Source organism: Sphingobium sp. B11D3A (genome assembly GCF_025961695.1).
GTDB lineage: Bacteria > Pseudomonadota > Alphaproteobacteria > Sphingomonadales > Sphingomonadaceae > Sphingobium.
The window spans coordinates 566907-680176 of sequence record NZ_JAOQOE010000001.1; the positions used below are offsets into that span (position 1 = coordinate 566907).

General features: G+C 63.9%; 108 protein-coding genes and 4 tRNA genes (2 of these 112 cut by a window edge). 42 read left to right on the forward strand and 70 right to left on the reverse strand.

Going from position 1 to position 113270, the window contains the following annotated elements; translation table 11 throughout:
- The 3 genes in view from M2332_RS02695 to M2332_RS02705 are tightly spaced (at most 42 nt apart) and all read right to left on the reverse strand, a layout consistent with a single transcriptional unit that may run on beyond the window.
- Positions 1-291 carry the 5' end (the start) of a tyrosine recombinase gene (locus M2332_RS02695; RefSeq protein ID WP_264570345.1) on the reverse strand. Its footprint begins 639 nt before the window's first position, so 291 of the gene's 930 nt are visible here — the first part of the coding sequence; it begins with the start codon at positions 289-291; its stop codon lies beyond the left edge, outside the window.
- Positions 291-2096 (reverse strand): hypothetical protein, encoded by a 1806-nt coding sequence (locus M2332_RS02700; protein ID WP_264572872.1) that lies wholly within the window; start codon positions 2094-2096, stop codon positions 291-293. The genes M2332_RS02695 and M2332_RS02700 overlap by 1 nt, the downstream gene beginning before the upstream one ends.
- A 42-nt stretch (positions 2097-2138) precedes the next feature.
- A complete protein-coding gene (locus M2332_RS02705) occupies positions 2139-2330 on the reverse strand; it encodes a hypothetical protein (protein WP_181559713.1) in 192 nt (63 codons plus the stop codon).
- A gap of 96 nt (positions 2331-2426) precedes the next feature.
- Between M2332_RS02705 and M2332_RS02710 the strand changes: the two genes are divergently transcribed.
- Entirely contained in the window at positions 2427-2981 is a 555-nt protein-coding gene (locus M2332_RS02710) for a shikimate kinase (RefSeq protein WP_264572873.1), read from the forward strand.
- Positions 2978-4075, forward strand: a complete 1098-nt coding sequence (gene aroB / locus M2332_RS02715; protein ID WP_264572874.1) for a 3-dehydroquinate synthase — start codon at positions 2978-2980, stop codon at positions 4073-4075. The genes M2332_RS02710 and aroB overlap by 4 nt, the downstream gene beginning before the upstream one ends.
- Positions 4076-4090: 15 nt before the next feature.
- On the opposite strand, the gene M2332_RS02720 is transcribed toward aroB, so the two are convergent.
- From M2332_RS02720 to M2332_RS02740, 5 genes are read right to left on the reverse strand one after another with little or no spacing between them, the layout of a single operon-like run.
- Positions 4091-4426 (reverse strand): DUF423 domain-containing protein, encoded by a 336-nt coding sequence (locus M2332_RS02720; RefSeq protein ID WP_264572875.1) that lies wholly within the window; start codon positions 4424-4426, stop codon positions 4091-4093.
- A complete protein-coding gene (locus M2332_RS02725; RefSeq protein WP_264572876.1) occupies positions 4423-4872 on the reverse strand; it encodes an iron-sulfur cluster assembly scaffold protein in 450 nt (149 codons plus the stop codon). The genes M2332_RS02720 and M2332_RS02725 overlap by 4 nt, the downstream gene beginning before the upstream one ends.
- Before the next feature lie 12 nt (positions 4873-4884).
- Positions 4885-5460 carry a CvpA family protein gene (locus tag M2332_RS02730; RefSeq protein WP_181559718.1) on the reverse strand — a complete coding sequence of 192 codons (576 nt, stop codon included), beginning with the start codon at positions 5458-5460 and terminating at the stop codon, positions 4885-4887.
- A 9-nt stretch (positions 5461-5469) separates the two neighbouring features.
- Entirely contained in the window at positions 5470-6837 is a 1368-nt protein-coding gene (radA, locus tag M2332_RS02735) for a DNA repair protein RadA (RefSeq protein ID WP_264572877.1), read from the reverse strand.
- A 42-nt stretch (positions 6838-6879) separates the two neighbouring features.
- The gene (locus tag M2332_RS02740) at positions 6880-7326 is read right to left on the reverse strand and encodes a host attachment family protein (protein ID WP_264572878.1); all 447 of its coding nucleotides are present in this window, start codon (positions 7324-7326) and stop codon (positions 6880-6882) included.
- 110 nt (positions 7327-7436) lie between these two features.
- Here M2332_RS02740 and M2332_RS02745 point away from each other — a divergent pair, with 110 nt between their 5' ends.
- Positions 7437-8141, forward strand: a complete 705-nt coding sequence (locus M2332_RS02745; RefSeq protein ID WP_181559721.1) for an endonuclease/exonuclease/phosphatase family protein — start codon at positions 7437-7439, stop codon at positions 8139-8141.
- A gap of 59 nt (positions 8142-8200) precedes the next feature.
- Positions 8201-10570, forward strand: a complete 2370-nt coding sequence (locus M2332_RS02750; RefSeq protein ID WP_264574875.1) for a patatin-like protein — start codon at positions 8201-8203, stop codon at positions 10568-10570.
- Here M2332_RS02750 and M2332_RS02755 read toward each other — a convergent pair.
- From M2332_RS02755 to M2332_RS02775, 5 genes are all read right to left on the reverse strand, one after another.
- Positions 10567-11835 carry a class I SAM-dependent methyltransferase gene (locus M2332_RS02755; protein ID WP_413715933.1) on the reverse strand — a complete coding sequence of 423 codons (1269 nt, stop codon included), beginning with the start codon at positions 11833-11835 and terminating at the stop codon, positions 10567-10569. The two genes, M2332_RS02750 and M2332_RS02755, sit on opposite strands and share 4 nt — an antisense overlap.
- A 46-nt stretch (positions 11836-11881) precedes the next feature.
- Positions 11882-13258, reverse strand: coding sequence for a cryptochrome/photolyase family protein (locus M2332_RS02760; RefSeq protein ID WP_264572879.1), 1377 nt, complete (start codon positions 13256-13258; stop codon positions 11882-11884).
- A 4-nt stretch (positions 13259-13262) separates the two neighbouring features.
- Positions 13263-14216, reverse strand: coding sequence for a metal-dependent hydrolase (locus M2332_RS02765; RefSeq protein ID WP_264572880.1), 954 nt, complete (start codon positions 14214-14216; stop codon positions 13263-13265).
- A 136-nt stretch (positions 14217-14352) separates the two neighbouring features.
- Complete coding sequence (gene ahcY, locus M2332_RS02770; RefSeq protein WP_181559725.1) at positions 14353-15753, reverse strand: adenosylhomocysteinase; 1401 nt, start codon at positions 15751-15753, stop codon at positions 14353-14355.
- A gap of 155 nt (positions 15754-15908) precedes the next feature.
- Positions 15909-16481 carry a YqgE/AlgH family protein gene (locus M2332_RS02775; protein WP_181559726.1) on the reverse strand — a complete coding sequence of 191 codons (573 nt, stop codon included), beginning with the start codon at positions 16479-16481 and terminating at the stop codon, positions 15909-15911.
- Positions 16482-16691: 210 nt separating this feature from the next.
- Between M2332_RS02775 and M2332_RS02780 the strand changes: the two genes are divergently transcribed.
- Both M2332_RS02780 and M2332_RS02785 read left to right on the forward strand, forming a co-directional pair.
- Entirely contained in the window at positions 16692-17174 is a 483-nt protein-coding gene (locus tag M2332_RS02780; RefSeq protein ID WP_264572881.1) for a peroxiredoxin, read from the forward strand.
- A gap of 90 nt (positions 17175-17264) precedes the next feature.
- Entirely contained in the window at positions 17265-18713 is a 1449-nt protein-coding gene (locus M2332_RS02785; protein ID WP_181559728.1) for an AMP nucleosidase, read from the forward strand.
- Positions 18714-18728: 15 nt separating this feature from the next.
- Here M2332_RS02785 and M2332_RS02790 read toward each other — a convergent pair whose 3' ends face one another.
- The 3 genes from M2332_RS02790 to M2332_RS02800 all read right to left on the reverse strand — a co-directional run bounded on the left by M2332_RS02790 (position 18729) and on the right by M2332_RS02800 (position 22472).
- On the reverse strand, positions 18729-19562 hold the full coding sequence (locus M2332_RS02790) for a GGDEF domain-containing protein (protein WP_181559729.1): 834 nt from the start codon (positions 19560-19562) through the stop codon (positions 18729-18731).
- A gap of 184 nt (positions 19563-19746) precedes the next feature.
- Positions 19747-21636 (reverse strand): M2 family metallopeptidase, encoded by a 1890-nt coding sequence (locus M2332_RS02795; protein WP_264572882.1) that lies wholly within the window; start codon positions 21634-21636, stop codon positions 19747-19749.
- A 71-nt stretch (positions 21637-21707) separates the two neighbouring features.
- Positions 21708-22472: an alpha/beta fold hydrolase gene (locus tag M2332_RS02800; RefSeq protein WP_264572883.1), complete on the reverse strand. Its 765-nt coding sequence runs from the start codon at positions 22470-22472 to the stop codon at positions 21708-21710.
- A 131-nt stretch (positions 22473-22603) separates the two neighbouring features.
- Here M2332_RS02800 and M2332_RS02805 point away from each other — a divergent pair, with 131 nt between their 5' ends.
- Genes M2332_RS02805 through M2332_RS02815 form a run of 3 tightly spaced genes read left to right on the forward strand, consistent with a single transcriptional unit; the run spans position 22604 to position 25750 of the window.
- Positions 22604-23074: a MarR family winged helix-turn-helix transcriptional regulator gene (locus M2332_RS02805; RefSeq protein WP_264572884.1), complete on the forward strand. Its 471-nt coding sequence runs from the start codon at positions 22604-22606 to the stop codon at positions 23072-23074.
- A complete protein-coding gene (locus M2332_RS02810; RefSeq protein WP_264570361.1) occupies positions 23067-24194 on the forward strand; it encodes an HlyD family secretion protein in 1128 nt (375 codons plus the stop codon). The genes M2332_RS02805 and M2332_RS02810 overlap by 8 nt, the downstream gene beginning before the upstream one ends.
- Before the next feature lie 14 nt (positions 24195-24208).
- Positions 24209-25750: a DHA2 family efflux MFS transporter permease subunit gene (locus M2332_RS02815; RefSeq protein WP_264572885.1), complete on the forward strand. Its 1542-nt coding sequence runs from the start codon at positions 24209-24211 to the stop codon at positions 25748-25750.
- Positions 25751-25803: 53 nt separating this feature from the next.
- Here the strand turns inward: M2332_RS02815 and M2332_RS02820 are convergent, their stop codons facing one another.
- A complete protein-coding gene (locus tag M2332_RS02820) occupies positions 25804-26829 on the reverse strand; it encodes an aspartate-semialdehyde dehydrogenase (protein WP_264572886.1) in 1026 nt (341 codons plus the stop codon).
- 112 nt (positions 26830-26941) lie between these two features.
- Entirely contained in the window at positions 26942-27526 is a 585-nt protein-coding gene (locus M2332_RS02825) for a hypothetical protein (protein WP_264572887.1), read from the reverse strand.
- Between the two features lie 122 nt (positions 27527-27648).
- On the opposite strand from M2332_RS02825, the gene dapF reads away from it, so the two are divergent.
- The 5 genes from dapF to M2332_RS02850 all read left to right on the forward strand — a co-directional run bounded on the left by dapF (position 27649) and on the right by M2332_RS02850 (position 32127).
- Positions 27649-28479, forward strand: a complete 831-nt coding sequence (gene dapF / locus M2332_RS02830) for a diaminopimelate epimerase (protein WP_264572888.1) — start codon at positions 27649-27651, stop codon at positions 28477-28479.
- Positions 28476-29816 carry a tRNA (N(6)-L-threonylcarbamoyladenosine(37)-C(2))-methylthiotransferase MtaB gene (gene mtaB, locus M2332_RS02835; protein WP_264572889.1) on the forward strand — a complete coding sequence of 447 codons (1341 nt, stop codon included), beginning with the start codon at positions 28476-28478 and terminating at the stop codon, positions 29814-29816. Before dapF ends, mtaB begins: the two co-directional genes overlap by 4 nt.
- Positions 29809-30741: a signal recognition particle-docking protein FtsY gene (gene ftsY / locus M2332_RS02840; RefSeq protein WP_264572890.1), complete on the forward strand. Its 933-nt coding sequence runs from the start codon at positions 29809-29811 to the stop codon at positions 30739-30741. Before mtaB ends, ftsY begins: the two co-directional genes overlap by 8 nt.
- On the forward strand, positions 30731-31375 hold the full coding sequence (locus M2332_RS02845; RefSeq protein ID WP_413715131.1) for an inner membrane-spanning protein YciB: 645 nt from the start codon (positions 30731-30733) through the stop codon (positions 31373-31375). The genes ftsY and M2332_RS02845 overlap by 11 nt, the downstream gene beginning before the upstream one ends.
- Before the next feature lie 203 nt (positions 31376-31578).
- Positions 31579-32127: a class I SAM-dependent methyltransferase gene (locus tag M2332_RS02850; protein WP_264572891.1), complete on the forward strand. Its 549-nt coding sequence runs from the start codon at positions 31579-31581 to the stop codon at positions 32125-32127.
- Here M2332_RS02850 and M2332_RS02855 read toward each other — a convergent pair.
- Positions 32096-33277 (reverse strand): phospholipase D-like domain-containing protein, encoded by a 1182-nt coding sequence (locus M2332_RS02855; RefSeq protein ID WP_264572892.1) that lies wholly within the window; start codon positions 33275-33277, stop codon positions 32096-32098. The two genes, M2332_RS02850 and M2332_RS02855, sit on opposite strands and share 32 nt — an antisense overlap.
- A gap of 203 nt (positions 33278-33480) precedes the next feature.
- Between M2332_RS02855 and rpoZ the strand changes: the two genes are divergently transcribed.
- Positions 33481-33825: a DNA-directed RNA polymerase subunit omega gene (gene rpoZ, locus M2332_RS02860; protein ID WP_181559744.1), complete on the forward strand. Its 345-nt coding sequence runs from the start codon at positions 33481-33483 to the stop codon at positions 33823-33825.
- Positions 33826-33907: 82 nt separating this feature from the next.
- Here rpoZ and M2332_RS02865 read toward each other — a convergent pair whose 3' ends face one another.
- From M2332_RS02865 to M2332_RS02900, 8 genes are all read right to left on the reverse strand, one after another.
- Positions 33908-34543: a DUF3800 domain-containing protein gene (locus M2332_RS02865; protein WP_264572893.1), complete on the reverse strand. Its 636-nt coding sequence runs from the start codon at positions 34541-34543 to the stop codon at positions 33908-33910.
- Between the two features lie 109 nt (positions 34544-34652).
- On the reverse strand, positions 34653-36602 hold the full coding sequence (gene ftsH / locus M2332_RS02870; protein WP_181559746.1) for an ATP-dependent zinc metalloprotease FtsH: 1950 nt from the start codon (positions 36600-36602) through the stop codon (positions 34653-34655).
- Positions 36603-36672: 70 nt separating this feature from the next.
- The gene (tilS, locus tag M2332_RS02875) at positions 36673-37620 is read right to left on the reverse strand and encodes a tRNA lysidine(34) synthetase TilS (RefSeq protein WP_264572894.1); all 948 of its coding nucleotides are present in this window, start codon (positions 37618-37620) and stop codon (positions 36673-36675) included.
- A complete protein-coding gene (locus M2332_RS02880; protein WP_264572895.1) occupies positions 37613-38551 on the reverse strand; it encodes a hypothetical protein in 939 nt (312 codons plus the stop codon). The genes tilS and M2332_RS02880 overlap by 8 nt, the downstream gene beginning before the upstream one ends.
- Positions 38552-38671: 120 nt before the next feature.
- The gene (locus M2332_RS02885; protein ID WP_264572896.1) at positions 38672-39529 is read right to left on the reverse strand and encodes a helix-turn-helix domain-containing protein; all 858 of its coding nucleotides are present in this window, start codon (positions 39527-39529) and stop codon (positions 38672-38674) included.
- Between the two features lie 107 nt (positions 39530-39636).
- Positions 39637-41937 (reverse strand): phosphoenolpyruvate--protein phosphotransferase, encoded by a 2301-nt coding sequence (gene ptsP / locus M2332_RS02890; RefSeq protein ID WP_264572897.1) that lies wholly within the window; start codon positions 41935-41937, stop codon positions 39637-39639.
- Between the two features lie 345 nt (positions 41938-42282).
- Positions 42283-43269 carry an NAD(P)H-dependent flavin oxidoreductase gene (locus M2332_RS02895; protein ID WP_413715934.1) on the reverse strand — a complete coding sequence of 329 codons (987 nt, stop codon included), beginning with the start codon at positions 43267-43269 and terminating at the stop codon, positions 42283-42285.
- 143 nt (positions 43270-43412) lie between these two features.
- The gene (locus M2332_RS02900) at positions 43413-44672 is read right to left on the reverse strand and encodes an aspartate kinase (RefSeq protein ID WP_264570375.1); all 1260 of its coding nucleotides are present in this window, start codon (positions 44670-44672) and stop codon (positions 43413-43415) included.
- A gap of 106 nt (positions 44673-44778) precedes the next feature.
- Here M2332_RS02900 and ubiG point away from each other — a divergent pair, with 106 nt between their 5' ends.
- Both ubiG and M2332_RS02910 read left to right on the forward strand, forming a co-directional pair.
- Entirely contained in the window at positions 44779-45549 is a 771-nt protein-coding gene (ubiG, locus tag M2332_RS02905; protein WP_264572899.1) for a bifunctional 2-polyprenyl-6-hydroxyphenol methylase/3-demethylubiquinol 3-O-methyltransferase UbiG, read from the forward strand.
- A complete protein-coding gene (locus tag M2332_RS02910; RefSeq protein ID WP_264572900.1) occupies positions 45549-46733 on the forward strand; it encodes a mechanosensitive ion channel family protein in 1185 nt (394 codons plus the stop codon). The genes ubiG and M2332_RS02910 overlap by 1 nt, the downstream gene beginning before the upstream one ends.
- Here the strand turns inward: M2332_RS02910 and M2332_RS02915 are convergent.
- The 3 genes from M2332_RS02915 to M2332_RS02925 form a co-directional block, all read right to left on the reverse strand.
- Entirely contained in the window at positions 46715-47089 is a 375-nt protein-coding gene (locus tag M2332_RS02915; RefSeq protein WP_181559754.1) for a hypothetical protein, read from the reverse strand. The two genes, M2332_RS02910 and M2332_RS02915, sit on opposite strands and share 19 nt — an antisense overlap.
- A 76-nt stretch (positions 47090-47165) precedes the next feature.
- On the reverse strand, positions 47166-48182 hold the full coding sequence (dgcA, locus tag M2332_RS02920; protein WP_264572901.1) for an N-acetyl-D-Glu racemase DgcA: 1017 nt from the start codon (positions 48180-48182) through the stop codon (positions 47166-47168).
- A gap of 29 nt (positions 48183-48211) precedes the next feature.
- Positions 48212-49447: a polyhydroxyalkanoate depolymerase gene (locus M2332_RS02925; RefSeq protein WP_264572902.1), complete on the reverse strand. Its 1236-nt coding sequence runs from the start codon at positions 49445-49447 to the stop codon at positions 48212-48214.
- A 178-nt stretch (positions 49448-49625) separates the two neighbouring features.
- Between M2332_RS02925 and M2332_RS02930 the strand changes: the two genes are divergently transcribed.
- Positions 49626-51416: an ABC transporter transmembrane domain-containing protein gene (locus tag M2332_RS02930; protein ID WP_264572903.1), complete on the forward strand. Its 1791-nt coding sequence runs from the start codon at positions 49626-49628 to the stop codon at positions 51414-51416.
- A gap of 456 nt (positions 51417-51872) precedes the next feature.
- Here M2332_RS02930 and M2332_RS02935 read toward each other — a convergent pair whose 3' ends face one another.
- The 5 genes from M2332_RS02935 to M2332_RS02955 all read right to left on the reverse strand — a co-directional run bounded on the left by M2332_RS02935 (position 51873) and on the right by M2332_RS02955 (position 55178).
- Positions 51873-52193: a PilZ domain-containing protein gene (locus M2332_RS02935; RefSeq protein ID WP_264572250.1), complete on the reverse strand. Its 321-nt coding sequence runs from the start codon at positions 52191-52193 to the stop codon at positions 51873-51875.
- A 471-nt stretch (positions 52194-52664) separates the two neighbouring features.
- Entirely contained in the window at positions 52665-53090 is a 426-nt protein-coding gene (locus M2332_RS02940) for an ExbD/TolR family protein (protein ID WP_181559759.1), read from the reverse strand.
- 25 nt (positions 53091-53115) lie between these two features.
- The gene (locus M2332_RS02945; RefSeq protein WP_181559760.1) at positions 53116-53601 is read right to left on the reverse strand and encodes an ExbD/TolR family protein; all 486 of its coding nucleotides are present in this window, start codon (positions 53599-53601) and stop codon (positions 53116-53118) included.
- A 101-nt stretch (positions 53602-53702) separates the two neighbouring features.
- Positions 53703-54452 (reverse strand): MotA/TolQ/ExbB proton channel family protein, encoded by a 750-nt coding sequence (locus M2332_RS02950; RefSeq protein WP_181559761.1) that lies wholly within the window; start codon positions 54450-54452, stop codon positions 53703-53705.
- A 72-nt stretch (positions 54453-54524) separates the two neighbouring features.
- The gene (locus tag M2332_RS02955) at positions 54525-55178 is read right to left on the reverse strand and encodes an energy transducer TonB (RefSeq protein ID WP_264572904.1); all 654 of its coding nucleotides are present in this window, start codon (positions 55176-55178) and stop codon (positions 54525-54527) included.
- Between the two features lie 229 nt (positions 55179-55407).
- Here M2332_RS02955 and M2332_RS02960 point away from each other — a divergent pair, with 229 nt between their 5' ends.
- From M2332_RS02960 to glpX, 3 genes are all read left to right on the forward strand, one after another.
- Complete coding sequence (locus M2332_RS02960) at positions 55408-56289, forward strand: hypothetical protein (RefSeq protein ID WP_264572905.1); 882 nt, start codon at positions 55408-55410, stop codon at positions 56287-56289.
- A 92-nt stretch (positions 56290-56381) separates the two neighbouring features.
- The gene (locus M2332_RS02965; RefSeq protein ID WP_181559764.1) at positions 56382-57698 is read left to right on the forward strand and encodes a homoserine dehydrogenase; all 1317 of its coding nucleotides are present in this window, start codon (positions 56382-56384) and stop codon (positions 57696-57698) included.
- A gap of 133 nt (positions 57699-57831) precedes the next feature.
- Positions 57832-58821 (forward strand): class II fructose-bisphosphatase, encoded by a 990-nt coding sequence (gene glpX / locus M2332_RS02970; protein WP_181559765.1) that lies wholly within the window; start codon positions 57832-57834, stop codon positions 58819-58821.
- 79 nt (positions 58822-58900) lie between these two features.
- On the opposite strand, the gene M2332_RS02975 is transcribed toward glpX, so the two are convergent.
- Together M2332_RS02975 and M2332_RS02980 are read right to left on the reverse strand one after the other, a co-directional pair.
- On the reverse strand, positions 58901-59671 hold the full coding sequence (locus tag M2332_RS02975; RefSeq protein ID WP_264572906.1) for an ABC transporter permease: 771 nt from the start codon (positions 59669-59671) through the stop codon (positions 58901-58903).
- Entirely contained in the window at positions 59668-60615 is a 948-nt protein-coding gene (locus M2332_RS02980; protein WP_264572907.1) for an ABC transporter ATP-binding protein, read from the reverse strand. Before M2332_RS02980 ends, M2332_RS02975 begins: the two co-directional genes overlap by 4 nt.
- Before the next feature lie 296 nt (positions 60616-60911).
- On the opposite strand from M2332_RS02980, the gene recJ reads away from it, so the two are divergent.
- The 4 genes from recJ to M2332_RS03000 all read left to right on the forward strand — a co-directional run bounded on the left by recJ (position 60912) and on the right by M2332_RS03000 (position 67053).
- A complete protein-coding gene (gene recJ, locus M2332_RS02985; protein ID WP_264572908.1) occupies positions 60912-62660 on the forward strand; it encodes a single-stranded-DNA-specific exonuclease RecJ in 1749 nt (582 codons plus the stop codon).
- A 77-nt stretch (positions 62661-62737) separates the two neighbouring features.
- Positions 62738-62812, forward strand: a tRNA-Glu gene (locus M2332_RS02990).
- A 99-nt stretch (positions 62813-62911) separates the two neighbouring features.
- A complete protein-coding gene (locus M2332_RS02995) occupies positions 62912-64849 on the forward strand; it encodes a DUF6538 domain-containing protein (RefSeq protein ID WP_264572909.1) in 1938 nt (645 codons plus the stop codon).
- A 356-nt stretch (positions 64850-65205) separates the two neighbouring features.
- Positions 65206-67053: a plasmid recombination protein gene (locus tag M2332_RS03000; RefSeq protein WP_264572910.1), complete on the forward strand. Its 1848-nt coding sequence runs from the start codon at positions 65206-65208 to the stop codon at positions 67051-67053.
- 43 nt (positions 67054-67096) lie between these two features.
- Here M2332_RS03000 and M2332_RS03005 read toward each other — a convergent pair whose 3' ends face one another.
- From M2332_RS03005 to M2332_RS03020, 4 genes are read right to left on the reverse strand one after another with little or no spacing between them, the layout of a single operon-like run.
- On the reverse strand, positions 67097-67594 hold the full coding sequence (locus tag M2332_RS03005; protein WP_264572911.1) for a hypothetical protein: 498 nt from the start codon (positions 67592-67594) through the stop codon (positions 67097-67099).
- Positions 67591-67860 carry a hypothetical protein gene (locus tag M2332_RS03010; RefSeq protein ID WP_264572912.1) on the reverse strand — a complete coding sequence of 90 codons (270 nt, stop codon included), beginning with the start codon at positions 67858-67860 and terminating at the stop codon, positions 67591-67593. Before M2332_RS03010 ends, M2332_RS03005 begins: the two co-directional genes overlap by 4 nt.
- Positions 67861-67909: 49 nt before the next feature.
- Positions 67910-68524 carry a hypothetical protein gene (locus M2332_RS03015; RefSeq protein ID WP_264572913.1) on the reverse strand — a complete coding sequence of 205 codons (615 nt, stop codon included), beginning with the start codon at positions 68522-68524 and terminating at the stop codon, positions 67910-67912.
- Between the two features lie 2 nt (positions 68525-68526).
- A complete protein-coding gene (locus tag M2332_RS03020) occupies positions 68527-69051 on the reverse strand; it encodes a hypothetical protein (protein ID WP_264572914.1) in 525 nt (174 codons plus the stop codon).
- Positions 69052-69531: 480 nt separating this feature from the next.
- On the opposite strand from M2332_RS03020, the gene M2332_RS03025 reads away from it, so the two are divergent.
- The 3 genes from M2332_RS03025 (at position 69532) to M2332_RS03035 (ending at position 76186) form a co-directional block, all read left to right on the forward strand.
- Positions 69532-73413: an NACHT domain-containing protein gene (locus tag M2332_RS03025; RefSeq protein WP_264572915.1), complete on the forward strand. Its 3882-nt coding sequence runs from the start codon at positions 69532-69534 to the stop codon at positions 73411-73413.
- Positions 73410-74615, forward strand: coding sequence for a DUF4143 domain-containing protein (locus M2332_RS03030; protein WP_264572916.1), 1206 nt, complete (start codon positions 73410-73412; stop codon positions 74613-74615). The genes M2332_RS03025 and M2332_RS03030 overlap by 4 nt, the downstream gene beginning before the upstream one ends.
- Before the next feature lie 335 nt (positions 74616-74950).
- Positions 74951-76186: a hypothetical protein gene (locus M2332_RS03035; RefSeq protein ID WP_264572917.1), complete on the forward strand. Its 1236-nt coding sequence runs from the start codon at positions 74951-74953 to the stop codon at positions 76184-76186.
- Between the two features lie 77 nt (positions 76187-76263).
- On the opposite strand, the gene M2332_RS03040 is transcribed toward M2332_RS03035, so the two are convergent.
- The 14 genes from M2332_RS03040 to M2332_RS03105 all read right to left on the reverse strand — a co-directional run bounded on the left by M2332_RS03040 (position 76264) and on the right by M2332_RS03105 (position 90845).
- Positions 76264-77553, reverse strand: a complete 1290-nt coding sequence (locus M2332_RS03040; RefSeq protein WP_264572918.1) for a phospholipase D family protein — start codon at positions 77551-77553, stop codon at positions 76264-76266.
- A gap of 126 nt (positions 77554-77679) precedes the next feature.
- Positions 77680-78132, reverse strand: a complete 453-nt coding sequence (locus M2332_RS03045; RefSeq protein WP_264572919.1) for a very short patch repair endonuclease — start codon at positions 78130-78132, stop codon at positions 77680-77682.
- 3 nt (positions 78133-78135) lie between these two features.
- The gene (gene dcm / locus M2332_RS03050) at positions 78136-79356 is read right to left on the reverse strand and encodes a DNA (cytosine-5-)-methyltransferase (RefSeq protein ID WP_264572920.1); all 1221 of its coding nucleotides are present in this window, start codon (positions 79354-79356) and stop codon (positions 78136-78138) included.
- A 195-nt stretch (positions 79357-79551) separates the two neighbouring features.
- A complete protein-coding gene (locus tag M2332_RS03055; RefSeq protein WP_264572921.1) occupies positions 79552-80976 on the reverse strand; it encodes an MvaI/BcnI family restriction endonuclease in 1425 nt (474 codons plus the stop codon).
- A gap of 743 nt (positions 80977-81719) precedes the next feature.
- Positions 81720-81806 (reverse strand) — tRNA-Leu (locus tag M2332_RS03060).
- A 93-nt stretch (positions 81807-81899) separates the two neighbouring features.
- Positions 81900-82076 (reverse strand): hypothetical protein, encoded by a 177-nt coding sequence (locus M2332_RS03065; protein ID WP_264572922.1) that lies wholly within the window; start codon positions 82074-82076, stop codon positions 81900-81902.
- 40 nt (positions 82077-82116) lie between these two features.
- Complete coding sequence (locus M2332_RS03070; RefSeq protein ID WP_264572923.1) at positions 82117-82890, reverse strand: MBL fold metallo-hydrolase; 774 nt, start codon at positions 82888-82890, stop codon at positions 82117-82119.
- A 4-nt stretch (positions 82891-82894) separates the two neighbouring features.
- On the reverse strand, positions 82895-83677 hold the full coding sequence (locus M2332_RS03075) for a TatD family hydrolase (RefSeq protein WP_264572924.1): 783 nt from the start codon (positions 83675-83677) through the stop codon (positions 82895-82897).
- Positions 83677-85242 (reverse strand): methionine--tRNA ligase, encoded by a 1566-nt coding sequence (gene metG, locus M2332_RS03080; RefSeq protein WP_264572925.1) that lies wholly within the window; start codon positions 85240-85242, stop codon positions 83677-83679. Before metG ends, M2332_RS03075 begins: the two co-directional genes overlap by 1 nt.
- A gap of 125 nt (positions 85243-85367) precedes the next feature.
- Entirely contained in the window at positions 85368-86651 is a 1284-nt protein-coding gene (locus M2332_RS03085; RefSeq protein ID WP_264572926.1) for an Nramp family divalent metal transporter, read from the reverse strand.
- 238 nt (positions 86652-86889) lie between these two features.
- Positions 86890-87870 carry an AAA family ATPase gene (locus M2332_RS03090; protein WP_264572927.1) on the reverse strand — a complete coding sequence of 327 codons (981 nt, stop codon included), beginning with the start codon at positions 87868-87870 and terminating at the stop codon, positions 86890-86892.
- Positions 87867-88496: a dTMP kinase gene (tmk, locus tag M2332_RS03095; RefSeq protein WP_264572928.1), complete on the reverse strand. Its 630-nt coding sequence runs from the start codon at positions 88494-88496 to the stop codon at positions 87867-87869. Before tmk ends, M2332_RS03090 begins: the two co-directional genes overlap by 4 nt.
- Before the next feature lie 8 nt (positions 88497-88504).
- Positions 88505-89665 (reverse strand): D-alanyl-D-alanine carboxypeptidase family protein, encoded by a 1161-nt coding sequence (locus tag M2332_RS03100; RefSeq protein ID WP_264572929.1) that lies wholly within the window; start codon positions 89663-89665, stop codon positions 88505-88507.
- 97 nt (positions 89666-89762) lie between these two features.
- The gene (locus M2332_RS03105) at positions 89763-90845 is read right to left on the reverse strand and encodes a lytic transglycosylase domain-containing protein (protein ID WP_264572930.1); all 1083 of its coding nucleotides are present in this window, start codon (positions 90843-90845) and stop codon (positions 89763-89765) included.
- A 148-nt stretch (positions 90846-90993) separates the two neighbouring features.
- Here M2332_RS03105 and M2332_RS03110 point away from each other — a divergent pair.
- A tRNA-Ser gene (locus tag M2332_RS03110) sits at positions 90994-91083 on the forward strand.
- A 177-nt stretch (positions 91084-91260) separates the two neighbouring features.
- Complete coding sequence (locus tag M2332_RS03115) at positions 91261-91449, forward strand: hypothetical protein (RefSeq protein ID WP_264572931.1); 189 nt, start codon at positions 91261-91263, stop codon at positions 91447-91449.
- Between the two features lie 112 nt (positions 91450-91561).
- Here the strand turns inward: M2332_RS03115 and M2332_RS03120 are convergent, their stop codons facing one another.
- Genes M2332_RS03120 through M2332_RS03130 form a run of 3 tightly spaced genes read right to left on the reverse strand, consistent with a single transcriptional unit; the run spans position 91562 to position 93997 of the window.
- The gene (locus tag M2332_RS03120; protein ID WP_264572932.1) at positions 91562-92941 is read right to left on the reverse strand and encodes a sensor histidine kinase; all 1380 of its coding nucleotides are present in this window, start codon (positions 92939-92941) and stop codon (positions 91562-91564) included.
- On the reverse strand, positions 92938-93618 hold the full coding sequence (locus M2332_RS03125) for a winged helix-turn-helix domain-containing protein (RefSeq protein ID WP_264570397.1): 681 nt from the start codon (positions 93616-93618) through the stop codon (positions 92938-92940). Before M2332_RS03125 ends, M2332_RS03120 begins: the two co-directional genes overlap by 4 nt.
- Before the next feature lie 19 nt (positions 93619-93637).
- Entirely contained in the window at positions 93638-93997 is a 360-nt protein-coding gene (locus tag M2332_RS03130; RefSeq protein WP_264572933.1) for a PDZ domain-containing protein, read from the reverse strand.
- A 155-nt stretch (positions 93998-94152) separates the two neighbouring features.
- Between M2332_RS03130 and M2332_RS03135 the strand changes: the two genes are divergently transcribed.
- The 3 genes from M2332_RS03135 to mprF are packed head-to-tail and all read left to right on the forward strand — an operon-like array spanning position 94153 to position 97849.
- Entirely contained in the window at positions 94153-94872 is a 720-nt protein-coding gene (locus M2332_RS03135; protein WP_264572934.1) for a virulence factor, read from the forward strand.
- Entirely contained in the window at positions 94865-95275 is a 411-nt protein-coding gene (locus M2332_RS03140) for a DUF2147 domain-containing protein (RefSeq protein ID WP_264570400.1), read from the forward strand. Before M2332_RS03135 ends, M2332_RS03140 begins: the two co-directional genes overlap by 8 nt.
- A 24-nt stretch (positions 95276-95299) precedes the next feature.
- Entirely contained in the window at positions 95300-97849 is a 2550-nt protein-coding gene (gene mprF, locus M2332_RS03145; RefSeq protein ID WP_264572935.1) for a bifunctional lysylphosphatidylglycerol flippase/synthetase MprF, read from the forward strand.
- A gap of 15 nt (positions 97850-97864) precedes the next feature.
- On the opposite strand, the gene M2332_RS03150 is transcribed toward mprF, so the two are convergent.
- Positions 97865-99247 (reverse strand): AcvB/VirJ family lysyl-phosphatidylglycerol hydrolase, encoded by a 1383-nt coding sequence (locus M2332_RS03150; RefSeq protein ID WP_264572936.1) that lies wholly within the window; start codon positions 99245-99247, stop codon positions 97865-97867.
- A gap of 185 nt (positions 99248-99432) precedes the next feature.
- Between M2332_RS03150 and M2332_RS03155 the strand changes: the two genes are divergently transcribed.
- Complete coding sequence (locus M2332_RS03155; protein WP_264572937.1) at positions 99433-99912, forward strand: PH domain-containing protein; 480 nt, start codon at positions 99433-99435, stop codon at positions 99910-99912.
- Positions 99913-100003: 91 nt separating this feature from the next.
- Here the strand turns inward: M2332_RS03155 and M2332_RS03160 are convergent, their stop codons facing one another.
- Positions 100004-100537 carry a PEPxxWA-CTERM sorting domain-containing protein gene (locus tag M2332_RS03160; RefSeq protein WP_264572938.1) on the reverse strand — a complete coding sequence of 178 codons (534 nt, stop codon included), beginning with the start codon at positions 100535-100537 and terminating at the stop codon, positions 100004-100006.
- A gap of 476 nt (positions 100538-101013) precedes the next feature.
- On the opposite strand from M2332_RS03160, the gene folD reads away from it, so the two are divergent.
- On the forward strand, positions 101014-101835 hold the full coding sequence (gene folD, locus M2332_RS03165; protein WP_319801495.1) for a bifunctional methylenetetrahydrofolate dehydrogenase/methenyltetrahydrofolate cyclohydrolase FolD: 822 nt from the start codon (positions 101014-101016) through the stop codon (positions 101833-101835).
- Between the two features lie 54 nt (positions 101836-101889).
- Here folD and M2332_RS03170 read toward each other — a convergent pair whose 3' ends face one another.
- Positions 101890-102903: an acetylserotonin O-methyltransferase gene (locus tag M2332_RS03170; RefSeq protein WP_264572939.1), complete on the reverse strand. Its 1014-nt coding sequence runs from the start codon at positions 102901-102903 to the stop codon at positions 101890-101892.
- Positions 102904-103012: 109 nt separating this feature from the next.
- Here M2332_RS03170 and murI point away from each other — a divergent pair, with 109 nt between their 5' ends.
- From murI to M2332_RS03185, 3 genes are all read left to right on the forward strand, one after another.
- Positions 103013-103828, forward strand: a complete 816-nt coding sequence (gene murI, locus M2332_RS03175; RefSeq protein ID WP_264572940.1) for a glutamate racemase — start codon at positions 103013-103015, stop codon at positions 103826-103828.
- 125 nt (positions 103829-103953) lie between these two features.
- Positions 103954-105174: a 5-aminolevulinate synthase gene (hemA, locus tag M2332_RS03180; protein ID WP_264572941.1), complete on the forward strand. Its 1221-nt coding sequence runs from the start codon at positions 103954-103956 to the stop codon at positions 105172-105174.
- Between the two features lie 174 nt (positions 105175-105348).
- A complete protein-coding gene (locus tag M2332_RS03185; RefSeq protein WP_181559792.1) occupies positions 105349-105525 on the forward strand; it encodes a hypothetical protein in 177 nt (58 codons plus the stop codon).
- A 10-nt stretch (positions 105526-105535) separates the two neighbouring features.
- Here M2332_RS03185 and M2332_RS03190 read toward each other — a convergent pair whose 3' ends face one another.
- Entirely contained in the window at positions 105536-107665 is a 2130-nt protein-coding gene (locus M2332_RS03190; protein ID WP_264572942.1) for a putative bifunctional diguanylate cyclase/phosphodiesterase, read from the reverse strand.
- Positions 107666-107751: 86 nt separating this feature from the next.
- Between M2332_RS03190 and moaA the strand changes: the two genes are divergently transcribed.
- From moaA to M2332_RS03205, 3 genes are all read left to right on the forward strand, one after another.
- Entirely contained in the window at positions 107752-108783 is a 1032-nt protein-coding gene (gene moaA, locus M2332_RS03195; RefSeq protein ID WP_413715935.1) for a GTP 3',8-cyclase MoaA, read from the forward strand.
- Positions 108784-108792: 9 nt separating this feature from the next.
- Positions 108793-109566 (forward strand): NAD kinase, encoded by a 774-nt coding sequence (locus M2332_RS03200; protein ID WP_264570410.1) that lies wholly within the window; start codon positions 108793-108795, stop codon positions 109564-109566.
- A gap of 66 nt (positions 109567-109632) precedes the next feature.
- A tRNA-Asn gene (locus M2332_RS03205) sits at positions 109633-109707 on the forward strand.
- Between the two features lie 78 nt (positions 109708-109785).
- Here M2332_RS03205 and M2332_RS03210 read toward each other — a convergent pair.
- From M2332_RS03210 to M2332_RS03245, 8 genes are all read right to left on the reverse strand, one after another.
- Positions 109786-109998: a helix-turn-helix transcriptional regulator gene (locus M2332_RS03210; protein ID WP_264572944.1), complete on the reverse strand. Its 213-nt coding sequence runs from the start codon at positions 109996-109998 to the stop codon at positions 109786-109788.
- Positions 109995-110489 (reverse strand): hypothetical protein, encoded by a 495-nt coding sequence (locus M2332_RS03215; protein WP_264572945.1) that lies wholly within the window; start codon positions 110487-110489, stop codon positions 109995-109997. The genes M2332_RS03210 and M2332_RS03215 overlap by 4 nt, the downstream gene beginning before the upstream one ends.
- Positions 110490-110759: 270 nt before the next feature.
- Positions 110760-110909: a hypothetical protein gene (locus M2332_RS03220; protein ID WP_181559797.1), complete on the reverse strand. Its 150-nt coding sequence runs from the start codon at positions 110907-110909 to the stop codon at positions 110760-110762.
- 154 nt (positions 110910-111063) lie between these two features.
- Complete coding sequence (locus tag M2332_RS03225; RefSeq protein ID WP_264572946.1) at positions 111064-111399, reverse strand: hypothetical protein; 336 nt, start codon at positions 111397-111399, stop codon at positions 111064-111066.
- A complete protein-coding gene (locus tag M2332_RS03230; RefSeq protein ID WP_413715936.1) occupies positions 111396-111635 on the reverse strand; it encodes a DUF2312 domain-containing protein in 240 nt (79 codons plus the stop codon). The genes M2332_RS03225 and M2332_RS03230 overlap by 4 nt, the downstream gene beginning before the upstream one ends.
- Positions 111632-111871: a hypothetical protein gene (locus tag M2332_RS03235; RefSeq protein WP_264574993.1), complete on the reverse strand. Its 240-nt coding sequence runs from the start codon at positions 111869-111871 to the stop codon at positions 111632-111634. The genes M2332_RS03230 and M2332_RS03235 overlap by 4 nt, the downstream gene beginning before the upstream one ends.
- The gene (locus M2332_RS03240) at positions 111868-112296 is read right to left on the reverse strand and encodes a helix-turn-helix domain-containing protein (protein WP_264572947.1); all 429 of its coding nucleotides are present in this window, start codon (positions 112294-112296) and stop codon (positions 111868-111870) included. The genes M2332_RS03235 and M2332_RS03240 overlap by 4 nt, the downstream gene beginning before the upstream one ends.
- Before the next feature lie 89 nt (positions 112297-112385).
- Positions 112386-112895, reverse strand: coding sequence for a hypothetical protein (locus M2332_RS03245; RefSeq protein WP_264572948.1), 510 nt, complete (start codon positions 112893-112895; stop codon positions 112386-112388).
- Between the two features lie 206 nt (positions 112896-113101).
- Here M2332_RS03245 and M2332_RS03250 point away from each other — a divergent pair, with 206 nt between their 5' ends.
- Positions 113102-113270, forward strand: partial view of a hypothetical protein gene (locus M2332_RS03250; RefSeq protein ID WP_264572949.1) — the 5' portion only. Its footprint extends 140 nt past the window's final position; the window shows 169 of its 309 coding nt (coding positions 1-169); its start codon is at positions 113102-113104; its stop codon lies off the right edge, out of view.

Sequence of the window (113270 nt, forward strand, 5' to 3'; positions counted from 1 at the left end):
CCGGACCGCCTCCGCCTCCAGAAAAGCGAAGAAACCTCGTAGCGCCGAAAGTTTGCGCGCGACCGTCGATGTCGCGAGGTCCCGCCACGATGCAGCCAGCGTAGCGAGCCGGGCCGCGTCCGCATCTGCCAGCCCCTGGCAGAGCGCCGCAGCGTCTTCGAGATCGGTTCGATAGGCAAGCAATGTGTTGCGCGAGGCACCGCGCTCGGCCGCCATCATGGTGAGATAGCGGCTGATCAGCGTGGCATCGCGCGAACCGACGATCGACTCGCGCTCGTCCGCACCGGCCATCAGAGCCGGGCCATCGCCTCGGCGCCGATCATCCGCGCATAGGCCTCAAGACCGACAGCGTTCAGGCTCGATATGATGTAATAGAGCTGCTCGGGCGTCATGTTGCGCCAGTTGAGGCTCTGCATCCCGACGCCCGCCAGTAGCGCTACTGTGCCCTGTTCCCGGCGTGCCGCCGCCGCAACGATTGCCCGGACCCATGGACGCCGCGAAGACAGGTTGATCCCGGCATCCTGCAAAAGCTGCGACCGCTCGCCAGCAGGCAGGCGATTGAGCCCACCCAGCACGGCGACAAGGCTATGCCCAAGCAACTTGTCTTCTGCCTCATCGGCGTCGACAAACGCGGCGATACGATTTGCCGAGAGGTCCACCGCCGCATCGGGCAGGCCGGTCGCCAGTAGGGCCCAGCTGCGCTGCTGTGCGTCACCGTCCAGTCCCTCGAGCACGCTGCGCCAGCGCGCGGCGCTCCGATCATAGCCGCCCGCAAGCATGGCAGCGATCAGCCAGGGCGTATCCTCGCCTGCTTCGGCGTAGACCGGCAGCGCCGCAGCCGCGCGCGCGACAGCGGGCAAAGCGCCATAGTAAACGCCGCCCGGCCCCGCACTCCAGCCACCTGCCGGCTGGGCCTGCCAGAAATCGCGCATCGCGGAAATTCGCGCGCCGGTATCGCCCGAGCCATAGGCCGTCCGCAACCAGTCGACGCGATCATTCGCGGCAGCCTCGGCGGACTCGTCCTCGGCCAAGGCAGCAAAGAAGCCCAATGTTGCGGCGCCCGAGAAAACGCCCAGCTGTGAGGCGACTCCGACACCCGCCAGACGATCCATCGGCGACAGATTGGCCGCGCGAGCCTGCCAGGCGAGCACCTGCGGCCCGGCCGTCTGGAACAGCGCGGGCGGAATGGCGACATTGGTCGCGGTCGCCAGGCCATAACGCCATGTCGTAAGTTGGCTCACGCCATCCCACTCAATCTTTACCGAGCGGCGGCTGTTCGGCCCGGCGCCGACCACCTTTTCGGCAAGCCGGTAATCGATGCCGCGGGCGATGCCGCGCCGCTGCGCCTGGCTGAGCAATGCGCTCGCCGTGCCCTGATCTGCCGAGAACGACGCGCAGATGGCCTGTGCCATGAACCAGCCCGGCTCGTCGCTCATATCCCGCGCGCGCGGTAGCAGCGGGCAGAAGCCGGCGGGATCAGCGGTAGCAAGTTGCACCTGCATCGCCACGGAATAGAGCCGGCGGCTATACTGATCGGCATCGACCTGCTGGATCAGCAGGCGCGCATTATCCGCCTCGCCCATGCGCAGCAGCAGCCATGCGCGCTCGGCGGCCCAGTCCGCACCACCGATGTCCGACGGCGTGGAGACCTGAGAAAGCAACGCCCGGCGCATCAAAATGCTCGCCCAGCGAGACATGACCGGCGCGCGCATCGTGCGCATAACGCCTGCAAGGGCCTGCCCATTGCGTTGCCCGAAAGCGCTCTCGCCAAGGCCGCCCTGCGCCCTCTTGAGTGGGCCGATCCGGTCCAGAGACCGGCGTGCGGACGGGGGCAGATCGTATTTCTCGGCGATTTCGTCGGCAGCCGTCTCGTTCACCGCCTCGTCGGCTGCCATGGCATTGGCGGCGCGGTCGATCACCGCGCCGGGTGGCAGTAGCGGCGTTGGCGCCGGCGAGGCCGGCCGCGCGGGCTGCGGTGTCGCCGGCTGCGGCCCGCTGGGCGACGGCGTCGGCGCGGCATCGCCAAATCCGGGCGGCAGCAGCGATTCAGGGCCGCTCTGCGCCAGCACGGGAATGCTGAGCGCCAGCGCGCTCATCCCCGCCAGCAAGCCAATCTGTCTGCCTCGCACTGCCCTGCCCTAACCGGCAAGTTGCTCGGCGGAAACCGGCAGCTCGATCTCGGTGACGGGTCGTTCAGCGCCATTCCACCAGGACAGCACGAGGAGCAGCACGATGACGACCAACAGAATGACGCCGATCAGCGACAGCGGATTGCGCGGACGGCGTGAGCGATAGGACTGTTGATAAGGGTCGCGGCGGCTGAGTTTCATGATGGGGGATCGGGCCTTACCGTTGCAGTGACATATGCCTGATGGCGTTCGAACGCCGTTGCCTCAGACGTTGGCGGCTGTATAGCCCCGCAGATCATGGGGCGAAACGATAAATATCGCGAAGAGGCCATCGCAGGGGCATCCGCAGGACCATCCATCGTCCTGGTGGGCCTGATGGGCGTGGGAAAGTCCACCATCGGCCGCCGCCTCGCAGCCCGGCTTAACCTGCCCTTTGTCGATGCCGACGACGAGATCGAGCGGGCGGCCGGGATGACCATTCAGGAAATCTTCGACACCTATGGCGAGCCGGCCTTTCGCGATGGCGAACGGCGCGTGATCGCTCGGCTGATCGACGGCGTGCCCAAGATTGTCGCCACCGGTGGTGGCGCTTTCGTCAATGACGAGACGCGGGCGCTGATCCTCGCGCACGCCACGGCCGTCTGGTTGGATGCGGATATCGACATTCTCGTCGACCGCGTTTCCCGGCGCGATGGCCGCCCCCTGCTCAAGGGCCGTGAGCCGCGCGAAGTGCTCAAGAGCCTCGCTGCGGCGCGCACGCCCTTTTACCAGCAAGCCCCCATCCACATCAAAAGCTCGGACTCGCCGCATGAGGCGACCATCGACAAGATCGTGAAAGCGCTCAACCCATGACCACCGTCCCCGTTTCCCTTGGCGAGCGCAGCTATGATGTCCGCATCGAAGCCGGGCTGATGGAGCGCGCGGGCGAGGCGCTGGCGCCCTTTGCCAGCAGCCGACCCTTTCTGGTCGTGACGGATGCGCATGTCGCTTCGGCTCAATGGCCGCGCCTGGCGGCCGCGCTGGAGCGGGCCGGGCTGGCGGCCGAGCTGGTGACGCTGCCCGCTGGCGAATCCACCAAGAGCTGGCAGCATCTCGAAGCCCTGACCGACCGGATGATCGCCCACGGCATCGAACGGCGGGACCATGTGATTGCACTGGGTGGCGGGGTGATCGGCGATCTGGTCGGTTTCGCGGCATCCATCGTCAAGCGCGGCTGCAACTTCGTGCAGATCCCGACGACATTGCTCTCCCAAGTGGATAGCTCGGTCGGCGGCAAGACCGCGATCAACAGCCGGGCAGGCAAGAACCTGCTCGGGGCCTTCCATCAGCCGTCGCTCGTGCTGATCGACCCCGATACCCTCGATACGTTGGGTCCACGCGAAGTGCGCGCTGGCTATGCCGAGGTGGTGAAGTACGGCCTGATCGACGATGCCGAGTTCTTCGCCTGGTGCGAGGCGAACGGCACGGCGCTGATGGCTGGTGACCCCGAGGCCCGCGCCCACGCCATTGCCCGCAGCGTCGCCGCCAAGGCCACCATCGTCGCCGAGGATGAGCGCGAGACCAGCGGCCGCCGGGCGCTGCTCAACCTTGGCCACACCTTCGGCCATGCGCTGGAGGCGGAAACTGGCTTTTCGGATCGACTGCTGCATGGCGAGGGTGTCGCTGCGGGTATGGCACTGGCCTTTGGATACTCCGTGCGGCGCGGCGAATGCCCGCTCGAGGATGCAGAGCGGGTCGTCGCGCATCTGCGCGCGGTCGGCCTGCCCGCCTCGCTGGCGGATGCGGGTGTCTCCGCTTCTGGTGCGCGGCTCGTCGAGCATATGCTGCATGACAAGAAGATGAGCAGCGGCACCCTGCCCTTCCTGCTGGCCCGTGGTATCGGCAAGACCTATCTCGCCAAGGATGTCGATCTGGCGGACGTTGCCGCCTATCTCGACGGCGCCTGAAACAGGCAGATCGCCTCAGTCAGCGCGCGCGAGTTGCCAGGCCAACCAGAGCCATCCCAGGATCATCACCACGCCGCCAATCGGCGTGATTGCGCCGAGCCAGCGCGGGGCACCCAGTGCTATGGCGTAGAGCGTCGCCGCGAACAGCGCGCTGCCGCTCAGCAATGCCCATGAAGGACCATTGCTAACCGGCAGGCGCAAAATGGCGAGCACTGCCACGGCATGGACAAGCTGATAGACGCCCCCGGTCCGTAACCACTCCGCCGCCTGCGGGCTGCTGGCAGCATGAGCGCCGAACGCCGACGCGCCGATGGACAAGGCGGCGCTCAGCGCGGCCAGCATGCCGATCATGACGACGCCTCCCCGTGGGCATCCCCTTGCGCGCGAGCGAGGGCGGCGGCCGTGGCCTCGAATGCCAGTCGCATTGAGGGGTGCCGGGCGGGATAATCGCGACCGGCTGCGAGCAAGGCGAGATCCGGCCAGTCCGGCAGGGCATCCTGCTCCCCGGCCAGATAGCCCCGCCATGCCTCGCTCACCGAGTCGATGGTTGCGTGGTCTGCACCGACAGCTTGCGCGGCGAGAATCGCCGAGGCGGCCTGCCCCAGCGCGCAAGCCTTGGCATCCACCCCGAAGGCGGTGATGCGGCCGGCCTCATCCACCCGCAGGCTGACCGAGACACGACTGCCGCAGGTCGGCGAGCGCCGCTCCTCGACGAAATCAGCCTGCTCGAGCGGCGGATAGGCGGAAATGCCGGCAGCGCGGCGCAGCACGTCCATGCTGTAGAGCGCGCTGCTCATGCGCCGGTGCCTTCACTGCGCGGCATTGCTGTCCTCGCCACTCGCGTTGCTACTCTCAGCGCCATCATCCTCAAGAATACCGAGCAGGCCACCGCGGCGGCTGTTCTCCGCCATCCAACCGCTCATCGCCGCGCCGCTCGCGCTCAGGAGCGGATAGGAACGGGACAGCCGCATCCAGTCCGGCCGATTGGTCTGCACGCCGTAGATGGCATCATAGCCGATCGTGAACAGCACGAAGGCGATGGTCGCCACCAGCAGGCCCTTGATGGCGCCGAAGCCAAGGCCCAGCGTCCGGTCGAAAAGGCCGAGCAGCGACGTCTTGGTCTTGTCGCCGATCCAGCGCGCCAGCAGCGTGCCCAGCATGAAGACGACGCCGAACACCGCGACGAATGCCAGCAGCGCCGCCACATATTCCGCCCCCACGATGGTATCGAGCAGAGCGGTAAACGGCGCGTGGAACAGCCGCACCGCGACGATGGCGCCGATCAGCGCCGCAAGCGATAGCGATTCGGTCACGAAACCGCGCAGGAAGCCCCGCACGGCCAGGCCACCGATGAGCAGAAGAACGGCAAAATCCAGCACGGTCATGCCGGCTGGCTAGTCCCGCCCAAGCAGATGGTCAACAAGATCGCCGAGCCGGCGGAATCCGGTCGTCGAAATGCCACTGGCCTGCGCCGCGCTGGATGCCGGCAACAAGGCACGCCCGAAGCCGAGCTTGGCAGCTTCCCGCAGGCGCAGCGCACTATGGGCGACCGGGCGCAACTCGCCGGACAGTGCAATTTCCCCGAGCATCACAGCATCATGCGGCACGGGTTTTTCGGAAAGCGCCGAGATCAGGGCAGCAGCGACGGCAAGGTCGGCGGCAGGGTCCTGCAAGCGGTAACCGCCAGCGACATTGAGATAGACCTCGCAAGTCGCAAAGCTCAAGCCGCAGCGGGCTTCGAGCACGGCCAGCACCATGGCCAGCCGGCCGCTATCCCAACCCACGACGGCCCGGCGCGGGGTCGCGCCACTGGCCAGCCGCACCGTCAGCGCCTGCACTTCCACCAGAACCGGCCGCGTACCTTCAAGCGCGGGGAAGACGGCCGTGCCCGCCACGCGCTCTTCACGGTCCGTGAGGAACAGCGCCGAGGGGTTGCCGACTTCCTGCAGTCCCTCCTCAACCATTGCGAACACGCCGATCTCGTCCGTGCCGCCAAAGCGATTCTTGATCGCGCGCAGGATACGATACTGGTGGCTGCGCTCGCCCTCGAAGCTGAGGACGGTGTCCACCATATGCTCCAGCACGCGCGGACCGGCGATGGTCCCATCTTTGGTGACATGGCCGACGAGAATGAGCGCGGTCCCGCCCCGCTTGGCAAAGCGAATCAGCTCTTGCGCGCTCGCCCGCACCTGGCTGACCGTGCCCGGCGCACCTTCGATCAGGTCGCTGTGCATGGTCTGGATCGAATCGATGATGAGCAGATCGGGTTCTTCCCGCTGCCCCAAGGTCGTCAGAATATCCCGCACCGACGTAGCGCTGGCGAGATGCACCGGCGCATCGCCCAGCCCCAGCCGCCGCGCGCGCAGCCTGACCTGATCGGCAGCTTCCTCGCCGCTCACATAAACGACGTGACGCCCGGCCTTGGCCATCCGCGCCGCAGCTTGAAGCAGCAAAGTGGACTTGCCGATGCCCGGATCGCCGCCAATCAGACTGGCGGACCCGGCCACCAGTCCCCCGCCGACCGCGCGATCGAACTCCGGCAGGCCGGTGCTCATCCGCTCGGGCAGAGCGATATCCGCGTCCAGTCCAATCAGATTGATCGCCTGCCCGCCCGCTTGTAGATCGTGCTTGGCCGAGAACGCCGTGGGCGGCGCTTCCTCGATCAGACTGTTCCATTCTCCGCAGTCATCGCACTGCCCTTGCCAGCGGGACGCCACCGCCCCGCAGGCCTGGCACACATATCGACGTTTCACTTTCGCCATGCCCCCTCTTAGCAGAACGAAGCGGGAACGCCAGAGGCGAGATCAGCTCTTCATGAGTATCTGTTCGATCTCGTCGACCGGATGGCTAGTGAGCGTCTTGCCGATTTCGCCCGCGAGCCGATCCTTGAGCGTCTTGTGATAATGGCGGCGCATCTCGCCCAGGGTGATCGGTGCCGCGACGATGACGAGGTGGTCGAACGATCCCTCCATGGCGCGCTTGTTGAGCAGCGCAACCGCATCCGCCGCAAACCGATCCTCCGCCTGCTGCTTGAAGTCGGTTTCTTCCATCGCGCTGCGATCCTGGCTGTTGGGTGCCGAGGCGAAGCTGCGCCCGGGACGATCGGTCGAAAGATCCTGATCCTGCTCGGATTTCTGCTCCACCGCCTCTTCGACCTGAAGGTTAAGAAACTCCTCGTCGCCAGCATTACGGAACAGCAGCATCTTGCTGCCATCGACCACCATCACGAGCGCGTCATGAGCAACTTTCATCATCATCCTCCAAGATTGCGATATAAGTTGAATGGCTGAGCTGGCGCGGAGTTGCCTTTTTCTTGGCCATGGGGTTGCCTTGCGGCCGATAAGGCCAAATCTACGGCGCAATGATCAAGGTCGCTTCTTACAACATCCGCAAAGCCGTCGGTACCGATCGGCGCCGCATGCCAGAGCGCATCATTGATGTGCTGAACGAACTGGATGCCGATGTGATTGCCCTGCAGGAAGCCGACCGCCGCTTCGGCATCCGTCATGCGGTGCTGCCGGATCGCCTGCTGGAGATGCATTCGGATTATCGCGCCATCGAGTTGCCGACGCGAGTCGAGAGCATGGGCTGGCACGGCAACGCGCTTCTCGTCCGGCGCGACCAGAGCCATGCCGATGCCAGCGTGATCCATCTCCCCTGCCTCGAGCCGCGCGGCGCTGTGATGGCCTGTATCGAGATCAAGGGCATTCGCCTGCGGACGGTGGGGATGCACCTCGACCTCTCCGGCCTCTGGCGGCGGCGGCAGGCTGCGGCGGTTCAGCATCATGTCGATATGGTAGATGTCCAGCATCCCGCCGATGCGACCATCCTGATGGGCGACACGAACGAGTGGACCGCCAATCGCGGGTGCCTGCAGGATTTCTCGCGCCACTATGACATCGCGCCATGCGGCCGCAGTTTCCACGCCCGCCGCCAGATTGCCGAACTCGACCGGATCATGTGGCGGGGCGGCCTGACGCTGACCGACAGCGGCGTCCATTCCTCCGTTCTGGCCCGGCGCGCGTCCGATCATCTGCCGGTCTGGGCCACGTTCGACCTTCGCTGATTTGCGGATAATCCGTGCAACGGCTCGACAAGCCGGCCGTAGCGCGCCAATCTGCGCTCATGCGGGAGAAGGAACTGAGGCTGGCGCTGGTCTGCTATGGTGGAGTCAGCCTCGCGGTCTACATGCACGGGGTCACCAAGGAAATCTGGCATCTGGCGCAGGCCAGCCGGGATTTCCGCAGCGGTCGGCCGGGCAATCTCGTTTATCAGCGCATTCTGGAGACCTGCCTTGCGGAGACCGGCCTGCGGGTGCGGATTCTGCCGGACATCATCGCCGGGGCCAGCGCGGGCGGCATCAACGGCGTGTATCTGGCGCAGGCCATAGAGAGCGGTCAGTCGCTCGACCCGCTGACCGAACTGTGGCTGCGCTGCGCCGATGTCGACATCCTGCTCGATCCGGACGCGCGCCCGCTCTCGCGCTTCACCAAATTCTGGGCCGCGCCGCTGCTCTGGCTGCTGCTGCGCCGCCGCAATGACACGGTGTCCCGCACCGTGGCGCCGGAAACGCGCTCGGAGGTGCGACGCAAGCTGTCCAACTTCATTCGGGCGCGCTGGTTCGCGCCTCCCTTCGGCGGCAAGGGGTTTACCGAGCTGTTGCTCAATGCCTTCGATGCGATGGAAAAGGCGCGCGAGACGGAGCCGGAGAAGAGCGGAGGATCGCTGCTGCCGCGTGGGCATCCGCTGGACCTGTTCGTCACCGCCACGGATTTCACCGGCCATGAGGAACGGCTGCGCCTCAATAGCCCGCCGGAGATCAGCGAGACGGAGCACCGGCTCACGATAAGCTTCCATGCCCGGGGCGGGCAACCGCGCACACTCGCCGACCCTGCCGAACTCGCCTTCGCGGCGCGTGCGACGGCCAGTTTTCCGGGCGCCTTTCCGCCGTTCACGGCTCGGGAAATGGACAAGGTGCTTGCCGACCGCGACCGCGCCTGGCCCGGTCGCGATGCGTTTTTGCGCCGTGTGCTCCCCGGTCACAGCGCCACCGGCGATGCGGAGGATGCCGTGCTGATCGACGGATCGGTGCTGGCCAATGCGCCCTTCGCCCAAGCAATCGATGCGCTCAAGAACCGCCCGGCGCGGCGGACGGTCGACCGGCGCTTTGTGTTCATCGAGCCGACGCCCAGTGCGCCGGGCTTTCGCCTCACCTCCCCTTCCCACCATGCGCAGAATGGTGAGCGCCCGGTCCCGGGCTTCTTCCGCACGATCTTCGGCGCGGTCAGCGATATTCCGCGCGAACAGCCGATCCGGGACAATCTGGAGGCGATTGGCGCCCGCTCCAGCCGCATTCACCGGATGCTGGAAATCACTGAGCGCTTGCGGCCGGACATCGAGCGGACCGTGGACCAGACCGTCGGCCTCAGCCTACTGCTCAGCCGGCCCTCGCCGCGCCGTCTGGCGCATCTGCGCGCGAAGCTGCAGCAAAAGGCTTCGCGGGCGGCGGGCTTTGCCTATCCCGCTTATGGCTATCTCAAATATGCCGGCATCATCGATGAACTGGCCGATCTGCTCAGCCAACTCCGCGATGGCCCACGCACGGCCACACGCGAAAGCCTGCGGGAGCGCCTGCGAGCGCAGCTACATGCGGCGGGCGTGGACCAGATGGATCCCGGGTCGGGCGATGGCGCAAGCGCGGCGCTCATTCTGTTCTATCGCAATCACGACATTGCGTTCCGCATCCGCCGGCTGCGCTTCCTCGCCCGGCGCCTCGTCCAGCTCCGTGAGCAGACTGTGGAAGGCGCCAGCGAGGAGGATGAGGGGAACGGCGCCGCGCTCTCCGCCATGCAGGATATGCTCTACGAGGCCATCGGCCTTTATGCCGAACGTCAGACGCCCGCATGGTTTGGCGCGGGCACACGCGAAGCCCTGCGGCCGCATGGCGATGACCTGATGGCGTCCCTTGCGATCATCGCGGAAGCGCGGGGCTTGCGGGATCTGGACCAGCAGATCGACGCGCGTTTTGCGGCCGCTTGTGTGGCGCTCCCGGCCGAGGACCGGCGGACCTTGCTCAAGGCCTATCTCGGCTTCCCTTATTACGACATTGCGACCTTTCCGCTCCTGCAGGGAGAAGGTCTGGATGAGTACGACCCCATCAAGGTGGATCGGATATCTCCCGAAGATGCCGTGGCGATCCGCAAGGGCGGCGCACCAGCGACGCTGCGTGGCATCGAATTCAACTGCTTCGGGGCGTTCTTCAGCCGTGCCTATCGCGAGAACGACTATCTCTGGGGTCGGCTCCATGGGGCTGATCGGCTGATCGACATCCTGCTCTCCACCATGCCGCCGGAAATCGCCGCCGATGACGCCCGCAAGGCGGCCTGGAAGCGCGCGGCCTTCGAAGCGATTTTGGATGAGGAAGAGCCCCGACTGACCCTGATCCCGGGCCAGATCGCGACGATCCGCGCCGAGATCGCTCAGATCGGCGCCTAGCGCTTGATCAGCGTCACCTGCGAGACATCGATGCTGCTTCCGGCAAAACCGCCTTCGCAATACATGAGATAGTAGCGCCACATGTCCACGAACCGCGCATCGAACCGGGCGGGCAGACGACCTGCATCCACCACTGCGTCAAAGCGCGCGCGCCACTGTCGGAGTGTCCACGCATAATCGAGGCCGAAGCGAGTCTGGTCTGCCCATTCCAGCCCTTCGTGCTGGGCAAGGTCACGAAAGCGCCGCTCGGCGATCAGGCAACCGCCCGGGAAGATGTAGCGCTGGATGAAGTCGGCCCGTGCGGCATAGGCCGGGAAAATCTCGTCATCGATGCTGATATACTGGATGGCGGCGCGCCCGCCGGGTTTCAGCAGCCGGGCAAGGCAGGCAAGGTAAGTCGGCCAATAGCTTTCGCCGACGGCCTCCACCATTTCCACGCTGGCAATGGCATCGAACTGGCCCTCGCAATCGCGATAATCCTGCAGCAGCACATGGGCACGGTCCTGCGCGCCCAACCCCTCGATCCGCCCCTGCACGATCTGCTGCTGCTCGGTGGAGAGTGTAAGGCCGGTATAGTCGACATCGCACCGATCCAGCACGCGCTCGGCCAATCCTCCCCATCCGCAGCCAATTTCAAGCAGTTGCTGGCCATCGTTGAGATCGAGTCGCGCCAAAAGCTCATCGATCTTGCGAATCTGCGCGGCTTCTAACGCTTCCTGGGGATGCGCGGGTCGGGCGCTGGAATAAGTCAGCGTCTCGTCCAGCCACAGCCGATAGAAATCATTGCCCAGATCATAATGCTCGGCGATGTTCCGCCGCGCGCCCCGCCGGCTGTTATGCCGCCGCGCGAGTTTCCAGCGGCCCATCAGGCGCGGCAGGCCAGTCGAGCGCGCGGACTTCCCCAGCGAACGGGCATTAGCGCCGAACAGGGCGAACAGCGCAACCGGATCGGGGCTCGACCAGTCCCCATCCGCCCAGGCGCGATACCAGCCGGTCGAGCCGGAGGCCGCCAGCCGGATCAAGGCCCGCCAATTGGCAAGGTGGACGATCGCGGCAAAGCCCTGCTTGCGCCCGCCGAGTAAGCGCACCGATCCATCCGGCAGATGCAGTTCGAGTGATCCACGCATCAGACCCCGGTCGACCCTCACGAGCATCGGCTCGAACAGCCGGGTCGGCAAAGCCCGCCAGAAACGCCCACCCACCTGCGCGCCGGCCCGGCGCATCATGGCGCGCTGGCGGCTGGCTTTGGGATTGTGAATGGTCATGCGCCCATATGAACGCATTCCTCCCGCAAAGACAACCGGGGCCCGCTCAGCCTTTCACGCGGGCATAGGCGGCGAGCGCCCGCTCTCGCGCGGCGCGATGCTCGATTAACTTGGCCGGATATTGCGCTGGCCTAACACCCGCGGACTCGGGATCGTGGATTGCGGCGTCCTTCACATGCGCCAGCTCCGGCACCCAGCGCCGGATATAGGCAGCCGCGTCGAACTTCTCGGACTGGGAGAGCGGCGCCATGATCCGCACGAACATGTTGGAATCGATCCCGGTGCCCGCGACCCACTGCCAGTTGACGGCGTTATTGCCATAATCGGCATCAATGAGCGTATCCCAAAACCAGCGCTCCCCTGCCCGCCAGTCGATGAGCAGATGCTTGATAAGGAAGCTCGCCGCGATCATCCGCACCCGGTTGTGCATCCATCCGGTCTGCCAGAGCTGGCGCATCCCCGCATCGACGATCGGGTAGCCGGTGCGACCCTCTTGCCAGGCCTTGAGGTCGTCGCGCGCCTCATGGCCCGAGCGCCAGGGAAAGGCATAGAACTGCGCCCGACCGTTCCGACTCCCATAATCGCTTATCTGCGTGATCACATTCTGAGCATAATCGCGCCAGCCCAGTTCGCGCAGATAGACCTCACTGGCGCCATCCTCACGGTCGAGCGCGTGCCACAGCGTCGCCGGTGAAATCTCGCCGAAATGCAGATGCGGCGACAGGCGCGAGGAGCCCTCTACGGAGGGCAGATTGCGGCCTTCGTCATAGTCACCGACATGGTCCATAAAGGCATCGAGCCGATCGTGGGCGCCCGCCTCGCCAGGCGACCAATCATGCGCGAAACCGCCCGCCCAGTTGGGTGAGGTCGGCAGCAAGGCCCAGTTTTCGAGTTGATCGCTCACCGGCCATTTTGGGGGAGCAGGAACGGTATCAGGCGCCGGCACGGGCCGACCCGGCGGCATCACCTCCCGCAGCGCGCGCCAGAAGGGCGTGAAGATCTTGTAGGGGCCGCCGCTGCCCGTGGTCAGGGCGCCCGGCGGCATGAGGTAATTGCCATCGTGCAATATCAGCTCGTGGGAGCGCGCAACCGTCTTCTCTGCCTGGCGCCACCATGGCTCATAATGGTGCAAGGCATGGATGCGGGTCGCGCCGGTCTCTCCGGCCAGCACGGCGAGAACCGCCTCGGCCTTACCCTGGCGCAGGATCAGTCGCGATCCGCGCGCGCGCAGGGCAGCATCAAGGCTCTCGATACTATGATGCAACCACCAGCGCGAGGCGCCGCCCATGGCCCGGTGCCGCGCCGTCTCATCATCGAGAATATAGACCGGGATCACCGGCCCGTCCGCGCACGCCTGTATGAGCGCGGCCTGATCGGTCAGGCGAAGATCCCGCCGGAACCATAAGATGCTCGCTGCCGACATCGCCCTACCGCAATGCTTGCGCCGGCACCTGCACGGAAAAGCTCGCGCTGGCGCCGCGCCCCTCAAAGCGCTGGTCGGAGATCAGCAGGTCGCCATTCTCCGCCCGCTGCGCGACCGGCATCCGCGACCAGAACAGGAAAGCCCGCGCATCCGCATCGCGCTGCCGCGCCCGCTCGACGCCGGGATCGTCCATGCCGGTCGGCATCCCTTCCGCTGCGCCTGCATCGGCTTCTAGCCCGGTGGCGAGGTTGTAGGGAAAGCCGCCGAAGCGCCCGTCCCCACGCCAGAGCATTTCGCGCGACCAGGGTGCGAACGGACGCGCATTGGCAACCACCAGGTCCGGATCGCGGCCTTGGGCGCGCAGCCATGCGGCGGCTTTCGCCTCCGCCGATCCGGTGATCAGTCCGTTGACGAAGATGTAGGCGCAGGCGGCCGTCGCGATAATCCGCGCGCGCTGCATCATCGGCGCGGGCCCGGTGCGCTCGCCGCACCGTGCCCAGAGATAGCCGCCGATCAGCAGCGCCCAGAGCCAGATATCGATGATGAACAGCGTATCGCCATGGAACCACTGGTCGCTGAACGGCGAGAGCAATCGGATGCCATAGCTGTTGAGCCAGTCGAAGGCGGGGTGGCTGAGCGTCCCGATCTGCGCGCCGACCCACAGCCAGACTATGTTCACCGGCGGCCGCGTCTTTGGCCGTGTCCCACGCTTCGCCTGCCAGCGGTCGAACGCGACCATGATCGCGGTGAGGATCAATGGCAGCACGATCATCGCGATGGGGCCGTGCGTCAACCCGCGCCGCAGCGCCAGCGCCTGTGTCCCCATCAACGTGCAAGTGGCGTCGATATCCGGGATGTTGGCCGCGATGATAATCGTCGGCATGGCAAGGCCGGACGTGCGCTTGAGCCCGATCTGGCCCAGCACGGCGCCCACCATGCTGTGTGTGAGATTATCCATGCCCTGTCTTCGCGACCCCACTGCCGCAGGTCAAGTTGCCCGAGAGGGCGGGAACGGATCAGGGGCGCGGCCCGGATCACGAAAAAAGGCGCGGACTTAGCCCGCGCCTTCTCACGTCTTCTCAGCCTTATGCGGCTTAGTAGCGGTAGTGATCCGGCTTGAACGGACCCTCGGGAGTCACGCCGATATAAGCCGCCTGCTTGTCGGTCAGCTTGGAGAGCTTCACGCCCAGCTTCTCGAGGTGGAGCGCTGCGACCTTTTCATCGAGATGCTTGGGCAGAACATAGACCTCGTTCTTATAGGCATCGCTCTTGGTCCACAGCTCGATCTGCGCCAGCACCTGGTTGGTGAAGCTGGAGGACATGACGAAGCTCGGGTGGCCGGTCGCGCAGCCCAGGTTCACCAGACGGCCCTTGGCGAGCATGATGATCTTCTTGCCATCGGGGAACTCGACCTCGTCGACCTGCGGCTTGATCTCGGTCCACTTCATGTTGCTGAGCGCCGCGATCTGGATTTCGCTGTCGAAGTGGCCGATGTTGCAGACGATGGCCATGTTCTTCATCGCGCGCATGTGGTCGAGCGTGATGATGTCTTCATTGCCGGTCGCGGTCACAAAGATGTCGGCGCGGGTCGCCGCCTCTTCCATGGTCACGACCTCATAGCCTTCCATCGCCGCCTGCAGGGCGCAGATCGGGTCGATCTCGGTCACCAGCACGCGGGCGCCGCCATTGCGGAGCGAGGCCGCCGAGCCCTTGCCGACATCGCCGAAGCCGGCGACGCAGGCGACCTTGCCAGCCAGCATCACGTCCGTGGCGCGGCGGATGGCATCGACCAGCGACTCCTTGCAGCCATAAAGATTGTCGAACTTGGACTTGGTGACGCTATCGTTCACGTTGATCGCCGGGAAGGGCAGCTTGCCCTTCTTGGCGAGCTCATAGAGCCGGTGAACGCCGGTGGTCGTCTCTTCGGATACGCCCTTGATCGCCGCGACGGTCTTGGTGAGATAGCCGGGACGCTCGGCGAGGAAGCGCTTGAGGGTCGCGACGAAGATCGTCTCTTCCTCGTTGGACGGCGCGAACAGCTCTTCACCGGCCTCGACACGGGCGCCCCACAGCGCGAACATTGTCGCGTCGCCGCCATCATCGAGGATCATGTTGCAGGTCGTGTCCTGACCCCAATCGAAGATCTTGATGACATAGTCCCAATATTCCTCGAGCGTCTCGCCCTTGATGGCGAACACGGGGATGCCCCGCTCGGCGATCGCGGCGGCGGCATGGTCCTGGGTCGAGAAGATGTTGCAGGTGGCCCAGCGCAGCTCTGCGCCCAGCTCAGCCAGCGTCTCGATGAGCACAGCGGTCTGGATCGTCATGTGCAGCGAGCCGGTGATCCGCGCGCCCTTGAGCGGCTTGGATGCACCGAATTCCTCGCGCAGCGCCATCAGGCCCGGCATTTCGGTCTCGGCGATCTCGATCTCCTTGCGGCCGAAGCCAGCGAGGGAGATGTCCTTTACGATATAGTCCTGGGCCACGGTCGCCACTGATCATTCTCCTGATTGCCTGAGCCGGGGCCGCTACGCACGCCACCGGTAACACCGCGGCGCCTTACCAAGGCTATCGCTCCCTCGCAAATATAAAGATATCTTTATGTGATTGGGGTCGGGCGGAAGGGATAAAGGAAGCCAGCCCTGCCGTGTCAGGCGTGTCCCATATTGCCGGTCAGCATCGCGGGATCGATGCCTTCGAGCGAAAACGCCCCGGCCCAGCGGTTCTCCGGCGCCATCGAGAACAGCCGATAAGGCTGCGCCTTGCTGAGATACCAGCCCGGCGCGGCCAGCTCCGTTTCCAGCTGTCCCGCGCTCCACCCGGCATAGCCCAAGGCGACCAACCAGCGGGCCGGCCCGCCGCCCGAAGCAACGGCGTGCAGCACCTCCATCGACCCGGTGAGCGCAATCTCGTCATCAATGGGGTGGCTGTCCGCCGTCATCCAGTCCCGACTGTGCAGCACAAAGCCACGGCGCGGTTCGACGGGCCCGCCTTGCAGCACCGGCTCATCGCCCACCGACTGCGCGTCGATGCTTAACGAGCCAAGCAGAGCGTGCAGTCCCATGCCCTCCATCGGCTCGTGCAGCGCGATGCCCAGGGCGCCGCCCTCGTCATGCACACACAGGAGAATGACTGCGCGCTCGAACCGCGCGTCCGGCATATCCGGCATGGCCAGCAACAATTTGCCGGCGAGGGAGAGTCTCGGTTGCGCGGGCGCGCTCATGCGATGGGCCTCCTGAGCGCGACCATGCCTTGTTGGGGACAATGCGTCCACCCCGCAGGCGCTTGGCCCGTCCGGCCCAGCGGCCATCGTACCGCAGAGCCGCCCGGTCCTGCACAGCATCAACCTTGACAGGCGCAGGCCGAACACCGACTTGCTCGCTGCGCGCTGGTTCACCAGCCGAGCCCTTTCCCCCAAGAACAGGAGACACCGATGACGATCAAAGTTGGCGACACGCTGCCCGAAACGACCTTCGTCAAGATGACCGAAAACGGCCCCGAACCGGTTGACAGCAAGAATTATTTTGCTGGCCGCAAGGTCGCGCTCTTCTCCGTTCCGGGCGCCTTCACGCCCACCTGCTCGGCCAAGCACCTACCGGGCTTTATCGAGAAGGAAAGCGATCTGAAGGCGAAGGGCGTCGATGAGATCGCCTGCACCGCCGTCAACGATCCGTTCGTGATGGGCGCGTGGGGCAAGGCCTCGTCGGCTGACGGCAAGGTGACGATGCTGGCGGACGGCAATGGCAGCTTCGCCGAGGCTGTCGGCCTCACCATGGATGGCAGCAAGTTCGGCCTCGGCACGCGCGGCCAGCGCTTCTCGATGCTGGTCAATGATGGCGTGGTCGAGCAGCTCCATGTCGAAGCGCCGGGCGAATTCCGCGTCTCCAGCGCAGATTTCATGCTCGAGCAGCTCTAAGACCATTGCGAGCGGGGCGGCGGCACAAGTCGCTGCTGCCCCGCCCCGCGCCCCTCTTCCGCCTGTCATACAGGCCAGCTATGAAGGGGCATGAACCAAGCTTCCAGCACCCACATCGTCGAAGCGCTGATCGCGGGCTATGAAACCGCGACCGCCAATTTGCGCGAGGCCATTTTCGCTTATGCCAAGGATGGCACCGTGCCTTCCGCCCGCTCGGTGGCGGACCGGGATTTCTGCTATCCCTCGCTGATCATCGATTATCATCAGACCAATGACGGCGTGCCGAGCCGCCGCTCCTTCGCGCGCCTCTCTCGCCCCGGCCATTATGTGACGACGATCACCCGGCCGCAGATGTTCGCGCGCTATCTGACCGAACAGCTCGATCTGCTGATGGCCGACTATGAGGTGGAAGTCAGCGTCGGCCGGAGCGATCAGGCGATCCCGTTCCCCTATGTGCTGGATTCGCTGCCCGCCGGCACACTTGCCGCAATTCCGCCGAGCGAGTTGGCGCGCCATTTCCCCTCGACGGAGCTCGCGCAGATCGGTGATGAGGTGGCGGACGGGCTGCTGCTGCCCGGCCCATCAGGCGAGCGACCGCTGGCGCTGTTCGATGCGCTGCGCACGGATTTCAGTCTAGCGCGTCTGCGGCATTACACCGGCACGCCGCCTGAGCACGTCCAGCGCTACATTCTGTTCACCAACTATCACCGCTATGTCGATGAATTCGTGCGCTGGGGCTGCACCGAACTCAAGCGACCGGGCACGCGTTTCACGGCGCTTTCCGGTGCCGGGGGCGTCGAGGTCACCGCCGACACCGCCAATCCGGAAAGCGCGATCGCTGACAGCGCCTGGCGGCGTCACCAGATGCCGGCCTACCACTTGATCGCCCCGGACGGCACCGGCATCACGCTGGTCAACATCGGCGTCGGCCCCGCCAACGCGAAGACCATCTGCGATCATCTCGCGGTTTTGCGCCCCGAGGCTTGGCTTATGATCGGTCACTGCGGCGGCCTGCGCCCGAGCCAGCGGATCGGTGATTATGTGCTGGCCCATGCCTATCTGCGCGACGACCATGTGCTCGATGAAATGTTGCCGCCGGAAATTCCGGTGCCCGCCATTGCCGAGGTGCAGGTGGCGATGGCCGAGGCGTGCGAGCATATTCTGGGCGCCAGCGGCGACATGAAGCGCCGCCTGCGCACCGGCACCATCGTGACGACGGACGACCGCAACTGGGAACTGCGCTACTCCCGCTCGGCCCTGCGCTTCTCCCTCTCGCGCGCGGTGGGCGTGGATATGGAGAGCGCGACCATCGCTGCCCAGGGATATCGCTTCCGGGTGCCCTATGGCACGTTGCTGTGCGTCTCCGACAAGCCGATCCATGGCGAACTCAAGCTGCCGGGCCAGGCCAATCGCTTCTACGAGGAAGCCATAGCGGGCCACCTCGCCATCGGCATCGAGACCTGCGAACGCCTGCGCCAGCAGGGCGACCGCCTGCACAGCCGCAAGCTGCGCGCGTTCAACGAGCCGCCGTTTCGCTGACGGCGCGAAGGGACGTCAGGCCGGGCTCTCCTCCGCCAGCCGGCCGGCGACGCAAAGCCGATCGCGGCCCCCGCGCTTGGCCTCATACAGCGCATCATCCGCCCGGCGCAGGAATGTCGTGCGCCCCTCCGCCTCCGCAAGCGTGGCTGCGCCGATGCTGGCGGTGACCGCCAGCGTGTCGCCATTGGGCAAATCGATGCTGTGGTCGCGCAACTGTCGCAGCAGCCGGTGCCCCAGCCGCGCCGCATCTTCCAGGCTGCTGTCCGGCGTGATTACAACGAACTCTTCGCCGCCATAGCGCACCACGATGTCATTCAGACGCACCTGGCTCTGGATCAGCGAACTCACGTGACGCAACACCTGATCCCCGACCAGATGCCCATAGAAATCATTGACGCCTTTGAAATGGTCCAGATCGATCATCAGCGTCGATAGGGGCAGTCCCGAGCGGCGGGAGCGGCTGATCTCTTCGTCCAGCCTTGTGTCGAGATAGCGTCGGTTGAACGTGCCGGTGAGCGGATCGCGCACCACGTCGCGCTCCAGTATGGCGATGCGCACGAGATCCTGCGTGGTCAGCGCGGAGAGCCGGGCCACGGCGAGCACGAAGAACCCGCCCGCCAGCAGAATCAAACTGCCAAGCAAATCCGTTGGCTCCGACACCGTGGCAAAGCGAGTGCTGCCGTACACGGCATAGGCCATGATGAAGCCGACGACCAACCAGCGAAGGCGATTCCAGCGGCGGTACAAATCGCCACCTTTGAGGGCCTTGAGGATCGAATGGATCGAGGGAAGGGACGATGCGAGCAAGCCAATGCCGGCCGAGACGATTAACAGGAGAAGCCAGACCATATGCCCACCAGACCATCTAACATGCTGTCAAATAGCATGTTTATCTAAGCATTGCGCGCATTCCCTGCTGCGTTAACCATCATTCGCACGTCCACTCGCCTCGCCCGCGCCTAACGCATCAGCGGACGATCAAGGCTTCGGTGTAAGGACGGGGCAGAGCGGCTCGCCCTGCCCCGCTGGCGGCTCACCAGCCGCAGCTCTTTCCCTTGTTCTGCCGGTCCAGCCAAGTCTTCAGCGGCGAGAAATAGGCGGCCAGTGCCTTGCCGCTCATCTCGCGCGAGCCGGTGAAGGCCTGCAGCGCATCCGGCCACGGGCGGGAGGCGCCCATTTCCAGCATGGCGTTCAGCTTTTCACCGACGGCCTTGTTGCCGTAGAAGGAACAGCGGTGGAGCGGCCCCTTCCAGCCCGATTGCTTGCAGGCAGCCTCATAAAATTGGAACTGCAGCAGCCGCGCCAGGAAGTAACGGGTATAGGGCACACTCGCCGGAATGTGATATTTCGCGCCGGCGTCGAAGGCGTCATCCGGACGGTCCGTCGGCGGAACGATGCCCTGATATTGCAGCCGCATGGCATTCCACGCCTTGTTGTAGTCCGCGGGCTGGATCGAGCCGTCGAACACGCCCCAGCGCCAGCGATCGATCAGCAGGCCGAAGGGCAGGAAGGCGATCTTGTCCATCGCCTGCCGCAGCAGCAGGCCGATGTCCTTGTCCGTGCCTGGCACCTTGGACGGATCGAGCAGGCCGATGTCGACCAGATATTGCGGCGTGATCGACAGCGCGATGGTGTCGCCAATGGCCTCATGGAAGCCGTCATTGGCGCCGTTCAGATAGAGGAAGCTCTTGTCCTTATAGGCGCGCTGATAGTAATTGTGCCCCAGCTCATGATGGATGGTGACGAAGTCGCCGCTGTCTACCTTGGTGCACATCTTGATGCGGATATCGTCCTTGTTGTCGATATCCCAGGCCGAAGCGTGGCAGACCACTTCCCGGTCGAGCGGCTTGATGAACTGGGTGCGCGTCCAGAAGGTTTCCGGCAGCGGGTCGAAGCCGAGCGAGGAGAAGAAGCCCTCGCCGAACTTGAACATCTGCGTTTCCCACTTGCCACGCTTGGCGGGGTCCGCCTCGGTCGGGCTGGTTTCCACATAGCCCTTGGCCTTGAGCAGGGCACCGATGTCATAGCCCAGATCCCCAGCCCCGGCCGGCGCGACCAGCGGGTAGATATTGCCCCACTCCTGCGCCCACATATTGCCGAGAAGATCGGCGCGGATCGGCCCGGTCTTGGGCTGGACCGCATCGCCATATTTGGCGTTCAGCTTGTCCCGCACATAGCAGTGCAGCGAATCGTAGAGCGGCTTCACATCCTGCCAGAGCTTCTCGGTCAGCTTGGCGAAGTCGTCCGGCGGCATATCGTAATTGGAGCGCCACATCGCGCCTGCATCCGCAAAGCCCAGCTCCTTGGCGCCTTCATTGGCGATGGTCACCAGCCGCTCGAACTCGCCGCGCATCGGTTTGCCCACATTGTCGTGCCAGCTCGTCCACATCTCCCGATACTCGTTCGGCGTGTGGTCGAGATTGCCCATTTCCGCTTCGATATCGCTGCCGTTGATCGGCTTGCCGTCCAACGTGCCGCGGCCCTTGCCATAATCGGACTGCAGCTTGGTCGCGATGGCGTTCAGCTCGGCGGCAGCGCCGGGCGTGGTCGGCGCCGGCAGCACGATGCCTGCCCGCAAGATGTCGAGCTTGCGCTTGGTGTCGTAGGAGAGGCCCGGCACCTTCTCGAACTTGGCGGCCTCAAGCGCATAGCGGACCGACATCTCGGTGCCCTTGGCGCCGACGCGGGCGGCAAGCGCATCGGTATCCTCGGTCAGATAGGTCGCGTTGACCCAATAGACCTGATTGGCCTCCAGCGAATAATCGAAGAATTCCTTCTCGGCCTGCGCCACGAGGGCATCGGCCTGCGCCGCCGTGGGCATTGCCTGTGTCGGAGCCGAATCGGCCTGGGCAAAAGCCGGCGCGCCGCAAACGGCCAATGAGAGCGCTGCCGCTACGGCAAGGCGCGAAACGGGATTGAACATGATTGGTGTCCCTGAACCTGTGGCCTGAGCCTGTGGATTACGGCCAAGCTGGCCTGTCAGGGCTAGGTTCGTCAACCCGCGAGATAATCGGCGATGACCTGTCCGAATTCCGGTTTGGTGATCGCTGTCATATGGGTGCCTGGGCATGTGCCGCGTTGCGCATTGGGCAGCGCCGCGACCAGCGCATCGGCCGACCCGTTATCGTCATCATCCTCGCCGCACAGCACCAGGGTCGGCATCGTCACCTTGGTCAGCACCGCGCGATCCATATCGCTCATGCTCATCAGCAGCAGGCGCAAGGCGACCGGATCGATCTTCATTGTCTTCATGAACTGGATCGCCATATAGTCGCGGTCGCCCGGCCGCACTGTCTCGAAATGATCGAGCGCGTTGAGGAAGAACTGCCGGCGGCGCGTCCACTCCAGCAGGCCTTCCAGCCCCATGCCGCCGAGCACCAGCCTGCGAGGCGTCATGCCCCGGTCGATCAGTCCCAGGCACAGCCGCGCGCCCATGGAATAGCCGACAAGATCGAACTGGTTGACGCCCAGCGTCCCGATCACCGCTTCCAGGTCGAGCAGCATCACGTCCTGCGGATAGGCATCGGCATCCGTCGGCGCATCGCTGCTGCCATGCACGCGCTGATCGATCATGATCGCCTCGAAACCGGCATCGGCGATTTTCTGGGCCGTGCCATAACGCTGCCAGTTGATTTGCGCGCTTGAACTGAGGCCATGCAGCATAATGACCGCCGGCCCATCGCCGAGCCGATGGACGGCGATGCGCGTGCCGCCATGGCCTTGAAGATGGTCGATGCGGATCGTCGATGTATCTGTCATCGCCTGATTGTGGGCGAGATCGCCCACCGAAGGCAAGGCGAATACGCGGGAAATGAGCGCGCCGTCCCGTGCGCGGGGTACAGAGTCTGGACTTGCTTTTAATAAGCCGGCTTACTAAATGCGCCGGCATCATGGACGGCAATCATCTCGCCTTTGCAATCGGCGACCTCGGGCGCCTGTATCGTCGCAGGTTTGACGAGCGCACCCGCAGCCTTGGCATTACCGGGCCGCAGATGCGCGCGCTCGCGCAGATCATGCGCTTTCCCGGCATCAACCAAGGCGCGCTTGCCGAGCGGCTGGATGTCGAGCCGATCACGACCTGCCGCATGGTGGACCGTCTCGAGCAGGCCGACATGGTCGAGCGCCGCCGCGATCCGCAGGACCGCCGCGCCTGGCAGCTGTTCCTGACCGAGGCGGCCAAGCCGCTCGCCGCCGAATTGCAGCAGATCGGCCAGCGGGTGCTCAATGAATCGCTCGCCGGCATTTCAGCGGAGGAGCAGGAAACCGTGCTTTCCGTGCTCTGCCGCATCCGTGACAATCTTTCCGGCGATAGCCAGCCTGCCACTGACGCGGCCGCAAAGGAGGCGGCAGTCCATGTCTGAAGCCGATCCTGCCCTGCGTCCGACCGCTCAGTCGCCTGCGCCTGCCGAGACCGTGGCTACCCCCGATGAATCTGCCGCAGCGGAGCCGCGCGGCAAGCGCTTGCGCAACCGCCTGCTCATGATTTCGGTGCCGCTGATCATTCTGGCGGTGGGTGCGTGGTTCTGGGCGACGAGCGGGCGCACCGTCTCCACCGACAATGCCTATGTAAAGCAGGACATCGTGGCAGTCGGCAGCGATGTCGCTGGGCGGATCATCGAGGTGAAGGTTCGCGAGAACCAGATGGTGAAGGCCGGAGACGTGCTGTTCGTCGTCGACCAGCAGCCCTACAAGGTCGCCCTCCAGCAGGCCAACGCCCAGATCGCCAATGCGCAGGTCGCGGTCGGGCGCCTCCGCACGGATTTTCAGGCTACGAACGTCGACATCACCGGTGCGCGTGAGGATGTCTATTACGCCCAGCAGGATCTCGACCGGCAGCAGGCGCTGATGAAGGACGGGTTCACTACCCGCGCCCGTCTCCAGCAATCCCAGCAGGCGCTCGACAATGCCCGCACGCGGCTGCGCACGGCGGAAGCCGATGCCGCCAAGGCCAAGGCGGCGCTCGCCAACGGCGCGCAGGTGCCGGGCGTGAATCCTGAAATCGCCGCGGCGCAAGCCCAGCGCGATCAGGCCGCTCTCAACCTCGATCGCACCGTGGTCCATGCCCCGGTCTCCGGCCGGATCAGCCAGGCCAGTCGCCTGCAAGTCGGTCAGATGGCGGTGCAAGGTCTGCCACTGGTCAGCATCGTCGCTAGCGACCGGATCTGGGTGACCGCGAATTTCAAGGAAACCGATCTCGACAGGATGCGCCCGGGCCAGAGCGCCGATATCAAGATCGATGCCTATCCCGGATCGCATATCCGTGGCCATGTCGACAGCATCGGCGCAGGTACGGGCTCTGAGTTTTCAGTACTCCCGGCCCAGAATGCCAATGGCAACTGGGTGAAGGTGACGCAGCGCGTGCCGGTGCGCATCGCTATCGACGGCCATCCGGAGCGGCCGATGATCGCTGGCCTGAGCGCGAAGGTGACGGTGGACATTCACGCGACCAAAGCTGGCGCCGCAGTCGCCTCCGCCCGCTGACGCAAACCGGCATCATGGCCCCTACGTCGGATCTTCCGCAACTGCAGGTGCGCCACAAGGCGCTGCTGACCATGGCGATCATGTCGGCCATGATCATGCAGGTGCTCGATACGACGATCACCAACGTGGCGCTGCCGCACATGCGCGCCTCACTCGGTGCCAGTGACGAGACAATCAGCTGGGTACTCACCAGCTACATCCTCGCCGCCGCCATCGCCATTCCCATCACCGGCTGGCTTGCGGACCGGATCGGGACGCGGCGACTGCTGCTGATTTCCGTCTTCGTCTTCGTGGTGGCCTCCGTGCTCTGCGGCATTGCGCAGAGCCTGACGGAGATGGTGCTGTTCCGCGCGCTGCAGGGTGTTGGCGGCGCCTTTGTCGGCCCGCTGGCGCAGAGCTTGATGCTCGACATCAATCGCCCGTCCCAGCACGCCAAGGCGATGTCCGTCTATGGCATGGGCGTCATGATCGGCCCGATCATGGGGCCGGTGGTCGGCGGGTGGCTGACCGAGTGGATCGACTGGCGCTGGTGCTTCTTCGTCAACGTCCCCTTCGGCATCGTCTGCCTGGTCGGGCTTTACGCCCTTCTCCCCGAGAAGCCGCTGCAGCGGCGGAATTTCGACCTGTTCGGCTTCGCGCTGATCGCCTTGGGTCTGGCGAGCCTCCAGCTCATGCTTGACCGCGGGCAACATGCCGACTGGTTCTCCTCGACGGAAATCTGGGTCGAGGCCGCTCTGGCCGTTAGCGGCCTGTGGATGTTCGCGGTCCACACGCTCACCGCCCGCAAGCCGCTCTTCGCCCCTGCCCTCTTCGCAGATCGCAATTTCCTGAGCGCCGCTGCGTTCATGTTCATCATCGGTCTGGTGATGTTCGCCGCCATGGCGCTGCTCCCGCCGCTGCTCCAGGGCCTCTATGGCTATTCAGTGGTCGACACCGGCTGGATCCTGGCGACACGCGGCGCGGGCCTGCTGGTCGCCATGGCCCTTTCCAGCCGCCTGACCAGCCTCATCGATCCGCGCGTGCTGATTGCCGGCGGCTTCTCGGTCACGGCCAGTTCTTTGTGGATGATGACCGGCTGGTCACTGGAGCAGAACTGGGTGCCGTTCGTGGTCACCGGCGTAGTTCAGGGGGCCGGTATCGGCATCGTATTCGTGCCCCTGCAGATGCTCGCCTTCGGCACCCTGCCACCCGGCGCCCGCACCGAGGGCGCCGCCGTGCTCAACCTTACCCGGAACATCGGCTCGTCCATCGGCATCGCGGTGGTGATGGCGCTGCTGGCGCGCAACAGCCAGGTCAGCCATGCCGATCTCACGCAGCATATCTCGTCGGCCAATCTGCCGGTGGACCCGAGCGAGTTGCAGCGCTTCGGCAGCTTCGGCACGACCGTACTCGCGACGATCGACGGGATCGTGAACCAGCAGGCGACGATGATCGCCTTCCTCGACGATTTCTACGCCATGGCCATCGTCAGCACGCTGATCATTCCGGCCGCCTTCTTCCTGCGCAAGCCCAAGCGAGGGCCAGGATCGCCCCCGCCACCCCCGATCAGCGAGTGAGGGGGCGCCAAGCCCGGCGGACGGTCGCCGCCGGGCGTTGACAGGTATAAGGCTCAGCCCTTCTGCAGGTGCTCGCGGCCGAGCAGTTCGGCGATCTGCACCGCATTCAGCGCCGCGCCCTTGCGCAGATTATCCGAGACGCACCAGAGCGACAGGCCGTTCTCGACGGTCGAATCCTCGCGTACGCGGCTGACGAAGGTCGCATAATCGCCCACGCACTCGACCGGGGTGACGTATCCGCCGTCTTCATGCTTGTCGACGAGCATCACACCCGGCGCCTCACGCAGGATTTTCTTCGCTTCCTTCGCGCTGATCTCATCCTCGAACTCGATGTTTACGGCCTCGCTGTGGCCGACGAACACCGGCACCCGCACGCAGGTCGCGGTGACCTTGATCTTGGGATCGAGGATCTTCTTGGTCTCGACCACCATCTTCCACTCTTCCTTGGTGGAGCCATCGTCGAGGAACACGTCGATGTGGGGAATGACGTTGAAGGCGATCTGCTTGGTGAACTTCTTGGGTTCAGCGGAATCGCCGACGAAGATGTTACGGCTCTGCTCGAACAGCTCGTCCATCCCCTCCTTGCCGGCCCCGGACACGGACTGATAGGTCGCCACGACCACCCGCTTGATCTTGGCGGCATCGTGCAGTGGCTTGAGCGCCACGACGAGCTGCGCGGTCGAGCAATTAGGGTTCGCGATGATGTTCTTGCGTCGGTAGCCCTCGATGGCCTCGGGATTCACCTCCGGCACGATGAGCGGCACATCGGGGTCCATGCGGTAGAGCGAGCTGTTGTCGATCACCACGCAGCCAGCGGCGGCGGCCTTGGGCGCATATTCCTTGGTCGGTCCGGAGCCGGCGGCGAACAGGGCCATATCCCAGCCCGTGAAATCGAAATGCTCGATATTCTTGACCTTGAGCATCTTGCCGGTCTCACCGAACTCGATCTCGTCGCCCGTCGACCGCGCACTGGCAACGGCCGCGATCTCGTCGATGGGGAACTCCCGCTCGGCAAGGATGTTGAGCATTTCGCGACCGACGTTGCCGGTGGCGCCTACGACGACGACACGATATCCCACAGGGGCTTCTCCAGCGGTTGAATGAGGGAAACAGCGGGCCGGATACCGCAAAAGGGCCGCAGAGGCAAAAGCGCAATCTTGTGGCGGGTACTTGTGCCCCGCCGGTGAAGGGTCAGGGCTTTTCTGGTGGCGGCGCGCCGGTCAGCGCGCGCATATCCTCGTCTTTCCACGGTGCCGGCAGGCTGCTCTGCGGGCAGTAACGCGCCTTGTTGGCCCAGCCGCTGTCCGATTGGGCAGCGTAATTTTCCGCATCGGTCACGTCATAGGTCCGGGTGCTGGTGCGCACCTCCTGCCGGCTTGCGAGGGCATCGCCTTCCCGGCATGTCTCGGTCACGCGATAGGTGGTGGCGCCGGTCTTCTCGATGGTGCCGAAGGTGCAACTGTAGCGCGCGCCGCTATAGCCATTCCGGCCGATCAGCGTGACCGTGGCTTTGGAGGCTGACTCACAGGCCGTTTCGTTGGAAACATAATAGCCCAGCCGCAAGGGCAGGCCGCCGACGAGCACTTTGCCCGGCTCTGTGCTATTCGCCGCGCTGTTGCCGGCGCTGTTCATCGCATTGGCTGCCTTGGCTTGCGATCCGACATCGCCTTCCAGCACGTTGAGGCTGTTCGAGACGTCCTCCGAGAGATTTGACCCGGATTGGCCGCAGGCAGAAAGAAGCGCCAGTGCCGCCACCAGGGTCAATCGTCTCATCATGCCTCCTCCATCTCATCAGCTTCGATAGAGAATGGGCGTTGGGGGCCGCAGTGACAACCCCGAGCAGCTGCATTTTTCCGCGAAACATGGACTTCGCCGCCTCGCGCGCCTAAATGCGCCGCATGTCTGCCAACCCCGCCCTTCTCTCCTTCGCCAAGATGCACGGCCTCGGAAATGACTTCGTGGTCATCGATGCCCGCGAGCGACCTGTCGTCATGACCGAGCAGCTGGCACGGGCCATTGCCGACCGTCGGACCGGGGTGGGATGCGATCAGTTGATCGTCGTCGGCGCCTCCGAGCGCGCCGATGTCTCCATGCGCATCTTCAACCAGGATGGCAGCGAGGTCGATGCGTGCGGCAATGCCACCCGCTGCGTGCCGCTGTTCGTGGGGCGGGACGTCACCATCGAGACCAATGCCGGACTGCTGGAGGCGCATCGCCAGGGTAATTTGGTCAGCGTCGACATGGGCGAGGCGCGGACGGATTGGGAGCAGGTGCCGTTGGCTTATGCCATGGACACGCTCACCATGCCGGTGAGCTGGGACGATCTGCCGGCGCCGTCCGCGGTGAGCATTGGCAACCCGCATGTGGTGTTCTTCGTCGATGCGCTGGATGATGTGGACATGGCGCGCCTCGGGCCGCTGATCGAGCATGATCCGCTGTTCCCAACCCGCGTGAACGTGAATTTCGCGCAGATGCTCGCGCCCGACCATATTCGGTTGGTGGTCTGGGAACGCGGAGCTGGCTTCACCCAGGCCTGCGGGACCGGCGCCTGCGCGACGGCAGTCAGCGCGCTTCGCCGGGGGATCGCTCAAGGTCCGGTGCGCGTCAGTCTGCCGGGCGGTGATCTTCTCATCGATTGGGCGCCGGGTGGCCATATCAGCATGACCGGCCCGGCTGCCCATGTGTTCGATGGCACGCTCGATCCGGCTGAGTTCGCACCCGCCGCATGACCGGCCCCGAGGTCATCACGCTCGGCTGCCGGCTCAACATTGCCGAGAGTGAGGCCATTCGCCAGCAATTGGGCGGGCAGGATGATCTTGTCGTGGTGAACAGCTGCGCGGTCACCGGCGAGGCCGTCCGCCAGACCCGCCAAGCCATTCGCCGCGCTCATCGTGCCCGGCCGGAGGCGCGCATCGTGGTCACAGGCTGCGCGGCGCAGACCGACCCCGGAATGTTCGCTGCTATGCCGGAGGTTGCCGCCGTGATCGGGAATGGCGAGAAGGCGGACTTTGCAGAGCATCTCCGGACCTCTCCGTTCGTATCGAGCGAAGTCGAGATACGGCCAGGCTCGTCCTCTGGTGTCTCGACTTCGCTCGACACGAACGGAGGAGAGATTCCATCGCCCGAGCGGGTCCGTGTCGCCGATATCATGACCCTCGAACATCAGGCGCCGCACCTGCTGGCCGCCTTTGCCGAGCGGGTTCGCGCCTTCGTCGTGGTGCAGAATGGCTGCGATCATCGCTGCACCTTCTGCATCATCCCCTTCGGCCGTGGACCGAGCCGATCGGTACCGGCCGGCGCCGTGGTGGATCAGATCCGCGCACTGGTCGATGAGGGCGTGCAGGAAATCGTGCTCACCGGCGTCGACGTGACGAGCTATGGGCCGGACCTGCCCGGCACGCCCAGTCTCGGGCTGCTGGTCGAGCGCATCCTGCGCCATGTGCCTGACCTGCCCCGCCTGCGCCTCTCCTCACTCGACGGCATCGAGATCGACGACCGGCTGTTCGAGCTCATCGCCGGCGAACCGCGGCTCATGCCGCATGTCCATCTCTCGCTGCAGGCGGGCGATGACATGATTCTCAAGCGGATGAAGCGTCGGCACAGCCGTGCTCAGGCCGTCGATCTGGTCGAGCGCTTGCACGCGAGGCGCCCGGAGATCGCCATCGGCGCGGACATCATTGCCGGCTTCCCGACCGAGGACGATGGGATGTTCGAGAACAGTCTCGCGCTGGTTCGTGATTGCCGCATCGTTCACGGCCATATTTTCCCTTACTCGCCGCGTGACACCACCCCGGCAGCGCGGATGCCCCAGGTCGACCGGGCCGTAATCCGCGAGCGCGCCGCGCGGCTTCGGGCCGCCTGTGACGCCGAACGGACGGTATGGCTTCGCGCCCTCGTCGGCTCCACCCAGAGCGTGCTGATCGAGACCAGCGGACTCATGGGCTATGGCGAGAGCTTCGCGCCGGTCCGCTTTGCTACCCCACAAAAGCCCGGCGAGATTGTCCGCGCCCGCATCACGGGGCTTGAGGGAAACACGCTCATCGCGCATGGAGCCGAGCATGGCTGAACTTTCCTGGCGCGATCGCCTTTTCGGCGGCTTCAAACGCACTTCCGACCGGCTCGGTGAGAGCATTTCCGGCGTCTTTGCCAAGGCGGCGCTGGATGAGCAGACGCTCGATGAGCTGGAGGAAGCGCTCTACACGACCGATCTTGGCCCGGCGATGGCCGCGCGCATCCGTGACCGGCTAGCCGAGGGGCGCTTCAACAAGGAACTGACCGAGGAATATCTGCGCGAGATCCTCGCCGAGGAAATCGAGAAGGTGCTGACCCCGGTAGCCAAGCCCATCGAGATCGAGGCTTTCCCGCGCCCGCAGGTCATCCTAGTCATCGGCGTCAACGGCTCGGGCAAGACGACGACCATCGCCAAGCTCGCGCATCTGTTCCAGGAGCAGGACTACAGCGTGATGCTGGCGGCCGGCGACACCTTCCGCGCCGCGGCCATCGGCCAGTTGCGCATCTGGGCCGAGCGGTTGGGCGTGCCCATCGTCACCGGACCGGAAGGCGGCGATGCGGCAGGCGTGGTGTTCGACGCGGTCAAGCAGGCGACCGCGCAGGGCACGGACATCCTTATCGTCGATACCGCCGGGCGGTTGCAGAACCGCACGGAGTTGATGGACGAGCTGGCCAAGATCCGCCGCGTGCTGGGGCGCCTCAATCCCGCCGCGCCGCACGATGTCGTGCTCGTGCTCGACGCGACGACCGGCCAGAATGCGCTGTCGCAGATCGAGATTTTCCAGAATGTCGCCAATGTCACCGGGCTGGTGATGACCAAGCTGGATGGCACGGCGCGGGGCGGCGTTCTGGTCGCGGCGGCCGAGAAATTCGGCCTGCCCATTCACGCCATCGGCGTAGGCGAGAAGATCGACGATCTGCGCCCCTTCGACCCCGGCGAACTCGCCCACGCCATTGCAGGAGCGGCTTATGCACGCTGACGACAAAGCCCGGCCCCGCGTCGATGCGACCATCGATTCCGCGCCGATCGCACCCGGCCCGAAGGGCGAAAGCTGGCTGCCGATGGCACTTGATTTCGGGCCGTTGCTCGTCTTCTTCCTTGCCACCAAGTTCATCGGCATGTTTGCCGGCACTGCCGCCTTCATGGCCGCGATTGCGGTGGCCGTGGTGGTCAGCAAATGGCGGCTGGGCAAGGTGTCGCCGATGCTCTGGCTCTCGGCGATCCTGGTTCTCTTCTTCGGCGCCCTGACGCTGTATTTCCATGATCCGGCCTTTATCCAGCTCAAGCCGACGATCATTTACGGCTTCTTCGCGCTGATGCTGATCGGGGGCTGGATGGGCGGCCGCCCGTTGCTGCGCTACCTGCTGCAGTCGGCCTATAGCGGGCTGGATGAAACGGGCTGGCTCAAGCTCTCGCGCAACTGGGGCTTCTTCTTCGCGGCGCTCGGCGTGGCGAATGAACTGATGCGGATGTCGCTCGATTTCGATACGTGGCTGCTGGTCAAGGTCTGGGGCGTCACCGCTGCCTCGATGCTGTTCGCCATGGCCAATGTCCCCATGCTCATGAAGCACGGTTTGGAGCTGGGCGACAAGCAGAGCGGCCCAACGGCCTAAGACAAGCGCGCGACAAACGCTGATGTTGGCCGAAGAATTTTAGCAATATTCTTCAAGGCTTAAGAAACGACCTTGCGCGTCGCGCGTTAATTTGTCACGTCAAAGAGAGGGAAGCCCGGAAAGTGACCGCAACGACGTTGGCAATGTCTCCCAAATTTTTGTTCCTTCAACAGTTTATCCGCCATCCGCGGATGGTGGGATCGGTGATCCCCACGTCCGACATCGCCATTCACGCCCTGCTCGATCCGGTCGATTGGCAGGATGTGCGTTGCGTCGTCGAATATGGGCCGGGCACGGGCGTGTTCACCCGGCGCATTCTTGAGCGGCTTGGGCCGGACGCGCGGCTGATCGCCATCGATACCAATCCCATGTTCGTAACCCACCTGCGCCAGCACATGGCGGACCCAAGGCTGATCTGCGTGGAAGGATCGGCCGCCGATGTGGAAGCCATTCTCGCACGTGAGGGTTTCGAGGCCGCGGATTACATCATCTCCGGCCTGCCCTTTTCCACTCTGCCCCCCGCTGTCGCCGACGACATCGCTGCCGCAACGGCGCGCGCCATCCGTCCGGGCGGGCAGTTTCTCGTCTATCAATATTCGCGCTTCGTGCTCTCACGCCTTGAAGCCAATTTCGCGAATGTCGCGCAAGGCATGGTGTGGCGATGCATTCCCCCTGCCCGCCTGTTCTGGGCGCGCAAGGGTGACGACGTGGGCGCCGCGCTCAGCGACGCCGAAAGTTTAGCCGTCGCGTGACGGTATAGTCGGCCACGCCGACCAGAAGATAATCGATCCACCATCGAAACCGACTGAACGGACTGGCGAGTGCCGCATAAGTGCGGCCGTCGATGACCGTGCTGTCCTTCGCCATCGTGTCGACCAGCGCGCGCGCGGCGCGGGCAAATTCGGCATCCTCGATGCGCAGCATCAGCTCCAGATTGAGGAACAGGCTGCGCATGTCAAAATTGGCGGAACCGACGTAGACGATGTCATCAATGACGATCAGCTTCATGTGCAGCTTCTGCGGCTGATATTCCAGGATTCGCACCCCGGCCCGCAGCAGCCGCCGATACAAGTGCCGGGCAGCCCCGACCGTGGTGGTGTTATCGGATCGCTCCGGCGTGATGAGCCGGGCGCTCCCACGCTGGGCGATGCCGGCTATGCGGCGCATGATGCCGGGGCTCGGGGAAAAATAGGCCGCGACCAGATCGAGCGTGCGGCCATGGTGCAAATCTGTCTTCACGCACTTGGCCCAGCTGTTAAGAAAGCGCGTCGGTCCCCCGATCAGCCAGCGCGCCTTTCCTTCGCCGGGCTGCCAGGTGCGGACCAGCCGGCGCAGATGGCTGAACCGCTGCCGGCTTTCCAGGCTCCACTTCGCCAATCCCTGATACCATCGGCCGAGATCTTCGACGAGCGGCCCTTCAAGCGCGAGGCCGAGGTCGCACCAGGCGTTCGCGTCCTCGGGGCCTGCGAAGTAGCTGTTCTCGCAATTGAACCCGCCGATCATCGCCCGCCGGCCATCGCAGATCACCATCTTCTGATGATTGCGGATCAGGTAGCGCATGGATCGACGCGCACCGAACCGCGCGAAACGCCCACCAGCACAGATGAAGGCATCGAAGAACCCATCGGGCGTCCGCGCCGATCCGAACGCGTCGATCATCAGTGTGACAGCGACGCCGCGCTTGCAGGCCTCGACCAGAGCGTCACGGATCAGCGTGCTGCAGTCGTCCGCCGCGAAAATATAAAAATAGAGGTCGAGTGTCTCGCGCGCGTTGCCAATCAGATCGAGCAGCGTATCGAGCCGATCCTGCCCGCCGGGCAGCAACCTGAGCTTGTTACCGGCCACCTCGTGCAGGCGATCATCCTGCACGCGCGGTGCCAGCGTAGAGACGTTGCCTGTCATGCCCCCCCTCATGCGTCAACCACCCTGCCTTGCCAACCATCACGCGCGCATCCCACCCTTTCAATGCCGGATGGACGCTATTGTTTCCACGATCGCAGCGCCGCGAGCCTCCCATCGCCCCTGCGATTTTCTTGACTTTCGCTCCCTCGACTGTTAGCTGACAGCCTTTCCCGCATTCTCCTTAATCTGTTCAGGAGCCAAGCATGGCGCGCGTTACTGTCGAAGATTGCATCGACAAGGTTCCCAACCGGTTCGACCTCGTTCTCCTCGCGGCCCAGCGCGCCCGGACCATCTCCGGTGGCGCCGAGCTGACCGTGGATCGGGATCGCGACAAGAACCCGGTCGTCGCTCTGCGCGAGATCGCTGAAGAGACGATCATGCCGGACGACCTCAAGCATGATCTCGTCGGCTCGATGCAGAAGATGCAGATCGACGACGACGATACGCCGGACGAAATCGGCTCGATCGCACGCTCTGCCGAGGCGCTGCGCCTCACGGCTGCGACGCCGCCGCGCTCGCACAGCCTGGGTGCCGATTACGACGGCTAAGCCCCCAGAACATCAGATTGAAAGGCGGTTTCGGCACAGTCGAAGCCGCCTTTTTTTATGCGGCTAGGGCCTGAATTCGACGTCAATCGTGCCTTGCCGCTACCGGATGCGGCGCGCGCGGTGCCGGCCTGTGGCGCAAATCGCTGGTTTGCAGCACGCCGCCTGCAAGAAAGGGCTCGACGATGGTCTCGATCCGTGCGGAGCGGCCAGACCGGATCGCGATGTTGTAGAAGCTGTTGGCGACGACATCGGCGATCTGCACCCCCGCCGAGCGCCTGCTGTCGATCATCTGCGCGCTGCCGCATCGCGCGAGCCTTTTGGCAATGTCGTGCCGCACGGATTCCAGCACTAGCGTGTCATAGCGACCCGCATCGATGAAGACCTGCAGACAATCCTCCTCCGCATCCGGTCGCCACTCATCTACCAGTTGGGTGAGTAGAGCGACATAGACGTCGAGGTCTTCGGGACGGCGTCCGGCGTCTTGCGGGTCGGCGCGGATGATGCAGATCTTGGCCCGGGCACCGAACCGGTCGAGCAGTTCGAAGAAGAAGGCGCGTTCGACCAGACCGATCCGGCTGCCCTTGAGCTCACCGCGCAAACCCACAACCGCACGAAACCGAGCCAGCAGCCGGTCTGCTGCATCCGCCTCGATCTCGACGCCAGCCATGATCATGGCGCCCGCGGGAAGACTGCCGCTTTCGTCAATATAGATGGGCATCCGTCCTCCTGCGCCGCTTCTTGAAATGGCCGCCTGTTGAAATGAATGTCGCCGCAAAGCCCGTGGGCTCGCGGCGACAATCAGTCTTTCGTGTCCACCCTCATGAGGGTCAGACGTTTTGCGGCGTCGGATCGCTGATCGGGCCTTTGCGCTTGCCCGTCTTGGGGATCGACGTGCCCGTCACCGGGACCGGAGAGGGCCGGATCTTCTCACCACTCGGACGCACGAGTTCGCCCTTGTCGATCAAAGTCTTGATCTCGTCGCCCGAGAGCGTTTCGAACTCCAGCAGCGCATTGGCCAGCAGGTGAAGCTGGTCGAGATGATCGCTCAGCACCGTCTTGGCCCGATCATAACCGGATTCGACAACCTTGCGGATCTCCGCGTCGATCTTCTGCGCGGTTTCATTGGACATGTGCACGCGCTGGCTTTGCGAGTAACCGAGGAAGGTCTCGCCCTGCGGCTCCTCATATTGCAGCGGCCCCAGCTCGTCGGACATGCCCCACTGGGTGACCATGTCGCGCGCGAGCCGCGTGGCGTACTGGATATCGCCGGAAGCACCGGACGACACCTTTTCGTGACCGAAGATCACTTCCTCAGCCACGCGCCCGCCCATGGCGACCGCCAGATTGGCGTGCATCTTGTCGCGGTGATAGCTGTAGCTGTCCCGCTCGGGCAGACGCATCACCATGCCCAGTGCGCGACCGCGCGGGATGATTGTCGCCTTGTGGATCGGATCGGACGCCGGCTCGTGAATCGCGACGATGGCGTGACCAGCCTCATGATAGGCCGTCATCTTCTTCTCGTCCTCGGTCATGACCATGGAGCGCCGTTCGGAGCCCATCATCACCTTGTCCTTGGCCGCCTCGAACTCGGCGCTGGCCACGAGACGCTTGCCGCGCCGCGCCGCCATCAGCGCCGCCTCGTTGACGAGATTGGCAAGGTCGGCACCGGAGAAGCCGGGCGTACCACGTGCAATCGTGCGGGCATCGACGTCGGGCGCCAGCGGCACCTTCGCCATATGGACTTCGAGGATCTTGATGCGCCCCTCGATATCCGGCCGCGGCACGACGACCTGACGGTCGAAACGACCCGGACGCAGCAGCGCCGGATCGAGCACGTCAGGCCGGTTGGTCGCGGCGATGATGATGATGCCTTCGTTCGATTCAAAGCCATCCATCTCGACCAGCAGCTGGTTCAGCGTCTGCTCGCGCTCGTCATTGCCATTGCCCAGGCCCGCGCCACGATGGCGACCGACCGCGTCGATCTCGTCGATGAAGACGATGCAGGGTGCGTTCTTCTTGGCCTGCTCGAACATGTCGCGCACGCGGCTTGCGCCGACGCCCACAAACATTTCGACGAAGTCAGAGCCCGAAATGGTGAAGAACGGCACGCCCGCCTCGCCCGCGATCGCGCGCGCCAGCAGCGTCTTGCCGGTGCCCGGCGAGCCGACCAGCAGCGCGCCCTTGGGGATCTTGCCGCCCAGTCGCGCAAACTTGCTCGGGTCCTTGAGGAACTCGACGATCTCCTGAAGCTCCTCACGGGCTTCATCGATGCCGGCCACGTCGTCGAACGTCACCCGCCCCTGCTTCTCGGTGAGCAGCTTGGCCTTGGACTTGCCAAAGCCCATCGCGCCACCGGCGCCGCCACCCTTCTGCATCTGGCGCAGAACGAAAAAGGCGATGCCGAGGATCAGGATGAACGGCAGCGACTGGTAGAGCAGGATCATCCAGAAGTTCGGCTGTTCTTCGGGCTGGCCGCTATATTTGACCTTATGCTCGTCCAGCAGCGCCGTGAGCTGCGGGTCCGGCACGGCGTAGGTGACGAAACGCTGATCGTTCTTGAGCACGCCACTGATCCGGTCCGGACCGATCGCCACTTCCTTCACCGCGTCAGCCGAAACCCGGTCGCGGAAATCGGAATAGGCAATCGCGGTGCCGTTGTTGCTCATGCCCTTGCTGTCGAACACCGTCACGAACATTAGCAGCGCAAGAAACACGCCCGCCAATATGAGGGCGCTCTTGATCCATGGATTGCCTTGCGGCTCTTTGTTATCGTTCATCAACCACTCGCTTTCGCGGTCCAAAATAGGACTTCCTGCCCGGAACACAATGCCCGGAACGGCTTTGGGCTCAGCACGACTTGCGCGGTGGTGCCCGCCGCATCGTCCATCGCGCCCCTCCGGTGACAAGGCAGTCTGCCAAGGTGACGGTCTTACCATCGAAAAGTTGAACAAGCGCTTGATCCAGCGATGGCCCGCGCGGTTTTTCTGCCTGCGGATTGAGATGGGCAACCATGCGCAAGATCAGGCGGCGAAGCAGCTCGGGCGGCAGGTCCGTTCGCGTGAGGTCGGCGCGATCCTCGGCCAGCACAAGGTGCTCGGCGGCGAGCCGGTCCAGCATCCACGCGATGGCGTCCTCCGCTTCGCCCAGCGCTTCCAGCGCGCGGTTCATGCCACCGGGGTCAATCAGATCGCAGCCAGTCAGTGCCTGCCGAACCCTTACGCGGTCGAACCGCTGGTTCTCGTTGCTCGGATCGTCGATGAACGGGACGTTTTCGCTCTGGCACCACGCGCGCAGATCAGCGCGGCGCTCATTGAGCAGCGGCCGCAGCAATGTCCCGCGCCGGGCCCGGATGGCTGACAGTCCCGCCACCCCCGCCCCGCGATTGAGCCGCAGGACCAGCGTTTCGAGCTGATCGTCCGCCTGATGCGCCGTCATCAGCCAGTCGAGGCCCCGCGCCTGCTGCCAGTCCTCCAACAGGGCATAGCGCGCTGCACGTGCCGCCGCCTGAAGATTGCCGTCAAGGGACCGCGCGACGGTCAAAGTCGCGTGGGGTACGCCCTCGCTTTGGCACCAATGGGCCACCATGGCTGCTTCCGCGGCGGAATCGGCTCGCAATCGGTGATCGACCGTCGCCGCCTCAACCTGCCCGGGCCAGCAACGCGCAGCCAGCGAGAGCAGCGCCATGCTGTCCGCTCCGCCCGAGACTGCGATGCCAACGCGCTCGGACGCTTGCAAGGCGCGCCCAAGCAGGTGCTGAACTGCCTCGGGAAATCGCTGCGCGAGCGTGTCAGCCACTACATTTGGCGCGGGTCCGGCCCTTGGTCATCATGTCGCGCACGCTGGCCGGCATGTTGGCGCCGAACACCTCGTTCAACTCATCATAGGCGAGGCACGCGTCCTTCAGCCGGTTGAGCTGGATGAGCGACTCACCCACCCAGGCAAGGCTCTCCGCCGCGCGGTCGCCAGCCGGGCGCTGCCGGTAATTTTCGTAGAAAATCTTGGCTGCAGCCGCCGGCTTCTTGTCATCGAGAAACGCACGGCCGAGCAGATTATGGGCACGGCTGGCGATCGGGTCCTTGCCATATTTGTCGACGGTCTGCTGCAGCTGCACCTGCGCCTCGGGATAGAATTTCGCGGTCCAGAGGCGGAAGCCATAGGTGTAGCTATCCAGCGCGGCATTGCCGGTGCTGGGGCGCTCGACCGCCGCCACCGCTTCGGTGCGGGCCACGAGGGACGGCTGCGCTGCTGGGCGTGGGGTCGCCGCCGGCGCAGCCTGGGCCGCGCGGTCGGGGAGCGGCGCGCTGGGCGGGCCAAAGGGACTGGCCGGATCGACGGCCGGAGCAGCCTGCGCGGCGCTCATCGCCTTGAAATTCTCTTCCAGCTGACGGAGCCGGTGCTCATTCTCCTCGACCTGACCGGTGAGGCGAGCGAGCTGCGCCTCCACGGCGTTGATTCGCGCCGTCAGATCCGCAATCGGCGTCGTCGCGGGCGCACCGGCTGCGACACCGGGCGTCGGCGCAGGCGGCGTGACTTCCGGCGCCATGATCTGGCCCGCCCCGCCGGGAAACACCTTGCGCTGCACGGCCCGCATTTCCTGCTCGAGCCGATCGACGCGGCCTTCCACCGTGCGCTGGGCGCTTGCCGGGGCACTGAAGAGCAGCGGCAGGCCGGCGCCGGCAAGGAGCAGCGCGCGGACAATCCCGCCGCCGGTCCGTTTACTGGTCATCTCGTGGGGGGAAAGCTCTGCTGCCATGGTGAAATTCCTGATATGTTCAAATCATGTTGGCCGGTGGCGGAGGCGCAATGAGCGCAACCCCATCCGTTGGCGAGGCCGTGCCTGCTAGCATCAACCCGCCGGCGGTGCATCACCATTGCTGGTTTGCGATGCCGCCGGATCGGTGTCTGTGGGCTGAACGCGGCGTTCAAGCAAAGCCGCAGCCGTCAGCGGAACATCCGATATCGTCCGCTCGGCAGTCCCGAGTGGCGGGATAGCCTGCCCGCCAACGGTCACCGCCAGCGCATCCGGACGCCCGGTGAGGATCATCGGGTCCTGTGCCTCGGCCGGGACGGTGAAGCTCTTGTCCTTCTCCAGCGTCCCTTCGAAGAGACGCTTTCCGTCCGGCTGATAGATGCGCAGCCAAACCTCGTTCACCGCAGTCAGGACCACCGGGCCATTGGGACGCGCCTGCGCCGGGTTCTGCGCGGGCGCCGCCGATTTGTTGCGCGGGTCGGCGATGCGCGGCTCGGTTCGCTGCTCGATCGCAAGCTGGTCGTCGGTCGGCGGCGTGATGTACTGGGTCCGCCAGATCGCGTAACCGCCCGCAAACAGCAGCGCGATGACGGCGGCGGCGATCACCAGATAGCGCGGCGGAACGCTGCTGGGATCGACTGGCTCCTCGATCTCATAAGGGTCCTGCTCGACGCCCATTTCAGCGATTTCTTCACGCACCTTGCTGACAAGGGCGTGTTCGTCGATGCCGACCGCGCGGGCATAAGCGCGCGAGAAACCTGCGCAATAGGTCGTTCCGGGAAGGGCCTGATAGTCACCGGCTTCCAGCGCGGTGAGATGGCGCAAGGTAATCCGCGTGCGGTTCGCTACATCATCGAGCGACATGCCTGCGGCCTCACGCGCCTGCCGCATCTTTGCCGATGCACTCAGTCCGCTGCGCGCGACCGTCTCATTTTCGTTCGCATCTTCGCGCATTGAGGCCTTTTTCCGTCTATTTTCGGTCTTTTTGCCAATTCCTTTGTTCCATCAGTCGCTATGCGGTGTCAACGCGCGAATTCGCTGGCGCGGCACCGCACAGGCTCTCAACCGAGATCGACGCCGTTATCGTCGGCCCACTGCGAGAGTGGCTCGCGAAGGTTGGCAACCCCGCCCTTCAGCAAATCGACCGTGACCTGCGACAAGGCCGTGAGATCCACCGAGCGTACCATCGCCTTGACCGGGCCGATCGAGGCCGGCGTGATGGAAAGGCGCCGAATGCCAAGGCCGAGCAGGGCCATGGCTTCCAGCGTCCGCCCGCCCATTTCGCCGCAGACTCCCACCGGCACCCCATGCTCGGAGCAGGTCCGCGTCACGCGGGCGAGGAAGCGGAGGATCGCGACGCTCAGCCAATCGTAACGCTCAGCCAGCTTGGGGTTCGCGCGGTCGGCAGCAAACAGGAACTGGGTGAGATCGTTGGTGCCGATGGAGAGAAAGTCCAGTTCCGGCAGCACGAAGTCGAGCGCCTCGGCGAGCGCGGGCACTTCCAGCATCGCGCCATATTTGACGCTCTTGGGCAACTTGCGGCCACGCTTGGTGAGCCAGTCCTTCTGCTCGCGAAACAGGGTCATCGCCTGGGTGAGTTCCCATGGCTCGGAGATCATCGGGAACATGACATGCAAGGTCCGCCCGGCCGCGGCCTCCAGCAATGCCCGCGCCTGCGCCTTCATCAGGCCATCGCGCTCTAGAGCGAGGCGAACCGCCCGCCAGCCCATGGCGGGATTTTCCTCATCGTCGGAATCGCTCTTGCGCAGATAAGGCAGGGCCTTGTCCCCGCCGATATCGACCGTGCGGAAAATGACCGGGCGGCTGCCCGCCGCGTCGAGCACTTCCTTGTAGAGCCGCTGCTGGCGCTCGCGCTGCGGCAGGGTGGCCGAGACGAGAAACTGGAACTCGGTGCGGAACAGGCCGATGCCATCGGCGCCCGTCACGTCCAGCGCGGCGACATCGTCGCGCAGGCCGGCATTCACCATCAGCTCGATGCGCTGGCCGTCCTTCGTCTCCGCCGGCAGATCGCGCTGCCCGGCATAGGCCGCGCGCCGCTTCTGCGTGAGCGCCAGGCCGCTCTCGAACGCCTCGTCCATCGGCTCGGAGGGGCGGATGTAGAGGCGGTTCTGATTCACATCGAGCAGCAGCAGATCGCCCTCGTTGATTAGCGCCCGGGTATTTTTGACGCGGCCCAACACCGGCACGCCCATGGCCCGCGCGACGATCGTGACGTGCGCGGTCAGCGAGCCTTCTTCCAGCACGACGCCCTTGAGGCGCCGCCGGTCATATTCCAACAACTCCGCCGGCCCCAGGTTGCGCGCGATCAGAATTGTGTCCTGCCGCAGCCCCAGTTGCGCAGCCGTGCCAAGCTGTCCCGCCACGATGCGCAGCAGGCGGTTGGAGAGATCCTCCAGATCATGCATCCGGTCCTGCAGAAGCGGATCGTCGATCTGCCGCATCCGCATCCGGGTGCGTTGCTGCACCCGCTCGATTGCCGCCTCGGCCGTGAGGCCGGAGTCGATCGCTTCGTTGATCCGCCGCGACCAGCCTTCATCATAGGCGAACATCTTGTAGGTCTCGAGCACCTCCTTGTGCTCGCCGTCCATGCCGAACTCGGCCTGCCCGGCCATCCGCTCGATCTGCTCGCGCATCTTGGCGAATGCCGAATACACGCGCTGCCGCTCGACCTCAACATCCTCGGCGACGGTATGCTCGATGGTCACGCGCGGCTGATGGAACACCGCGTGACCGCGGGCCATGCCCATCACGAGCTGCAGGCCAGAGAGGATGCTCGCACCGGTTTCGAGCGGGCGATCTTCGCCGGGATTTTCATCGACCAGATTGGCGTTGTTGATCAACTCGGCGAGCACCATCGCCACCGTCTGCAGCGCCTCGATCTCGACTTCCTCATAGCCGCGCGGGTCGAGATGCTGGACGCACAGCGCACCAATTGCATTCTCACGACGCACGATCGGCACGCCGGCGAAGCTGTGGAAGCGCTCCTCGCCCGTTTCCGGCCGATAGGCGAAGTCGGGATGGCCCGACGCTTCCTCGAGGTTGAGCGTTTCGACATTCTGGGCAATCGTGCCGACAAGCCCCTCGCCCGGCGCCAGGCGCGTGACGTGAACGGCCTCCTGCTTGAGGCCGCGCGTCGCGAACAGCTCCAGCATGCCATCGCGCAGCAAGTAAATCGAGCAGACCTCGCTCGAAAGCTCCTGTCCGACAATCTCGACGACCTTGTTGAGTTTCACCTGCGTCTGCGTACGCGCCGCCATCACCTCATGGAGGCGAGAGAGAATTCTGCGCGCGGCCGTGGCCGCACTGCTCGATGGGGATTCCGGGCGCCGCGTTTGATCCATGCGTTCCTGCTATCAGAAACTGCCGCCGGGAACCAACCTCGTCTCGATCTTTCCGGGCGAGAAACCCGGCAAAGACGATGACGGAATGGCGAGCAGCAGAGGAAGAAAGCCAGTCGGAAAAGAAGGAGACGCGGCAGACACGCAAGCAGGCGTTGAAACGCGCAACAACGCGCCCCTCATGCACCTGTCGTTGGACCGGCCCTTCAGCACGGCACCTCTCCCGATGTCTTGTTCTTTTCGACGGTCGCACCAGTCGGCGCGTTCGCACCGCTGTAAACGGAACGCCGTGATATCGCTACCCGTTAACCAATGACCGACAGGCTGTCTGCGAGAGCCGTGCCGCGATCAGCCGACCCGGCGCGTCAACGCGGCCCGCGCCTCGGCCATCAGGGTCGTGATGATCTCGGCGACGGGTTCTTCCTTCGTCACCATGCCCACGGACTGGCCGGCCATCAGCGAGCCATTTTCGATGTCGCCATCGATCACCGCCCGCCGCAGGGCACCGGCCCAATAATGCTCGATCTGCAGCTGCGCCTCGCCCATATCGACCTTGCCGTCGTCGAGCAGTTGCGCGACTTCGCGCTGCTTGGCGGTGAAGGCGTCGGTTCCGGCGTTGCGCAGGGCGCGCACGGGGATCACCGGCAACCGCGAATCGATCTGAACGCTGGCAATCGCGTCGCGCGCCGACGCCCGGAAGAACGCCTTCTTGAAATTGGCGTGAGCGATGCTCTCGCTGGCGCAGGCAAAGCGGGTGCCCAGCTGCACACCGGCCGCGCCCATGTCGAGATAAGCAGCGATCGCCTCGCCATGGCCGATGCCGCCGGCCACGAAGACCGGCAGCTCGCTTGCCATGACCGGCAGAATTTCCTGCGCCAGCACGCTGGTCGCCACCGGGCCGATATGGCCGCCCGCTTCCATGCCCTCGATCACCAGCGCATCGACGCCCGAGCGGTGCAATTTCTTGGCCAGCGACAGGGCCGGCGCAAAGCAGATCACCTTGGCGCCGCTCGCCTTGATCGCCTCGATGCTGCCCTTGGGCGGGAGGCCGCCAGCCAGCACGATATGCGTCACCGAATGGCGCGCGCAGACCGCGATCAGATCGAACAGCTGCGGGTGCATAGTGATGAGGTTCACGCCGAAGGGCTTGTCCGTCATCGCCTTGGTCGCCGCGATCTCGGTATCGAGCAGCTCGGGGGTCATGGCGCCGCAAGCGATCAGGCCGAAGCCGCCGGCGTTGCTGACAGCGGACACCAGATGCCGCTCGGAGACCCAGCTCATCGCGCCACAGATGATCGCGGTCTCGCTGCCGAGAAAGGCGGTGCCGCGGGCCATGAGGGAAGAAAGACGGTCGGTCATTGCGATACCCAATCTGACCCTTCCCACCGGGAAGCGACGGCAAAGAGGAGATCAGCGGCCGACCGGATGCCGGCACGCTGCCTCGGAGCCTCTCCCGAACGGAAGCGGCTCCAAATAGATCAAGCGGGCGCCTGCTCCGCGTCGAGACCGTAGGCGGTGTGGAGCACGCGAACGGCCAGTTCGGTCTCGTCCTCGTCGATCAGCACCGAGACCTTGATCTCGCTGGTGGAGATCGCCTCGATATTGATGCCGCGCTCGGCCAGCGTCTTGAACATGGTCGCCGCGACGCCGGCATGGCTGCGCATGCCAACACCCACGACGCTGATCTTGGCGACCTGATCGTCGGTGATGATGCGGCGGAAACCGATCTCGTCCTGCAGCTTCTCCAGAATGTCGACGCTGCGCGCGAGGTCGGTGCGGGGGACCGTGAAAGTCACGTCCGTCTCCGCATTATCCTTGCTGTCATTCTGGATGATCATGTCGACATTGATGCTCGCATCGGCCAGCGGACCGAAGATGCTGGCAACCGCCCCGGGCTTGTCCGGCACGCGCGTGACGATGATCTTGGCTTCGTTCTTGTCATGAGCGATGCCGGTGATGAGCTGCCGTTCCATGTCGCTTTCCTCAATTTCTGCTTCGCTGACGATCATCGTGCCGGGTTCGGGATCGTCCCCTGGCGCGTCGAAGGAGGAGAGCACCTGCACGCGCACCTTCTCCTTCATCGCCAGCGCGACGGACCGCGTCTGCAGCACTTTCGAGCCGACACTGGCCAGCTCCAGCATTTCCTCATAGGTGACCTTGTCGAGCTTGCGGGCCCGGCTGACGATGCGCGGATCGGTCGTGTAGACGCCATCGACATCGGTATAGATATCGCACCGATCGGCCTGCACGGCGGCCGCGACCGCCACGGCGGAGGTATCAGACCCGCCACGACCCAGGGTCGAGACCCGGCCGCTCTCCATCTGCCCCTGAAAGCCCGGAATGACCGCGACCTGCCCGGAGGTCATCGCCGCCAGCAGGCCTTCGGTCTCGACCGTGTCGATCCGCGCCTTGCTATGTGCCTCGCTCGTGCGGATCGGCAACTGCCAGCCCAGCCAGCTGCGCGCATCGACGCCCAGCGCCTTGAGCGTCATCGCCAGCAACCCGGACGTCACCTGCTCGCCGGCCGCGACGACCACGTCATATTCCGCAGGGTCGTAAAGCGGGCTGGCTTCCTTGCAGAAATTGACCAGGCGATCGGTCTCGCCGGCCATCGCAGAGACGACGACGGCGACCTCGTTGCCCAGGCCAACCTCATGCTTCACCCGAAGCGCGACGTTGCGGATTCGCTCCATGCCGGCCATCGACGTGCCGCCAAATTTCATCACAATACGCGCCATGGACTTGCCGCGGACCTTTCTTGGACTATCAAGGGGGCATGAAATGCCGACGGATCGGTATTCACCGGCCTTCGAGCCGGCGCCCTATTAGTCAGCAGGATCGGCAATGGCAAGCGAACCGCACAGCAGCACCATCGACCCCAAAGAAGCCGCGCATTTCGGCGCGCACGCGGCCGATTGGTGGGACCCCAATGGCTCCAGCGCCATGCTCCACAAGCTCGGGCCGGTGCGCCTTGGTTTCATCCGCGCCGCTATCGACGCGCACTGGGGTGGATCGCCCCAGGATCTGCGCCCGCTGGCCGGCAAGCGCGTCCTCGATGTCGGCTGCGGGGCCGGGCTGGTAGCCGAGCCGCTCGCCCGCATGGGCGGCGCCGTGACGGCTGTAGATGCGGCGCCAGAGAATATCGCCGTCGCCCGTGACCATGCCGCCGCAATGGGCCTGCCCATCGATTATCGCAATTGCGGGGTGGAGACGCTGAGCGATCCGCAGTTCGACCTGATCACGGCGCTGGAAGTCATCGAGCATGTCACCGATCCGGCGATGTTCCTCTCCGCCATCGCGCGGCTGCTCAAGCCCGATGGGCTACTGATTATCTCGACGCCAAACCGGACGCCGCTCTCCAAGCTGATGGTGGTGACGCTGGCAGAGGGCTTCGGCCGCATCGCCAAGGGCACGCATGACGCAGCCCGCTTCATCACCCCGGAGGAAATGGAAGCGCTGCTGACCGACCGTGGCCTGCACCTCACGGCGACCAAGGGACTGATGGCCGATCCGCGATATGGCTTCGTGCTCAGTGACAATCTGTCCGTGAACTACATCCTCTCTGCGGCGTTCTCATCGCACGACATCCCCCAATCTGCGAGCACGCCAGCCTGATGACTGCTGCCCCGACGACAACTTCATCCCACGCCAATCCCCTCCGCAGCCTCGAACATGCCATGACATGGCTTGGCGAGAACTGGATCGAGGTGGCGATCGCCATCGCGATCGGCATCGCCATCTATTTTGCGCTGGGGCTACTCAAGCGGATCGTGCAGCGGCTGCTCCTCAAGGCCGCGCACAGCGCCCCGATCATGGGCGTCGCGGCCAGCACCGTCGGGAAAACCGGGCATCTGTTCATGATGCTCATCGCGGCGCGCCTCGTCGTCAATTATTTCCCGGTGCCGCCGGCATTGTTCAATGCGATCAACTTCCTGTTCATCGTGGTGACGGCCTGGCAGATCGCGGTCTGGGTGCGCCACATGGCGCTCGGCTTCATCCAGATGCGCTCGGACCCGGAGCTGGGCGGCAGCGAGGCCTTGGCCAATGCCAGCGGCCTTATCAAGGTTCTGCTCTCCATTGCGATTTTCGCCGTTGCGGCCATCGTCGTGCTGGACAATCTCGGCGTCAACGTCACCGGTCTGGTCGCCGGTCTCGGGATCGGCGGCATTGCCATTGGTCTAGCGGCGCAGGGAATTTTTTCGGACCTGTTCGCGTCCCTCTCGATCATCTTCGACAAGCCCTTCAAGGTCGGCGATGCGATCAATTTCGGTACGCAGACGGGCGTTGTGGAGCGCATCGGCCTCAAATCCACGCGCCTGCGCGTGGTGACAGGCGAACGCATGATCGTCTCCAATGCGCAATTGCTGAACAAGGAGATCACGAGCTACACCGGCCTCGATCGCCGCCGGATCAAGTTCGCTATCGGCGTGATCTATCAGACCCCGCCGGCCGAAGCGGCGAAAATACCCGATCTGCTACGAGAGATCGTCAACGCGCATGGCGGTGACTTCGTGCGCTCGGGCTTCATTGGGTTCGGGGCCAGCTCACTGGATTTTGAGCTGGAGTTCGACGTGCACTCGGCCGATTGGGATAAAATCTATATGATCCGCCATGCGATCGGCCTCGATATTCTCGACCGTTTCAACGATCTCGGGCTGGAATTTGCCTATCCCACGCAGACCACATTTACCGCCGATCCGGCCGGCAAGATGATCATGCCCTACCCGGTCCTCCACGAACTTCCGGGCGCTCTGGCCCCGCGCAGCATCGGGAGCGCCGATCAGGCCACGTCGGAATAATAGCCGGCCCACACATGGTTCTGTTTGCGCTCGATCCGCATGAGCGCAAGCACGGCGACCATCATCGCGAGCAGCGCCAGCGCGGTGAACACCGGCCAGACCGATTCCGGCGAAACCATCAGGCTGAGCACGGCGCTCGCCATCAGCAGCGGCACGAACAGAACCGTCGCGAGCGCGGCGCGCTTGCGAGCTTTCTTGCGCTTGGGTGCCGTGCGCCAGAACCAGAGGCACAGGCCGACGCCAATCGCCGCAGGGACGATCTGCAGCCAGGCGAAGGGCATGCGATAGAGGAAATAGGCCGACACGCCGACAGTCGCGAGTACCACCAATAATGCGAGAATTCGTGCCAGGCGCACGTACAGCCTCCTCCAATCGCGACCCGGCAACTGCCGGTCCTCGGCCTTTACGACCGCTTCAAAACCCTATTGTCGTTCAACTTCGTTGAGCATCCGTTATAATCGCCTCGCCCCATAAAGTTCCGGGCGAAAGATATCCGTTGGCGACTTTCATGGCGCCCTCGCGATCATGAGCTAGCAGCAAGGCGCCATCGAGGTCCACCCAATCGGCGAACTGTGCAAGCAGAAAGGCAGGCGCAATGCCGAGCGAGCTTGCGAGCATGCAGCCGACCATGATGCGCTTGCCCGCTGCCCGCGCCGCATGCGCCATGGCGAGCGCCTCGGTCAGTCCGCCGGCCTTGTCGAGCTTGATGTTGATTGCCTGATAGGCCCCGAGCCGCGCGAGATCCTCCAGCGACTGGCAGCTCTCGTCCGCGCAGATCGGCACCGGCAGAGCCAGCCCGGCGAGCGCTGCGTCAGCCTGCGCCGGCAAGGGCTGCTCGATCAATGCGACGCCCAGATCAGCCAATGCACGGGCTTGCGCCTGCACGTCCAGATCGGCCCAGCTCTCATTGGCATCCACGATCAGGTCGACATCCGGCGCACCTTGGCGCACCGCTTCGATGCGGGCCTGATCGCCGTCGCCGGTGAGCTTGCACTTGAGCAGCGTGAACCCCCGCGCCCGCGCGTCTGCGGCCGCCTGCGCCATCTTCTCCGGCGTATCGAGGCTGATCGTATAGGCCGTCCGGACCGGCTGGGGCGCCTTCAGTCCGGCCAGCGCCCAAACCGGCTTGCCGGTCCGCGCTGCCTCCAGATCCCACAGTGCGCAATCCAGCGCATTGCGTGCGGCGCCCGGTGGCATCAGGGTGCGCAACGCCTCGCGGTCGGGCACGCCGCCCTGAGCCTGCACGAGCGCCTCGATCGCCGCCGCACATCCTTCGGCCGTCTCACCATGATAATAGATCGGCGTGCCCTCGCCTCGGCCGATGAACATTCCGTCCGTGACCACGCACATGACCACATCCACAAACGTCTTGGCGCCACGGCTGATGGTGAAAGCGTCGCGCACGGCGAAGCGCTCGACCGCGACTTGCTGCAGGCCAATGTCGATCATTGCGAATCCGACCTCATGAGAACGGGCGATCAGCCGCGCGGTAGATCATCGTGGCTGGAGATCCATGCCTCGACCACTGGCGCAATGCGGTTGCGCCATTTCGAACCATTGAAGATGCCGTAATGGCCGACCGTCTCGGCGAGATAATATTGCTTCATCTCGTCCGGCAGGTTCGGGGAAATCTTGAGCGCCGCCCTCGTCTGGCCGATCCCCGAAATATCGTCATTCTCGCCTTCGACGGCGAGCAGCGCGACATCCGTGATCGCCGCCGTGTCGATGCGGACGCCGCGATGCATGAACTCGCCCTTGGGCAGGCTGTGCTTCTTGAAGACCTCATTGACGGTCTGCAGGTAGAATTCGGCGGTCATGTCGCAGACCGAGCGATATTCCTCGTAGAACTTCTTGGTCGCGTCCGCGCTCTCGTCATCGCCCTGAACGAGGTGGCGGAACATCTGCCAGTGGCTCATCAGGTGGTTGCCGAGGTTCATGGTCATGAAACCGGCCAATTGCATGAAGCCGGGATAGACCTTCCGCCCGGCGCCGGGATAATTGAATGGAACCGAGGTCACGACGTTCTGGCTGAACCAGCTCAGCGGCCGCTCCTGCGCCAGCTGATTGACGGCCGTCGGCCCCTCGCGCGTGTCGATGGGGCCGCCCATCATCGTCAAGGTACGCGGACGGCAAGGATGCTTCGAGGCCGACATGAGGCTCGCGGCAGCAAGGCAGGGCACGGACGGCTGGCAGACCGCCAGCATATGTGCGCCCGGTCCGATATGCTCGAGCCACCCGACGAGATAATCGACATAATCATCCAGATCGAACGACCCATCGGAAAGCGGCACATCGCGCGCATCGCGCCAGTCGGTAATGTAGACGTCATGCCCCGGCAGCATCCGGGCGACGGTGCCGCGCAGGAGCGTCGCGAAATGGCCGGACATCGGCGCGACGATCAGCAGCTTGGGGTGCCGGCCCTCCTGCCCTTCCCGCACGAAATGACGCAGCTGGCCGAAGACCTGGCGCGCCTCGATGACTTCGTTCACCGCTACGGTCTGCCCGTCCACCTCGGTGGTCGGTAGATCGAAGGCGGGCTTGCCGCGCGGCGCCGCGGCATGTGCGAACACATCCAGCGCGGAGGCGAGCATCGGACCGCCACCGAAATAAGCAAAGGGATTTGCGGGATTTTGGAGCAGTTCTACGCTCGCGGTCGCCATGGCACTGGCGCTTGCCAGGAAGCTGCGCTGAATTTCATAGGCACTATAGAGCATGTGTTTCCTTACTCGGGGCCATCTGTCTAAACCAGCACATCCAACGCCCTGATGCCAGCGCCGATGCCGGGCTTAGAAGCATTAAATAGTGCCGACGCGTCTCCTTTGCCACACCCGAAGGCACAGCGCAGGTGCAAAAGCCCTCCCCTTGGTTGCAAAGTTGGTCTAGGGCGCGGCCATGGCTACCTCGGCGTCCACCCCAGACAATGACGATCGGCGCAAAGCGGGCGATCTTGGCAATCTTCGACTGATCTGGCACGCCGCGCTCCGCTACCCCGGCCGCATAGCCGGCGCCGGCTTCGCACTGGTTCTCGCCTCTGCAGCAACGCTTGCCATCCCCAGTGGTTTCAAGCTGGTCATCGATCGCGGTTTTGCCTCTGGTCTGGATGGGGACATCAGCCGCTGGTTCCAGTATCTGCTGCTGATCGTGGTCATCCTCGCCTTTGCGACGGCCATGCGCTTCTACTTCGTCGCCTGGCTGGGCGAGCGCGTGGTGGCCGATCTGCGGATCGCCGCGCAGGCCAATCTGCTGCGGCAAGAGCCGGCTTTCTTCGAGCATAACCGGCCCTCCGAGATCGCCTCTCGCATGACGGCGGATACGGCGATCATCGAGCAGGTCGTCGGCTCGACGGTCTCGGTGGCGATGCGCAATCTGCTCACCGGTTTTGGCGGCATCGTCTATCTGTTCATGCTCGCGCCGCGCCTTACGGCGATGCTGCTGTTCGGCATTCCCATCGTGCTCGGGCCGATCATTCTGGTCGGTCGGCGCCTGCGCGCGCTCTCGCGCAACAGTCAGGATCGGCTGGCTGCGGTCGGCAGCATCACCAACGAAGTGCTGAGCGCCATGAAGATCGTCCAGGCCTTCGGTCAGGAGGAGCGCGAAGCCGGCCGGTTCCGGCGCGCCGTCGAGGACAGTTTCCGCACGGCCCGCCAGCGCATCACCCTGCGGTCGGCTATGACCGCAACGATCATCCTGGTTATCTTCGGCTCCATCACGCTCATCATGTGGCAGGGCGCGCTTGACGTCGCGGCGGGCCGGATGTCCGGCGGCAGCATCGCAGCCTTCGTCATGACGGGCGGCCTTGTCGCGGGTGCCTTCGGGGCCCTCACCGAGGTCTATGGCGATCTGCTGCGCGGGGCCGGGGCCGCCACCCGGCTGAGCGAACTGACCAGCGCCGTCTCCGAAATCCGCCAACCGGCGCGGCCGGTCGCCATCCCGCAGCCCGGTCAGGCGCGGCTGACATTCGAAAATGTGGCCTTTCGCTATCCGACGCGGCCCGATTTGCCCGCCCTTATGGATTTCTCGCTGGACGTCGCGCCGGGCGAGACCGTGGCGATCGTCGGCCCATCCGGCGCGGGCAAATCCACGCTCCTTCAGCTTGCAGAGCGGTTTTACGATCCGTCCCACGGGAGGGTCCTCCTCAACGGCGTCGACCTGCGCGAGGCAGACCTGCTGAGCCTGCGCGGCATGATCGCGCTGGTGCCGCAGGAAACCGTGATCTTTGCGGCCAGTGCGCGCGACAATCTGCGTTACGGACGCTGGGATGCCACCGACGAGCAGTTGATGGAGGCCGCGCGCGCAGCCAATGCCGACGGCTTTCTCAAGGCGCTGCCGCAGGGCTTGGACACAGAACTTGGCGAGAGCGGCGCCCGCCTCTCCGGCGGCCAGCGCCAGCGCGTTGCGATCGCCCGCGCGCTTCTCAAGGACGCGCCGCTGCTGCTGCTCGATGAAGCGACCTCGGCGCTGGACGCGGAATCCGAGAGCCTGGTGCAGGATGCCCTCGCCCGGCTGATGAAGGATCGCACGACCATCGTCATCGCCCATCGCCTGGCGACCGTCCGCGCCGCCGACCGCATCGTCGTCCTCGATCAGGGCCGGATCGCCGACATCGGCACCCACGCGGACCTGATTGCCCGCGGTGGCCTCTATGCGCGGCTCGCATCGCTGCAGTTCGACGAACCGGCCTGATCGGAGCTTACCGGACGTTGGCGCGGCGGTCAGCTGTTGCTGATGCGGCGCTGGCTCTCAGCTGCTTGCGCTCGCGAAGGGAGGGCGTGACTGGCCCGGCAGCCGCGTGGCCAAGTGAGCGACGATCAAACATAAGTCGGCTGCGTAGGGTTCAGGGTCTCACGTGGGAGCACTGAGACCGGCAGCCCGCCCACGCGCAGCCCGAGCAGTTCCAAGCCCTAAAGAACGGGTGCAGAATGGCATCGAAGCATCAACCAAGTCCTTACCACGCCCCTTCGATGTCGAAAGCGAGGTCCCTTTCGGTGCTGCCTGTCGTGTGCAGTAAACCGGCAATGGGTCTGCAGCGCGGCACGGAGCTGACCGAGCGTGTCCCACGATCAGGGCAAGCAAGCCTCAGCGCACCCTCCAGCCCTTTGCCCATTTGCCTAGCCCGCGCCCTTGATTGGCCCGATGTCGTCAGTCCGCCTCAGCGCCCCGAACGATGTGATCGAAAATCGCCGGATGCATCGGTGTCTCGAACTCGCACCCCGCTTCATGGTCGCACACCCACGTGACGAACGCCTTGCGTCCTTCAAAGCCGGCAAACATCACCCACACTTCCATACCGACCTGAAGCTTCACATAGCTCATCAGGCGGAAGCCGGTGAGCGACATGTCCGAAATCCGGCTCTTGAACCAGCTCTCGCCCTTGCGGCGCACGCGGACGCCAATCAAGACCGACTGCCGTGCTGACGAACGAGCGGACGGCTCATTCATTCTGTCTGGAACTGCGCCCATATCGACCTGCCTGCCTGGAACATCGCACGATACGACAGGGAAGCTTACCATCGTCCTAATCATACGAGGTCCCTCCGGCGCAGCATATGAGACTCTAAAACCTAGGACTACCTCGACCGGCGGCCACTTCTCCATCCCGATCGCTTGAAATCAGCAGCGCCGCCTCAGCGCCCGAGCAGAGGGCTAATGGCATCACCGGCGCCGTTGAAAGGTCCAGAACCGTCAACTGGCTTGCGTGTTTGTCCGCCAGTCACGTGCTGGCGTCCCAGCGCAATACCACTGTGCTCGCACGCGCGGCCAGGATCGAGGTCATGAGGGCCGCTAATCCGCGCCGACGCTTGAGGCGAAGCCTGCCGCCCAGACGCCTTCTTAACCCCAGACGCCTCGCTCTGAAGCCCAATAAAAAAAGGGGGCCGAAGCCCCCTTTTCCAAATGCATCCAGATCCGCGACGAAGCGCGTTTCCGCTATGATCAGAACACGCCGCCGTAACGGTCATTGCCGACGAAGCCCAGCTTGGTCACGCCAGCGCGCTTGATGATGGCGAGCACCTCATCAACCACCACATAACGAGCCGACTGGTCAGGCTCGAACTGCAGCTCAGGCTCCGGGGCCATACGGCTGGTCTGATCGAGATACTGGCGCAGCGTCACCCGGTCGACCGGGGCGCCATTCCAGTAGATCGTGCCTGCCGGATCGATGGTCAGACGATTCTTGACCGGGTCGATCGTGTTCTGCGGCGCGTCCGCATTCTGCGGAAGGTCGATCTTCACCGCGTGGGTCTGGATCGGGATCGTGATAATGAACATGATGAGGAGCACGAGCATGACGTCGATCAACGGCGTCGTGTTCATTTCCATCATCGGCTCGCCGTCGTCGCGGCCACCACTCATTGCCATGGGACTGGTCTCCTAAACTTGGGCGTCAGAGGCGACGGACGGAAATCGAAGCCGGGTCGGGCTCGGAAATGAAGCCAACCTTCGGATAACCAGCGCGCTGCATCGTGAAGATCGTGCCGCCGATGCACCGGTACGGCGTATCGATGTCTGCACGGATGTGCGCTTCGGGCAGATCGTCGGGGTTCATGTTCTCCACGCCGCCGGCCTTCTCGATATCCGCTTCCAGCTTCTTGACAGCGCGGTTGAGAAGGTCACCGGCCGTGACCTTGGTCACGTTCCAGTACACTTCGCACTGGCCATCCACTGCGCGAACCGTAAGGCTCACATTTTCCGGCTTCGTGGTCGTTGGCTCGAAGGCGATCTTCGGCAGCTTCACGTCCACTGTCTGGATCACCACCGGAATTGCGATGAGGAAGATGATGAGAAGCACCAGCATGACGTCCACGAGAGGCGTCGTGTTGATGTCCGACATCGGGGTGTCATCACCACCACCCCCAGAGCTAATTGCCATCGATCAAAATCCTAACTCTTGGCTTTGGAAGCACGCACGTCCTTGCGGAGGCTTGATGTGGCGACCGCTCGAGGGTCGCCACACCTGCTTCATTTGATAGCTCAGGCCTTGGCGGCAGCCGGCTTGGCAGCGGGCGCGGCCGGGGCAGCAACCACGGTCGGACGGACCGCACCGTTGGACACCATGTAGCCGAGCAGGTCGTTGTTGAAGCCGCTCAGGTCTTCAGCAATCGACTTGTTACGACGCTGCAGCCAGTTGTAGGCAAGCACAGCCGGAACGGCCACGGCCAGACCCAGCGCGGTCATGATCAGAGCTTCACCGACCGGGCCGGCAACGGCGTCGATCGAGGCCTGACCGGACGCACCGATCTTGATGAGCGCGCGGTAAATACCGATAACCGTACCGAACAGACCGATGAACGGCGCGGTCGCACCGACGGTCGCGAGGAACGCGAGGCCACCGCCGAGCTTGGAGTTGATGGCAGCTTCCGAACGCGCGAGCGAAGCGTGCATCCAGTCATGCGCCTCGACCGGATCGGTCAGCTTGGCATGCTGTTCCTGCGCCATGATGCCGTCGTCGACCAGCTGCTTGTAGGCGCTGTTCTTCTCGAGCTTGGCCGAACCCTCCTTGAGGGTCGCCGAACGCCAGAACGTCGTACGGACCTTCTTGGCCTGGCCGATCACCTTCTGCTGCTCGATGAGCTTCGAGAACAGAATGAAGAACGAGAACACGGACATGCCGCAAAGAATGATGAAAACGGTCCAGGCGATCACGCCGCCCTGCTCGAGGGCTTCCATGAGACCGTAAGGGTTATCGGCCGGCGCAGCGGCTGCGGACAAATAAATCAACATTCGTGTATTCCTCTCAAACCAGTCGGTGAATGGGCCGTCCCTCGCCCCGGTTCGGGACGGCCGAAATCAGGATTAACGTTCAAGCTTCCAGACGACGCGACGCGAGCTGCTAGACTTGATCGGGTTGCCGGCTTGATCGAGCGCAGGAGAATAACGTCCCCGGCGAACGATCAGACTGCAAGCGGTTTCGTCGAGATCCCGACGGCCGCTCGATGCGGTCACTCGGCAATTCTCCACCCGACCCTGCTCATTGATCTCCCATGCGATCGTCACCGAACCCTCGGCTTCGTCACGACGGGCGCCTGCAGGATAGTCGTCAGACGTAATCCAGCTCGCAGGGTTACCCCTGGCACCAGCAGCCTTGCTGACAACCGGCGCAGGCGGCGGCGGCGGCGCGGGCGGAGCCGGCGGAGGCGGCGTGGGAGGCGGCGGCGGCGCCAGAACCGGAGCCGTGCTCGGCAGCGAAATCATCGGCGGCGGCGCTGTGGGCGGCGGCGGCGGTGGTGGCGGCATGTCTGGCGGAGGCGGAGGCGGTGGCGGCGGCTCCTCCTCTGGCGGCGGCGGCTCCTCTGCCACGTCGATGACGTTCAGCTGTTCTGCAGCCTGCTTGACATACTTGATGCCAAGCCCCGTCACAAACGCATAACCGAGGATCGCGTGAATGATTGCCACGATGATAAGAGAAACCGTCCTACCGGACGATTGTGACTGGTCAGCATAGGCCATTCAGCAATGACACTCCCTAGCTCGATACAGCGCTGACAATCAGACCACGAATCGACGAAATGCCGTAAAGCACGACGTCTTCCGTGCGATACTGATCGCTCGGGCTCCTAAATTCCGAGGCATGTCCTATCGTGGCAAAACGTGTGAAGCAAACGCTTTGTTGACGGTGGTCACCTCTGCTTAACCCCCTATGTTAGAGGCTGAGGAAGGCCTATCAGGAGAATTGCGTATGACCGACACAATCCGACGCCAAAAGGCCCCGTTCAAACTGGCGGCAATCGGTTGCAGCGTCCTGTTGACGGCCGCTTTCCCCTTTATTTCCACTTCCGCTACGGCACAGGTGGCAGAATCGCCAGAGCCGGCAAGCTTGAGTTACGCGCGGATGGCCGAACTGGTATCGTCATCCCCCACGGTGGCGCGCATTACCGTGCGCTCTATCGTCGCCCTCAAGCGCGAGCGCGCGCCCGATCTGCCGGAAACGCGGAGCCGTTTTTACGTTCAGGCTGAAACGCTGGGCTTGATTCGCAGCGATGGTGTGATGTCCAAGCGAATCTCTTTCCTCGTGGACGGGTCCGCGGAAAATGCCCGACGCCCCAACCTCAAGAACAAGATTTTTCTCGCTTTCGGCAAAGTCGGCCAGCAGGTGAGCGAGTTCCAGTTGAGCGCGAGCACGGCGCTCGTGCCCTGGACCCCCGCCAACGAGGCGCTGGCACGAAAGGTCATCGAAGATCTTTACGCGCCGGGCGCACCCGGTCCGATCACCGCCATCACCTCCGCCTTCCATGTGCCAGGCGCGATTGTGGGCGAAGGGGAGACCCAGATCTTTCTTGGCACAGCGGACGGCTCGCCGATTTCACTGTCGGTGATCCGCAGACCGCAGGAGCAACCGCATTTCAGCGTGTCGCTGGGCGAGGTTGTGGATGATTCGGCGAAGCTCCCCGAGCGGGACACCTTGCTGTGGTATCGCCTCGCGTGCAGCTTGCCCGACCAGCTCCCGCCCTTGTCCCTCACCGAACTGGCGCGCAACGATGCGGAGGCCGCCAGTCGCGATTACAGCGCATTCCGGGCCGCGCTCGGACCATGTGACCGCACCCAAACGCCAGTCATTTAGGCAGAGGGCTCTTTCCTGAACAGGATTACCCGCTATGAGCGGCGGCGGACCTCCGCGCGACCGCCGCTCACACCTTTTTGCAGGACATGATCATGACCGACGCCTCTTCCCGCCCCCTTCGCCTCGCCATCGTCGGCTTGGGAACCGTGGGCGCCGGTGTCATTCGCCTGCTGGAGACCAATCGGGATCTGATTGCCCGGCGTGCAGGCCGCCCGATCGAGGTGGTCGCCATTTCCGCGCGGGACCGCAGCAAGGATCGCGGCCTCGATCTCTCCGCCTATGAATGGGTCGACGACATGGCGACCCTCGCCCAGCGCGAGGACATCGACACGGTCGTTGAACTGATCGGCGGCGCGGATGGCCCGGCCTTGACGCTGGCCCGCCAATGCCTGAGCCAGGGCAAGCCTTTCGTTACCGCCAACAAGGCGATGATCGCTCATCATGGTCTCGATTTGGCACATGAAGCCGAGCGGAGCGGCGTTGCGCTGAAATATGAAGCGGCCGTCGCGGGCGGTGTGCCGGTCATCAAGGGCCTGCGGGAGGGCGCCGCTGCCAATCGCATCATGCGGGTCTATGGCATCCTCAACGGCACCTGCAATTACATCCTCTCCACCATGGAACAGCACGGCAGCCCGTTCGACCAGGTGCTGGAGGAAGCGCAGGCCAAAGGCTATGCCGAAGCCGATCCAACCTTCGACATCGACGGTATCGACGCCGCGCACAAGCTCTCGATTCTCGCCAGCCTCGCCTTCGGTACGGAGATCGATTTCGGCTCGGTAGATATCACCGGCATCCGCAACGTCATGGCTGCCGACATCCGCGAGGCGGCATCGCTCGGCTTCAAGATCAGGCTGGTCGGCATGGCGGAGTGCGAGGCGGACGGCAGCGAGAATGTCGGCCTTTTCCAGCGCGTCCACCCCATGCTGGTGCCGCTCGATCACCCGCTTTCTCACGTCGATGGCGCGCTGAACGCCGTCGTGGCGGAGGGCAATTTCGTCGGCCGTCTGTTCTTCCAGGGCGCCGGCGCTGGTGAAGGCCCGACTGCTTCGGCGGTGGTCGCCGATGTCATCGACGTGGCACGCGATGAATATGGCCCTGCCTTCGCCATGCCGGCCGAATGGCTGCAGCGCCAGGTCAAGGCCGATGCCGGCCAGCGCACCGGCCGTGCGTATTTGCGCTTCCAGGTCCAGGATCGCCCCGGCGTTCTGGCGGAAATCACGGCGGCGATGCGGGATTCGGGCGTGTCGATCGAAAGCGTGATCCAGCGGGCCGCCACCGCGGACGAGGGCGTTCTCGTCGCCATCGTCACGCACCCGGGCGCCCTCTCCGCCATCGACGATCTGCTGCGCAGGCTCGGCGGATCGGACAGTCTACTGGGCGCACCGATGCTGATGCACATCCTCGACTGACAGGCGCGACCCCGCGCTTAGAGGCCGGGATGCGATATGCGCCCGGCCGCACCGGTAAGACGCTGGCTCATTATCGACATTGCAACAATCCTCGCCTATCGCGTCCCATCAATTCAGCAAAGGATGCCGCAGGATGGGGAAGTCGAATACCGTCGAAGCCAGTTCCGTACTCGATCGGGTACTTGTTCTTGAGATGGTGCGCGTCACCGAGGCCGCCGCGATCGCCGCGTCCAAGCTGGTGGGGCGCGGCGACGAGAAGGCCGCTGACGCTGCAGCCGTCGAAGCGATGCGCAAGGCCTTCGATGGCCTGTACATGGATGGCACGGTGGTGATCGGCGAAGGTGAGCGCGACGAAGCCCCCATGCTGTACATCGGCGAGAAGGTCGGCGGCGCGCCGGGCCGTGGCCCCAAGATCGACATCGCGCTCGATCCGCTGGAAGGCACGACCATCACCGCCAAGGCCGGCCCCAATGCGCTTGCGGTTCTGGCTGCGGCCGAGGAAGGCAATCTGCTCAACGCGCCGGACGTTTACATGGAGAAGCTGGCGGTTGGCCCCGGCTATCCGCCGGACATCATCGACATGCGCAAGAGCGCCACGGAGAATGTCGAGGCGGTGGCCAAGGCCAAGGGCGTGAAGCCCTCCGAGATCATCGTGTGCGTGCTGGATCGCCCCCGCCATGAGAAGCTGATTGCCGAGCTGCGCGGCATCGGCTGCGGGGTGGTGCTGATCGGCGACGGCGACGTGGCCGGCGTGATCGCGACGACGGACCCGGACACCACCATCGACATGTACATGGGCTCTGGCGGTGCGCCCGAGGGCGTGCTAGCCTGTGCGGCCCTGCGCTGCGTCGGTGGCCAGTTCAACGGCAAGCTCTTGTTCCGCAACGAGGACGAGAAGGCTCGCGCCCGCAAATGGGGCATCACCGACCTCGACCGCATCTACAAGCTGGAGGACCTCGCCAAGGGGGACTGCATCTTCGCTGCAACCGGCGTCACCGATGGCTCGCTGCTCGAGGGTGTCAAGCTCCTCCGCGGCGGCAAGATGACCACGAACAGCGTCGTGATGCGGGCCTCGTCCGGCACGGTCCGCTGGGTCAAGGGTGAGCATCGCGCCCGCGACTGACGCACCGAGTATTCAGAGACTGAACCGCCCGCCTGCGTTCGCGCAGGGCGGGCGTTTTGGTATTTAACGCCAGTTCGCTCTACTTCTTGAGACGATATCCGGTCTTGAACATCCAGGCGATTACCGCGAGGCAGATGACCAGCATCGCGCTGACGAATGCCACGGAGACGCCCATCGCGACATCGCCCTTCCCGAAGAAGGTCCAGCGGAACCCGCTGATCAGATAGACCACCGGATTGAACATGGTGATCGTCCGCCAGGGCTCGGGCAGCATATGGATCGAGTAGAACGCGCCGCCGAGAAAGGTCATCGGCATGACGACGATGAGCGGAATAACCTGCAACTGCTCGAAACTCTGCGCCCAGATACCCAGGATGAACCCGAACAGGCAAAAGCTGATCGCGATCACCATCATGAACAGGAGCATCGCGGCAGGGTGCGCGATGGGCAGATCGACGAACAGATGCGCCGTCGCGAGAATCACCAGCCCGATGATCATCGACTTGGTCGCCGCCGCGCCCACATAGGCGATGATCGTCTCCAGCGCGGAAATGGGCGCGGAGAGCAGCTCGTAGATCGTGCCGCTATATTTGGGCATGTAGATGCCGAAGCTGGCATTGAAGATGCTCTCCGTGAACATCGACAGCATGATGAGGCCCGGCACAATGAACGCGCCATAGGGAATCCCGTCGACCTCAGTCATCCGCGAGCCGATGGCGCTGCCGAACACCACGAAATAGAGCGTGGTGGTCAACGCCGGCACGACCAGCCCCGTCATCAGCGTGCGCTGAAAGCGGTGCAGCTCGAACAGATAGATCGCGCGGATCGCGTGGATATTGATGCCGCTCATGCCGCCTGCTCCGACCGGGCCGTGGGCTTGTGGACAAGATCCACGAAAATGTCCTCCAACGAGCTTTCCTTGGTATTGAGGTCCTTGTAGCCGATGCCGAGGGCGCTCAGCTGGCCGAGCAGCGCCGAGATCCCGGTGCGCTCGGCCTGGCTGTCGAACACATATTCAAGCTCGGCGCCGTCGCTCTCCAGAGTCACGCGCCAGTCAGACAGGGCAGCAGGCACAGCCGACATCGGCTCATTGAGCGTGATCCGCAGCGTCTTCTTGCCCAGCTTCTTCATCAGCCGCGCCTTGTCTTCCACGAGGATCAGCTCGCCGCCGGTGATGACCCCCACGCGATCGGCCATGTCCTCGGCTTCCTCGATATAATGGGTCGTGAGGATGATCGTCGCGCCATTGTCCCGCAGCTGGCGGACCAGCGCCCACATGTCGCGGCGCAGTTCCACGTCGACGCCGGCAGTCGGCTCATCCAGAAACAGCAGGCGCGGCTCATGGGCGAGTGCCTTGGCGATCATGACCCGCCGCTTCATGCCGCCGGAAAGCTCCTGCAGCTTGGCGTGGCGCTTGTCCCAAAGCGTCAGGTCGCGCAGCACCTTCTCGATATAGGCATCGTCGCGCGGCTTGCCGAACAGGCCACGGCTGAAGCGCACCGTATCGATCACGCGCTCGAACTGATCGGTCGAGAGTTCCTGCGGCACCAGACCGATGGTGGCGCGCGTCTGGCGATAATCCCGCACGATATCGTGCCCGCCGACATGCACAGTCCCGCCACTGGCGCGCACAATGCCGCAGATGATGGATATGAGCGTGGTCTTGCCAGCGCCATTCGGCCCGAGAAGCGCGAAGATCTCGCCCTCCTCCACATCGAGATCGACGCTGCCGAGCGCCTTGTGACCGCTGGCATATTGCTTGGTAACGCCGCGGAGCGAGAGGATTGCCGTCATGATAGCGCAGCTACTCCATCGGCCGGGTCTTGCAAAGAGCGGCGTGCGGATAAACGCCGTTCCGCCCGAAGGACGCCGTGCGCAAAATGACGACATCTCGGATGATATCTCCGTTCGTCCTGAGTAGCTGCTGCGCCTGTAGAAGCGGCGTATCGAAGGCTTCGATGCTTCGATACGGCTCCTCGCTACGCGCCTGCGGCGCACCTAGACCCTGCCCAGCACGAGCGGCGAAGACTAACCCGCCCCTATCACGACGCTCCTATCCTTTCCCCCACAAGCTCGGCTATGGTGCCGCCATGCGCTTTGCTCTGGATATCGATCGATCGCTCACCGGCCGTGCATGGCGTTGGCGCGGACCTGAGCCCTGCGGCAGCGGCAGCAATCTCGTGGACGATCTGCTGCGCGCGCGGGGGTGCCCGCATGACAGCCTGGAGCGCGAGCGGGCGCCGACCATCCGCAGCTTCCTCCCCGATCCGTCAATCTTCCAGGATATGGATCGCGCCGCCGAGCGGCTCGCCGCGGCCGTCATCGACCGGGAATCGGTCACCATCTTCGGCGATTATGACGTGGACGGCGCGACGAGCGCAGCACTGCTCGTCCGGCTGCTGCGCGAACTCGGGCTCGATGCCGGCGTTTACATCCCCGACCGACTGATGGAGGGCTATGGCCCATCCGGTGAGGCGCTGGTAGCGCTGGCACGCAGCGGTGCCAGCCTTGTCGTCACGGTCGATTGCGGCGCGCAGGCCTTTGCCGCGTTGGAGGCTGCACGCTCCGTGGGGCTGGATGTCATCGTCGTCGATCATCACAAATGCGCCGCCTCGCTCCCCCCTGCCCTTGCGCTGGTCAACCCCAATCGGCTCGATGAGGCCGATGAGGCCGCCAGCCACGGCCATCTCGCCGCGGTCGGCGTTGCCTTCCTGCTCGGTGCCGCGCTGGTCCGCACCTTGCGCGCGCGAGGGTGGTTCGCCGCCCGTCCGGAACCGCGCTTGCTGGACCTGCTCGATCTGGTCGCGCTGGGGACTGTCGCAGATGTGGCGCCCATTCGGGGCCTCAACCGCGCCTTTGTCGCCCAGGGGCTCAAGACGATGGCACGGCGCGGCAATATCGGCCTCAACGCATTGCTTTCCGCAAGCCGGCTGGAGCGTGCCCCGCAATGCTCGGACCTCGGCTTTGCCCTGGGACCCCGCATCAATGCCGGCGGACGCGTGGGCCGCTCGGATCTGGGCGTGCGCCTGCTCACCACCGCCGACCCCGACGAAGCCGCCATGCTCGCCGCGGAGCTCGATCAGCTCAATCAGGAGCGACGCGCGATCGAGGCGACCGTGCAAGAGGAAGCCGAAGCCCTTCTCGCAGAGCTGGGCGAGCGCTCCGTCGCCGTGATCGCCGGCGATCTGTGGCATCCCGGCGTCATCGGCATCGTGGCCGGGCGCCTGAAGGAAAAGATCACCCGCCCGGCCATCGTCATCGCCATTGACGAGGACGGCCTCGGCAAGGGCTCGGGACGCTCCATTACCGGTGTCGATCTGGGCGCTGCCATTCTGGCCGCCAAGGACCACGGCCTGCTCGTGGCAGGCGGCGGGCATGCCATGGCGGCCGGGCTGACCGTTCGCCGGGAGCAGGTGACCGCATTGGCGGAGTTTCTGGAGGAGCGGCTGCGCGAGGATGTCGTCCGCGCCGCCACCGCCCGCGCCCTCCTCATCGACCTGCTGGTGGCGCCGGCAGGACTGACACCGGAGCTGATCCAGTCGATGGAGCAGGCCGGCCCCTTCGGCAATGGCTGGCCCGCCCCCCGTGTCGCGCTGGGGCCGGTGCGCGTCGTGCGCGCCGATATCGTCGGGACGAGCCATGTCCGCGCCATCGTGGCGGGCGAGGATGGCCGCTCGCTCAAGGCCATGGCCTTCCGTCAGGCCGAGACCGAGCTTGGGCAGATGCTGCTCTCCTCCCGCGCCGGCACGCGCTTCTGGCTCGCCGGTCGCGCAAAGATCGACGACTGGGGGCCCCGTCCCGCCGCGGAGCTGCATATCGAGGATCTTGCCATCGCCTGAGCAAATGGCCTTGACCGCGCCAGACCATGCCCGTAAAGGCGCCCTCTCACGGCAGCGACACACATCGCTCGCTCAGTGGCCCCTTCGTCTAGCGGTCAGGACGCGGCCCTCTCACGGCTGAAACACGGGTTCGATTCCCGTAGGGGTCACCAGCATTCGTAAGAATGCTTTAACTCTGCGAGCTTAGCACGAAATCAAGAGCTTTGACACCGCCCGGTAGTACATATCGGTGGTACATAATGAGATTTCGCGTGTCGCATATCCAGAGGATCAAAAAGAGCCGATTCCCCCGCTTTCGCATGCCCGTTCCGAAGGATCTTCAGGACCGGATAGGGAAAACCGAAATCGTCGGCTCACTCGGGACCACCGATCCTGACGAAGCGATCGCGAAGGCGACCCAGCTAAAGCTCGAATGGAAACAGCGCTTCCGCGACATGCGCGACGAGATCGCAGGCGAACGCCTCGCGGCAGCGCCCCAAATCGTCGACCGCTTCATTCGGACGATCGCGGACAAGCAATATGGCGATATCGATGGCGCGATCCACGCACTTAAACGTGCAATCGCATACCGCCTCATGGTGTCGTGGGGGCCGCACGCTTATCTCGAGTACGAGCTCAGCCAGATCTTCGGCGGCGTGCCCGACGATGATAACTGGTTCGAAGACGCTTTCGATGAGGATGGGGATATTGTCCCCGAGGAAGCGCGGCCTGCCCTGGTCAGGGAGATGCTCCTCCTGCACTGGAACCCACATACTTTCGGTGCGGGCTACAACGCCGCGATTCGGTTTCTGCAGCAAAGCCGGCGCTGGGGCGTCCTGAGGCTAGAAGTGCTGATGGCCGAGGAATTCACCGGCACGACCATCGGCCATCAGGGTGCGCTGTACGAAGCGGTCGCCGAGAGTCTGGTTGAGCGGATCATGACTTTCCGGTCGAGCCAGTGGGATGAGCGATTGCTCGAGGAGCCGGCCGCCCCAAGCGAGCGGCCGACCGCAACCACCAGCGCACCGGTCATCGCCTCCGTCCCGTCGGAGGTGGTGGCCTCGGCTAGTGACTGGCACAACGTCGGGCGCCGCTACCAGTCGACCCACACCCTGACAGCGGCCCTCCAGAGGTGGAAGGAAAGCATGGCGCCCGGCGAAAGCGCCGTTACCGAGACGACCCGCTCAGTCGAGCGGTTCGTCGATCTCTTTGGCGACAAGCACGTTGCGCAGATCACGCCCGATGACCTCTTCGACTATCGCGACTTCCTGACGACAATGCCCGCCGGCATCAGCCTGCCGGCCGTTAGGGCGAGCGGCACGACCCTGCGCGACCATGTGGAGCGGCTTCACGCTGAGGAGCTCAAGCGTGAAGCTGAGGCCGAGAAGAAGGGCGTCGAGCTGCCTACCCCGCGCCGCCTTTCGCCCCAGTCCGTCAAGAAGGACATCGGTGGTCTCAGCGCGATTTTCAGCGCGGTCTTATCCGAACGATGGATCGTGACTAACCCCGCTGACAAGATCCCCGTTGACGGATATTCCAAAAAACGGAAGGTCTTCCCGCTCAAGCCCAGCATGATGAAGGAGCTTTTCGAAAGCCCCCTATTTACGGGCTGTGAAGGCAGGGCCGGCCTCAAGCGAACGCGCGTCGGACCTTATGTGTTCCAGGACGCGCTGTATTGGAGCTTTCTGTTCGGGGCGACTTCCGGCCACCGTCTGTCCGAGGTGGCGGAGGCCCTGGTGACCGACGTGGAGGAAGGCCTGGGGCCAGATGGCGAGACGATCGTCGGTATCTTCGTCCTGGACGCAAAGAATGAGGATTCCAGGCGAGTCATCCTCGTGCATCCGAAGCTCCTTGAACTGGGCTTCCTTGACTACGTCCGCGCCCGTGAGAAGAATAATGCGACGCATCTATTCGATCTTCCCAAGGGCGGCAGCAAGAAGCTGAGCGAGCACGTCAACGGCTACCTCGATAAAATGGTGGTCGATGACCGGCGATACGTCTTCCATTCGCTGCGCCACGAGTTCGCCGACCGGTCCGAAGTCAACATCTCCGTAGAGGTCTCTAAGAAGATCATGGGCCATGCCCGTGGTCGGCTGTACGGACTGGGCGCGCCTCTCCATCACGCAGCGAAGGAACTGGAGAAGCTGGACCTGGAATTCATCGACTGGGATCGGCTGATGGCGGCGGTCGAACGGGCGAAGGCCAAGTGACCGGCAACATCGCTGCCACTGCACTTCTTTCCTCATATAGCGGCGACCCGCTGCCATTTCTTCCTGAACCTTCGCGCCGGCGTCCCCGGCGCGCCCGTGGCAGTCACGGGATGGTGGCCGGCGGAAACGCCGGCAAGCGTCATGCATCGCGCCCCTTGGCGGGATGCGCAGCCGGCCCTTGCCGGGTGCCTGCGGGGTCCAGGGGTGCAGCGCCCTTGCCCGGGGTTTATTTCGCGAACGCGAAAAAACCTTTCCCGGGTGAAATGTTTTTACGCTTCGCTGTAATAAACATTTCACCCGTCCCCTTTCGGGGCGGGTGGCTCGCCTGATACCATATACCCGCAAAGGGCATGAGCATGGATTTTGATCAGGGGATAAATGGCGATGGAGTGCATGCGACCAGCGCCGGTCGGCGTGAGCCAGTGATGCGGGATCGGATGGGTAGACTCCCTGCAGGCACGGATGGTCGCCCGCTGCTCGGATTCGCCACGCTCAGCCACAGCAATCTGAAAAGCTGGGCAAGGGTTGAGGCCGCGCAGGGCCACAATACCCGGACCAAGAACACGCCTAACGCCCGTAAGGACGCACCACAGCCAGTCGAGCTGCTCGACGAGCGGAGCGGATCCTATGTCGACCGAGTCAAGGATGTTCTCCGTGAGCACGCCGTGCCGGTGAAAATTCGCAAGGGCGGGACCATTGCCTGTGAGGATGTCTACGGCGCCTCCCCAGAATACTGGAATCGCAACGGCGACTGGAAGCTGAAACCGGTAGACGACGTCATGAACGATCCAGTCGTTCAGGCTGCACTTGCACTTGCCCGGCGTAAACACGGCTCCCTCCTCGTGTCGTGTTCGCTGCATCTGGATGAAGAATCTCCGCACGTCCACGTCATCTCCATGCCGCTCGTGCATCGCGCTCACGCCAAGCGGGGACGGAAGCCAAAAGCCACGCCCCGGGACGAGCAAGGCAAGCCGTTGGAGGACGCCCGTCCTCTGGTGCTGAAGTGGAGCCTGGATGTCTCGAGCATCCGAGGGCTCTCTAGCAAATTGGAAAAGAACCACGACCAATGGGCTGAAGTCTGCAAACCTTACGGTCTGGTCCGGGGCGCGAGAGGCAGTGACATGACGGAGGCGGAGCGCCGCGCCCGTCGCAATCGTCAGACGGGCCGTGCGAGCCTTGCGGAAAAGGACGCGCGCGAGCAACGACAGCATCTGCACGAGGAAGCGGAACGTTCGCGAAATCGCGCTGCAGATCACGAGAGGCGCACCGCCGATCTGAAAAAAGATGCCGCGGCGAAGGCCGAAGAGGCGGAAGCCGACCGATTGGCCGCAAAGCTTGAACGCGATATCGCTGAGGCAGCCGTCGCTCGTTCTCGCAGTTTGGAGGAAGAGAACGAGCGCATCCGTAGCGTGTTGGCGAAAGATGAGGAGAAACTGGCCGCGGAAAAGAAGGCGCTAGAGGGGCGAGCGAATGCCCTCGCTCGCGAAAGCGACACGCACCGTGATCAAATGCGGTTCATCGCGAGAGCGCTTGAGCCGACAAGTCCGGTCGAACTCTTTCATCAAGACGGCAAGCCACAGGTACGGGGTCTTGATGCCTCGGACTGGAATGGCGTGCGAGGTAACTGGGCCTGGCTACCCGGCGGGATTGAAGCTCTTGCCAAGCGGATTACGCGGCTTGCCGTCCGCGAGGCTGATGCGGAAAAAGTTCAGAATGACCGTGAAGCTTTGAATTTGGAACAAGATCGGCACCGCGTGCAACTCAGCGTTCTGGAAAAGGCCTTGGATCCCAGCGGCGGGCTTTCCATCGAAAAGGCGGGGTCAGATATTCGCCTCATCGGAGTGACTGAACAAGAGACGGTAGCCCTTAAAGAGGCCCCGAGCTGGTTGAAGAGTGGCATAGAGAGGATCATCGCAGGAGTACGGTCCGTCGCTGATCGCGCCGCGCTGCTCGATCAACGAATAAAGAACGTCGAAGAACGCGATGCAATTCTACGCGGAAACGAAGACCTCTTCGACGAAAAGGCATCGCTGCTTCAGCGCACTCTCGCGCATGCAATGCAATTCCGCAAATTGTGGGATCACATTCCCTCGAGCGAACGATCCCCTGCAGTTAACTCAGCCATAAGCGTCGCTGAAGGCCTTACCACCGATGACCTGCCGCCCGGCTTTACGCTGCCGGGGCGCGGAGGCGCGTCCCGGTAAACTATCCGATTCAGGCCAGATATTCAGGAATAGGCCTTTTTCTTCAGGCATAGTTGGCATGGACCTGCACCAGGACGCTGAACGCTGCTGGCCGGTCCTCTCCTTCCTCAATGCGAACGAGCCTTTCCCGGATAGCCGGCGCCAGGAGCGAGGACGCCCCAGGCGCGATCTCATCAAGGGCACCTTCGCCTTGCGCCACGACCGCATAGTGGGCGACATTACGATTAAACTGCCAGGAGAGCTGCCGCCTGAAGTCGGCTTCACTGTGCGCCCGGGCGACATAGATCTGACTGGTGAGGCCTGCGCCGGTGGCATAATCGGATATGTAGGTCACCCAGATCTGCACCGAGTGGTCGGACGCAATGGCTCTGTCGAGCTCCCACCAGTAAGTGGTGATGTCCGCGTCGGAGAGTTCTCCATTCTCAAGCAACGCGCGAGCACGATGGATGAGATCCTGCATCCGGTCGATCTCGGCGTTACCTCGGCCCGCGAGATGGCGGACGACGTGTTCGGAGATAGGCCGGCTGGTGTCGTCAGTCATGAACGCCCTTCCTGTTCTTCAGCGAGAACATGCTGAAGGATGGCGGCCACCAGCGGCCAGACACCGCTCTCACGGCGATGACCGGTCAGCGTGAACTCCTTTCGCCACGGTGCAACGCCAATTGCGGTGGCAGCATCCTGGACGACTGCGCCAGAATAGGCGCTCACGGAAGCAAGGTCGCTCTCATTGGCCGCCACAATTTCGCCGATGGGATAGCACAAGCGACCATCGCCGCCGGGCCAGATTTCGGCGCGAACGATAAGCATATTTGTATTCCTTAATGAGTGGCCGGACGGACCCGGCCCAATTTATGTGTTAGTCAGCGGAGAAGCCGGGCAGCCATTCGGCTAGCTCGTCGGTCAAAATCTGCTTGCCCCGATCGGTCGCGAGGGGACGCACCAGTTCGCCGAACCCGAAGCTGTGAAGCTCCCTCGCCGGGATCATCAGGTGCATATGCGGCGGATTGGTCGACCCTACCAATACCGGCAGATGCATGACGGCCACGACTGCAAGATGGCGCTCATTGCAGAGACGCTCATGAGCAAAGGCGCGAACTGCCTCCCATTCGTGGGCCAGACGATCGGGTGAGTAGAATCGGAGGGTCGCCATCACCACCAAATCCTTGATCTTGCCGAAGGATTGCTTCTCATAAAGGTCGCAGAGAACCTTGGGATTGAAGCATTCGTCGGGTGCCTTTGGCGGCAGGAGCACGTCATGGCGGTAGCAGCTGGGGCGCCATGGCTCAGCAGGCTTGGCACGGCCGCCCGGGCACAGCCGGCGCAGGATCGCCTCGTGGGTGGTATGAATGGGGCCATTACCGATCTGGCGGCGAACAACCCCAAACGTCAGACAATCCGGTCCCCCTTCGACAGGTACGAAATCGAGGCCGGCAGGCGCCGGGCGCTTCGGGTGAATATCAGTCCGCGCCATGGTCAGATGCTCCTGCGTGCGAGGCCGGCTAGGGCCCGAAATGCCCGCTCAATGCCATGCGACCGACCAGCAGCACTCGAGAACGGCACGAGAGAGCGCTCGAACAGTCCGCCCGCTACCTCGAACAGCGGATAGTCTGGCTGGCAAGGAATGAACCACAGACTTTCCTCGCAAGACCAGGGCAGGTAGCCAGCCAACCAGCTTTCCTGATGAGCAAGCTTGATCTCAAGCGTACCGCCCTGTTCTGCGCCACAACGGAGCAAGATCATGTCGCACAGGAGCATTCGACCGATCCGATCTGCTTCCGTCCGAACCAGCGGTGGCGCGCAGTTTGTAGCGGTAACCGCAAGGCCAGCGAGCGGCAGATACAAGCAACCGGCATGCGCGAGCATCCTGCCTTGAGCAGAGTTATCAATTGGGCTGTCGATCCATTTCGCCAACGCAACGATCTGCGTTTTGGCAACATTGCCCACCTGCGGCAGCAGCTGCTTGGTGGTTCCGAAGTAATCAATTTGGGACTGGTACATGCTTGATCCTTGAGCGGTTCGCGCCGGTCGAGCGGAGCGCGTTCCACAGGATATTTTCATTTCACTGCTCAACCTGACTGAGCACTTCCTTTCTCTTGATCCTTCCTTCACCTGCACGAGGCGCGGCGCGCCGCGGCTTCTGCGCTCTCGGCTGCGGATGATCAGGTCAGGAAGCCACTGTGCCGGCCCGTTAGCGCCAGTTGGCATCATTCGAGGCGCGGCACCCGATCCAGTGCCGCAAAGACTGCGGCCGGAAGCTGTGAATGACTGGTCAGTCGGACAATCCGGCTATTCCGCTTCAGGATTGAAAATCGCCTGAAACCGACGTTCCTTCAGCTTGGGAGTACTGACTACAGTCCTTAACTTACAGGATGAGCGTATCAGCACTTGTGAGTCAGAAGCGAGTTGGGGCAGGTCTGAGGGATGCTAGCACCGCTTCTTCGCCGTCAACTATGGTATCAAGGTCGGCGTGATATCGTCATGGTCGGGCAGGAAATTCTGCGAGACGATCCGCGCTCGCTCATCGTTCTGGGTGAGGCCGGCATGGGCAAGTCGACGCTCTTGCAGCAGCTCGATGGCGTCGATGGTTTCAAGGTCTGCACGGCGCGCAAGTTGATCAATGCTCCGGCCCCCCTCGCGCTCATGGGCAAGGCGACGACCCTCGTCATAGACGCGCTGGATGAGGTATCGGCCCGCCTTGACGGGGATGCCGTTGATCTGGTGCTGCGTCGCCTTGCCGAACTGGCGCTCCCGCGTTTCATCCTGTCATGCCGCGTGGCCGACTGGCGGAAGGCAACCGCGCTTCAGGGCATCACTGATTTCTACGAAACGGCGCCGCTCGAACTGCACCTGGACCCGCTGACACGCGAGGACGCGACCAGCTATTTGACCGCGATTGTAGGCGCGGACGCTGCAAATAGCGCGATAGACAATCTGGAGGATCGGGGCCTTGGCGGGCTCTGGCGCAATCCGCAAACGCTCAACCTGGTCGCTGACGTCGTGGCGACGGGGAGGTTACCCACGTCCAAGGGCGCGCTCTTTGCCGCGGCGACCAAGTTGATGCGATCCGAGCATCGCGAGGAGAAGGCCAACACGCCCTTCGCACTGCTTTCCGAATCCGAGGTGCTTGACGCCGCGGGTGCCGCGTTCGCCGCGAGGATCCTGACCGGAAAGGAGGCGATCTCGCGCCGGGTTCAGGTCGCCGATGGCGACATACCGCTGGCAGAAGCCGCGGGCCTGCCCGGCGCCGGCGCGCTCCCCGACATTCTCGGATCACGCTTGTTCGCGGGCCTGCCCGACGATCGGTTCAGCTATGATCACCGCGCTATCGGTGAGTTTCTGGGCGCTCGCTGGCTTGCCCGGCAAGCGGACACACCCCGCAAGCAGCGCCGCCTCCTCGAACTGTTCAACGGCCAGTCGCTCGTGCCTGCGAGTCTGCGCGGTCTTCACGCCTGGCTCGCCTGGCATTCGGCGACGCTCGCTGAACAGGTCATCGCCGTCGATCCGATGGGCGTCATCGAGTATGGGGACGCCGATACGCTGACGCCCCCGCAAGGCCGGGCCCTGTTCGCCGCCTTGCGTCGCCTCTCCGAAACCAATCCCCGCTTTCGCGACTGGTCAGACTATCGCACCGGTGGGCTCGTCCAACCGGAACTTCTTCCCGAAATCCGCGACGCCATCGCTGGCCCGCGCATCGAGTTCGGTCTACGCCTGCTCGTGCTGCAGGCGCTAAAGCGGTCGCCGCTAGTCGACCAGCTGCAAACCGAACTGGTGAGCCTGCTGTTGTCGCCTGACAGTTTCTTCGCCGCACGAAGCGAAGCGTGCGATCGCCTGGTCGAGGCGGATATCGCGGTTGATTGGCCCAGGATCTTCGAACAGCTCTTGGAGCAGCGCACCGACGACAGCGTCCGGCTGGTTAGCGAGCTTATGCACGAGATCGGCTACGATCGCTTCGGCGATAGGTTGTTGCTCGACACGGTGCGCGCGCAGTTCGACCGGACCGAGCGCACGGTCGGCGTGTTCTTGTCGCTCGAACGCGATTTGCCGAACGACCGCCTGGATGTGCTCATCACGGAGATTGCCAAGATGGCGCGCGCCATGGGGCGACCGCACGAGCGTCCCGACGATGGTGCGATTTCGGACCTGATGTACGCCTTGCTGGCACGGCGTCTTACCCTGCCTTTATCGGACATTTCAGAACTGTGGTCGTGGCTCGAACCTTTTGAAGAGAGCTCCGGCTATCAACGCGAAACGCGGCAGGTAGTCGCGGCCATTTTCGAGGGCAACGAGCAGCTGCGCCGCGGTTTGCAGCGTCACGTGCTGCTCGATCTTCCCGGCGACAAGACCCCCTGGCACCGATCTTGGCGGCTGAGCGAACGCTCTGCCGGACTCCATCCGGGCGAGGCGGATGTCTGCGCGCTTCTCAACCTCTTAGACGATGACGATGACCGCTGGCGCGATATCGTCACTATCGCGCGGCAAGGTCCCGAGCACGGCGCAGCGGTTCGCGCTGCCGCTGCGCGCTTCGCCGCTGGCGACACCGAAGCGGCGCTGTGGCTTGCAGGGCTCGCCAAGCATGTCGTGCCGGAATGGCAAATCAAGCAGGAGGAGCGCGCACGTGTCCGCCAAGCCGAGCGCGACGCCGCCTGGGAAGAGCATCGAGTTAACTTTGCCGCGCACATCGAAGAGATGCGGCGTGGCGACTATGGGTATGTGATCAACCCCGCCAAAGCCTACCTTAAGCTGTTTCAGGACATGGGTGACCAGGCGGCGGATGGCCCCACTCGCTTGCTCGGATGGCTCGGCCCCGATCTTCGCGACGCGGCGCTCGACGGGTTCGACGCCTTCCTGAAGCTCGATCCGCCGCAGCCGAGCGCTAGCGATATCGTGGAGAGTCACGCGGAGGGTCGGCGCTGGGGAGCTGGCGACATCATTATCGCTGCGCTTGCTGAGCGGCAGCGCACCGAGCGCGGGTTCGACGACTTGCCCGACGAACGTCTGATGGCCGGCCTGTTCGAGGTACGGCATACCCGGCTGGACGATCATGCCGGCTTGACCGGTCTCGACGCTTGTCTCGCCGATGAACTGCGCAAGCGTGGCGCATATGAAGCCGCGCTGCGGCAGTTCTTGGAGCCCCAGCTCGCCGCGCGTCTCCAGCATGTTGATGGTCTTTATGAGCTCATGCGAGGCGAGGAGAATAGCTCGTTTGCGGACGCGTTTGCCAGCGACTGGATCGTGCGCTTCCCACAAATGTCCGCCGAGGCCGAGGCCGAGCTACTCGATCGATTGCTCGGCACCGATGAGGGCCGAGCAGTGCTCCGCGCGATTGTCCGCGAGCGCCGAGCCGCGGATCCCAGCGACGAACGCCGAAGAACCTGGGACGCGGTCGGGATCATTGTTGATTTCGCCGAGACCTTGCGGTCGCTCGCTGCCGGCCTCGGCATCGAACCCGCGCTCTTTTGGCACTTGCGGGCCCGGCTCGGCGATCGCCGTCACGGTGCGCCGCATGCCCGACTTGACGTCGAGCAGCTGGCTTGGGCGATCGCCACGTTCCGGTCGATGTATCCTGTGGTGCGGCGGCCGAACTCGGTCACGACAGGTGACACCAACGCATGGGATGCCACTGACTATTTGACGGCTCTTATCAATCGCCTCGGCGATATTCCCTCCCCGGCGGCGACCGCGGCCTTGGTCGAACTGCGCGATGCGCCGGTCGACGGCTACACGGATGTGCTGCGCATTGCGGTCGCCGAGCAGAAGCGGAAGCGCGTGGAAGCCGAATGGCGGTCACCGACTCTCGAGACGGTGGTGTCGGTCATCGCCGACCGGACCCCGACGACTGCCGCCCAATTCCTCGCCGTGTTGGTCGACGAGCTTGCCCACGTGCAAGCCAAGATCACGGGCAGCGATATCAATTGGTATCGCGACTTCTTCGACGACGGTGCGCCCGCGGTCGAGGAGCATTGCCGTGACACCATCATCAAAATGCTTGGCAGGCTCCCGTTCGGCATCAAGGCACTCCCCGAAGGGCATCTGGCCGACGCCAAACGATGCGATGTTCTTTGCCTGCTTGGCGACATGATGATCCCGATTGAGATCAAGGGCCAATGGCATCGTGACCTCTGGACGGCCGCCGATCGGCAGCTCGACTTGCTTTACACCACCGACCACCGCGCCGAACGGGGCATCTACCTTGTCCTGTGGTTCGGTCCCAACACCTCGAAACCACCCAAGGCACCGCCGGTCGGCATGGCCGCGCCCCATAGTGCCCAAGCCTTACGCGACGCCTTAGTCGGGCTGAGTGCCAGTACTGGCGACGGGCGGACCGAGATCATCGTTCTCGACATGACCCGACCGGCATGACCGGGCGCCTTGCTCTGCAAGCACAGCTCGACGCCGCCGTCGAGCAACGGACCATGACCTTGGTGCAAGGGTTGCCGCGCGTCGGACGGAGCCAGCTGATCGCGGACTGGATGCAACGGCGCACCGATGCCGTTATGTGCAGCGATTCGGCTGTTGCACTGGGAACTGACGGCGTGCTCGTCCTCGATCACTTGGATCTGGCTGGCGTCCGCGCCCTCGTTGTATCAGTGCGGGCGGCGGGGCTTGCCGGCGCACGGACGCGCTATGTGGCCGCCCCCGCCGATCTTGCGACTAGTTTCGCGCTGCGTGACACACTTGCCGGCGGTTTCGACACAATCGATGTCATGCCGCTGCGCCCTGATGAAATCGAGGATGGCTTCGCCTCCTTATCGGCTGCGATGGGACCGCTCGTTGCCGCTGCCGCCCCAGCAATGCCCGGGCCGCAATTGGTTTTGGATCGCCATCGCCACTGGTTACGCGGCGGTTTTCCGGAGAGTCTCAATGCGCCCAGCGATCAGGCCAGTCTGGCTTGGCGCCGCCAGTTGCTGGGGCCCTTGCTCGAACGCGACTATGGCCGCTGCGGTCTCCCGCCGGCCTATCCATTACAGGACGTTCTACGGTGGCTCGCGCAGCGCAACAGTGCTGAAGTCGATGAGGCCATCAACAAATTCGGCAAGCGCTCGGAGCTCAAATCGGCCATCTTCACGCTCGACAAGCTCGGGCTGATCCGCCGCCTCCCAAATGTCGCGGCGGTCGAGCACCCTGATGAGTTGGTCGACAAGGTGTTCGTGCGCGACACCGGGATACTTCATGCGCTGCTCGGTATCATCACAGTCGATCAGCTCGAGGCCTCCAAGGCCATTGGGGCGAGCTTCGAAAGCTATGCGATCGAAGCACTGATCGCCGCCGCTGGCAGAGAGAGCGGCGCGCATTTCTATCGGTTCGACAATGGGCAAGGCTTCGATGAGATCGATCTAATCCTCGATTTTCCCGCGCAGGCCGGTCGGCGGATCGCGATCGAATTCAAGGTCGGGCCGACGAAACGGGCTGAGCCGGGCTTCTTTCGGGCGTGCGCCCTGTTGGGTATCGACGAGCAGTTCGTGGTCCATTCCGGCCCGGAATCGTATTGTGAGGAGCGCGTTCACCGGCTCGATCTGCGGTCTGCCATGAGACGCGTAGCGGCCGTCGGGGCGAAAAGGTAGTTGCCAAGATGCTTGGGCTAAACCGCTTTTTGCCATCAATCGCCCAATCCCGTCAGTCCGCAACGGCCCCGATACCGCCCCCGCGAACACCTGTGCACCTCTGGACCCCGCAGGTTCCCGGAGATTTAACTTATAATCCATCCCGGTCCAACGGCTGAACGAACGGCAGCTCATCGGCGGCCGTAAGAAGCGATCGCACGTTTGAAGTCAGCGCAAAGCTAACCTTTCGTCGCGGCCGACGATCCGAGCTTTCCACGCGGGATCCACGCTCGATTGCTCGATCTCAGCTAAGTTTCCGCATATATCCTCACCGAGCATGGGCTATATTCGGCAGCATGATCGATAAACCTAAGAAGCCTTTCACATGGGAGCGCGCCCCCTTTTCGAAGTGTCCGAAATGCCAAGAGGCGGAAGGCTTGGGCATACTTTCAGCAGGCGGCGATACCTTGCGCTGGCGATGCACGAAGTGCCGGTATAGCTACAGCGAGATTTTGCCAGAACTGGAAAAGAAGGTCATCTATCTCGATCAATTCGGCTTCAGCGAACTCCACAAACTTCGTGCCCGAACCCGGCGTGAGGACAAACACACAGCATTTTGGTCAAAAGTCTCGGACCTGATCAACGAGGCGGTCCTTCTCCAACAAGTCATTCTTCCACACTCAAACGTCCACCACGACGAAACGATCGTTAGCCCCTTTGCCGAGGCGTTACGGGACACCCAAGAGCATATCGGAGGGGATATCAGTTTCATCAGCACGAACGAAATCCAGCTCGATCAGATGGAGGTATTTGCCGAGGCGTTTGCGAGTGGCGCAGGACCAAGCTTGGAGTTCGACGTCGATGACATCCTCGATGATGAGCGCAACGAATGGCTCAACGACATTAGGATCAGCGTTCCCTTCGACTGGAGCGGGTTCGCGCCTGAAACGAGAGAGCAACGCGATAAGACGGGCTTCGCGATGTCCGAACTCATAGACCGCTGGATAGCCAAGGGAATGGGTTTTGATGACGTCCTGAAGCAAGAGTTGAACGCCTATCACGAAAGTCGGTTGGAAGGACTTAGAGAGGCCCAACGCAGATTTGAAAAAGGCCTCGAAAATCACGATTTAATGGCGATGGCGGAACTCTTCTACGGCTCCGCGTTCCGGGAGCTTCAATACGTCCGAGAGCTGTTTAAGGGGGCCGGTGTGCCCGACGGCGAACTGACAGCGCGCGTGCGAGCATTTTGGGATTGGGATGGCAACAAGGAGCAGCCTAACGGAAAAATTCTGGCCTACATGCTGGCGGCGCTCGCAGACCAATTTGCTCATGGGCGTAAAAAGAAGCCGTCCGCAGGCTTCTTGAATGACGTTTCCGCGATTGCCTCCTACGCACCGTACGTTGATGCAATGTTTGTCGACATCGAGTGCGCCCAACTGCTTCAAGACAAGCGATGTCTGGGGGCGCTCAAATATCGGGCAAAGATCTTTAGCCTGAATTCCCGGGAAGAATTTATAGCCTACCTTCAGGCGATCATCGACGCGACGCCCGACGATGTGCGCCGCTATGCATCGATTATCTACGGAATTTAGGATCGAAAGTGGATCCCAGGTGGGCCTGAGCCATCTCGAAAATCGCTAACTCACTGAGGTGGGCCTGGTCAGCTATCTTAATCCTTCACGTCAAAGCCTAGAAAGCGCAGAGACTTGATTGTGCGGCCATTAATTGGCGGTCGTTCCGTATCCATCCAACCAATTAACTCCATGATGCAGGCTTCACCGAAGCCGCTCAAGGATCTGTTTTCGTCGAATAGGCAGTCATAGGCGCGCTCGAGTTGAGTGCCGTTGCCATGCAAAAGGTAGGTCAGTGTTTCCTTGATGCTGAGAAGTCCATTTTGGGCAAGAAATTCCGGCCGTAGGCCTCGTAAGCCGCCTGCAACGAACCGTAGGCGTTCGTTGAACGCGTGCACGCCGCTCAGCGCGTCAAAAATCTCATCATATTCCGCGGCCTCAATTGAAGCAGGAGACCTCAATGTTGCCCGTAGGCGCTGAATGTTGCCGACCTCGCTATCGGCCCGAACCATGTCGCCAGCATCCGTTTCCGCCTGGGCAAACCAAATATCCAGCCAATGGCGGATACGTTGCCCCCGTTCTTCGCGATCTGTCAGGGGCGTCGAGTGCCATGTGTCGGCAGGCGCATGGGTCACACGCAGCCAGCCGAGAAAGCGGCCAATCTCAATGTCTGGATCTCCCTCGCGGAACTCTGATCGCCGCCGGCCATCCGCCGCGAAGATATCTCGCACTTCCTGAAAGGCTGGAATCAATTCCTCCTCATACTTGCGGCGCAATGCCTGAAGGAAAGACCGCTTCTTCGAAACCAAGTCACTGCCGACTTTCGCACTTGGCGGCGAAGCAGGAGGGACAAAGCGTTCAATGTGCTTCTGAAAATCGGAGTCTTCGACGGGATTTCCAACAGTACGAAACGCTAGTTCGTATTGCGTGCAGAGTTCTTCGGTGAAGACGTCCGCGCGATCCCAGAATAGATTAAAAAGACCAGGCAGTTCATCGAAACCGGTGTCTCTTCCCTTATGAAGCACCACGGATACCTCTCGGTTTCGCATCAAGCCGGCGTCGGTGAGATTTGCGGAACCGACCATCGCGACGTTCCCGACGATATACAGCTTTGCGTGAAATTCTCGGCTAGTATAGTATCGAACACTCACCAACGGATCTTTGAGCATCTGGCGTAGCGCTGCCGGCGTCGTGATGGAGCATAGTCGAACGAGCAAGTTGACCTTACAGTTCTGTACAGTGAGGAGCCTGACGGGTTCATATGTAGATACGAAGGGGCTAGCCAGAAAAGCTTCTGATCCCTGCACTCCCGCATGTCTGAAGAAGTCAATTGAATAGCCCGAGGGCGCGGAGTTGCCGTAGGCGTCGCGAATTTTCGTTTTACTCAAGCTCATCTCTCCTACCGTCATTCCGCTGTATATCGAGAATATCGGTAAATCTCTGGTGAACCTTTTAGGAAGCTTGCCCTTTCGAATCGAAATGCCTCCGATTACCAGAAGCGGGCCAGCTGTTTTCTATTCCCCCCTGATCGTGATCATTTGGTCGTTAGACTGTATCCAGACGATCAGACGCCGCATCACTTCCCCAAAATCACTTCTCGTCCGGCCTTTGAGCGCACATTCCCACACCGTCGCTACACGCCAGCCAGCGTCTAGCAGCGCGCCGGTGACCCGCTCGTCGTTGGCGACATTGCGGCCGATCTTCTCACGCCAGAAATCCACCCGCGTGGCTGGCCATTTGAACAAATGGCAGTCATGCTGATGCCAGAAGCAGCCATGCACGAACACGGCCGCTTTATGGCGGGGGAAGACGAGGTCAGGTTTGCCCGGCAGTTGTTTCGCGTGAAGACGGTAACGCAGACCGGCCGCATGCAATGCTTTGCGGATCAGCAGTTCCGGCTTTGTATGACTGCTTTTGATGGCAGACATATTCCGGCTGCGGGTCGCTGCATCGTGAACGTCAGCCACACCTCAGGCAGCTTCGCGCGGCAATGCCGGTTCGACCAGCGCCTGGATATGGGGCTGCATAATCCGCGCGACGGCCTCGAAAACGGGCACCGCCACGGAATTGCCGAACTGCTTGTAAGCTTGGGTATCTGACACGGGGATACGGAAGTCATCGCCATAGCCCATCAAGCGGGCGCATTCCCGCGGCGTAAGGCGGCGCGGATTACGCTTTTTGCCCTGACTAACGAGGATTTCGGATCCGTCCTTATAGTAGCGGGCGGAAAGCGTGCGAGCGACATCGTCCGGCGTCACGAGACCGAAGCCAAAGCCATTTCCCGCCGCTTTGTGCTTATCGGCATACCCCTGAAGATACTGCCAGAGCTTGTCAGTCAGCGTATATTTGCCGTTCACAATGGCATCGGGGCCCAAGGTATAAGGTGCTTCTGCCTTCTCTGATCCATCCTGCGGATGCAGAATGCTCTTCAGGCGCACGCTACCCCGGACAGGAAGCTTCAGGTCATCCCATCCGAATGCAACATTCTCCCGGAAGCCAACGATGACAATGCGTTCGCGGTGCTGCGGAACGAAGTGCTGTGCGTCGATGACCCTGTGCCAGACCTTGTAGCCGAGCTCTTCGGTCAGGGTCTTGAGGATCACCTCAAAGGTACGCCCCTTGTCATGACTGGTCAGGTTCTTGACGTTCTCAAGCAGAAACGCCGCCGGTCGCTTTGCTTTCAGAATGCGCGCGACATCGAAAAACAGCGTGCCCTGAGTCTCATCCAGAAATCCATGCTTGCGGCCCAGGGAGTTCTTCTTGGATACGCCTGCGATCGAAAAAGGCTGGCACGGGAAGCCTGCAAGCAGAACGTCGTGGTCTGGGATCTCATCGATGCCAATGGTCGTGATATCGCCATGCGGCGGATGATTGTCCCGGAAATTGGCGGCGTAAGTCTGCTGGGCATATTTGTTCCACTCGGAGGTGAACACGCAATGTCCTCCTATTGCGTCAAAGCCTTTGCGAATCCCTCCAATCCCGGCAAACAGGTCAATGAAGTTGAACCGGGTGGCAGGCTGATTAATGGTCTCGCGAGCCATGGAACGAAGTAGCCCGATTGCGGCCTCGCGCGGCTTACCCTCACCTGCTTCCCAGCGCTGTACCTGACGCCCGCTGTAACCGGTCATGAGGGCGAGTTCATCGACCGACAGGCCGGCGCGGACGCGAAGAGCAGCAAATTCGTTAAGCATATTTTCCTCTGGGACAATTTACGACACAGTGTCGTCCTTCATCCCAGATAACAAGTCCTGTTTCAAAAATAGTTCACTTTTTGTTCTTGGCTGGATTTCGATCTGATTTCAGGGGTGGCAGCGGTTACCTGTCATGCGAAGCGCCCAAGCGCCCGGGCTGCGGCAGCAAGCCCAACCGGGCGATCAGGGATCAATTCAGTGTGCATCAAGGGAAATTGTGCGCACATCCCGGTACAAATCCTTTGCGGCCTCGGCGATGTCGTTGACGCGCCATTGTGAACGCCGTTTGTTGAGCCGGGGATTGCCGGGACAGTACTTAGGTGCCGGATCGAGAAACAGCGTGCCGTTGTACAGCGCCTCGAACAGTCGCTCGGCCGAGGTCTCCCGGCACCACATCACCTGCCGGGAAAACTGGATGATGTGCTGGTGCCCCATTTTCAGCAACTCCGGATCGCTGGACTTCACTTTCGTGGCGGGGATGTAGACAGCCTCGTTGTGCTTGGATGTCCAGGAGTTGAGCATCCGCTCCAACGACCATCCCGCCGCCAAACAATCCTCGTCATCGAACAGGCCAAGATGCACGTCATCGTCGGCGCTGGCTGCAAGCGAGACGCCTCGGACATGGTTCATGATTCGGAGAGTCAGGCCGCTCTTGTCGCATCGCACCCCTACGCGATGGACGCCGGTAACCCGCAGATTGCCGTTTTCATCAGGGTAGCCCCAAGTTTGCATGAACTTCGCAAAATCTTGCGCATAAACCCCCATATCGGGCTCCGGCGTGAACAGGGTCACCTTCTTCTGAGTGTGGGTCTTGAGCTCAATTCCCTCGAAATCGCCATTCTTGTCACTGTTCGGAATGATCCCGAGCGCATGCTCCAGGGTGTAGCCGCACACCTGAGTTCCGTTGAAAGCAAGAGTGCCTCCCGACGTATCCAGCCGACTGCCGGGCAGCGGTCGCCCGGCGGCTACCGCAAGCATAGCAGTGAGGCGCTCAGGCGCGGTCGACCGTAGCCGCAGATGCCGCCACACTCGCGAACCCTGTGCTGAAGGCAGGGCGGCGACATCGCTGATGAACTGCGGCTTGGGATCGGCAACCAGGACCGCAATGACCTCGCCCAAGCCCCGGCGTCCCAGAACCAGATACCGGGGTATGTGCGGATGCGCCTTCGTAAACGCCACCGACATGGCTTCCGGCATGGTGTTCTCGACTGTCTTGAATCCACTCAGCCGCGTCTCCGGATACTGAGGGTAGATGATCATCCGCACGTCTCGGGCGGCGACCTCCCGGCCAGTTGTATCGATCCAGGCAAAGTGACTGAAAATCGCCTCTGGAATCGCCGCCCCCTTCGTGTTGGCTCCCTTCCTGCGGCTTGCAGACGATCCCCGGAGTGAGAATGTCACGTCGAACATGGGATAGACGGGTGCGAAATCAGCACCGGAGTAGATCTGGTTCTTGTCGTTGTGGTTCTTGCTCAGCGGCTTGATCAGCGCCTCTGTCGCGCCATGGCGGCCGAGCAGGTCGCGAATTTCGGAGAGATCTGCGGGAGAATATTCGAACGGCACCGGCACCTCCAGGATTTCTGATGGAGGCGAAGTAGGCACTTGGAAATAGGCGCGCAAGGGGTATTTACACGGCTAAAACCCGGCTAGAATATTATGAATAGCTCATTTCGGCCATTTGTAGACAACATATAGCGAATTGTCTGCGAATAAATTCTCCACGCAGCTCCCGTTCAGCGACTTGGCGCGCGCCGTTAATGCGAGTCTTGGAGATCGGTCGGCGCGACCGCCATGGAGGCGATGGAAATGTCAGGCGCACAGCGGACAGGCTGGCTTGCTGACTGGCACCGGCCTTCTCGTGGTCGGGGGAGTCGCCGATTGCTATTTGGGGTTGCATGATCACGATCTATGGTTGGCATTGATCGGTCGCATGTAGGACATACCCGGAACACCTCACCACTCAGCGGTGAGAACCGCCACGCAGGTCGAGACGGTTTTCGCCTTTACAGGTCCGGGCAGCGCTGGCACCGTGCCCATGCCCGGTACTCCAAATGGGTAGTACACGGACGTAGTTTTGGGCTTATCCGGCGGTCAATAAGTTGTTGATTTTTCTATCGGAAGATTGTTGGGGACCCCTCCCGTAGGGGTCACCAGCCTTCCCGGCTGGGCAGGCTTGGAAAAGCCCTTGATCTCCCAACATAGATTATCGACCTGCGATGATCGCATGTGCGCATGTATGGCTCGCGACCGCAAAATTCGTGTGGTGTCAGGGAGCCGGCTACAAGGGGAAAAGACGCAGCCACCAAACCCCTTCCCGAGCGCGGGAAGAGCGAAATCATCGCTATTTGGGGGTGTCAGAAAAATGGTGCCCAGAAGAGGACTCGAACCTCCACGACCTTGCGATCGCCAGCACCTGAAGCTGGTGCGTCTACCAATTCCGCCATCTGGGCACGGGGTAGGACCGGCGCTTTAGGGGGGCTGTTCGGGGGTGTCAACAGCCTCGAACAGATAAGATGGGATTGATGCAAAATATTGTGTCGGGGTCAGCCAGAGAGGCCGCGGAAGGCCAGAACGACGATCCAGACAGCGGCGAAAATGGCGATCCAGATGAGGATCATCTTCACCAGATGGTGGAGCGGGAGGCGGCGCAGGGCCAGGCTGCTGCCGACAAGGACGAAGGCCAGGACGAACCAGAGGCTTTGGGCAATCATATCGGCCATGGCCAACTCTCCTGCTGGAACGGACGCCCGCGAAGGGAGATCAGATCAGGGCGGTCAGACCATCGTAGCCGGGCTCGACGCCTTCGGGAAGCATGGCGCGCAGACGGGCATAGTCCATGCTGTTATCCATGTGGGTGAGGATGGCGCGGCCTGGGCGTATCCGCGCGATCGCCTCCAGCGTCAGAGCCAGATGGGCGTGGGTCGGGTGCGGCCGCTCGCGCAGCGCATCGATGACGAGACAATCCACGCCCGCATAGAGCGAGACCATCGCATCGGTCATCTCGTGAAAATCCGTGGCGTAGGCCAGCGACCGGCCGCCGCAGGAGAATCGGAAGCCGCTCGAGGAGATGAAGCCATGGGGCTGATCGACATGGGTGACCGCGATGTCGCCCACCGTCACCCCCTCGTCGGGCAGGTCATGGCCCGCGATGGTCGCGCGATACCCCTCGCGCCCATCGAACGCATAGTCGAAGCGGCTGCGCAACGCCGCCATGGTCGCCTTGTGACCATAGCCGGGTACAGGGGTGCCACGATGATGCATGATCTGCCGCAGATCATCGATGCCGTGGCAGTGATCGGCATGGTCGTGGGTCCAGAAGACGGCATCCAGATGCACGACATCGGCCGCCAGCATCTGCGCGCGGAAATCCGGGGAGGTGTCGACCAGCAACCGCGTGGTCGCACTCTCGACAAGGATCGAGACGCGGGTGCGGCGATTGCGCGGCTCGGCGGGATCGCACTGCCCCCAATCATTGCCGATACGCGGAACGCCCGAGGAAGTGCCGCTCCCCAACATGACCAGCTTGAGCGTCATGGCGTCACGCGACCGGCGCGGCGCGGGAGAACAGGGCGAAGAAGTTGTGCGTCGTTGCCTGCGTCAGCGCCTCCAGAGGCTCGCCACGAAGATTGGCCAGGAAGCGCGCGGTATCGGCGACGAACGCCGGTTCGCAGGGCCGTCCGCGGTGCGGCACCGGCGCGAGGAAGGGCGAGTCCGTCTCGACCAGCAAACGGTCGGCCGGAATGCGCGCCGCCGTCTGCTGCAAAGCCTTGGCGTTCTTGAAGGTCACGATCCCGGAAATACTGATGAACAGGCCGAGGTCCAGTGCGATGTCGGCAAAGGCATCGCTGGCGGTGAAGCAGTGGATCACTCCGGTGAATGTCCCCTGCCCCATCTCGTCCCGCAGAATGGCCGCGGTGTCCGCCTCGGCATCGCGGGTATGGATGATGATCGGCAGACCGGTCTCGCGCGCGGCGGCGATATGGGCGCGAAAGCTCGTCTGCTGCTGGACGCGATCGCTATGGTCGTAATAATAATCCAGCCCGGTCTCGCCGATACCGACGACACGGGGATTGGCCGCAGCGGCCACAAGCTTGGCGGTATCGACATGGGCATGGCTGTCCGCCTCATGCGGATGAATGCCGACGCTCGCCCAGACGTCCGCCTCGCGCTCGGCCAGTCCGATAATCGCGGCCCACTCCCGCTCGCGGGTGGAGATGTTGAGCATCGTGCCCACCCCCGCCGCACGCGCACGGGCGAGGACAGCGGGCTGATCCTCGACCAGCCCCTCATAATTGAGGTGACAATGGCTATCGACGAGCATCAGGCTTCCGCTGCGGGGGGTTCAAGGCGGGGGAAGAGCGGCTGCTGCGGGCCGACGACATGGCCGCTCGCGCGCAGCGGCGTGTACCAGTCCGTGCCGATGGCGCTGAACGTGCGCGCATCCTGAGGCAGCCCCATGCGGTCGAGCAGTTCCTCTGCGCTGCGCGGGATGACCGGCAGTGCGGAGACAGCCAGCGTCGCAATGCAGACATAGAGCGTCGCCAGCACGGCCTCCATACGGGCCGGATCGGTCTTGCGGAGCGCCCAAGGGGCCTGCGCATCGACATAGGCATTGCAGGCATAGGCCGCGCGCAGCCAGGCCTGGATCGCCTCGTGCGGGGCGAAGCGCTCGAATGCGCCGGGAACATCCTGCATGGCAATCTGCCGCACCTGCGCCAGCAAGGCCTCATCATCGGCATTGGGTGCCGGTGTGGGCACACGGCCTTCCAGGTTCTTGGCAATGAAGCTCAGCACGCGCTGGGCGAGATTGCCGAAGGCGTTGCCAAGCTCGGTATTCGATTTATGAACAATGGCTTCCGCGCTATAGCTGCCATCATTGCCGAAGCCGACCTCGGCCAGCAGGAAGTAGCGCAGCGGATCGACGCCGAAGGCCTCGGCCAGCTCGACCGGATCGGCAACATTCCCCAGTGACTTGGACATCTTCTCGCCGCGGTTGAGCAGGAAGCCGTGGCCGAACACCGTTTTCGGCAAAGGCAGTTTCGCGCTCATCAGGAAAGCCGGCCAGTAGACCGTGTGGAAGCGTACGATATCCTTGCCGATGATGTGGACGATGTCGCCCCCTTCCGCCCAGTAGCGCGCCATGCGTTCTGGATCAGAGGGATAGCCGCAACCTGTGAGATAGTTTGTGAGCGCATCCACCCACACATACATGACGTGATCCGGCGAGCCGGGGACCTTCACGCCCCAATCGAAGCTGGTGCGCGAGACAGACAAATCGCGCAGCCCGCCCTCGACGAAACGGAGGATCTCGTTGCGGCGGCTTTCGGGCTGAATGAAGTCCGGCTGATCGCGGTAGAGCGCCAACAGACGGTCCTGATAGGCCGAGAGGCGGAAGAACCAGCTCTCCTCCACGGTCCATTCCACCGGCGTGCCCTGCGGGGAGAGCTTTTCCCCGCCATCGCTGAGGCTTAGCTCGCTTTCATCATAATAGGCCTCATCGCGGACCGAGTACCAGCCTTCATAGCGATCGAGATACAGGTCGCCATTGTCGACCATCGCCTGCCAAATGGCCTGGCTTGCGACATGATGGGCCGGCTCGCTGGTGCGGATAAAGCGATCATAGCTGATGTTCAAAAGATCATCCATCTCCCTGAAATAGCCTGACATCTCATCGGCCAGCGCGACAGGCTCAACGCCGCGCGCACGGGCGGCCTGCGCCATTTTGAGGCCATGCTCGTCGGTGCCTGTCTGGAAGAACACGTCCCGCCCCATCATCCGGGCCGCGCGGGCGAAGGCGTCCGTCGCGATTGCTTCATAGGCATGGCCGATATGAGGGCGGCCATTGGGGTAACTGATCGCCGTGGTAATGGTTAAGGGTTTGGGCATGATGTCCTGCTGGATAAGGGCCGTCTGAGGCGCGGCTTTCGCTTGCGGCTTCTCTAGCGGGGTACAGGGAGGATGCCTAGACTCCTCTCCGACCTCGCAGCGCGGCGCCCCGCGGAAAGGGTGACTTACAACAGCGAGCGGATCTGATCCACGCACAGCACCGCAAAGAGCAGCGAGGCCAGGCCGAGCATCAGGTTAGACCACCAGCCCGAGCGCCATTGCGCGGGCACTGCCTTCGAATTGAGCAGCCACATGAGCGTGACGGCGAGGAAGGGCATGAAGAAGGCACCGAACGCGCCATAAGCAATGATGAGCGCAAAAGGCTGGCCCAGAAACAGCAGGAGCATGGGCGGGAAGGTGAGCCAGAGGACGTAGAAGCGGAAGGCCGGCGTCCGGTCCAGCGTGGCCGCTATGGCCGGATCATGCACCGCAATCTCCCGTGCCCGTTCCGCCCGGATACTGCGGACGAAATCCGCAAACAGCAGCGATACGCCTTGCCAGACGCCGAGCACCGACGAAAAGGTCGTCGCCGCGAACCCGATGAGGAACAAGGTCGCCACGGTACGCCCGAAGCGCGCCTCCAGCACCGCGCCCAGATCGAGCAGGCCCCGGTCGCCACCGGAAAGCGCGATCTGCGCGGTGTAGAGCAGTTCGGCACCGACGATGAGCATCGCGATGACGAAGATGCCGGTCGCGATATAGGCCACGCGATTGTCGAACCGCATCATCGGGATCCAGGCTGGGGAGCGCCAACCCTTGGCGTTGACCCAATAGCCATAGGCCGCGAGCGTGATCGTGCCGCCGACGCCGCCGATGAGGCCCAGCGTATAGATGGCCGAGCCCTCCGGCAGCGTGGGCGCGAGGCCGATCAGTGCTGCGTCGAGATCGGGCATGACGAGGATCGCAAGCCCGACAACGACGACGAACATGACGCCGATCAGCAGCTTCATCACGGCCTCGAACACCGCATAGCGATTGAACAGGACGAACAGCGCGCCGGCAAGGCCAGACAGCATCCCCCAAGCCCAGAACGGTAGCAGGCCGGGGAACATCGCGGCGAGCGGCAGCGCGGTCGCGCTCATCGCCGTGCCGCCATACACGAAGCCCCAGATCAGGATGTAGATGCCGAAGTACCAGCTCGTCCAATGGCCGAGCGACCGCCAGCCTTGCAGCATCGTCGATCCGGTGGCGAGATGATAGCGCCCGGTCGCCTCGGCCAGCGCGATCTTAATGATGCAGCCGATGACGGCGGCCCAGAGCAACGCATAGCCAAAGCGCGCGCCGGCAACGAGCGTGGCGACGAGATCGCCCGCGCCGACGCCGGTCGCGGCCACGACGATGCCGGGGCCGAGCCGTTTCCAGCGCTCCAGTCCGACGGGCGGGGTTTCGTCTATCGGTGTGGAAGGCAAGTCGGGCGCATCTCGGGTTTGCCTGTGCTCGCTCGCCATCCTGTCAGTCCCCCACTTGCCGTTCGCGAGGGGTATAGCGCGATTTTGGCAATGTGGTGATTTTCCTGCTGGGCAGCCGATGATGTACGCTTGGATGCGCTCCTGCGAAGGCAGGAGCCTGGGGCGGCTAGGTTCGTCAGTTGTGCCCTGGGCTCCTGTCTTCGCAGGAGCACCTATTCAGAAAGGCCAGCGAACACCTCTATCGCCCGACGCGCGCCACGGTCTCGCACAGGGTGTAGACCAGCGCGCCGGGCTCGAGCTGCAGCGGGGTGACAGCGCCGGCGCCGAGGCGCTGGGCTTCTTCATAGGCGGCGATGCCAGGACCGAGCCTGGACGCGGGCGCACCCCGCAGACGGCGGGCGATGTAGCGCGGCACAAGATCGACAAAGGCTTCGAGGCGGGGGCGAGCCGCCACCCCCGAGAGCGCGCTCATCAGGCCGGCGCGGGCGCCCTCCCCACCGCGTCCACCCTGCGCGATGGCATCGAGTGCGTGCTCCAGCCCGGGCAGATCCAGATCGCGATTGGCGATCGCTTGCCCCGGTGCCCCCTCGGCACTCGCCGCCAGCGCGGCGCGCTCAGGCTCTGGCACCTCCGGCAGCGCGGTCGCCAGCGCCTGTGCCATGCTCGCATCATCCAGCGGCGCAAAGCGGAGCACCCGGCAGCGGGAGCGGATAGTGGGCAGCAAGCGACCGGGCCGATGCGCCACGAGCACGAAGATCGCACCCGTCGGCGGCTCTTCCAGGCTCTTGAGGAGGGCGTTGGCAGCGCCCGCCTCCAGATCATCCGCGCTGTCGATCAGCACAACACGCCGGCTGCCCATGGAGGGCGCGCTATGCAGCAGACGCGAGAGGCTGCGCACCTGATCGACGGTGATGTTGCGGGCGAGTGCGCCGCTGTCAGTCTTGCTGTCGCGCTCAAGTCGTTCGAGCCGCATGAAATCGGGATGGGCGCCGCCATCGAACAGGCGCATCGCCGGGTCTGTGGGGTCCGGTGCGAGCCGATCCGACGGGACGGGACGTCCCGCGCCGCTGACCAGCAGCCGCCGGGCGAAATCATAGGCGATCCCGGCCTTGCCCAGCCCCCGCGGCCCGGCGAAGATCCAGCCATGATGGAGCCGGGTCGTCGCGCTGGCCTCGATCAGCGTCGCGATCTGCTCGTCATGGCCGAGCCAGCGCGTCATCGCAGCCAGTCGGCGAGCGCGGCCAGCAGCCGGTCGCGCACCGTCTCCATCGATCCGCTGGCATCAATTTCCCGGAAACGCGCGGGTTCAGCGGCTGCGAACCGGCGAAATGACTCGGCGACATCGCGATGAAACCCAGCATCGCGCCCGCCGATCCGATCCACCGCCCCGGCATCCCGCGCGCCGGCCCGTTCGCTGCTCTCATCGAGCGGCAGGGCGAGCAGCAGGGTGCGATCCGGCAACAGCCCGCCCGAGCCGATGCGGTGGAGCGTCAGAATGTCCTCGTCGCTCAGCACGCCGCCCACGCCCTGATAGGCACGGCTGCTGTCCAGAAAACGGTCACAGATCACCCATTTGCCGGCCTCCACGGCCGGCAGAATGGTGCGCTCGGCATGATCGGCCCGGGCCGCAGCGAACAGCAGCGCCTCGGCGCGCACGCTCCAGCGATCCGCCGCACCGGAGAGCAGGAGGCCGCGAATGGCCTCGGCCCCCTCGCTGCCACCGGGCTCGCGGGTCAGCACTGTCTGGATGCCGCGCGCCTCAAGCGCCTCCGCGAGCAGACGGGCCTGCGTGGACTTGCCGACGCCCTCGCCGCCTTCCAGCGTGATGAAGCGGCCGCGCGTCATGTCGGTACTCAGCTAAAGAAGGAGAGGAAGCCGTTCCACAGGCGCGCGAAGAAGCCGCCTTCTGCGACAGCTTCCTTGGCTACAAGCGGCAGGGTCTGCGTAGTGCCGTCCCCGGCATCCACCACCAGATGAGCAATCTCCTGCCCCTGCGCGATCGGCGCCTTGATTGGGCCGCGATAGACGACCCGCGCCTTGATCTCGCCATTCGCCGCCGCAATCGGCACGGTCGCGACGAGATCGCGCGGCGTCACCAGATCGACCGAGCGTGCCCAGCCGCCCTGGACCTGCGCCTGCCCCAGCGTAACGCCCTTCTTGGCCAGCGGCTTGGACCGCCAGGCCTTGAAGCCCCAGTCCATGAAGCGCACGGATTCCTCCACGCGGCCATTGAAGCTAGTGAGGCCCGCGACGACCATCACAAGACGGCGACCATTCTGCTGGGCCGAGCCGGTGAAGCCGTAGCCCGCCTCCTCGGTATGGCCGGTCTTGAGGCCATCCGCGCCATCCACACGCCCGAGAATCGGGTTGCGATTGGCCTGGCTGATCTCCGATCCGCCCATGGTCTGGCCCCAAGTGAAGGATTTGACCGTGTAGAACTGCTTGTAGAGGTCCGGCGTCTCTTCCAGCGTGTTGCGGGCGAGCGTCGCAAGATCGCGCGCGGTGGTGTAGGTGCGGCCTTCGTCGGGCCAACCGGTGGTGTTCGCAAAATGGCTGTTGGTCATGCCCAGCCGCTTGGCTTCGGCATTCATGAGGTCGGTGAAGGCCTCTTCCGATCCGGCGATGCCCTCGGCCAGCACCACGCAGGCATCATTGCCCGAGAGCGTGACGATGCCGTGCAACAGGTTCTCGACCGAGACCTCCTCATTGACGGAGAGGAACATGGTCGAGCCCTGGCTATGCCACTTACGCCAGGTTTCCGGACGGACGGTGAACTTCTGGTCGAGCCGCAGCTTGCCCTGCTTGATGAGATTGAACGCCACATGCGCGGTCATCATCTTGGCCATGGATGCCGGCGGCATCCGCCGGTCCGCATCCTTATCGAACAGCACCCGGCCGGACGACAGATCGACCATATAGGCGACGGAGGCCTCGGAGGTGTAGCTTGGCGTGTTCGCCTGCGCGGCGGACAGGAAGAGCGGCAGGACGAGGGCAATCGGCAGAAGTGCGCGCATGGGAAAATCCGGTCGTTGACAGGTCATCGCGCGCCCTGCGGGCATCGCGGCTTCGCTTCGTCCTTAGCCATCCGCCATGGCTCTGCCTAGCCCCGGATCAAGGCCGCACCGCATCGGCCAGCAGGCCGACGGACAGCGCGTAGAAGTTCGAGCAGTTGTAGTCGAGGATTACGCGGTAATTGCCGGTGAGCAGATAGGCCGTCTTGCCCGGGCCATCCGGCTCGATCAGCGTCGCCTGAATACTGCCATCCGGCCAGGAGCCGCCCTCCGGCATGATTCCGAGCGCCTGCCACTCGCGCATCGAGAGCCAGCGACTGTGACGACCGAACACGCGCGGGCAGCGAGTGGGATTGAGCGTGCTGGTGATCCGCCGACGGTCGAATCCGGTCGGCAGCCGCACCGCGACGCCCCAGGGCTCGCCTTTGCGCCAGCCGGCGCGCTGGAAATAATTGGCGATGGAGGCCAGCGCATCGGGCTCGCTCGACCAGATATTGGGCGTCCCGTCACCATCGGCATCCACCGCATCGCGCAGATAGACGCTAGGCAGGAACTGCGGATAGCCAAACGCGCCGGCATAGCTGCCGACCAGCCGCTCACGCGGAACGCCGCGTTGCATCATAGACATCACGGCCAGCAGTTCCGGCTCGAACAGCGCGCGCCGGCGCCCTTCATAAGCGAGCGTCGCCAGCGAGCGCAGCAGGTCGAAATCGCCGCTGATCGTGCCGTAATTCGTCTCATGGCCGTAAATCGCGACCATGATCTCCTCCGGCACGCCCGTATCACGCTCGATCGCCACCAGCAGCGCGCGATTGGCATTGTAGACCGCGCGGCCGCGGGCAATCTTCCGCGCATCGATGTGGCGCTGGCGATAGGGCTCGAAATCGGGAATCTGGGCATTGTCGGCTGTCGGCAGATTGCCGCGATCCAGCGCCGCGACGCGCGGGTTGAAGCTCAGCCCGGCAATCGCCCGGTCGAAAGTCGCATCGCTCACGCCTTGCGTCCGCGCCTTGCCACGCAGACTTTGCAGATAACCCGTGAACCCGGCCGCCGTCTGCGCATCGACCGGATCGTTCGACGAGGGCAGTGCCTGCGCCACGGCGGGGGCCTGCGCGGCGAGGGAAAGACCGAGAGCGAAACCGCAAAGCGGCAACAGCCGGCGGCGAAGCGAATGCATTGTCATCCGCGCATATTGGCAGAGTTGACGCAGGACGCGCAAGGCAAGCCTCCGCAATTGGGCGCATCGCCCCTGCGACGAACCGCCCGCGCAACAATGCCTCGCTCGCGCGGGCTTCCTTTGCCGAACAGTTTCGACTAGGGCGCGGAGCAACGGACAGGTGGCCGAGTGGTTTAAGGCAGCGGTCTTGAAAACCGCCGTGGGTGGAAGCTCACCGTGGGTTCGAATCCCACCCTGTCCGCCAAATCTTCTCACGCGGGCTTCCTCTTCCGGTCGCTAGTCTTTGGCGGCAATGGATCGTGCGCCACCCCGATTCCCCACATGTCCAAAAGTTCATGCAGGCGCCATGCTCCGGTTCGGTGCTGGGGGCCATAAGGGGCTTGCGATCCACGAAGGGTCGCTTGTTGAAGGAGATACCCTCATGAACCGTCGCCTGATCATTGCCGGCCTGGCATCCCTCGCAGCCATCGCCACGCCGGTTGTCGCTTCGGCCAAGACGGCACCGGCGAAGGAAAGCCATCACAAGGTGGCCAAGCCCGCCAAGCCGGCCAAGAGCACGACGACTGCATCGCTCGCCGCTCCGGCCAAGAGCACGACCGTCAAGAAGTGATCCCCCGTCACCGGAGCCATGCCGTCCCTCCCCCTTGCCCGCATGGCTCCGGTCGACCGCTTCATGGAGACAGGCTTGATCCTGTCGGCAGCGGAAGCAGACCGAAGGCCGCTCAGCCTCCCACGCCGATGAGAATTTCAACCGCGAACAGACCATGGCGGCGGGTGAAACGGACCTGACCGCCATGCATGCGCGCCACGGCCGCGACGAGCGATAATCCAAGGCCTGCCCCAGCCTGCCCGCGCGCGGCATCCAGCCGACCGAAGCGCCGCAAGGCTTCTGCTTCCCGATCCGGCGCGATGCCCGCCCCTTCATCGGCAAGACCGATGATCACGTCTGCAACCTCGCGATCCAGATACAGCGTCATCGCACCCGCGCCATATTTGAGCGCATTGTCGAGGAGGTTGGCGAGCGCCTGACCCAGCAATTCGCGATGGACGCTGACCTCGACCGGCCGCTCGATTGCGATGGAAAGGCTGCGGCCTTGCTCCTCAACCAGCGGCGCGTACAAGTCTTCCAGATCGGCGAGCATCTCGCCCAGCAGTGTGGGCCGGAAGCGCTCGCGCCCGATGCCCGCTTCCGCGCGGCTGATCTCCAGCGCGGTGGTAAGCATGGCGAGCAGCTGGTCCGCCTCGCGGCTGATGCCCTCGATGGCCGTGCGCATTGCCGCCGGATCGTCCGTCTCCAGCGCCCGGTCGATTCGTGCGCGCAGGCGGGTCAATGGCGAGCGCAGATCGTGCGCCATGCTGTCGGTGACGGTGCGCAGTTCGCCGATCAGGCTGCCGATCCTGTCCAGCATCCCATTGATCGCCTCCCCCAGCCGGTCGAAGCTGTCCCCGGAACCGTGCAGCGGCACGCGCTGCTCGATATCGCCTGCGCCTACGCCCTCTGCCGTCGCGGCGATGTGCCCAATCCGGCGATCGATGATCTGCACTACGAACCATGCGCCGGCGAGCGCGAGCGGCAGGGCAAGCGCCAGCGCGGTCAGCAGGGCCTCGTGAACAGTCTGGCGGATTTGATCGCTGGCCTCGGCGCGGCGGCCGACGAGCAAGCGGCGCCCATCGCCCAGCCGCGCGGCGGTGATGCCGAACGGGGCCGGCTCTGCATCTCCCAGCCGGTAAAGCTCGGCGCGCGTCCAGCCCGCCTCGGCCGTGACATCGGGCGGCCAATCCGAGAGGTTTCCAGCCACTTTGCGCCCGTTACGATCCACGAGCAGAATGAGGGCATCGTTATCGTCCGCAGTTCGCTCGGCGATTGCCCGGTTCAGCGCCTGCACGCCTTCATCCCGGCCGATCATCAGCAGGCTGTCGCGATCCTCAACGGCGATGCTGCGGTCGGCCGCCGCGAGGTCGGCGCGCACGAATTGCGTGACCGAGGCGAGTAACGCCGCGCCGAACACCAGTTCCAGCAGCAAGATCCAGCCCATGAAGCGGACATGCGACGAGCGCAGCCAGCGCAGGCCCGCCCCGGATGCGGCACCCGGTCGACTCATTCGCCCAGCCGGTAGCCCGCGCCGCGCACGGTGTGGATCAGGGGGACATCGCCCTCAATATCGATTTTCCGGCGCAAGCGGCTGACATGCACGTCGATGACGTTGGTGCCAGGGTCGAAATGATAATCCCACACGCCTTCGAGCAGCATCGTGCGCGTGACGACCTGCCCTGCGTAGCGCATCAGATATTCGAGCAGCCGGAACTCGCGCGGCTGAAGCTCGACGCGTCGACCGCCGCGCTGCACCGTGCGCTTGAGCAGATCCATGTGGAGATCGCTGCAGGCAAGCGTCGTCTCCACCGATGTACCATGGCCGCGCTTGCGCATCAGCAGTTCCAGCCGGGCGAGCAGTTCGGCAAAGGCGAAGGGTTTGACCAGATAATCGTCGGCACCCGCCGTCAACCCCGTCACGCGGTCATCTACGGAGCCGAGCGCAGTCAGCAGGATCACCGGCGTTTCGATGCCGGCAGCACGCAGGGCGCCCAGCACGGCCATACCGTCCATGCCCGGCAGCATCCGGTCGAGAATGATCGCGTCATAGCCGCCATCGGTCGCCATGAAGAGGCCGTCGCGCCCATCCGCGCTATGATCGCCGACATGGCCATGTTCGGCCAGCCCCTTCAAGATGAACTCGGCCGTCGCACGATCATCTTCGACCAGGAGTATTTTTCTGCCCATTCCACCGTCCCTGGCGCCATTATTTGCCGCATCGTCGAGCGCGGGCCTCATATCGCACGGCGCCGTGCGCCAGCGATAGCGGAATGTCGCAATGGGCGGGATCGTCGATCATGTGCCGCGCCACGCCGAGCCTTCGCACTGCATGCCCATCCACAGCGCGCAATTGATCGCCCACCGCAATCGGCCCGCCCCCTGCCTGCCCATCCCGCAGGCTGGTCACGACGATCCGGCCCGCCTTGTCCTCGCCCAGCGTGAACCCGGCATGCGTAGCATGGCGAGGCGCGGCGGCTGACGGTGGCACGAGATGGGAGGACAGCAAGGGCGGCGCGCCCGCCAGCGGAACGAGAAAGAAATAGAGGAGGCGGTTCGAGAGGCCCATGACATCCCGCCTAGACCATCGGGAATGGCGGGCGGCTGACCGCCACATGACATGAAGTTCATGAAGCGGCCACCGCGTTGACCGGCTGTCACTGCCAGAGGATACCCTCGGACGATCATGGACATGAGAGCAGCATGACGAGGCGCGGAGGATGGATGCGGAAGACGGCAATCACGCTCGTTGCCCTTATGGCGCTGGTGCTCATGGCGTTCGGCTGGTTGGGCTATTTCGGCAGCGACCCGTTCACGATTTTGCGCCCCGCCGGCTACCATCCGCGCGCCGGTGCGCCCGTGGCGGTCATCTTTTCCGGCGACATGGGCTTTCGGGTCGGCATGGGGCCAAGGATTGCGCAGCGCCTTGAAGCAGCCGGCATCCCGGTGGTTGGCGTCAACAGCCTGACCTATTATCGCAAGACCCGCACCCCGTCCGAGGCTGCTGCGCTCATCACCCAGGCGCTGGCGCAGGCGCGCGCCGTGAACCCGCAAGGGCGCGTGGTGCTGATCGGCCAGTCCTTTGGCGCGGATATGCTCCATGTCGGCCTCGCCAACCTGCCGGAGGCGCAGCGTCGGGATATCGCGCTGGCCGCGCTCTTCGTGCCCGGCGCGACGGTCGAGTATCGTGCATCGCCAAGCGAAGTGCTGAGCTTCTGGGAGACCGAGCATGATGCCCTGCCTACCGCGCGCACGCTCAGCTGGCTCCCCTTGCTCTGCGTCTACGGCAAGGAAGAACCGCAAAGCCTCTGCCCCCGATTCCACCTGCCTAATCTGCGCAGTCATGGCCTTCCCGGCGGTCATCAGCTGAACTGGGATGTCGCGGCGGTCACGGGACTATTGTTCGACGCGATGACCTCGGCCGGGGTCAATCCTCATGGCTAAGCTGCTCGCGATAGCCGTTGCCGCCATGATCGGCGCCTTCACGCCGGCTCATGCCGAGAACGCCATTGCCGGGCATTGGATCAATCCGCGCGGCACGGTGGTCGTTACCACGGGCGATTGCGACGGCGGCCTGTGCGGCTGGGTGAGCTGGGCGAACGCGACCGCCCTTGCCGATGCCGCCGACGCTGGGGTCTCCAGGCTGATCGGGACCAAACTCCTGCAGGATTATCATGCCAAGTCACCGGGGCATTGGGCGGGCCGCGTCTATGTGCCGGACCTTGGCCGCACCTTCTCGTCCACCATCGAGCAGCTCGACCGGGATCGGGTGAAGATTTCCGGTTGCCTGATCGGTGGCTGGCTGTGCAAAAGCCAGATCTGGGTCCGCCAGGTTCAGGCCGATTAGCGCCCGATGGCCTCCGGGGGGCAGATGAAGACCATGACTCAGCGCCATCGCACAATCCTGACCATTGGCGTTGCTTTGCTGTTGGCCGTGCTCGGCTTCGTGGCGCTCAGCCACTTGCTGCGCGAGGTCCATCTGCGCGACGTGAGGGCAGCATTCCACGCCTTGCCTCCTCTCGCCTTTCTGGCTGCCGCGCTCCTCACCGCATGCAGCTACGCCGCGCTGACGCTGTATGATGTGATGGCCCTGCGCACCATTGGGCGCCCCCTGCCTTACCGCACCGCCGCGATCGCCTCGTTCACCAGCTACACTCTGAGCCATAATCTCGGCCTCTCGCTGCTGACCGGCGGGTCGGCGCGATATCGGGTGTACAGCGCCTCCGGTTTGGGCGCCGGGGATATTGCCCGCGTGATCCTGATCGCCAGCCTGACCTTCTGGAGCGGTGTGTTCGTGCTCTCAGGCGCCATGCTCGCCTGGCGGCCCGAAGCGCTGGCTTTTGACGGGATGGTCGTCCCGCCTGGTGTGCTGCGTGCGATTGGGCTCGCCTTGCTGCTCGCCACCGCTGCAGGCCTCCTCTGGTCCGGACGACGAGGGCGGACGTTGCATGTCCGTCGCTGGTCGCTCCCTTTGCCGCCGGCCAAGCAGATCATCGCGCTCATCGGGATCAGCGCGCTCGATCTTGGAGCGGCCAGCGCGGCGTTGTTCGTGCTCATTCCTGGCATCGAGATCAGCGCCTGGCCGGCCTTCTTCATCGGCTATACCCTGGCAATCGTCGCCGTGCTCATCACCCATGTGCCGGGCGGCATCGGCGTGTTCGAGGCGATCATGCTGATTGCCTTGCCCAATGTGGACCGGCCGGAGCTGGTCGCCGCCCTGCTGGCCTATCGCCTCATCTATTATATCGCCCCGCTGATTGTGGCGGCCGTGCTGATCGTGGTGCAGGAGGGCGCGCGGTGGCATAAGCCCATCGGACGAACGCTGCGCGGCGCTCAGGTCGTCGCCTCCGGCATGGCGCCACTGATGATCTCTGCGCTGGTCTTTTTCGGCGGCACGGTGCTGCTGATCTCCGGATCGCTGCCGACCATCCCCTGGCGCGCCAACACCGTGTCCGACATCGTGCCGCTGCCGTTCGTGGAGCTGTCCCACATGGCCGGGAGCCTGATCGGCGCGGCTCTACTGGTGCTCTCCGCCGGGCTTTACCGTCGCCTTGACGGTGCTTTCTGGCTCACGCGCCTGCTGCTTCTCGCCGGCGCGGTCTTCTCGATCGTGAAGGGGCTGGATTATGAGGAAGCAGGCGTCATGCTGCTCATCGCGGCCGCGCTGCAATGGTCCAAGCCCGCGTTCTACCGGCGCACACGCCTGCTGGCGGAGGCCTTCTCGCCCGGCTGGCTGGCGACGATTGCGGTGGTGGTCGGCCTGTCGATCTGGATCGGTCTATTCGCTTACCGACATGTGGATTATCAGAACGATCTGTGGTGGCGCTTTGCCGAGCGCGCCGATGCCGCGCGATTCCTGCGCGCCAGTCTTGCCGTCGCGGTGCTGCTCGTTGGCGTCGGCCTTGCCCGCCTGTTCGAGCCCGGCCGGGCCGAACGCGCCGTAGAAGCTGGGGGCGATGAGCCGTCCCCCGCCGCTATCGCGCTGGCCGACCGGACTGACGCAAATCTTGCCTTCACCGGAGACAAGCGCTTCCTCCACTCGCAAAGCGGCCGCGCCTTCCTGATGTATCAGATCAAGGGCGCCAGTTGGATCGTGATGGGCGATCCTGTCGGCGCCGAGGACGAATGGTCGGACCTGCTCTGGGACCTGCGCGAAAAGGCGGACGCGGCGCAGGGACGCCTGCTGCTCTACCAGATCAGCCCGGTCGCCCTGCCGATGGCCATCGAACTGGGCCTGCGCATCACCAAATACGGCGAGGAAGCCCATGTGGACCTCGCGACATTCTCGCTCGATGGCCCCAGCGCCAAGTCGCTGCGCCATGCAGAGCGCCGGGCGACGCGCGAGGGCGCGACGTTCGAGGTGATCCCTGCGACCGACGTACCCACCCATATGGGCGAACTCGAGCGCGTCTCCGATTTCTGGCTCAAGGCCAAGGGCCAGCGCGAGAAAGGCTTTAGCGTCGGCCGCTTCGACCCGGCCTATCTGGCAAGATTCGATTGCGCCGTCGTGCGCAGTCAGGGGCAGATCGTCGCCTTCGCCAACATCTGGCAGACACAGACCCGCTCGGAACTCTCCATCGACCTCATGCGCCATGACGACGCCGCGCCTTATGGCACCATGGACTTTCTGTTCATCCGCCTGATGCAATGGGGGCAGCAACAGGGCTATCGCTGGTTCAACATCGGCATGGCGCCACTCTCCGGGCTGGAAGCGCGCCGCCTCGCGCCTTTGTGGTCAAAGCTCGGGGCGTTTCTCTATCAGCACGGCAATGCCTTTTACGGCTTTGAGGGGCTGCGCGCCTATAAGGAGAAATTCTCGCCCGAATGGGAGCCGCGCTACATCGCCGGGCCTCAGGGCATCTCGCTCGCCCGCGCGCTCATCGACCTGCAGAGCCTCATCGGCGGCAGCCCCCAGACCTGATCCATCGTCAGCGCTTCAGGGGCGCTTGCGAGCGAGGATGATCTGCGCCAGCAACGCCGCGTTGCTATCGAAATGATGACCGCCCGGCACGACATATTGCTGGGCCAGCCCCTGCGGGATCTTGCCGCAGGCGCTCTCCTCTTCATCCTGCCCCCGCACGCACTGGACCGCCAGGCCTCGCAGCCGGGTAATCGCCGGAATGGTCGGCAGCCCGCCGCTATCGCCCACGTCCAGCCAGCTACTGAGGTGAAACTGGAAATCCGCCGTGCTGCTCAAGCCCAGCAGGGACACGCGCTCGATCTTGCTGCGGATGGCCGGCGGTAGAGCATCGACCATGAATGGGAGGGCATCCGCGCCGAAGCTGTAACCGATGAGCAGAACCCGCGGACGCGCCCATCGCTCGCTGAATGTCTCGATGAGCGCTCCGAGATCGCGCCCGGTCCCGGCAGGGGTGCGCGCAGTCCAGAAATATTCGAGGCTGTCCACGCCGACCACCGGTATCCCTGCCGCAGCGAGTTGGCTCGCCACGTCGCGGTCGATGCTCGCCCAGCCGCCGTCGCCCGAATAGATGATCGCCATCAGATCGCGGTTCATCGGCGTCGGCGCCGCCTGCACCAACGTGAGCGGCATGGTGAGGTGCGGGAGCGCGCCGGCGGGAGGGCGCGGCTGGTCGCGCGGCAGCAGTGCCATCGTCGCATCCGCGATGGCTTTCGGCCATGCCTGCGCGGCTGAGGGCAGCGTTCTCTGGTTGGCGCCCGGCACCGCGCGCACGAAGGATTGCGTCCGGCCGACTTGCGCCGCCGTGCCCATGACGAGCCAAGGCACGCCAATCTGCCTGTTCGGTTTCAACGACCACCGAGCGGTCTGCCCGACGCGCGCAAAGGACGCCCCTCCGGTCGCGCACCACGGGCTGGCACTAATCACCTGCGGCGTGAAGCCGATCGAGATCACCCCACGGTAGGGCGCGTTGGGCCATTGCGACAGCGCGGCATAGGTCAGAGCCGCTCCCATGCCTTGGCCGATCAGCACGGGCTTGAGATAGGCCTCAATTCCCGCACGATGCTGGAGATCCTTGGAGAGATCGTTGATCGGCGCATTCAGGTTGAGGCAGCGTTGATGCCAAGCCTGAACGGTCTTGAGCAATGTAGCTGCCGAAACCGTCGCAACGAGGAGCCCGCGCTGGCTCAAACCGCGCGCGATGGGAGCGGCAGTCGGCGAATCCGAAAGGAAGATCACGACACCCTGCGGCGCACCGGCCGGCCGGTCGACATGCACGGCGCCAAAGGGCGCCAGCCGATAGGATGCGCTCGGCGCGGCGACGGATGTCCGCCCCTGCGCAGTCGCGCTGACCGCACCCAGCAATCCCAACGCCAGAAAGCCGAGCAGTTTCTTGCGCATGTTCTACCTCGTGTTCGATCCGACCGTCGGCGACCGCGTCGCCCGATGCCTCTAGCGGGCCGGAATACTACAGCGCCCGCTGCTCGGCGAGATGCAAGGTGGGCTCGTCGCAAAAGCGATCACTCACCCCTCTTGACGTGCTCCCTGCCCCGGCCGACTAGAGCGCGGCGAGGATGGAGCAGAGCATGACCGGCAGAGCACTTCAGATGGCGGGATGGCAGACCGAGCATGTCATCGGATTTCGCCCGACCATGTCGGCCTTCCTGCTCAAATCCTTCAAGGGCTGGCTGACCTTGGCCGGATCGATCCTGCTGCTCGGGATTCCCTTTATTGCCGTGGGCGTGGTCGCGCTGCGCTATCGCATGACATGGTACGAGCTGAGCGGCGAGCGCCTGTTCATTCGGCAGGGCATCCTCGCCCGGACGGAAGAGGAGATCGAACTCTACCGCATCAAGGATGTGCGCGCGGATTTCTCCATCATCCAGCAATTGTTTGACGTCGGCAATCTGCAGATCATTTCCTCGGACCTGACCGGCGAAGGCGTCGATCGGCGCACCGTGCTGCGCATCAGCAACCTGGAGAATGCGCGCCATATCCGCACGGAACTGCGCAACCGCGTGGAGCGCGCTCGCAGGCTCAAGGGCGTGCGCGAAATCGACATGTAAGCGCACCGGGCGCGTTGCCGGACCGGCTAGATTGGCACGCAAAAAAGCCCGGCCGTTTCCAGCCGGGCTTCCTTGAAATCGAGCGCTCGACTCAGGCGAAGCTGACAGTCGTGCGACGACGACGCATCATCGTACCAGCAATCGCAAACCCGCCGATCAGCATCATCCACGTTGCCGGCTCAGGCACGGGCGCCGCAACCGGCGAAACGCTGCCGGACAGGGCGAAGCGCGTGCCGCCATTCCACTTCACGACGGTCTCGTTCGAGAGCGCGAGCGACGTGCCATCAGCCGTCAGCGGGCTTGCAAAGACCAGCGAGATGCTCGAAATCGGCGAGAGGAACGATGCGCTCAGACCGAGGGTCGAAGACCAGGTGAAGCCAAGGGCATCCGCCAGCGTGTAGGTGTCGCCCGGGAAGTTGCCGAAGAAGCCGTAATTGTTCTTCGTGGTGCTGATCGAGAAATCGAGCAGCGTCGACAGATCGTTGCTGGTGGTGAACGATCCCGTCAGCGCACCGCCGCCGACGAAGTTCACATCATCCAGCGTGAACGTGACTGCTGCAGAGGCAGGCGCTGCCGCCAGCAGCATCGCACCGAGCGACGCTGCCGCCAAAAGTGATTTACGCATGATAATCTCCCACATGTGCCGCTGCGAGTCTGCAGCTGACTGGAGGCGCATAGCAGACCTTAGAATATGATTAACAATAATATTAACCATTGCTGTTCTAAAATGGGCCACTCTTATCGTTCCGACCGCCCCCAGCCCAGCAGGCTCACGCCGGGTCGATCAGGCATTCCTGCGAAAGCCCCAGCCTCGTTTGACTTGAATTATCCCGCCACTTATGGACGGCGCCAAAGATCAATTGCTTGGCTGCACTTGCTGCGTCGCGGCCCTTAAAGAGCAGAAGGCTCTATGAGGGCATTCCACCTGGGAGAGATCAAGCGTGACGCGCGCGACCGCCGGGCATGGGATCGGGACGAACAGCAAATGGGCCGACATCACAGGCCGCATCAGAAAGGCAGGATCGCGTGAACGCTCTCGCAACGGACAATCGGCCAGTGGGCGGCGCCAAGCTGATCGACGGCAAGACCGTCGCCCTCAAGATGCGCGACGAGCAGCGCGCACGGGTCGAGGCACTTCAGGCGCGCGGCGTGACGCCCGGTCTGGCGGTTGTGCTGGTTGGTGAGGACCCCGCATCCGCCATCTATGTCAGCCGCAAGGTGAAGGCCTGCGAGGCGGTCGGCATCAAGTCGATCAGCCATCGTCACCCGGCCACCATCACCAATGAGGAATTGCTGGTGCTGATCGGCAAGTTGAATGCCGATCCCAATGTCCACGGCATTCTCGTCCAGCTGCCCCTGCCCAAGCATATCGACATGGAGAAGGTGCTGGAGACCATCGCGCCCGAGAAGGACGTCGATGGCTTCCACCTTTACAATGTCGGCGCGCTGGTGGTGGGGCGCCAGGTCTTCCCGCCCTGCACGCCTTATGGCGTGATGAACCTGCTCAAGCATGAGGGCATCCCCATCGAAGGGCGCAATGTCGTCGTAGTCGGCGCATCCAACATCGTCGGCAAGCCGATGGCGCTGATGCTCATGGCCAATGATGCGACAGTCGCGATCTGCCATGCCAAGACGCGGGATCTCGGCCAGTGGACCATCCTCGCCGATATTCTCGTCGTCGCTGCGGGCGTGCCGAACCTGATCGTGCCGCAGATGGTGAAGACCGGTGTGGTGGTGATCGACGTGGGCATCAATCGCCTGCCCGATGGCCGCGTGGTCGGCGATGTGGATTTCGAGGGCGTTTCCAAAAAGGCGAGCCACATCACGCCCGTGCCGGGCGGCGTCGGCCCGATGACCATCGCGATGCTGCTGGAGAACACCATCCAGTCAGCCGAGCGCATCGCGGCCAATAAGGACGGCTGATCAGCCTTTCAGCGCGCTGGCGGATCGCCCGCCGGTGCGCTCCGCATTCATCAATTAGCCGACGCGCCGCGCTTCAATGGCCGCATAACGGTCATCGATCGGGGTGATGCCGGTCATTTCGAGCCCGGTCGCGCTCAACAAGGCGCGATATTCGGCCTCCGTTCGCTCCTTGCCGCCAACGCTGAGCATGATCAGGTCGCCCCGGATCACGTCTTCGTCGCCCGGGCCGACACGGTCGGGCACGATCCGCTCGATGATCAGGATGCGCCCGTCCCCAATCGCATCCCGGCAGTTGGACAGGATTGTCCGACACCGCGCGTCGTTCCAGTCATGCAGAATGAATTTGAGGAGAAGGAGGTCCGCGCCGGGCGGAACGGCATCGAAAAAGCTGCCGCCGAGATAGGCAATGCGATCTCGAACGGGCTGCCCGTCCTGCCAATTGAGCGCAGCGTCGCCGAGCGTGGCCAGATCAAAAATTTCGCCGCGCAGATGGGGATGGGCTTCGAGCAAGCCGACAAGCAGTGCGCCATAGCCGCCGCCGACGTCCCGCACCGTCTTCACGTCGGAAAAGTCATAAGCCCGCGCGAGAGCCCGCCCGACACGCAGGCTCCCTTCTGCCATGGCGCGGTTGAAGACATCCGCCCGCGCCGGATCAGCCTGCTGCTGGACGAAATGATCAGGGCCGGACGGCACGGAGGGCTCCCCGCTCTTCACGCTGACACCCAGATTGGCGAAGCTGTTCCACATCCGCTCATTCCAATGTCCGCTCATGCCATATAGCGAATCTGGCGCGTCCTTGCGCAGGCAATCCCCGAGCGGCGTAGGCGAGAAGCGATCCGAGCCCTCATGCGTGACAAGGCCAAGCACCGCCAGTGCGCGCAACAGGCGCATGACCCCGTCCTCACTGGCACCCAGTGACTGAGCGATAGCCGCGCTATCGTGGCGTCCGGCAGCGAGTTCCTCGATGAGGCCCAACCCAACCGCCTCGCCAATCACCTTGGTCTTCCAGGCCGCCGTGATCATGTCGATAAGCCGATGCCGCTCTTCACGGTCGATTGTGCCGTCCATCCTCTTCCTCCGTTATCGGATGCCATGATGGCAGAGCCGCCATCAGCGCTCAACCGCGCCCATCATCGACGATTGACTTGTGCGGACACGCAGCGTCAAGAGAAGCGCCATGGCTGAACCGACCCGCCCGCCTGAAGCGGCTCCCGTCCTGTTCTTCGATTCCGGCGTGGGGGGGCTGTCCATCCTGCGCCCCGCCATGGCCCTGCTGCCGACGATGCCCATCGTCTATGCCGCCGACAATGCCGGCTTTCCCTATGGCATCAAGAGCGAGGCGGAGATCGCGGCGCGCGTCCCGGCGCTGCTGGGCCGGCTGGTGGAGCGCTATCGCCCCCGCATGGCCGTGATCGCCTGCAACACCGCTTCGACCATCGCCCTCGCCTCGGTGCGCGCGGCGCTCGATATTCCCGTTGTCGGCACGGTGCCTGCGATCAAGCCGGCCGCTCTAGCCTCGAAGACTCGGGTCATCGGCGTGCTGGGCACGGATGCGACGGTGCGACAACCCTATGTCGATCGGCTCGCCCGCGAGCATGGCGCGGACTGTACGGTCTTGCGCCATGGCAGCGCCGCTTTGGTCGCTTATGCCGAGGCGCGGCTGCGCGGTGCACCGGCCGACCCGGAAATTCCGGCCACCGCCCTCGCCGGCCTGCTCGAGCAGCCGGGCGGAGACCGGATGGACATGGTGGTGCTCGCCTGCACGCACTTTCCGTTGGTGGAAGCCGAACTGGCCGAGGCCGCGCCGCGCCCCATCACCTTCCTCCACGGCGGCGACGGAATCGCGCGGCGGATCGCCTGGCTGAATGGCGAGGCGCCTTGGCCGGCCGAGCCGGCGCCGGGCAAAGCCGTCTTCACCGGCCCCTCACCGGACATCGACGCACTCAGCCCCGCGCTGCAGACTTACGGCATCACCAAAACCGAACTGCTTTGAGGCAAATCAAAGCGTAGCGGCGCTACATCATTAGACGCCAATATCGACTTGCAAGCCATTATCAGTGGAATTGCGAGCCATAGACCGCTAGAGGCGCGGTATCGAGACGGGACAAGCTGCCGACCATGAATTATCAGCATGTTTTCACGCAGGCGATCGAGCGCCTGCATGGCGAGGGCCGCTACCGGGTCTTCATCGACATTCTGCGGAACAAGGGCGCCTTCCCCAATGCGCGCTGCTTTGCCGGGCATAACGGTCCGAAGCCGATCACCGTCTGGTGCTCCAACGATTATCTCGCCATGGGCCAGCATCCCAAGGTGATCGCGGCCATGGAAGAGGCGCTGCACGATGTCGGCGCCGGCTCCGGCGGCACCCGCAATATCGGCGGCAACACCCATTATCATATCGATCTGGAAGCCGAGCTGGCTGACCTGCACGGCAAGGAGAGCGCGCTGCTCTTCACATCCGGCTATGTCTCCAACGAGGCGACACTCGCCACGCTGGGCAAGCTGCTGCCCGGCTGCATCATCTTTTCTGATGCGCTCAACCACGCCTCGATGATTGCGGGCATCCGCAATTCGGGCTGCGAGAAGCGCGTGTTCCGTCATAATGACGTGGCCCATCTGCGCGAACTGCTGGCCGAGGCCGATCCGGATGCGCCCAAGCTGATCGCCTTCGAGAGCGTTTATTCGATGGACGGCGACGTGGCGCCCATCCACGACATCTGCGACCTTGCCGATGAGTTCAACGCGCTCACCTACTGCGATGAAGTGCATGCCGTAGGAATGTACGGCCAGCGCGGCGGTGGCATCACCGAGCGGGACGAGGCGGCGCACCGCATCACGATCCTCGAGGGCACGTTGGGCAAAGCCTTTGGCGTGATGGGCGGCTATATCGCTGCCGACAAGGTGATCATCGATGTGATCCGCAGCTATGCGCCGGGTTTTATCTTCACTACCTCCCTCTCGCCGGTGCTCGTTGCCGGCGTGCTGGCGGCCGTGCGTCACCTCAAGCAGAGCCAGGTCGAGCGCGACGCGCAACAGGCCGCAGCGGCGTTCCTCAAGGCCGAAATGGCCAATGCCAATCTGCCGGTCATGCCGTCGGTCACCCATATCGTGCCGCTGATGGTCGGCGATCCGGTGAAGGCCAAGCGGATCAGCGACATTCTGCTCGCCGAATATGGCGTGTATGTGCAGCCCATCAACTTCCCCACCGTGCCGCGCGGTACGGAGCGGCTGCGGTTCACGCCCGGCCCGTCCCACAGCGAAGAGATGATGCGTGAGCTTGTCTCCGCGCTGGTCGAGATTTGGGATCGGCTGGACCTGGAGTTCCGCAAGGCGGCCTGACCGGCGGCACGGGAAATCGGGCGAGCGGTTCGGATTTCCCACCCATTTTTTGCCAGCTGTGTTACACTTCTCGCGTTGAGGCGGGGAGTTTCGCTGTTTATCATCGAGTCGGCTGTACATTGCAGCTGACAGTGCGCGGAATTCCGCTTTGCCCCTCGATAGGAGGGACATCCGATGAGAAAATTAACCGACGAATGCACGGACATGGCGAGAGCCATGCTGGATGCCGAATTATACGCAATCGCCCGTCGTGCGGCTGCGCGCGAGTCGAATACGCCGCTGCAACAGGCGGTGAACACCGAAATTGCTCGTCGTAATCTGCCCTTCCGGGGTGAACTGCGTTACGGTTGAGCGCGCCGCGCTAGGTGGCGCTACGCTGACTCGCGCGAACGAGATCGGCGAGCTTGTCGCTGGCAATGGCCGGCGAACGCAGAAAACCCTGATAACATGTGCAGCCCGCCCGCGCGAGAAGCGCGAGTTGCTGCTCGGTTTCCACACCCTCGGCGATCACGCCCAGCCCTAGCGAGCGCCCCATATCGATGATCGCGCGGACGATCACACGATCACGCGCCGTGCCCTCGATATCGCGCGCGATGCTCCGGTCGATCTTGAGATAATCGAGCGGCAGCGCCTTGAGATAGGCAAGGCTGGAATAGCCGGTTCCAAAATCGTCAACCGCGACCTTGAGCCCCGCCTCACGCAATTGCGTGAGCAGCAGCGAGGCGCCGGCGAGATGCTCGACCAGGCCGCTTTCAGTCAGTTCGACGGTCAAACGCTCGCGCGCGAAGCCCGATGCATCAACGGTCTGCAGGAAGTTCTGCAGGAAATCCGGCTCGGAAATGTCGGCCGCCGTCACGTTGATCGCTAACCGCAGATCGCGCAGCTCCTCGGGCCATGCCGCCGCCTCCGCCAATGCCCGCGCATGAATATGATCGGAGAGCGGCAGCATGAAATCGGATCGCTCGGCGATGGCAAACAGCGCGCCGGCGCCGATCTCGCCATAATGTGGGTGCTGCCAGCGCGCGAGCGCCTCGACCCCGACAATGCTGTCATCCTCCATGGCATATTGCGGCTGGAACAGGAGCTGGATCTGCCCGGAATCGAGGGCGTGGCGCAGGTCGTTCTGCAAGCGATCATCATCCACGATGCGGCTGGCTTCGTCCGCCACCCGGATGCGGATGCCGCCCTGCGCACTGCCGCGCCGGGCGTCCGCGAGCGCATTGCTTGCGCGGCGCAGGATCGTCTCGGCCGCATCGCCGGATTGACCGGGCGCAAGGCCGCAGCGCGCCGTCAGGCGAATGAGATAGTCGCCCGCGTTGAAGGGCCGACTGATTTCCGCGACGATTTGCTGCGCAAGCAGCGTTGCCCTCTCGACGGATGGCAGCGCGGTTTCAGGCCCGCCCAGCACGGCGATGACAAACTCTGTGCCGGTGATCCGCGCCACCAGCGAGTCGCGCGGCGCCATGGCATCGACAAGGCGCTGAAGGCGGATCGCCACCCGAGAGAGCATCGCATCGCCGACCAACCGCCCATAAGCGCTGTTCACCCGGTCGAAATCGCCAAGCCCGATCAGCAGAACCGCCGGCAGCCGCCCTTGCGCCAAATGATGGTCGAGCCAGCGGATCGCGCCTTGACGGCTGGCAAGGCCCGTCATCGGGTCCCGATCCCGCCGGTTGGCGCGATGATGCACATCGAGTTCCTCGACCTCACCGCTAAAGCCCTGCGCGTCCGGATAGAGATGCTGGACCAGCCGTCGATCCGGCTGGGACGGGACGGCATGGGCAAAGGCGGAGGGCATCAGGTCGTCAACGGCGCGACGGATCGCGGCCACGGCTCCTGCCCGATCCGCCCGATCCAGCGCACGGACCAGATCGGCAATGCCAAGCCGGGCATGGTCGGCATCCGGCACCATGATCCGCAGCAGATCGCCCAGCGCCGGGCTGATCGCGAGCGTCCGCTCCGCTCCATTCCAGCGCCAGAACAGGCCATCGCTGCGTGCGACGGCATGGCGGTTGCCCGCTGCGGCAAGACTGCCGATCAAGCGCTCGGCCAGCTTGTCGGCGGTGCGCAGCGCGATGGTGAAGCGGGTCTCGTCGATCTCGCCATCAAGCAGATGGGTGGCGCCGGCGGCGATCAACCCGGGGACGTGCGGCGCGCCGACGTCTTCAACGAGCAGCAGCAAGGCGCCCCCGGAGGCTTCGACGGCGGCCGCAAGGGCCTTCACCATCTCGAGCGCATCATCCGGCGCCACACCCCGCAGATCGATGACCGCGATGCGTGCCAGGCTCCCGAGATAGCGGCTCTCGGCCCGGTCCAGCCGCCGCGCCGCGATCGGCTTCCACCCGGCCCGCGCAGCGCAGGCGGAAAGCGCGTCACGGTGCGCGGCCGAGAGAATGAACAGCGGCAGCCCGCCCATGTCCCCGGACGGGCCGGAGGACTGGTCGCCCTCTTCATGGGGCCGGGTTGCGGCAGGCTCTCTCACAATGGTCACGATCCGTTCAGGCTTGTGGATTAGCGGACGGGATCGAGCGCAACCGACGCGCGATGGTTGCGCCTTCCCCCCGCATCGCCTAGCTAATGCGTATGGCGAACGCAATCGACAGCCTCCCCGACGCAGCTCCGGCCATGCGCGACAGTCACGGTCGCCGCATCGACTATCTGCGGATTTCGGTGACGGATCGCTGCGATCTGCGCTGCCGCTACTGCATGAGCGAGACGATGCAGTTCCTCCCCCGGCGGGAAATCCTGACGCTTGAAGAAATTGCGGTCATCGCCGAGCGCTTCATTGCCCGGGGCGTCCGCAGGATTCGCCTGTCAGGCGGCGAGCCGCTGGTGCGCCGCGACTTCGGCGATCTCGCTCGTGCGCTGGGGCGCCATGTGAAGGCCGGCCGGCTGGACGAACTGACGCTGACGACCAACGGCACGCAACTCGCGACCTATGCCGATATGCTGTTCGATGCCGGCATCCGGCGCATCAACGTCAGCCTCGATGCGCTCGATCCGGACATTTTCGCGCATGTGACGCGCGGCGGCGATATCGCCAAGGTGCTCGGCGGTCTTGAGGCCGCGCGGCAGGCGGGCCTCAAGGTCAAGCTCAACACTGTGGCGCTGCGGGATACCAACGAAGGCCAGATGCTGCCGCTGCTCGATTATTGCGCGCAGCAGGGCTTCGACCTCACCCTGATCGAGACGATGCCGCTCGGCGAAGTGGCAGAGGATCGCTCGGATCGCTTCCTGCCGCTGATCGAGGCAATCGCTCCGATTCGCGAGCGGCACGCTCTCATCCCGCTGGATGACCGCACCGGCGGGCCGGCGCGCTATTTTGCCCTCTCCGGCCTCAAGACCCGGCTGGGCCTCATCACGCCGCTCTCCCAGAATTTCTGCGCCGATTGCAACCGGATGCGCCTCACCTGCCAGGGACGCATCTACATGTGCCTGGGGCATGAAGATCATATCGATCTCAAGGCCGCATTCCGCGAACAGGGTGTCGCGGGCATCGATGCCCTGCTCGACCGGGCATTGGCTGCCAAGCCGCTGGCGCACGACTTCAGCGTCGCCGCAGGGGCGCAGCCCGCAACGCGCCGCCACATGAGCGTGACGGGCGGATAACGCCACCTCATGGCCGATCGCAAACTTGCCCTGCTGGCCTCGCCCACGGACGCTGCGCAGGAAGCCGCGCGGCGGCTGCAGGCCGTCATTCCGTTCGTCAGCCTCAACGAGGCCGATATCATCATTGCGCTGGGCGGCGACGGCTTCATGCTGCAGACACTCCATGCGCTGCTGGAGAGCCATCGCCGGGTGCCCGTGTTCGGCATGAACCTGGGCACCGTGGGCTTCCTGATGAACGAATGGCGGCAGGACGGGCTGGACCAGCGGCTCGACAAGGCCAAGGCCTTCAAGGTGAACCCCTTGCGGATGCACGCCGTGACAGTGAGCGGTGAAACCTTCGCGATGCCCGCGATCAACGAAATCTCCCTGCTGCGCGAAACACGCCAGACCGCCTGGCTCGAAGTTTCCGTCAATGGGCGAGTCGTGATCCAGGAACTGGTCTGCGACGGCGCGCTTGTGGCCACGCCGGCCGGCTCCACGGCCTATAATCTCTCCGCACACGGGCCCATTCTGCCGCTCGACTGCGGCCTCGTCGCGCTCACGCCGATCAGCCCCTTCCGTCCGCGCCGTTGGCGGGGCGCGATTCTGCCGGAGCGCAGCAAGATTCGGCTGCGCGTGGTCGACCCCGTCAAGCGCCCCGTCTCCGCCGTGGCGGACCAGCGCGAAGTGCGCGATGTCTCGCAGGTCGAGATCGCCGTGGATTTCGCCATGCCGCTCACGCTTTTGTTCGATCCTGAGCACACGCTGGATGATCGGATCGCGGCTGAACAATTTATCTCATGAGTGCTCTTGCGTTTCTTTCAAACCCGCTGCTATAGGCGCGGCCTCGCCGGACGAAAGCCCGGCTGCTCCCCGATAGCTCAGCGGTAGAGCATTCGACTGTTAATCGAATGGCCGTAGGTTCGAATCCTACTCGGGGAGCCACTACACCGCGAAGTTCCGGTGAAATTCAACATATTACCCCCATCGTGGTTATTTGAGGCCCCCTGTGTGGCCCCCGTTTCAGTTCGAAGCGCTGTCTTTCGATTCACGCGAGACGATCCAGGCTTCGACCTCCGAACGGCGCCAACCGACGCGATTCCCCCCGAGATCCCTGCGTTGCGGAAATGTGCCGGCAATCATGCGGCGATAAATTGTCGCGCGGCCGAGGCCGGTCATCTCGCGGACGCGTGGGAGGCGCCAGAGCGCCTCGCCGCTGTGGCTGTAACTGGTCATGATGCTCCTCCCTCTTTTGCCGGCGGTGGAAGCAAGGCCGGCATGTCTCCAGTTTCGTAAGCCTGGGCGATTCGCGGCCGCACCAGCTCGCCCACGAGCTGGCCATCGGGCATCACGATGTTCGCCAGGAACTCGCTCTCGAATGTGCTGATGCCGACCTCGACCGCTTCGAGCTTCGCCTTGATGACGAGCAGCAACGCGCGCCATCGCGAGCGGCACGCCTGCTCCCATTGCTTGTGCGCCGCATCGGCCGTGCGAAGGCGCTCGTAGCCATGGCCATCGCGATAGGTCGTGAAGGCCTTCTCGGCCGCGTCAGGCAGCTGCAGGTGAAAGCGCACCTGCCGATCCGCCATCGTGAACCCGATGAACGCCCGCGTAGCGTCGTAGCCGCTCATATACTGAGCCGCGCCGTGGCGCTCGACCAGCTCCTCGATCTCCACGCGCGTCTTGGAGATCGGCACTTCGGTTCGCGCTGCATATCTAGCGGACATGGCGCGGCGCCTCCTCGGCGAATGGCGCCTGATGTGCGCAGCCGACATCGCCGCGCACCGCGCAACGCGGGCAAGGTTCGCGGCTCCATGCCGCGCGCCGGGGCGGCGCGGGTCGGCATGCAGCCGGACGCGCGCCCGCCATATGGAGGGCAACCATCATCTTCTCCTCAAATCGTCGAGCAGCACCGCATCAGCGGCAGCAGCAGCAGGCGGGCAGCGACGGCCGCAGTCGCGGTCGCCGCTGCGCGATCTCCGATCACGGGCGTGTCCTCACGGGTAAGTCCGGAAGCTGACGCAGGACTCGCAATCGTCGTTCTCGCCGATCTCCTCGCCGCATTCATCGCAGACGGGCGGCGGAATGCGGCTGAGCCAGGCGATGCCGGCGGCGGTGACCGCCACGGCAATGACGAACCAGATCATGCCCGGTTGTCCTCTCTGGAAAGACCGGGCTTAGGCGGCTGGCGCCCTCGCCTCGGCCTGGTGGTCGTAGGCAGCAGCAGTTGCTGCCCCTGCCCTGGGAAAGCACGATCAAGCGCCAGGCACTCTGCGCAGCGGCACAGGTGCGAGCGGCCGCTCACAGCTGCTCCAGCTGGTCAGCGATGGACTGCAGGTCCGCGATCAGGCCCGAGAGCCCGTCGCGGGAGATGCTGAACACGACAGTCTCGTCGGTCGGCTGCGCGGGATTGCCGCCATAGACCGCGATGATGGCGCCACCGATCTCAGACAGCGGCCACCAGGCGATGCCCATGCCGCGCGTGATCAGCGTGTAGGAGCAGAAGCCGGGCCGGAAGGCGTGCGGCACCCAACCGAAACCGCGATCATCGATGACGAGCGGATCGGCCGCCTGCGGAAACGGTCCCGCGCCCTCGGGCGGCAGGACTTCGGCGATGATGTCCCCCCGGATCATCATTCCATCCCCAGCGCGGCGAGATAGGTCTGGAGGATCGCCTCCATCTCCTGGCGATCTCGCGGGGGCAGCTTCCGCAGGCGGATAAGCTGACGCATGATTTTGACATCGTAGCCGGTCGCCTTGGCCTCGCCATAAGCATCCTTGATGTCGTCCCCGATGCCCTTCTTTTCTTCCTCGAGACGCTCGATGCGCTCGATGAGCAGGCGCAGCTGATCGGCGGCAATATTGTTGCTCATGATGGAACTCCAAAGATCGAGAGGACGCCGGGGCCACCGATCGCGAGATCGAGCAGCCAGGCTGCGCCGAGGCCGAGGCTCAGGCCGATGAGGGTGAGGCGCGCCCAGTGGTTGAGGGCGCGGATGGCCTCGGCCGTGCGATGCGGTTCGCAACGTGGGCAGTGGCACGCGATGGGGTGGACGCGCGCGGGGCGCGGGCGCGGCGCTTGCGCGCGCAACGAGAGCGCGCGCCTCATGCTGCGGCCGTCCCGGCCGCATCGGCCGGCGCGCACTGATGCGCGGTGGCGAAGCGCGGCTCGTCCGCGCAGCTGGTGCAGAGATCGTCCTCCGCCCACCCGCATGTCATGTCGCCGTCGTGGCAAGCATCGTGCTGGGTGCAGGCGCAGACCCGGCAGATGGCGGGCGGCGGCTTCGCCGGATTGTCCGCGCACACGCAGAGCTGGACCAGCACTTCCCCATCAAACGGGAAGAGCTGCTGCAGCGCGACGGCCGTGCTGATGGTCAGCGGTGAAACATCCTGCTCGATATTGCGCAGCCAGGCCACGCGATCGTGCAGGTTCATCGGATAGGGCGTCGTCTCGATGCGAAGCGCGACGTCCTCGACTTCGAGGCCGGCAGCGGCGCGGCGGCGGGCGAGATATGTGCCGGGGCTCATGGTCATGTGCAGGCTCCAGACAGCAGAAAGCCGCTCCCGGAAGCGATGCTGCGGGACGGACGGTGAACAGGGATGCAGTGGACGGTGGGCGGCGCTTAGGGCGGTGCGCGCGACTGGACGGCGCCGATGGCGTCCGGCGCCTGCTTGGCCCTCTCGACGTGCTCGAGCAGCGGGAGAATGTTCTTCAGCTCATCAAGAGCCTCGATCACTTCCCGCTGCGCGGCACGCCGATCGGCTTCAGTCGCACCGGGGAGAGACAGGCGCACCAACGCAGCCTTCGCCTCCCCTGTCTCCTTCACCACGTTGATGACGCGGCGGAGGATCTCGAATTGGTCGGTGTAGGCCTCCGCGACAGCGGCGCCGAGCATCAGACCGTAAACGTCGTAGATCGGGCGGCCCTCGCCGCCGTGTTTCTGGTACAGCAGATCGAGCTTGATGGCAGCGGGTACATTGACCTCGCCATCCTGATCCTCATCGCCCCATTTGCGGACGGTGCGCTCCTCATAGCCCACGGCCTCGCCCATGGCCTTCCAGCCACCGGGCACCTGGCCGGCGATGCGCGCCAAGGCGGCATCGATGCTGAGCGGGCGACGGACCTTCGTCATGCCGGCGCCTGCAGTGCGCAAGCCGGCGCCAGTCCCTTTGGTGTGGGAGCCGGGGCACAAGGGCGCCCCGTGGCGGACTGGCGCCGGTCGCGCGACGGACGGCCGGGAGAGCGACCGTGCGCAATCAGCCCTCCGCAGGGACGGCTTGAGGCCGCCCCTGCATCGGCTACAGTCGGATTTCCAGAAACGACCGTAGAGGCAAAATCATGTCCAGTGTGCGGGGCAAGCAGGTCATCGATACCGGCGTCGCATGGTACAAGCGCGCGGATTATCCCCGAATTCTCGAGATCGTCGCTGATCCGGAGCTCCTTCCCGCGACGTTCGACGAGTGGCAGGAACTTGCAGAACAGCTCGAGCGCCAAGTCGCGCGTAGCG

Bases quoted from the DNA above. Each gene is read 5' to 3' on its own strand.
- M2332_RS03215 (WP_264572945.1), bottom strand. From the start codon at position 110,489: ATGTCCGCTAGATATGCAGCGCGAACCGAAGTGCCGATCTCCAAGACG.
- M2332_RS03000 (WP_264572910.1), top strand. From the start codon at position 65,206: ATGGATTTTGATCAGGGGATAAATGGCGATGGAGTGCATGCGACCAGC.
- M2332_RS02710 (WP_264572873.1), top strand. From the start codon at position 2,427: ATGGGGCGAAACGATAAATATCGCGAAGAGGCCATCGCAGGGGCATCC.
- murI (WP_264572940.1), top strand. From the start codon at position 103,013: ATGGCTGAACCGACCCGCCCGCCTGAAGCGGCTCCCGTCCTGTTCTTC.
- aroB (WP_264572874.1), top strand. From the start codon at position 2,978: ATGACCACCGTCCCCGTTTCCCTTGGCGAGCGCAGCTATGATGTCCGC.
- hemA (WP_264572941.1), top strand. From the start codon at position 103,954: ATGAATTATCAGCATGTTTTCACGCAGGCGATCGAGCGCCTGCATGGC.
- M2332_RS03075 (WP_264572924.1), bottom strand. From the start codon at position 83,677: ATGCTCGTCGATAGCCATTGTCACCTCAATTATGAGGGGCTGGTCGAG.
- M2332_RS02790 (WP_181559729.1), bottom strand. From the start codon at position 19,562: ATGGTCTGGCTTCTCCTGTTAATCGTCTCGGCCGGCATTGGCTTGCTC.
- folD (WP_319801495.1), top strand. From the start codon at position 101,014: ATGCGCGACGAGCAGCGCGCACGGGTCGAGGCACTTCAGGCGCGCGGC.
- M2332_RS02880 (WP_264572895.1), bottom strand. From the start codon at position 38,551: ATGACCAGTAAACGGACCGGCGGCGGGATTGTCCGCGCGCTGCTCCTT.
- M2332_RS02780 (WP_264572881.1), top strand. From the start codon at position 16,692: ATGACGATCAAAGTTGGCGACACGCTGCCCGAAACGACCTTCGTCAAG.
- M2332_RS02785 (WP_181559728.1), top strand. From the start codon at position 17,265: ATGAACCAAGCTTCCAGCACCCACATCGTCGAAGCGCTGATCGCGGGC.
- M2332_RS02975 (WP_264572906.1), bottom strand. From the start codon at position 59,671: ATGAGCGGCATCAATATCCACGCGATCCGCGCGATCTATCTGTTCGAG.
- M2332_RS03155 (WP_264572937.1), top strand. From the start codon at position 99,433: ATGACCGGCAGAGCACTTCAGATGGCGGGATGGCAGACCGAGCATGTC.
- M2332_RS02755 (WP_413715933.1), bottom strand. From the start codon at position 11,835: ATGACCATTCACAATCCCAAAGCCAGCCGCCAGCGCGCCATGATGCGC.
- M2332_RS02765 (WP_264572880.1), bottom strand. From the start codon at position 14,216: ATGGATAATCTCACACACAGCATGGTGGGCGCCGTGCTGGGCCAGATC.
- M2332_RS03030 (WP_264572916.1), top strand. From the start codon at position 73,410: ATGACCGGGCGCCTTGCTCTGCAAGCACAGCTCGACGCCGCCGTCGAG.
- M2332_RS02750 (WP_264574875.1), top strand. From the start codon at position 8,201: ATGCGGGAGAAGGAACTGAGGCTGGCGCTGGTCTGCTATGGTGGAGTC.
- M2332_RS03005 (WP_264572911.1), bottom strand. From the start codon at position 67,594: ATGACTGACGACACCAGCCGGCCTATCTCCGAACACGTCGTCCGCCAT.
- M2332_RS02930 (WP_264572903.1), top strand. From the start codon at position 49,626: ATGGCTACCTCGGCGTCCACCCCAGACAATGACGATCGGCGCAAAGCG.
- radA (WP_264572877.1), bottom strand. From the start codon at position 6,837: ATGGCGAAAGTGAAACGTCGATATGTGTGCCAGGCCTGCGGGGCGGTG.
- M2332_RS03065 (WP_264572922.1), bottom strand. From the start codon at position 82,076: ATGGCCGATATGATTGCCCAAAGCCTCTGGTTCGTCCTGGCCTTCGTC.
- M2332_RS02775 (WP_181559726.1), bottom strand. From the start codon at position 16,481: ATGAGCGCGCCCGCGCAACCGAGACTCTCCCTCGCCGGCAAATTGTTG.
- M2332_RS02730 (WP_181559718.1), bottom strand. From the start codon at position 5,460: ATGACCGTGCTGGATTTTGCCGTTCTTCTGCTCATCGGTGGCCTGGCC.
- M2332_RS02800 (WP_264572883.1), bottom strand. From the start codon at position 22,472: ATGACAGATACATCGACGATCCGCATCGACCATCTTCAAGGCCATGGC.
- M2332_RS03210 (WP_264572944.1), bottom strand. From the start codon at position 109,998: ATGACCAGTTACAGCCACAGCGGCGAGGCGCTCTGGCGCCTCCCACGC.
- M2332_RS03115 (WP_264572931.1), top strand. From the start codon at position 91,261: ATGAACCGTCGCCTGATCATTGCCGGCCTGGCATCCCTCGCAGCCATC.
- mtaB (WP_264572889.1), top strand. From the start codon at position 28,476: ATGACCGGCCCCGAGGTCATCACGCTCGGCTGCCGGCTCAACATTGCC.
- M2332_RS02960 (WP_264572905.1), top strand. From the start codon at position 55,408: ATGACCGACACAATCCGACGCCAAAAGGCCCCGTTCAAACTGGCGGCA.
- M2332_RS02795 (WP_264572882.1), bottom strand. From the start codon at position 21,636: ATGTTCAATCCCGTTTCGCGCCTTGCCGTAGCGGCAGCGCTCTCATTG.
- M2332_RS02705 (WP_181559713.1), bottom strand. From the start codon at position 2,330: ATGAAACTCAGCCGCCGCGACCCTTATCAACAGTCCTATCGCTCACGC.
- M2332_RS03225 (WP_264572946.1), bottom strand. From the start codon at position 111,399: ATGATGATCCGGGGGGACATCATCGCCGAAGTCCTGCCGCCCGAGGGC.
- M2332_RS03170 (WP_264572939.1), bottom strand. From the start codon at position 102,903: ATGGACGGCACAATCGACCGTGAAGAGCGGCATCGGCTTATCGACATG.
- M2332_RS03100 (WP_264572929.1), bottom strand. From the start codon at position 89,665: ATGCGCGCACTTCTGCCGATTGCCCTCGTCCTGCCGCTCTTCCTGTCC.
- mprF (WP_264572935.1), top strand. From the start codon at position 95,300: ATGAAGACCATGACTCAGCGCCATCGCACAATCCTGACCATTGGCGTT.
- metG (WP_264572925.1), bottom strand. From the start codon at position 85,242: ATGCCCAAACCCTTAACCATTACCACGGCGATCAGTTACCCCAATGGC.
- M2332_RS02745 (WP_181559721.1), top strand. From the start codon at position 7,437: ATGATCAAGGTCGCTTCTTACAACATCCGCAAAGCCGTCGGTACCGAT.
- M2332_RS02845 (WP_413715131.1), top strand. From the start codon at position 30,731: ATGCACGCTGACGACAAAGCCCGGCCCCGCGTCGATGCGACCATCGAT.
- M2332_RS02885 (WP_264572896.1), bottom strand. From the start codon at position 39,529: ATGCGCGAAGATGCGAACGAAAATGAGACGGTCGCGCGCAGCGGACTG.
- ftsY (WP_264572890.1), top strand. From the start codon at position 29,809: ATGGCTGAACTTTCCTGGCGCGATCGCCTTTTCGGCGGCTTCAAACGC.
- M2332_RS03130 (WP_264572933.1), bottom strand. From the start codon at position 93,997: ATGGGCCTCTCGAACCGCCTCCTCTATTTCTTTCTCGTTCCGCTGGCG.
- M2332_RS03230 (WP_413715936.1), bottom strand. From the start codon at position 111,635: ATGAGCAACAATATTGCCGCCGATCAGCTGCGCCTGCTCATCGAGCGC.
- ubiG (WP_264572899.1), top strand. From the start codon at position 44,779: ATGGCAAGCGAACCGCACAGCAGCACCATCGACCCCAAAGAAGCCGCG.
- M2332_RS02940 (WP_181559759.1), bottom strand. From the start codon at position 53,090: ATGGCAATGAGTGGTGGCCGCGACGACGGCGAGCCGATGATGGAAATG.
- M2332_RS03015 (WP_264572913.1), bottom strand. From the start codon at position 68,524: ATGGCGCGGACTGATATTCACCCGAAGCGCCCGGCGCCTGCCGGCCTC.
- glpX (WP_181559765.1), top strand. From the start codon at position 57,832: ATGGGGAAGTCGAATACCGTCGAAGCCAGTTCCGTACTCGATCGGGTA.
- M2332_RS02825 (WP_264572887.1), bottom strand. From the start codon at position 27,526: ATGATGAGACGATTGACCCTGGTGGCGGCACTGGCGCTTCTTTCTGCC.
- M2332_RS02935 (WP_264572250.1), bottom strand. From the start codon at position 52,193: ATGGGCGCAGTTCCAGACAGAATGAATGAGCCGTCCGCTCGTTCGTCA.
- M2332_RS02945 (WP_181559760.1), bottom strand. From the start codon at position 53,601: ATGGCAATTAGCTCTGGGGGTGGTGGTGATGACACCCCGATGTCGGAC.
- M2332_RS02955 (WP_264572904.1), bottom strand. From the start codon at position 55,178: ATGGCCTATGCTGACCAGTCACAATCGTCCGGTAGGACGGTTTCTCTT.
- M2332_RS02855 (WP_264572892.1), bottom strand. From the start codon at position 33,277: ATGACAGGCAACGTCTCTACGCTGGCACCGCGCGTGCAGGATGATCGC.
- M2332_RS02965 (WP_181559764.1), top strand. From the start codon at position 56,382: ATGACCGACGCCTCTTCCCGCCCCCTTCGCCTCGCCATCGTCGGCTTG.
- dcm (WP_264572920.1), bottom strand. From the start codon at position 79,356: ATGCTTAACGAATTTGCTGCTCTTCGCGTCCGCGCCGGCCTGTCGGTC.
- M2332_RS02805 (WP_264572884.1), top strand. From the start codon at position 22,604: ATGGACGGCAATCATCTCGCCTTTGCAATCGGCGACCTCGGGCGCCTG.
- M2332_RS03020 (WP_264572914.1), bottom strand. From the start codon at position 69,051: ATGTACCAGTCCCAAATTGATTACTTCGGAACCACCAAGCAGCTGCTG.
- M2332_RS02895 (WP_413715934.1), bottom strand. From the start codon at position 43,269: ATGGCCCGCGGCACCGCCTTTCTCGGCAGCGAGACCGCGATCATCTGT.
- M2332_RS02900 (WP_264570375.1), bottom strand. From the start codon at position 44,672: ATGGCGCGTATTGTGATGAAATTTGGCGGCACGTCGATGGCCGGCATG.
- M2332_RS03185 (WP_181559792.1), top strand. From the start codon at position 105,349: ATGAGAAAATTAACCGACGAATGCACGGACATGGCGAGAGCCATGCTG.
- recJ (WP_264572908.1), top strand. From the start codon at position 60,912: ATGCGCTTTGCTCTGGATATCGATCGATCGCTCACCGGCCGTGCATGG.
- ptsP (WP_264572897.1), bottom strand. From the start codon at position 41,937: ATGGATCAAACGCGGCGCCCGGAATCCCCATCGAGCAGTGCGGCCACG.
- M2332_RS03245 (WP_264572948.1), bottom strand. From the start codon at position 112,895: ATGACGAAGGTCCGTCGCCCGCTCAGCATCGATGCCGCCTTGGCGCGC.
- M2332_RS02910 (WP_264572900.1), top strand. From the start codon at position 45,549: ATGACTGCTGCCCCGACGACAACTTCATCCCACGCCAATCCCCTCCGC.
- M2332_RS02810 (WP_264570361.1), top strand. From the start codon at position 23,067: ATGTCTGAAGCCGATCCTGCCCTGCGTCCGACCGCTCAGTCGCCTGCG.
- M2332_RS02980 (WP_264572907.1), bottom strand. From the start codon at position 60,615: ATGACGGCAATCCTCTCGCTCCGCGGCGTTACCAAGCAATATGCCAGC.
- M2332_RS02865 (WP_264572893.1), bottom strand. From the start codon at position 34,543: ATGCCCATCTATATTGACGAAAGCGGCAGTCTTCCCGCGGGCGCCATG.
- M2332_RS03035 (WP_264572917.1), top strand. From the start codon at position 74,951: ATGATCGATAAACCTAAGAAGCCTTTCACATGGGAGCGCGCCCCCTTT.
- M2332_RS02760 (WP_264572879.1), bottom strand. From the start codon at position 13,258: ATGTCGGCAGCGAGCATCTTATGGTTCCGGCGGGATCTTCGCCTGACC.
- M2332_RS03200 (WP_264570410.1), top strand. From the start codon at position 108,793: ATGGCCGATCGCAAACTTGCCCTGCTGGCCTCGCCCACGGACGCTGCG.
- dgcA (WP_264572901.1), bottom strand. From the start codon at position 48,182: ATGATCGACATTGGCCTGCAGCAAGTCGCGGTCGAGCGCTTCGCCGTG.
- M2332_RS03220 (WP_181559797.1), bottom strand. From the start codon at position 110,909: ATGATCTGGTTCGTCATTGCCGTGGCGGTCACCGCCGCCGGCATCGCC.
- M2332_RS02740 (WP_264572878.1), bottom strand. From the start codon at position 7,326: ATGAAAGTTGCTCATGACGCGCTCGTGATGGTGGTCGATGGCAGCAAG.
- dapF (WP_264572888.1), top strand. From the start codon at position 27,649: ATGTCTGCCAACCCCGCCCTTCTCTCCTTCGCCAAGATGCACGGCCTC.
- moaA (WP_413715935.1), top strand. From the start codon at position 107,752: ATGCGTATGGCGAACGCAATCGACAGCCTCCCCGACGCAGCTCCGGCC.
- M2332_RS03160 (WP_264572938.1), bottom strand. From the start codon at position 100,537: ATGCGTAAATCACTTTTGGCGGCAGCGTCGCTCGGTGCGATGCTGCTG.
- M2332_RS02925 (WP_264572902.1), bottom strand. From the start codon at position 49,447: ATGCTCTATAGTGCCTATGAAATTCAGCGCAGCTTCCTGGCAAGCGCC.
- M2332_RS03240 (WP_264572947.1), bottom strand. From the start codon at position 112,296: ATGACCATGAGCCCCGGCACATATCTCGCCCGCCGCCGCGCCGCTGCC.
- M2332_RS02700 (WP_264572872.1), bottom strand. From the start codon at position 2,096: ATGAGCGCGCTGGCGCTCAGCATTCCCGTGCTGGCGCAGAGCGGCCCT.
- M2332_RS02950 (WP_181559761.1), bottom strand. From the start codon at position 54,452: ATGTTGATTTATTTGTCCGCAGCCGCTGCGCCGGCCGATAACCCTTAC.
- tmk (WP_264572928.1), bottom strand. From the start codon at position 88,496: ATGACGCGCGGCCGCTTCATCACGCTGGAAGGCGGCGAGGGCGTCGGC.
- M2332_RS03070 (WP_264572923.1), bottom strand. From the start codon at position 82,890: ATGACGCTCAAGCTGGTCATGTTGGGGAGCGGCACTTCCTCGGGCGTT.
- M2332_RS03135 (WP_264572934.1), top strand. From the start codon at position 94,153: ATGCGGAAGACGGCAATCACGCTCGTTGCCCTTATGGCGCTGGTGCTC.
- M2332_RS03150 (WP_264572936.1), bottom strand. From the start codon at position 99,247: ATGCGCAAGAAACTGCTCGGCTTTCTGGCGTTGGGATTGCTGGGTGCG.
- M2332_RS02725 (WP_264572876.1), bottom strand. From the start codon at position 4,872: ATGAGCAGCGCGCTCTACAGCATGGACGTGCTGCGCCGCGCTGCCGGC.
- M2332_RS02815 (WP_264572885.1), top strand. From the start codon at position 24,209: ATGGCCCCTACGTCGGATCTTCCGCAACTGCAGGTGCGCCACAAGGCG.
- rpoZ (WP_181559744.1), top strand. From the start codon at position 33,481: ATGGCGCGCGTTACTGTCGAAGATTGCATCGACAAGGTTCCCAACCGG.
- M2332_RS03090 (WP_264572927.1), bottom strand. From the start codon at position 87,870: ATGACGCGCTGGCTCGGCCATGACGAGCAGATCGCGACGCTGATCGAG.
- M2332_RS03140 (WP_264570400.1), top strand. From the start codon at position 94,865: ATGGCTAAGCTGCTCGCGATAGCCGTTGCCGCCATGATCGGCGCCTTC.
- M2332_RS02720 (WP_264572875.1), bottom strand. From the start codon at position 4,426: ATGATCGGCATGCTGGCCGCGCTGAGCGCCGCCTTGTCCATCGGCGCG.
- M2332_RS03120 (WP_264572932.1), bottom strand. From the start codon at position 92,941: ATGAGTCGACCGGGTGCCGCATCCGGGGCGGGCCTGCGCTGGCTGCGC.
- M2332_RS03010 (WP_264572912.1), bottom strand. From the start codon at position 67,860: ATGCTTATCGTTCGCGCCGAAATCTGGCCCGGCGGCGATGGTCGCTTG.
- M2332_RS03025 (WP_264572915.1), top strand. From the start codon at position 69,532: ATGGTCGGGCAGGAAATTCTGCGAGACGATCCGCGCTCGCTCATCGTT.
- M2332_RS03125 (WP_264570397.1), bottom strand. From the start codon at position 93,618: ATGGGCAGAAAAATACTCCTGGTCGAAGATGATCGTGCGACGGCCGAG.
- M2332_RS03105 (WP_264572930.1), bottom strand. From the start codon at position 90,845: ATGACAATGCATTCGCTTCGCCGCCGGCTGTTGCCGCTTTGCGGTTTC.
- ftsH (WP_181559746.1), bottom strand. From the start codon at position 36,602: ATGAACGATAACAAAGAGCCGCAAGGCAATCCATGGATCAAGAGCGCC.
- M2332_RS03235 (WP_264574993.1), bottom strand. From the start codon at position 111,871: ATGAGGCGCGCGCTCTCGTTGCGCGCGCAAGCGCCGCGCCCGCGCCCC.